We start from the raw sequence: 115,343 nt of genomic DNA, 5'->3' as shown, positions 1-115,343 counted from the left end.
GCGATTCTCGGTCCGACGCCGCTCCACACGCGTTGGAGCCGACGCTGGTCGAACTGGCCGAGTGGGCACGATCGGCGTACCACGAGTTGTTGCATACCGACGGGTTCGTTGATTTCTTTCGTGCCGCCACGCCGATCGATGCGATTGAGCAAAGTCGGATTGGATCGCGTCCAGCACGTCGAACCGGACAGCACACGCTAAGCGACCTGCGAGCGATTCCTTGGGTGTTCAGTTGGGGACAGGCCCGTTGTTACTTGTCCGGTTGGTACGGCGTGGGAACCGCGCTTGCGAAGCTGAAAGCCGATCAGCCGAAAGTCTTCCAAAACGTGGTTGCCGAGCTTCGCAATTGGGCACCGCTGCACTACTTGATCAGCAACGTGGCAACTAGCGTATCCGCTGTCGATATCGATGTGATGAAGCAGTACGCGGAATTGGTCGAGGACGAAAAGCTTAGGGAGCGTTTCGTTGACGCCATCGAGACCGAATGGCGTTTAGCCGCCAAAATGGTCGAAGAAGTTTACGGTGGGGAGTTGGTAACGCAGCGTCCGAACGTGCAACGCATGATCCAGTTGCGAAGCGAAGGATTGCGTTTGCTGCACCGTCAGCAAATCTCGCTGCTCCGTCGTTGGCGAAGCTATCGAAAGATGGGCGAACAGCAGCAAGCCGACCAGCTATTGCCGGGCTTGTTGTTAAGCGTCAACGCGATCGCATCGGGTTTGGGAACGACCGGTTAGAGAGTCGCACTGAGCGTTTTTTGAGGGGCAGACTCAGTGTGTCAGACTCAGTACTGCCTGGTTTGGGTGTGTGACAGGCTGAAACCTGGACTCCAACGGTGGATGGTTTGGGCTTGAGCCTGTTTGGAACCGCCAACAACGAATCTCAGCAGGCTGAAGGTTAAGCCTCAGCCTGCTTTGAAATGAGATCGGCTCACCGGCGGACTAGACCGTCAGCATGTCGACCTTTTCGAGCATGTTGTCGACGATGGGCTGCAAAATCGGCCCGACGCCGGGAATGGCCATCACCTTGTCGAGCATCTCTTTGATTGGTGTGATCATGTTGCCGACGCTGCCACTGATCTTCTCGCGGACGCCTTCGGGAAGTTTATCCAACAGTGTGGTGATGCCGCCAAGTTGGTCGTTAAGCGACTTCAATTCTGGAACGGCGTCTTTGGCCGATTCTTCGTCGGTGATGTCGGACAAAGTATCAGTGTATTCAGAGAAGGTGTCCTTCAGTTTGCTGGTGACACTCGCGGCATCCATCGCAGGAAGTGCTGTGTCGCCGGTTAAGCCGGATGCGGCGTCAGTGGCGTTCTTTTTCAGTTCATCCAAGTTCGCACCGCCACCGCCCAGGTAGCGATAGGCCAAGAAGGCGAGTACAGCCACGATGAAAAGCGGAAGCAGGAACTTACCCAGCCCGCCGGACGCTCCAGCTACCTGAGGTGGTGTGGCAGGTGTTTTGGCGGTGACGTCCATGGGCGTGTCTTCGAAACCAAGGTCGGTCAATCCAAGTGCTCCGGCCATCCCGCCAGGCATGGCTTTGGCGACTTCGTCTTTCTGGCTCATCAGGAGATTGGCCACGCCGCTGCTATCCAGGCCGAGGGACTTCTTTTGTTTGCCTAGGAAACCCAGCACGATCGGCAGCAGCATCGCCATCAACGATTTGCTGGTTCCGGCGTTCATTCCGGTCGCTTTGCCAATGATCGATCCGATCACATCCGCTTTGTCACCGAACAGGCTGCCAGCCAGTCCGCCGCCCATTTCCGACATTTTGCCAGTGTCGCCACCGGAGAACATGTCGCCGATGTTGTCGAACATTCCGCCGCCGAAATCTTCGGAATCCAGTGTTTTGTCCAGTTCAGCGGCGCCCTCGGGCGTGGAAGCCTGTTTCATCAGTCCGCCCAGGATCGTGGGCAGCAGTGCGGCGATTCCGCCTTGGATCAGTTTGGGGTCCACGCCGATTGCTTTAGCGATTTGGCCAGCGACCATTCCGCCGAGCTGGCCTTTTAGAATTTCCATCATGTTCATTGACATCGTGCGATCTCTCTAAGAAGAGGCTTGAGAACCAGAAAAGGACCTTTGGGAGCTGAATTGTGTGACTAAAACAGGGCAAAGGTTGGGGACGAGTGTTCAGTATGCCGCAGGTAGCGTACAGGGGGGCGATCGCCTACGTCCAAAACAATTTTGGACAAGCAGTCCGTTCTGGGGCGATTCTCCGGTTGAGGGGTTTTGGGTGGGCAACTAAGATTCGCCACATGAAATACAGCCAACTCGATCGCATTACCCTTCTCGAGCCAGGCCAAAAGCTCGTTGGTGAGCGAACTTTGGCCGCCGAAGAGGAATACCTGCGCGACCACTTTCCGCGTTTTCCGGTCATGCCTGGCGTGATGATGCTGGAGGCCTTGCATCAAGCTTCGGTCTGGCTGATCCGCATGTCGCCTGGTTTTGATGAGGCATTGGTGCTTTTGCGGGAAGTTCGTAACGTCAAATTTGGCGATTTTCTTTCGCCCGGCGAGACACTTTCTGTCGAGGCGGAAGTCTTCAAGACCGATGGTCCCATGACGACCATCAAGGCGGTCGCTCGCAAGGGAGATCGTGTGACCGTCGCGGCACGGTTGATTCTGGAAAGCTGCTCTAGTGGCGATCCGGAACATCTTGATACCGACGCCGACCTAAAACGACTGGCCCGCGAACAGTTCTTTCAGCTATACGGTGATTGTCCCGTCGTGGCGAAATTGCGAATGCCCGGCGAGAATGACTCGCCGACGATGACCCCATAATTTACTTTTGTCAGTTCAAACACACTCTTAGGAACGAAAAATGTCGATGTCCGACGAAGATATCTTTGAAAAGGTCCAAGCCGCTCTGGTTGATGCATTGGGCGTTGACGAAGATGAAGCCACTCCCGATGCCACTTTGGTCGGCGACCTGGGTGCGGAATCGATCGACTTCTTGGATATCGTTTTCAAGCTTGAAAAATCTTTCGATATCCAAATTCCTCGCGAAGAACTTTCGCCAGAGGACATTTTGACCAACAGCCAATACGTTCAAGATGGTGTTGTCACCGCTGACGGTATGGCGACTTTGAAGACCCGCATGCCTTGGGCTGACCTGTCGAAGTTCGAAGAAAACCCACGGGTTCAAGATTTCGGCAACCTGTTGACCGTCGGCGACCTTTGCAGCTACGTCGGTAGCAAGGTCAACGCCTAAACAATGCGTTGGTTCTGGGTCGATCGATTTACCGAATTTGTCAGTGGCTCCCATGCCAGTGGCATCAAGAACGTGGCTCTCGATGAAGAGGTGCTCGACGGATATAGCCTGGGTTATCCTGTGCTACCGCCTACACTAATCATCGAGGGGCTCGCCCAAGTTGGCGGAATCCTCGTCCACGAACATTTTCAGTTCACCAAGCGAGTCGTCCTGGCCAAGGTCGCCAGCGTGAAGTATCACGCTCCGGCCAAACCGGGTGACACGCTGAACTATCATGTCACGTTAGGCCGAACTCAAGATCTCGGGGCAACCGTTACCGGGACGAGTCATTGCAACGGTGTGTTGCAGGCTGAAGCGGATTTGATGTTTGCGTTTTTGGAGGAAGGTCACCTTGTTGACGGTCCTCTGTTTAACCCCGGCGACCTGCGGGCGATGTTGCGACTGATGAATTTCTTTCACGTTGCGAAAACCGCTGACGGGCAACCGGTTCCTTATTACCACAATCTTTGAGCGTCCATGTCGTCGCGTCGCCGAGTCGTTGTTACCGGAATCGGAATGATCAACCCTATGGGTTGGGATGTTGCGACCGTCTGGTCTGGCCTGCAAGAAGGTGGCAGCGGTGTGGCTCCAACCACACTGTTCGATGCCAGCGGGTTCCCTACCAAAATTTCAGCTGAAATTAAGGGCTGGGACATCACCAAAGCGGTCGACGATGGTGACCAACATACCGCTCGAGGTCGCCACACCCAATTCGCTATCGCGGCTTCAACGCAAGCGATGAAAGACAGCGGTGTGATGGATTCGATTAGCGATCCGACTCGCATGGGTGTGTACCTGGGCAGCGGTGAAGGTAATCAAGACTTCGGTACCTTCAGTAAGATGATGGTTGCCGCTCTGCAGTCGGGTGAGTACGACGCCAAGCGATTCATCGCGACCGGATTGGATCTGCTCAATCCCGCCAAAGAGCTCGAACAAGAGCCCAACATGCCGGCGGCGCACCTAGCCGCTCGGTTCAACGCTCAAGGCCCAAACTTCAACTGCCTGACCGCGTGTGCAGCAAGCAGCCAAGCGGTTGGTGAAGCGACGGAAATCATTCGCCGCGGCGAAGCTGACGTGATGTTGGCCGGCGGAACACACAGCATGATTCATCCGTTTGGCGTGACCGGTTTTAACCTGTTGACGGCGTTGTCCGAAAGCAACGACGAGCCGACCAAGGCCAGTCGACCATTCGATGCGGGACGCAATGGTTTCGTGTTGGGCGAAGGTTCCGCGATGGTGGTGCTGGAAGAACTCGAAGCCGCCCAGGCTCGTGGCGCAACCATTTATGGCGAGGTTGCAGGATACGGGACGACAGCGGACGCATATCGAATCACCGACATTCCACCGGACGGTCACGGCGGTATCGCAGCAATGCGGATGGCGATCGCGGACGCGGGTTTGAATCCGACCGACATCGGTTACGTCAACGCGCACGGTACCAGTACCAAGGTCAACGACCGTGTGGAAACCAAAGCATGCCGTGAGGTGTTTGGCGAAAACGCGATGAACGTGCCGGTTAGCAGTACCAAGAGCATGATGGGGCACCTGATCGCTGCGGCGGGAGTGACCGAAATGATCGTGTGTTTAATGGCGTTGCGTGATGGTGTTTTGCCACCGACGATCAACTACGAAACGCAAGATCCGGATTGCGACTTGGATTATGTGGCCAACGAAGCTCGCCCGTCGAAGATCTCGCACGCTTTGAATAACAGCTTTGGTTTTGGCGGCCAAAACGTCACGCTTTGCTTAAGCCGATTTAGCGGTTGAGCTTCCTATCGTGTCACTTAGGCTGATCTTGTCGCCCGGCCAACGATTGGGCGCTGTGCTAATCGCGATCAGCGTGCTCGTGTTTCTGATGTCCCTGACGTTATTTTGCGTCTCGTTGGGCCTCGATTTTGAAAACGAAGGCTGGGGAAACGCAGGCAACAATTGGGATGGAGCTCAGCTGTCGATCGCGACGGCTGGATTCACCGTCTCGATCGTGTTGTTCTTCCTTGGCGTCCAGAAAATATCCAGACGCTAATTTGGCCGGACTGAATCAGTCCATTCGTACGCCAATCGTCAATAGCAGGTTGGCGTAGCGTTGTTGGTCGCCAGTCTGGATCGTCAGGACATGGTCTGGCGTGATGACGTTGTCATAGAATTCCCACTTTTCGAGTGGTTTCAGTTCCAAGTCGAGGCCCGCGGCCTTAATGGACTTGCGGTAGTCCTCCCACACGGGAGGATCGCCATCGAGGGCGTAAGGGCCATCGGCTTCGGTTTGCATGGTCGCAGCACCTTCGATCGGCACCGCAGAGAGGATTGCCTGGAGGGCCTGGTCGACTGTGATCAGGCCTGGTGTCAGGTTCATGCTGATCAGTTTCGCATTGGGGCCGCGTTTGTTCAGCGAGGGGTAGTTGCCGTCCGCGATCAATACGGTGCTGTGGTGCCCTGCTGCGGCAAGGATGGCGGTGATCTCGGGGTGGATGAGTTGGCTTCGAAGCATGGTGATCTAGTTCAGTTGGACGGGGTTGGTAGCTTGCTTAATTTTCTGACGCATCAAGTCTGTGGGCGCGTCGCTGCCGGTGAATAGCCGGAATTGGTAGGCGGCTTGGCGGACGAACATATCCACGCCGGTGATGACTTTCGCTGATCGGCGCAGAGCCTGTTTGATCAACAGCGTGTTTTCGGGATTGTAGACGGTATCGAAGACCACCATGAACTGGTTAATAGCGGCTTCTTCGAAGGGAGAGTCGTCGACGTTGGGATGCATGCCGACTGGTGTGCCGTTGACCAATAGGTGTGGGGCGATGGTGTGACGTTCTTTCCAGGGAATCGAATGGCAACCAATCTCGCCAGCCAGCGTGCGGCTGCGTTCTTCGGTTCGCGATGAAATCGTGACATCGCATTGTCGCTGTCGTAGGCCCCATGCGATCGCTCGGGACACACCGCCGGCACCCAAGATTAAAGCGGTCTTTCCTTGCAGCGAATTTTCAGCTCCACGCTCGATACCGAGGGTCTCTTCGATGCAGTCCATCGCGGCTCGGTAATCGGTGTTGTAACCCAGGCGTTCCTTGTTGGAATCGAAGATCATTGTGTTGATAGCACCGATTCCCTTCGCACTTGCTTCGGCTTGGGTGCAGTAATTCATCGACGCTTCTTTGTGCGGGATCGTGATACTGATCCCCTGGATGCCGATGTCGTGACACGTGTTCATGAACGTGTGTAGGTCATCCTTAGGCACTCGAAACGGTAGGTAGCGAGCGTTGATGCCGGAGTCGATGAACGCCGCGTTATGAATCAGCGGGCTGTGGCTGTGTGCGACTGGGTCCGCGATCACGCCAAACAGAGCGGTGTCTTTGTTGATCGAATCGTAGTGATAGAGGCTGTTCATCTCCTTCCAGTTCAGTTGACCGGGAGCGAGCTTCTTGTCGGTGCTGAAGGTGGAGTAGGTGAACGGCGAGCCGACGCGGTTGGCCAGGATTCGGGTCATCATGCCCGTTTCGCCCATGCAGATCCCGATGGTTGGGATTTTTGCTTTGGCAGTGAGCTGGATCATCCGAATGTTGTCGGAGAACGTGTTGGCCATCGTGGCGATTTTGACGATGTCGGCATCTTCGGCGGCCATCGCCTCGTGAAGTTCGTCCAGTTCGTCGGGGGTGCCGCTGAAATCGTGGTAGCTGATGATTCGCTTGGTTTTCCCGTATCGTGGGATTTCCGAAGCAATGTCGGCTTCGATATCGATGTATTCCACGCCCGCAGCAATCGCACTCCGCAACAGCGTCATGCGTTCCGCTTCGGACCTTTCCCACCGTCCGCCGTCTTCCTTGCGCCGGACGGCCACAACGACAGGGCCGGGACGATCGTCCAGGAGACGCTTTAAGTTGACTGCTCGGGTGATGAAATCGAGTCGCAGCTCAACCAATTCAGCGCCTTGTTCCACCAAGAATTGGTGTTCAGCGATCATTCGTTTGTGGCGGGCACGCCCCAGGCTGACGCAAATCATGCAAAATAACTCAAAATCGGTTCTGAAAAGGTCCCTACGCTGCATCGCAAACGGCAGGGTTAATAATCGCCAACCGGCTGGATTGACTGACCAAGTGGGTATAATACTTGCGTGCCACTCGACCGGACACCGTATAAGCCAGACCGATTCTGGAACGATTCGGTTCGGCGAACTTCAAATTAGCCTTTTCGGCTATCTCTCCAGTCTCCTTTCGTAGATTTTGCCACCGATGACACAATCGTTTTGGAGCCAACTAGCCACATCGATCGCCTGTTGCCTCGTAATCAGTGGTGCAGCCTGGGCGGCGGAAACAGCCGAAACACCAGAGGCTCTGCCAGCTGGCCAAACCCAGACCACAGCGAAGGCGGCCGAATCGGTGCGTTGGGTGCCGCTTAGCGAGGGCGATGCTCCGGGCACCAAGAATTGGTTGAGCCCGCGAGGTGATGCCGGGGCAACTGGAGCCACATCTGTAATATTGCCCGATGATTTGAAGGTGTTATGGGAAACCAAGTTGCCCGAGGCGATTGAATCCACCCCCGTCAGCGATGGTAAACGAGTTTTCGTTGCCGATGTGATGGGCGGAGTGCAAGCGTTGAACCTGGCGGATGGATCGTCGCTCTGGCGTAAGGAGTTTGATACTGGGTTTGTTGCCTCGCCGTCTTTGTACTTGCCGGAAAGTTCGGGAAACGACTCTGCGAACCGCGCGTTGCTGGTCGTGGGTGATGTGGAAGGAAATGTCTATGCGTTGAATCCTGAGTCCGGCGACACGTTTTGGAAACAAACGACGGACGGCGAGATCAATGCATCGGCCTCGTTTTTCGCGGTCGTACCGGCGGAAGCTGCGTCTGCCCCAGACGTCTCGGAGGCTTCAGGTGAGAGCGCGGAGATTGCCGGTGTGCCAGCAGTTCCGCCGAAGCCAAGTTCCAAAATTCGGGTTTTACAGACCAGCCAAGATGGAAGTTTGTATTGTTTCGATGCCAGCACAGGGGCTTTGGTTTGGAAGTACGAAACCGGCGACCAAATCCGCTGTGCCCCTTCGATTGGTAACGGAACGACGTTGCTCGGCGGTTGTGACGGCGGTTTGCACGTCGTGAACCTGGCGACTGGTAAGGCGATCCGAGAGCCAATTCCGCTAGAGGGGCCAACGGGAAGTACACCAGCAATTGCGGACGGTGAAGTTTATCTGCCAATCATGGATGGGGTCTTTTACTCGTTCGATTTGGCAAAAGGCGACGAGCGTTGGCAATACGAGGACCCCGATCGAGCCCAGGAATATCGAGGCAGTGCCGCGATTGGGAAAACACGAGTGGTTGTTTCGAGCCGCAATAAGCAGGTCGACGCGATTGACCGAGCAACAGGTAAACAGATCTGGCGTACGACCCTCCGCCGGCGAGCGGACGCTTCCCCCTTGATCGTCGGTAATGATGTCTGGATCGCATCGACCGATGGAAGGTTGTTAAGATTGTCCCTAGAAGATGGGACCGAGCGTTGGTCATTCGAAATTCGAGGCGGCTTTTTTGCTTCTCCGGCCATTGTGGATGGACGCTTGCTGATTGCCGATGATGAGGGTGTGGTGAGGTGTTTTGGCACGACGGAAGATGAATAATCAACGCATGAGCAGATTTTAGACTCCTAACAACCGACGCCCAAACAACCGACGCTCCAAGAAACGACGCGACAGAAATTTTCTAGCTCACCGAATTTTAAAGCTCACCAAAGTTTCTAGCTCACCAGAAGTTGGATGCGGGTGTGGAACCTGCAACTTCATTGACATGGGTAAACGACCTGTGTTTAAGATCTGGGCCGGTGGCCTGGATTCAATCGAACTGACATTACAGCGAATCAATAATGACAAACACATCGAGCGACGACAAAACCGAAGTAGGCAGTGTCTTTATCTCGAACTATCCGCCGTACAGTCAGTGGAAAGGTGATGCGCTGTCGGATGTTCGCGAGCGGCTGAACCAACCACCGCAGGACAACAGCCCGCTGGGTTTGTACTTGCACATCCCGTTTTGTCGTAAACGTTGTAAGTTTTGCTACTTCAAGGTTTTTACGGATGTCAAAGCGGCTGAAGTTCAACGTTATGTCGATGCATTGTGCAACGAAATCTCGATGGTCAGTAAGCTGCCCGTGATGGGGGATCGGCCGTTCCGGTTCGTTTATTTCGGTGGTGGAACACCCAGCTTTTTGTCCCCCAAGCAATTGACCAAACTAGCCGACCGTCTTCGTGAACATATCACTTGGGATGGTGCGGAAGAGGTTACGTTTGAATGCGAACCGGGCACGCTTAGCGAAACCAAAGTCAAAACGCTTCGGGAAACGCTGGGGGTTACCCGATTGAGTTTAGGCATCGAGAATTTCTCGGACCAACTTCTTGAGGACAACGGCCGAGCTCACTTGTCCAAGCAAGTTTTCAACGCTTGGGAATGGATCGAAGCGGCTGACTTTGCCAATGTGAATATCGACTTGATCGCTGGCATGGTGGGCGAGACCTGGGACAATTGGAAAGACAACATTCGCCGCACGATCGAGATGTCGCCTGAAAGCGTGACGATCTATCAGATGGAGTTGCCGTTCAACACGATCTACAGCAAAGACATCTTGGGCAAGAAGATTGAAAGCCCGGTCGCCACTTGGCAGCTTAAACGAGATTGGGTGGACTACGCCTTCGACGAGTTGATTGCCGCCGGGTATAAGGTCAGCAGTGGTTACACGCTGGTCAAAGATCTGGGCGAAGACAGTGGGATGGTGAGTTTTTCTTACCGCGACAACCTTTGGAAGGGTGCCGACCTGATTGCGACCGGGATTGCCAGTTTCGGTCACGCCGGTGGTGTGCACTACCAAAACTTGCCGCACATGCCGGCTTATTTGGAAACGATCGAAAAGGGCGAACTGCCTTTGGGGCGAGGCTTTGTGCCAACGCCGCATCAAACGCTGATCCGTGAAATGATCCTGCTGCTTAAACGTGGCTATTTAGAGCGAGATTATTTTACAAAGAAGTTCGACACCGACATCGTCCAGCAATGGCAAGAGGTTTGGGATGGCTATGTGGAACAGGGCTTAGCTGAGATCAGCGACGACCGAGTGACGCTAACTCGCGAAGGGTTGTTGCGGGTGGATTCGATGCTATCGGCATTCTTCGAGCCTGAGCATCAAAACGTACGGTATACATGAGCCCAGGTTCTGGTAAACGTGATCCCGCTACTAGTGCGGTATGGCAAACGTCGCGGCGGACGCTGACTTACACGGGGCGTCCATTGGTGATGGGCATCCTGAATGTAACGCCGAATAGCTTTTCCGACGGCGGTCGTTTCGCCGTAGGTGAAGTTTCGTCAGGTGACAGTTCCATTGGTAACGCGCCGGAGTCATGCACGGTTGAGTTGGCAATCGACGCCGCGTTGCAGATGCAGGCCGATGGGGCCGACATCATCGACATCGGTGGTGAGAGCACTCGACCTTACAGTGAACCGGTTCAGGCGGACGAAGAGATTCGCCGCGTTGTGCCGGTCATCGACGGACTGGCTGGGCGGCTTTCGATCCCGATTAGTATCGACACCAGCAAGGCGTCAGTCGCCGAAGCGGCTTTGAAAGCTGGAGCCGAGATCATCAACGATGTGACGGGATTGGAGGGTGACCCCGAGATGGTCTCGCTCGCTTTGCAGTCACGGGCGGGGGTCTGCGTCATGCACATGCAGGGAACGCCACAAACGATGCAGGACGCACCTACGTATGGTGACGTGGTGAAAGAGATACGGCAGTATTTGATTCAGCGTCGAGACGCTTGCTTGGAAGCCGGCATTGGTCAGCAGCGGATTTGTTTGGATCCAGGAATCGGATTTGGCAAAACGCACGAGCACAACTTTGAATTGATGCGAGGTGTCGAGTGTTTCACTGACCTAGGATGCGTGTGCCTGATCGGCCATTCTCGTAAGGGCTTTATCAAGAAGCGGCTTGCGGGACTCACCGAAAAAACCGGTCAAGCGTTTGATCCACTTGCGGGCACATTGGGAGTCTCGTTGGCCGCTGCGGTTGCCGGGGCACATGTCTTACGAGTGCACGACGTTCGCGAAACAGTTCAGGCGATTGAGTTGTTTAGTGCTTGTCGTGGAACGCTGGCCAGTGACCCGTTGGCTAGTTCATGAAGCTGACGCCGCGTCTCGAGTTCCGAATCAGCCACGCAAAAACACGGGCACTTTGTCGGTTGAGGACTCAGCGTCGTAGCGATAGCCGTCTTCGTCGAATTGAGTCAGTTTGGCAAGCGTCCGAACTCGATTGCGAATCACCCAGGCGGCCATCGTGCCGCGAGCTTTCTTGGCGAAGAAGCTGATGATCTTGTATTTGCCGTTCTTCTTTTCCTTGAACGCGGGGGCGACCACGTCGGCTGGAAGCAGGGCTCGTTTGACGCTGCGGAAGTACTCGTTCGAAGCCAGGTTCAGTAGGAAGCGTGACTGGTTTTCTTCCATTTGTTTGGCAAGCTCCTGGGTGATGTCGTCATCCCAAAACGCGTACAGGTCTTTGCCGTGCTCATTGGCGAGCGTGGTGCCCATTTCCAGGCGGTACGGAAGGATATGGTCGAGCGGCCGCAGTACGCCGTAGAGCCCCGACAGGATCCGGATCTGATCCTGAGCGACTTCGAGTTGCTTGGGTGTGAATGAATCAGCGTTCAGGCCCTGGTAGACATCGCCTTGGAACGCAAAGAGAGCCTCTTTCGAGCCGTCCGTTGGGTGGGGAGTCGCCCAGTCCTGGAAGCGGCTGTGGTTCAGCTCAGCCAGAGCCTCGCTGATCCCCATCATTCGGCGTAGGTCGTCAGGCGTCTGAGATTTCAGCAATTTGGCAAGCTCGCTGCTGCGTTTAATCAGAGCGGGACATTGTTCCGATCGGGCCCGCGATCCAACTTTCAAACTCGCCGGTAATTTGACGGGAACGGCGGACTCGAAATCCATGGTTTTAGCGGGTGAAAGTACGATCAACATGCTGCGATGACTGCTCTAGGTGCGACAACGGGAGCCCACCGGGGGCTTCGTGAAACTGCGAGCTTACAAAACGTCACTTGTGCTTGCGATGGGCAATTCGCTAGCTCCTAAGCGTTGAGATCAAAGTCGACTCGAGAAATTTCCTTTTTTGCATTCCAAGCTATGCCTTTTTCACGTTTCCAGATGGTTCAAGCTGCCTTCGCATGCAGTCTTTGGGTGTTTGTGGCAGGCTGCACTTCGCTGTTCAATCGCGGTGACAGTTCGAACGGCAAGGACGAAGGGTTTCCAAAACTACTTTCTCCACCTAAACCGCCCGAATTGGTGCGTGAAGCCGCCGTACCCCAGGGACTCAACGAAATTCGGGTCGATGGTGTCGCGGTTGTTAATCAATTGCCTGGAACAGGCGGCCCGGCCTTGCCGTCGCTGTTTCGGGACCGGTTGTTAGAGGAAATGAAGCGAAACGAAATTGCCAAGCCCAACGACTATCTGGAACGGGATGACACCGCCTTGGTGCAGGTTCGCGGTTTGATTCCGCCCGGAGCTCGACGCGGTGATCCGATCGATTTGCAGATCCTGACACCTCCGAAGACGGAAGCATCTGACCTGCATGGTGGTTGGTTGTTGGACACCCGTTTGCGGCACCAGCAGATGTTGCAAAACACCGTCCGCAGCAGCGGTGTGATGGCCGTTGGTACCGGAGCGGTGCTGACACGAGCCGATTTCGACGGGACTGATGACGCAACGCTTCAAGTTTCAGGACGAATCTTGTCAGGCGGACTGGTTCAAAAAGACCGCAAGTTGGGGTTGGTTCTACGTCCAGAATTCCAGCATGTCAAAATATCAACAGCCATTGCTGACGCGATCAATCGACGCTTCTACTTCTTTGACGGAACGACCCGTCGAGGCATCGCGAAACCCGTGGAAGATGACTACATCGAGTTGGATGTTCATCCCCGTTACCGAAACCACGAAGACCGTTTGATGGCGGTGGTTCGAGCCGTCACGGTTGCTCCAGAATCGACCGGGACGCAGGCAAAGCTGATCACGCTTGCCGAGCGTTTGCGGAACCCACCCACCGCTGCGGATGCCGCAATCCAGCTCGAAGCATTGGGCGAAGCCGCGATTCCTACGCTTATCGAAGGGGCACAGAACTCGAATCCAGAATTGCGATTCTACGCTGCTGAATCGCTCGCATACTTAGGACGCAAAGAGGCGATCGAACCTTTGATCGCGGGAGTGCGTTCGCATCCCGCGTTCCGTGCTCCGTCGTTAGCTGCGTTGCAAGGATTGCAAGATCCGGCTGTAGTTACCGCAGTGCTTTCGTTGATGGATGAAGCCAGTCTTGAAACACGCTACGGTGCGTTGGTCACGCTTCGAGAACGGAAAGACGGCAAGTCGGCTCTGAATACAATGAACCTGAGCGGCAAGTTCCGCTTGTACCAAGTGCCGTCGTTAGGCACCCCCGCAGTGATCGTTTCGTTGAATCGGAAGTCGGAAATTGTATTGATGGGGACGATGTCGCCTTTAGCGATGGACTCGTTCTTCATCGGCCCGAGTGGCATCGTAGTTCGTCGAATCGAAACGGATTCATCGGTCTCGGACAATTCTGGGAGCACGAGTCAGCAATTTCGAATCAGTCGATTCCGTCCCGGACAAGCCGATGCGTTTGCCGAAGTTGAGGCGACTCTGCCAGGCTTGTTGAGAGGGATTACCGAAGTGGGTGGCGGATACGGCGACGCAGTCGCAACGCTACGCATGGCGAAAGAACAGGGCGTGCTGGTCGATCAGCTAGCATTTGATCCTCTACCGAAATTCCAACGCGTCTATTACCGCGAATCGGATGAGGAACCATCCGAAGACGAGGAAGCAGATGACGATGAGGCCGAGCTTTAGGATGGAAGGGCCACAGGACCACTGGGGCTTGGTGGCCGGTGAAGCTTGGATACTTTGGTTGGGGAGAGGTCCGCTTCCGATTCTTCTGGGACTTTTGCCTGCTGCCGTGGTGTTGTCCAGCTAGCGATTGAATTGTTTGTTAGAACAGGACACTCGTTGACTGCACGCTTTCCTGGAATCGAACATGTCCATCGTCGGACCGCGCCGAATTCGGATCGTTCGGATTGTCATGTTGTCGCTGGCGATTGTCGGTATCGGCTTCACCATTAGGTACAACACTGATCTCGCTCGACTGCGTGATATTCGATCGGATCTCAGGAAGCGGGTCGGGTTTTTAGAGGTGCAAGATCCCGCAAAGGTCGCGATATCTTATGTGCCGTTTGATAAAGAGATCATTCCATCGGGGGTGGATCAGGCATATGTGTGGCGATATCGCATGTATGTTCCGGCAAACTACGGACCTTCCTACCAGATGCAAGAAGGGTTGGTGGCGGCGGATTCGCCACGCGGACGCGGTGGTTCTGGCGGTACCTGGACCACCGGCAAAGCTGAGTCCAGCGAAGTGCTTGCGACATTGGCACTGATTCATTGCGACGGAAGATGGATGTTCTGTCTCAGCGGGAATGGTGGCTCCAGTACGACTCAAATGCCCGTTGATTTTAAGCTCGACTCACTCAGTGACTTTGTTGTTGAAGTGCCTGTGAACGAGAAGGAGCGGACTCGCGATTTTGATGAGGACGAGGCAATCTGTTTGCTCCGGTTGCGTGAAAAGACCATCGCTAAGAAACGGAATGGTAAGTCCGAACATGGTTTGTATCAGGGTTTCGTCGTCTACCTTTATGGTGCTGATCACAAAGCAGCTTTCACCGCTTGGTCCAACGGGGAGACCAGCTCCATGCAGGAGACCAAATTGTGATCGCGGACGCGTACGATTCACCGGCAAAGCCATCTGATAAGCCGGAAGCGGGGCGGTTGTCTGCACCTATACGATCGCCGGGCCGATGGATTCGATTCGGCTTGTTGGAACTGTTGCTGTTGACGGCCGTAGTCGCGGCATGGCTCCCAGCCCTGATGGTGCGAAGTCAAATTCCGGTCCTGCAGTCGGAAATCGAAAACCTGCGGCTGGTCACGACGGACTTAATTATTAGCGATGAAGCAAAGCTAAACGTTTGCTCGTTGCCTGGTATCTTCAGCAATATTAGCAGTTGGAAGTACAGCGTGGCTTCTGACGCCAATCTTGAATTGAGGCTGGCGACTGTCTTCGTGAATTCGGTTGGTTACCCAACTAAGTATGAAGCGATTGCTCTACCGGCTGGCGAGCATTCGATTGACTTCAAATGTACGAAAGACGAGGAAGGGTTTCATTCGATTGTCTATCTAGACGACGAAGTGGTCCTGCAACAGCATCACCCAAAGACATGGTTGGCGACACACGGTAGTTCCAGCACGAGTGTGGTTTCGCGACAGTCCAAAGCCTATGAACTAGATAAGCCACTCAAGCTAAAGGTGCAACGTTTCGAAGTTAATCATCCGCTCTCGAAGTATAAGGCGATCGATATACCGGACGAGTACGACAGCAAAGGGAACTTTCTGTGGATCTCGCCAGCGTCTGAGGTACCTAAATCTCCGTCCGTTTTTTACGTGCCTCCCAACACTCGCGGCCAAATTGGGGCTGGCCATCGTCAAGGAATCAGTGTCTTCCGGTCCGATCAACCGGATCTAAACGGATTGATAGGCATCTCGCCGTCGCTAAGTTCAACGTTGGGTGACAATCGAGATGTGTATCCATATTGCCCGCTTGGGATTTCCGTCCGGCCGGTACCTGTAGGGCAAACGCCCGCTAACGATACCGAAGCTCAGTTTGCGTCTCCACCCGCTGACCTTCTTACATTGAGTGATACGATCGTTCGTCCTGTAAAGATTGGCGACAGCGAGTCCAGGGAAGCGATCGTAGAAAACGCTATCGCTAGTGATGGTAAAACGATGCGAGTTTTTGCGCACTTTAAGCGACTTGCGTCTGGGGCTCTGCCTATTGTCGAGATCCTATTTGACGCTGAGCACCCAAACCGAGTCGGCTTCCTACCGCGTGCATCCGCTGGTAGCACGCCGATGGAAGCGGTTCAGTTCGTAACGCAATTCGATACAAGGTTTTTGTGGCGAGAGGTGGAATTGCGAGAGGATGCTGAGACGGTTGCCGGGCTCTATGGCAAAATCGACTCAGTGGAATCTTCGGACAGCGAAGAGCTGGATGGTGAGTCCCATGGTTGGCGAGAAATACCACTGGCAAAGTTGCCAAGAGAGTTGATGCTGGGTGCCAACGTTGAGATGTTTCGGTTGACTTTGGCAACGGATGTCGTCAACGCGACAAAGCTGAAATATCCGGCAGGGCTGAACGAGAAATGGCGGTACACGGGAATACCGAATCGCCAAGTCTGGTGGCTGCCAACAGCGGAGGCCGAAAGTGCGCCGAAAGCCAAGGTCGAAGTTCGAGCTGGCTCGGTATATCCGGCTACTCGTTTTGCCATCCCAGGCGGCCCGGCGATACAAAACGTGCGGATAACGGTGCCCGTGCCAGCGACGGAACCCGTATGGTTGGAGATTGTTGGGAAGCTACCGGCTGCCGCTAAATAGGCAGCTTGCTTTCAATGAAATGTCAGGCACGTTGTTGAGCAATCTTCGCGGCTCGCTATCCAAAAAAAATCAGCCGAGACGCTTGTGCATCTCAGCTGATCGAATTTCAAGTTAAAAGATTAACCAGGCGTCGCTAGACGCTGGCGACCTTATTCGTCTTTCTTCTTCTCGGCGATGATCTCTTCTTGGATGTTCGAAGGAGTCTGGCGATAAGCCGCCAATTCCATCGTGAACGTTCCCTGACCTTGAGTCATCGAACGCAAGTCAGTCGCATAACCGAAAGTTTCGGCCAATGGGACTTCAGCAAGAATGACGGTCATGCCTTCGTTGGTATCGTTGCTGGTCATCAAACCACGACGACGAATCACGTCACCGGTAACGGTACCTTGGAAGTCTTCGGGGACTTCGATTTCGACCTTCATGATTGGCTCGAGCAACTTCGGAGCGGCTTGCTTGAAGTACTCTCGGAAGCAACCTTGAGCGGCGGTATAGAAAGCTTTTTCGCTGGAGTCGACGTCGTGGTAGCTACCGTCTAGAAGCTCGATACGAGTTCCCACAACGGGGTACTCAGCGATCGGACCCTTGCCCAAGATATCGCGGAAGCCTTTTTCGACAGCCGGGATGTATTGCTTGGGAATACGACCGCCAACAACCTTTTCCTCGAACTCAAAGCTGTCTTCGCTATCCGATTCGATTGGGATCAACTTGCCAACGATGTGAGCGTATTGACCTGAACCACCGGTTTGCTTCTTGTGCTTGTAGTTGAATTCGACTTCGCGAGTCGGGCTTTCACGGTAGGAAACCTTCGGTGCACCGACTTCGATTTCGACGCCGTATTCACGTCGAATTCGTTCGATGTAGATTTCCAAGTGCAGTTCGCCCATTCCCGAAATCAAGATTTCGTTGGTTTCTTCGTCCGTGTAGACGCTGAAGGTTGGGTCTTCCTTACGGAAACGTTGCAACGCCTTGCTCATCTTGTCGCCATCACCACGGTTAAGCGGGTTAACGGCGATCTTGATGACGGGCTCTGGCACGAACATCGATTCCAACGTCGCGTAATCTCGCTCGCTGCAATAGGTGTCCCCGGATGCACAGTCGATGCCCATGACCGCGATGATGTCACCAGGGCCAGCTTCGTCGATTTCTTCCCGCTTTTCACTGTGCATTCGCACAATGCGGCTGAATCGTTCTTTCTTGCTAGAACGTTGGTTGGTGTAAGCTTCGCCCTTTTTGATCGTACCTTGGTAGATACGCATGAAAGTAAGTTGACCGAACGGGTCTTCGACGATCTTGAATGCCATGCCAACGAATGGCTTGTCTGGATCGGGAGACAGTTCGATTTTCTTCGATTCGTCGGCAGGGTCGCGTCCGTAGATTTCGCGATCGAGCGGGCTTGGCAGGTATTCGGTGACTGCGTTGAGCAGTGGCTGAACACCTTTGTTCTTGTAAGCACTGCCCATGTATACGGGAGTCGCACCATTCAAAACGGCTTGACGCATGACCTTGTAGACCATGTCCTTAGGCACTTCTTCTTCGCTAAGCAGCAATTCCATCACTTCGTCGCTGTAGTTGGACAGCGAGTCCAACATCGCAACGCGTGATTCTTCCGCTTCGTCTTTCAAGTCAGCAGGGATTTCGCTGGTGACAACCTTTTCGCCTTGGTCGCCTTCGAAGGTGTAAGCCACCATTTCGATCAGGTCGACCACGCCACGGAAGTTTTCTTCCGCACCGATTGGGATTTGGGCCAAGAAGGCATCTGCGCCCAGCTTTTCGCGAAGTTGTTCGACAACGCGGCGTGGGTTCGCACCGGTACGGTCCATCTTGTTGATGAACGCGACGCGAGGAATTTGGTACCGCTTCATTTGGCGGTCAACGGTGATTGATTGACTTTGCACGCCACCGACGCTGCAAAGAACCAAAACCGCACCATCGAGAACACGCAACGAACGTTCCACTTCGACGGTAAAGTCAACGTGGCCGGGCGTGTCAATCAGGTTGATGTGGTAGCCGTTGTGCTGAACGCTAGTCGCGGCACTGGTGATCGTGATTCCACGCTCTTTTTCCAGTTCCATGTGATCCATCGTGGCGCCGTCACCGCCACCGCGAACATCTTCGATCTTGTGAATACGACCGCTGTAAAACAGGATTCGTTCACTTAGCGTTGTCTTGCCCGAGTCAATGTGTGCACTGATACCGATGTTTCGGACTTTCTCCAGATTCATTCTTCTTTACCTAGGCTGACGTACACGCTCGATCAATGAAACGCCGGGATGCGACAAACGCGTGCATCTAGGAAAACCGGCTGGTTCGGAGGCCAATGCCTCGATCGTGAGGGTGTTGATGGGGTAAGATTTCGCGCGAGGCGCAAAGCCAAAAATGCAGCGAAGCCGGAAATATCGCAAAGGACTGCCCTAACGGAAAGCCCAAAACGGCGAATGCCTGTGTTTGGGGGCAATTTCTGGGCCAGTGCGACCACTGTGCCAGCGTTTCGTGCCCGGAATGAGCTCCGAACGCACGTTGAGTAGGCCCGCTGACGCCCTAAACTATTTTAAAATTCGAAGGATCCAAGCATTGAATCAAGGCGTTGATGGCAAAGCGGACCGAAATGCGAACCCGTCGATGGGCAATCAAGATAGATTTGATGCGGCCTCAGCCCGAGAACGACTTTTGGGCAACGCACCCAAATGGAGTGAAGCCTGCCTCGCTCGACCGCCGATCGCCATCGTGCTGGGCAGCGGATTGGGAGGTTTGGCGGATCAGATTTCTTCCCCCATTTCGGTTCCTTACGGCAAGATCCCCGGGTTTGCGACGGCCACCGCAGCCGGGCATCGTGGCGAATTCCTGCTGGGCTGGCTCGCCGGGGCGCCGGTCATTGCAATGGCGGGGCGTTTGCATGTCTATGAAGGCCACTCGATCGACGCGGTCACTCGCCCGATGGCGTTGTTGGCATCCCTTCAGCCGCGGGCCGTGATCGTGAGCTGCGCCGCAGGTGGCTTGAATCCTCGTTACCAGACTGGCGATTTGGTCATGATCGACGAGCACATGAGTTTGCTGCACGGCTTGTTGGGGTTTGGGAATTTGGGGCCAGAGAGTTACGAGGTTGGGAGCTTGAGGGCTGAGAGCTTGGGAGGTGGGAGCTTGGGAGGTGGGAGCTTGGCTGCTGGTCGAGATGTGGACAGCTCGACTGCGCACGCTTGGCCAGCCAACCGCCACTGTGGGCCGACCTGCGACGATGGACTCGCCGAAATCGCCACGATGGTGAGTCGTCGAGACGGGATCCGGCTGCATCGCGGCAGTTATTTGGCGGTGACCGGGCCCAATTATGAGACCCGGGCGGAGTGCCGGATGATGCGAACGTGGGGATTCGATTTGGTTGGAATGAGCACGGTTCCGGAGCTCGTTTTGGCAAGCCGAGCCGGGCTGGCAACGCTGGCGATTGCGGTGGTCACCAACATGGCCGTCCCGGATGCGCCTCAAACAGCCAGCCATGACGATGTTTTGGCGGTCTCCTCAACCGCGGGCGTCAGGCTACAATCGATCGTGGAAGCGATTGCGGAGGTTTAAGTCACCAAGTTGTCCGGTGCTGGGTGATTCTCTGCCAACTGGACGGTCGCCAGTGCGAATGTGTGGCACTGATTTCAGTTTCGCTGATGACGTATCACAAGCAAACGAGGAAGTTTTGATAGTGAACGACGACCTGAACGCCAGCCAAACGATCGATTTGGGTAGCTGTACTCTCGAAGAGTTGCGAGCGGCAGTGCATGCGATGCCGATTCCCACTGCCGAGCAACAGGATGGATCCGCGTCGGGCGACGAGCAACTTCCACCGTTGTTGGAATTGACTGGACTGAAAGGTCAGCACGCGGCATGCATGCGTCTTCGGCACCCCATTCGGATCCATGCCGAAGGCAACTTGGGCGATTTCGCTTTCGCTTGTTGTTGTGGAGTCGACGTTCACTTGGAAGGCAGCGTCGGCGACGGTGCTTGCGAAGGCGTCTCGGGTGGCCGAGTTCGGATTACCGGCCAAGCCGGGTGTGGGCTGGGTGCAGCGATGACGGGAGGAACCGTCGCGATTTATGGTTCGGCTGGGCCTCGCGTGGGGGCCGCCATGCGGGGCGGCAGTATTTTTGTACGAGGCGATGTCGGGGAAGATACAGGCTCCGGGGCGTTGGGCGGCACCATCGTGGTCGGTGGCAATGCCGGGCCTAACCTAGGCGACGCACTCAACAATGTGACCGTTTTTCTGCGAGGCTCTGCTGCTTCGTTAGCACCGGGGGTGATCGAAGCGCCATTGCGAAAACGCGAACAGGTTCGGTTGGGGTTGTTGTTGATGAATGCATCGATTCGAGGCAAACCCACCGATTTTCGCCGGGTGATTCCTGAGGCTCGCTGGCGTGCAGAAGAGGCCGGTGCGGGCGAAGTTCGACCTAATTGGCGATGAACAGATGTAATGACACCGAGTCTTTTTTCGCTTTTCTTAGCGTGAAACTTAAAAAAGTCTCAAGTTTCAGTGCTGCTTGATTCATTGGGGTTGTGGTCGCACGCCTCTATCGATGACCATCACGCCCGCGTCGGGCCATCGGGTTGCTGTGAAGGATCATGGTGCCCTGCTCATCTGTCCCGACGCACCCGACTTCAAAAACGTCCAGGGAGGGACGGACTGTGCGAACGATTCACGCAACTTCTCTGCGCCAAAGTGGTGCATTTACGACGAACCAGCCAAGCCCGTCTCGCCTAACCAGTCCTTCGGGAAAACAGGGCTGGAGTATCTTCGGGACAAGCCGCCTGTCCACTTTGGTGTGTTTGTTCGTTTGCTTTGGGGCTTCATCCGTTTTTGCCGATGCCGTGCTGATGGAGTTCAGCTCGGAACATTGCTCTCCTTGCCGTGCGATGCAGCCAATCGTCTCGGAATTGATTGCCCGTGGCGTGCCTGTTCGCCAAGTCGATGTGCAAGCCGAACCTCAACTGACTCAACGCTTCAAGATTCGTAGCACTCCCACCTATGTGATCTTGCGTGACGGCAAGGAAGTCACGCGTTTGATGGGAACCCAGTCGATCAGTCAACTGCGTGCTGCACTGCAACAGAACACATCCGGCCCAATCGTTCCGACTCGCAGCGATTTTGCGACCGGCAACCAAAGCCGTCCCGCATCCATGCCTGAGCCGCTAACTCGTTTGGCACCGATGGCGGGTAACGCACCATCTTTGGCTTCGGCACCCAGCCGTTCGGTTCGCCGAGATTTTGGTCAAGACAACGGAGCGATGAATAGCGGTGATTGGCGTTCGCTCGATTCAACCAGTGGTGGCTCCAACGCCGGCGACGAATTTCTGACTTCGGCCAATCCCGCCTCCGATATTGCGATGGAAGCGATGCCGAGCACTTCGCTAGCCGACGCGGTAGAGCGAGCTCAAGCTGCGACCGTTCGCTTGCGTGTCTTCGACGGTCGAGGCTACGGTGCTGGTACGGGCACCATTATCGACGTTCATGGAGACGAGGCATTGGTGCTCACGTGTGGTCACCTTTTCCGTGACGGTGACGGTAAAGACAAAATCGAAGTAGATGTGTTTGTCGGTGGAGAACCGCAGACCGTCACTGGCCACTTGGTCGACTTCGATGCTGGCGATCGTGACATCGGTTTGGTCGCCATTCGTCCCGGGTTTGCTGTTCAGGCGGTGGATGTGATTCGCGAAAACGAACAGGTGCGAGTGGGGCAGACCGCTTTCAGTTTCGGTTGCGATCGCGGTGCCGATCCATCTCGCCGTGACACTCGGATTACCGGTGTCGATAAGTACAATCAAAACATTGGTGGCTCGAACCTTGAAATCTCGGGTGCTCCCATCGATGGACGCAGCGGTGGCGGGTTATTTGACGAGCGTGGCCATTTGATCGGTGTCTGTAACGCTGCCGATTACAAATCCGACATCGGAATTTACACCGGTCCAGGTTCTATCAAGTGGCAATTAGATCGAGTCAAACTATCACGTCTCTATGAAGCAAAACCGGGATCGGACGCATACGCTGGTAACGGTTCGGTATCATCGCCAGACCGGTCCAAGACGGTTAGCTCGCCCGCCGCGATGACTTTTGACGCTAACGAAATGGCGACAAGTCAAATCGGAATGGACCAAAGTCAAGGTTCAGTCGCACCTGGAATTTCAGGGGCTTCCGAAATGATCGTGATCATTCGTGATCGCAACGGCGAAGCTCGTGAGCAGGTCCTTACGCTGAACCAACCCGACGCTCGGCTCGTTCAGCAAATTCGCCAAGCTGCTCGTCGCTAACAGCGTCGACGAACCGGTCGCATTTCTACCGCGAAGGTTCATCAAACCTTCATCGCGTTTGGCTTGTTCAAACGCATGGACACGTCATCTTATGGGGCATGAAACTTGTCCCCCCTGCTACGACTGCGTCGACCTCCACAAGTTGGATTGTCGTCGCTGCGTACAACGAGGCTGATCGACTCGAGTTGACGCTGAAGAAGCTACTTCACGCCTTGCGTGATAGTCCCAGCGGGAATTTTCAAGTTGTCGTGGTGGACGATGGTTCGCTAGATCAAACGCACGCAATCGCAAAACGGTTTCCGGTCTGGCTGCTTCAGCATCCAATCAATTGCGGTCAAGGTGCTGCGTTGCGAACCGGTATCGAGTTCGCGCTTTCACGCGGGGCTGGCTTTCTGGTCACCTTCGATGGGGATGGTCAACACGACGCGACTGAAATACCGAAACTTCTGTCTCCCGTCCAAGCGGGGCGGTGTGATCTCGCGCTCGGGTCGCGGTTTCTGGGCCAGTCGAAAAACATGCCGATGCAGCGAATGTTGCTGTTGAAAGCGGCCGTTTTGTTCACGCGACTGACAACCGGATTGAAGCTCACCGACGCGCACAATGGCTTTCGTGCGATGAGCAGACACGCAGCCGAGTCGATTGAGATAAAGCAGCCGCGAATGGCGCACGCGTCAGAGATCCTGGACCAGATCTCGCGTAAAGGTTTACGATACGAAGAGGTCCCCGTCACAATTCGCTACACCGAAGCAACTCTCGAAAAGGGTCAGTCGACATTTGATGCAGCTCGAATCGGTGGCGACTTGGTGCTGGGGCGGTTTGTCAAATGAACACGTTCCAGTACATCGTTTTGCCGGTTCTCGTTTTGGTCGTTCTGCTGGACATTCGCGGGCTTCGTCAACGACGTGGTAACCTAACACTGCGGGTCATCCGTGTCTTGGCTTGGTGTCTTGCGTTCGCCCTGATCGCTCAGCCGACTTGGACTAGTGAACTGTCGAGGCAACTCGGTATCGGGCGCGGTACGGACCTGATGGTTTACATCTTCATGCTGATGGCTCCTGTGGTTTGGTTTCGGATGCAGGCACAGTCGCACTCATTGCAGCGGCAGATTATTCGACTTGCACGGATCGAAGCGACTCGCACTGCGGTTGCAGGCGATGGCTTGACGGAGCCCGAATCGTGGCAGGCGACGAATGAGTGAAACACAAGCCGTTCGTTTCGTTATCCCTGGGCGCAACTGCGAAAAGACGCTGGCGAAGTGTCTCGATTCCGTCGTCGGTTTGCTGCGGACCAACGAGTTGTCGGAGATCATCTTCGAAAATACGGTTCAGCGGATGGTACCTATGCGATCGGGATGGAGTATCTCGTTGCCGTGCTAACGGGCAAAGGCGAAGGCCCGGTGCTGCGCGAAATTTGGATTGGCATCATGCCAAAACCGACTTGATCTGATTTGTTGACTCCGACTGCATTGCACGACATGACATGCTGCGGCTTCTCATGCCGCATTATTGCAGCCAATAAGTTGCCGGAATGAAGCGAGTTCCCGTTTTTGAACCGATTTTGACGCGTTTTTCGGTGACAAATGGATAGCAGAGCCTGAATGGCATTTAGGCAATTGCTTGGTTGTTTTGAACGTGATGGACGTTGCCGCGGTCATTGGCAATGTCGAAAACGTCAAGGCAAGCAACACATGGGAGTACTGCTTTATCGGGCAGCACGGCGTTCACTCTCGATTGGTCAACAGCATGCGTTATGCGAAACGTTTGGTTGCTGGCGATATGGCTTTTCGTCGCCAGTTGCTAAGAGATGTTCTATACAAAGGTTGGGAGTCTAGATTGCCGATCTTCGTACCTCCGCGCGTAGCGACCAAGTAGGTTGACACATTTGTCTTTGATGAAACGCTTGCGTGGTGGTGTATCGCGTGGTGTTTAGCTCCAAAACCCAGGCCACCTCAGATAGCCATCTGTTGTGAAGGTGTGTGTAAAGACTGCGTTAAGAATTGGAGCTGTGGGGTGTGAGTTCCTATTCGTTTGTGGAGTCGAAAGATAGGATCACACAAAGGATTTACCCCCTCTTCCTTCGGTGCCATATGTCTCTCGCTTACCGACTGTTTTGCCTGCTCCTGCTCTTTACTCTGCCACTGGGATGTGGTGGGGAAAGCAACCAGGACAAGATGATGCGTATCGCTAAACAGCGTGCAGCAATCAAACGAGCAAACAGCGAGGCTGAAGAACAGAATAAGAAAACGCAGACTCCGAAGAAAGACGAAGGCAAAACGCCGGAAAAGAAGGAAGCTAAGGAGCCACCGGCGAAGAAATCAGATGATGGAAGGCCTCAGAAGGACGATGCGTCTGAGTCGTCGCTTTTGGCCGCGTCGAAGCATGAATCCGCTGATGCTACGGATAGCATGACGTCGTCGCCCGAGTTGAGCGAAGATACCGACGAGTGGGTTCAGTTGCCTGCTCACAACAAACATCTTTCGTTCAGCGGATTGGGACAGTCAGTCGCGTTTACAGGTACCAGCGACGCCGTAGGAATCTTTGACGTTGAATCGAAAGAAGTTACGCGTCTGGTGTTCAATCCCGAGATCACTCCGTCAGCACTTGCGATCAATGAAAATGGATCGCAAGTGGTTGTAGGAGGTGCCGGTGGCACGTTCAAAGTCTTTCCGCTCGCTCAGCAGCAAGGGCTTGATCGCTTTCGCCAGACTCAGCAACAGCGGTTGGATGCCGCACCACCTCGGAAGGGTCATGATGGCTCAATCACAGCGACCGCAATTAATCGAACCGGCGATTTGGTAGCAACCGGCGACATGGATGGCGATGTCAAGTTTTGGTCGAGTTCGAATGATAATCCTTCCATGTTAACGAGTGGAAGCTCTGGCATCGCTTCACTAATGAGTTACCAGGACGACCAGTTTGTCTTGGGAGCGAATGACGAAAGCCAAATCGTGTTTTGGTCGATTGGTAAGAAACAATTGGAGGCAAAGCCATTTCCTAACGGAACACTCCGTTCGAAACCAACCTGCATAGCAGCCGGCTTCAAAGGCAAGGGGTTCATGGTCGGAGATGCAGGTGGGCAGGTGACGTTGTGGATTCCAGAGCAGGCTCAGTTAAAGAAGGTGCAATTGCAGGCTCACCAAGAACCGATTGTCGACTTGCAGATAATCGATGGTGGCAAAGCTCTTTTAACGGCCGCTTTGAACGGTGAAATGCGGAAATGGGGGCTACCAATCACCGATCAGAGCGCGGGCACGCCGGTGGGGCTCCAAGACAGCGACGCTGACGTTACGGGCCCCGCTTCATCTATTCAGTTTGCTAGTAACGGCGATTTCGCAGTGGTCGTGGATCAAAACGGAAGCGTGCAAATCGCTTACTTGCGTGAGCGAGCAACATCGGAAGTGATATGGCCGAAAACTCTTGCGGCTGAGAATACGTTGGTGAAAAGGGCGGTCGTCCATTCGAATGGCGAGCGAATAGCTGGAGTCGGAAACGATCCCTCGAAACAATCCAATGAGCTTCTAATTTGGAATCTGCGTGAACCTGAAGCCAAACGAAGCATTGCATTGGCGAGTGACGTATTCGATGTAACGTATTCCCATGATGGCACCTTGCTTGCCGTTGCATTCTCCGACGGGCACTGCGAAATTCGCGATGGTTCGAGTGGTGAGTTGTTAGAAGAAACCCCGGCGGTCAAGAGTCTTTCGGCAATTGCGTTTTCTTTGGACGACTCGTGTCTGCTGATTGGGAAACTGGACGGGTCGGTAACAGTGCACAGCGTGTCAGTTCGGGGCAAATGGCACGTGTCGGATAGTGAAATCGCTTCGCTGAGTTTTTCCACTGATGCTCGTTTTGTTCTGGTCGCAACCAGTCCAGGAGAGCTGTTTTGGTGTGACCGATCTTCTTTAGATAGGCAGCACGTACGTTTGAAAGGACTCGATGCGGGTGTTCGCACGGCAACGATTTCCGCGGATGGAAAGTTTGTTCTTGCGGTCTTTGATGACCCGCAAAATAGCATCGGGATTTGGAAGACAGAATCATTCGCTGAAAACATCGAGCCGGTTGAGCCAATATCGAATGTGGCAATGAGCGTTCCGATTACTGCAGCGACTTTTAGCTCGGATTCCAAGTTCTTGTTTGCGGGAGGAAGCGACGGATCGATTCAGGTGTGGAGTCTTGAAGAAAATCGGGAGATTGCACGTGGTAAAGCCCATGACGGGCCAATCATTGGAATATCACCTTTGAAGGAAAACGAAGAGTTCGTTACTGGCGGCGTAGATCAACAAGTTCATTCGTGGAGTTTCTCAACCCTATTGCCTGACCCAAAAGCTTCCGTTCTCAACATGCGATCGTTCGCGCAATGGAAACTTCTGGATTTGGTCCCGCCGAGTGTCGAGCGTGAGTCGAAGGACGATCCTTTCGATGCAGCACGTCAAGCATTGATCGCGGGCAGCCAAGGGGCATCGAATGTACTGAAGGTTTTTGACTTGATCGCTAGCGACAACGAAGCAAAGGCAGCGGCAAAACAAAGTCTTCGCAAAATTCTATCGATGGAAGGAACCGACAGCACGACATCAGAACGACTTTCAGATGAACGACGACGCTTGTCGAGCAGTCGCCGGCAAATGATGGAATCAGAAGTGTCAGAAATGCAGCGAACCTATTCGGGTGGATTTAGCAATCTATACTTTGCAGCACCTACCAACTTTGTGTTCGGTCTGGACCCGCGATTTCGGCCCGTTGAATTGTTGTTTACAGATCAGTTTCTCTATGCGGCGCGTCCTTCGTCCAAGCGGCCTCCGGAACGCAAGCGAGGTCGCTACCGCACGGTCCAGGAAGTCCATGATATTGCTGACAAGAAGACCGATCGGCAGGGAAATCCAATCGATGAAAATGGAAATCGGATCATGGAAAAAGAAGATCCTGATTCGGTCGATGGTGACAACGGTGCATTGCTTAGTTGGGACTATCGATACTCTCAACTGCAAGCTCATGCTTGGTCAATTGAGGACCTCCGCGTGTCTGAGCTTCATCCCTTGCCCAACTCGGCGGGCGTGCTGAGCGTTCCGCAAGTGATGGTGTTCAACCAGGACGGCACTTCGAGAGAGTTTCCGATTGCCGAGAGCTGGGCGACCACGTCTTGGCCCAACCGAGACAAGCAGTTCCTCGCGATTGGGACCGCGGGCGGAAATCGAGTTGAAAGCGACATCCTGAAGATTTTCGAGGTGTCCGGTTTACAACAAGAAACCGTGGAACCGGTCTCGCAGTACCGAAGCTTTGAAGGCATGGTGACCGCGATGGCGTTTGCAAATACGCACCCCAAGATCGCGTTTAGTGTTCGGGAACGGTCCGTCCATCGTTTGTTCGTAGCCGACATCAAGACAATGGAGTTGACTTTGGTCGAAGAAGTCTCACACCGATTGCCTTGGATTGTCGACAGCAAGGGCAAGGTAACACGCAATTCCAAGGCGGCCCCCGGCATCACTTCGCTGGCCTTTGCTCCGGATGATTCGTTGTTGATCGCGCACGGTTCGGACAAGGAAAAAAGTTATCGATTCACAGGATGGAAGTTGGATTCGAATCTGAATGTCTCCGGTACTAAGCCGCAATTTGATGTGACAAACAAGACGCCATTCTTTGATCGATTGGTTGGTGAATCGATCTGGTTCATCAATTCCGACCGTTATGGACGACAAGATCGTGATCCCTCGACATCCCGAGTCAAGAAGATCTTGGTTCGTCGTAGCGGTGGGTTTGCGGTGATTAATTTGGGAAGTGGCTCGATCGAGCGAACGATTCCCTATCTAAAGACACAACATGGCAACCCCATTTTTTCGATCAGCAAAGATGGACGCTGGTTATTGATGGGAGACGATGCCGGGATGGCGTACATTTGGGACGCCATGACTGGCGAACAGTTTGTGATCACGATCGATGAAACGAGCGAGGAGCTAATCAAAGCGTCGGAGCGGGTACCCCGTGATCTTCCCGAGCGGCCAGCTCACACTGGGCCGATTATTGGCGTCGCGTTGTCGGCGCCTGATCCCGGAAAGGCGTACCCCGCATTTGCGGCCACGCTTGGCGAAGAAAACAAGGTCAAGGTGTGGGAGCTGTTTCCGATCATCGAGCTTCAGTCCCAGGCGTTGCGCCCGCGAGAAACGACCGCGTCAAGGCAAGCAGTGACCTCACGTTGATCCGCTAACACAGGCTCAATTGAATCGATAAGCAAGTGCTAATTTTGTCAACGATGCCAATAGATCGCAGACCCGAAACCTTCAAGAGGTTGGTGGCGGTGTCATCGGCTGGCATTGGGGATTCCGTCTGTTAGTTAACGTCCGAAGTTTAATTGCTACTCATCCGATACGGAGTTGCGCTGTATGGCTATGCGAGGACATAACACGACGCATTCGAGTCAAGGAACGTCGGCATTTCAATCGTTTGAACAACCGCCTCAAGCGAAGTCGCCAGACGGTGATCTCAACCAGCAGGTCGAGAATTCGGAGGCTTCCGTGGATCAGCCCGATCAATCCATTCAACGGTATTGCCAGCAACTGGCTGACGAGTTCCAGAGAGAAGGTGAAAGCATCTTCGTTGATTACGCGGCGGTCACGCTGGTAATCCTTGGTGCGATTCTGACAATCCTATTGGTTGATATCAGTGTGAATTGGATGGCATTCGGCCCCGCACTAACGATCTCTGGGATTGGGGCATTGTTAGTGACCGGACAATTTCGTGGGGGGATGTTGTTGCGGGATCACGTTTGGAGATGGATCCGGTCATGGCCTGTTTGGGAACACGCTTTAGTAGGGCTGTTTCTAGTCGGTATCGTCACCTGGTCTTGGATGTTCGGCTGGTGGCCAGCATTGTTTATGGGAAGTGTTGTCGGAAGCGTCGGTGGATTTATCTTGGCAATGTTGCTGGGGCCGTCTTTGGATCAGAATCGAGAGTCAATGAAGCAAGAATTTTCCGAGTTGATTGGTCGGTTCAAGCAAAGTGGCATCAAGGATCCGATGATTCAAGCTGGGCTTCCAGAGTTACTGGGCGAAAATTGGTCAGCGTTGTACGAATATCAGTATGGATATTCGGCCTATCGCAACCGCGTCACACAATTAGCTTCGCCCGACTTGAAGCGACGCCGTCCGAAATTTCGAGACTTGATGTGTGACCTGCTGTCGGAATCCCAACGGCAGCGACGCGGCCCGCTAGGAATTCTCTTTTCAGTACGGTCGGTCGTTTACCGAAGACTCAAACGAATGCGGTCCTCGATGCCTTCCCGTTCGCCTGCGGATGCAATTGATACGGAATTTCCGGGCTCGGATCTTGTCCTTCGAGAGAATGACTTTGAGGTAACCAAGGCACCCAACTTTGGGAATGTTAGGCCCATCAATGGGGAAATGATTGCTCAGCAACATGTGCATCAACCTCACGGAATACAAACGAACCGGAAGTCGGATTACGTTCATCTTGGAACGCTTAACCTTGATAAGGTTTCGATCGGAACGACTAGCAACATGGGTGCTCAGTTCACTGTCTTGCTTGGGGCAGTTGATCTGCCGAAACCGCGGGGGCATCGCAAGGCTGCTTATGACACGATGCTGCAAGAAGCTTGGTCGGATCGCACGCATCGGCGGAAGCGTTTTCCACGACTACAAAAATGGCTTGGGGAGGAGATGCGAATCAGTTTAGCCATTTTGATGGCGATTGTATTCGCAATCTACATCGTTCAAGAGGTTGTTCTTGAGCCAGATCTTTTTGACCAGATCATTTCCGTTTTCTCTGATCCAGGATTTTCCGATCTTGATTCGATTCAGTCATCCTTTTCGGAGTGGTGGACAATAATAGTCGCCTCGTCACCTTCGGTTTCGCCGACAGGCCTATCGGGCTGGTCGTTTGGGTTGGCAGCGATTGTTTTGGGCGTGACAGGACTCGCCAGAGAGGGATGGGCGATATCGTTATTTGTTTTTCCCGCCGTAGCGATTCTGGTGATCGCATGCACGATCTCAATCACCGCCGATAATGTGTTGCCAACAATGGTGGCGGGAGGTGTGTTTGCGGCCATTTTGATCGGCGTTGGAATACTGCTCGATCGAAAGGTACCAACTTGGCTAAGTCGTTATTTGAAGGCGAAAGAAAAACGGCAGACACCCAGTTAGGTTGCCTGCCGTTTTACGATTTACTAATTCACGCGAGTTGCCTCAGTTGGTCGCGACTTGCGAGATGTCGGCCATGCTGATGACGTCTTAGTGACGGTGACGATGATTGCCGTAGTGCAAGTCATAGTGTCCGGGTTGGTAGTGGTAGTGTCCACGGTGAGGCACTACGGTTGGTGGGTGGTAATCCAAGTGCGGTTGGTTGTAGCTGCGGTAGCCGGAGCTATAGCGTTGTGGATAAACGACTGGACCGTATGCGCGATGTCCATTGTTGTACGATCGGTAGCTGCTGCCGTATCCGCCGTACCCACTGCTGTAGCGTGAGATGCCGTAGCCGCCATAGCCTCCGTATCCACCGCTACCGATGCTGAATGAAAACCCACCGGCATCTGCCTTAGGCGTATCAGCGGTCAGGATCAGAGCCAAAGCGATCGCAGGAATCGTTGCCAGTTTTATTAATCGAGACATTTAGTTTCTCCTTCAGACAGACTCGTCTCGACGCGTGAAGCCGACCTGGCTTCGATTCGAGTCGCGTGAAACTCGTTCTGAAGGGATACCTAACGCAAGTTGAGGGCCAAAGTATGCCAAATTGGCGATTTGGTCTCTATCTGGCGAGAAAACCGTCTTTTTATACGGTTTTCAATGAAGTCCGAGCTCCATAGTGTGCCAGGAGAGAATCGAAATGACGACACTTTTCGTTTCGATATGAGACGAAGCGATTGGGTGCGGCGGATGATGGGGGGCTCAGCGGTTCACCACGGGCGATGTCGGCGTCAGGCAATTGGGATGATCTGTGAATCCTCCTTGTTGATTTTGATCTATTGCGGCTATTAACGGAAAAACGTTTCTCGCCTTGTTAGGGCGATCCATCGTTGATTTGTCACGCTGGCTTTTGCGAATTTTTCATTTGAAATCGACCAGTGAGCGGGGCGGTTACTTGGTGGTAAACGCCATGACTGGATCGACCTTCTCGATGCGATTGGTGATCGCGTCGACGACCCGTCCAAGCAGGACAACACTGGGTGTGTCGTCAGGATGTTCATGAACTAGGGATGCAAGAACGCGGGCGGCACCGGTCAAATCGGATTCATGGTAAAGCTGCAACGCGGATTCGTAGCGATCAGCGAGAGACTTCCAGTCGGAATCGTCGCCGGTTTGTAATTGATAAAGATCCACCTTTTCTAGCATGCCAACGGGACGCACCGTGGCCAGTCGCCGCGTTTGCAGTTTTTCGGTGCAGGTGGATGTTTCCGCAGGGTCGGTTTCAGAACCGATGTGAAGCGCCTTTTGCGTGGCCAAGGTTACGATTGCGGTGACACCGAATTTTTTAGTAATGTTTTGAACGCGGCTGGCGAGGTTGACGGTGTTTCCTAGCGGCCCGTATTGGAATTTCACCTTCGATCCGGTGTTGCCGACGCGAGCGGTGCCGGTATGGATGCCAATTCCCACACCAAACTTTTCCGGGGTAATGGAGCTCCACTTTTGTCGAAGCGGTTCGATTTGTTGCAACATTTGGCAAGCAGCGTCACAGGCGCGTTGCGCATGATCGGGCTGTTCCGCGGGGGCGCCCCACATCGCTACAAGCTCGTCACCGATGTAGTTCACCAGTACTCCGTCGGTGCGAACCACACACAGACTTAGCTGGGTGAATACGTCGTTGATCCACTGAATCGTTTTCTCGGGGCCTACACGTTCGCTGATCGAACTGAAGCCACGGATATCGCAAAACAGGACCGAAACTTCCGCGTCGCGTCCGGTCAGTAAGTCTTCGTTTTGAACCAGCCGCTGGGTAACGGCGGGTGAGAAGAATTGGGTCATCGAATTCTGGATCGCCTCATGTCGCTGGCGAACGATACCTGCCGACACGGCTCCCGCCATTACTTCCAATAAGGTCGCTTCCAAGTCACCAATCGGCGTGTCAGCGTGAAGTGAACCGAAGGTTCGGTCGCCATACAACGCACCAATGATTTCACCTTGGTCGTCAAAGATGGGTGCTGCAACGGCACGGTCGAGCATCATGATGGAGGAGCCAACGGTGTGTTGATAGCTTTCCGGCTCGTAGATCAGCGTCTTGCGTTCCTTCAGAATCTGTTTGAGAAGTAAGCGGCTACCCGAAGGCATTGGGGTGTCGCTATCAGGGTCGTCGTCACCTGACTGAGTATCGTGCAGTGCCTCGGCGCCTTGTCCAAAATTGGCTTTGGGCTCGCTTTGCGGTTTGCGTTCGATGTAGTGGGATCGCACACGCCACTGGTTTTGTAATCCATCGCGCAGCAGCACATAGGCTCGATCGAGTTCAACCATCTTGGCAACGCTTTCAACGGCGGTACCGAAAAACTCGTCGCTGCCAGCAGACTTTTTGACGACGGCGAGTGCTTGCCGCACGAGATCGACCGCCGCTTGGCCGCGGTGAGGGCTGGAGTCTTCACCGAAAGTTCGGATGAAACTTGCACCCGGATTCAGCGGCATGGTGAAGTCGCCTATGTCACCGTCGACCGCATGTGCTTCTTTCGCGATTGTGCGAAAGGGTGATGCCATCGCCGATGGATCGCTGTCGGACGTGCCCGTTTGGGAATCGTCTTTGACGACAGCGATTTGGACGGTCAGGTTCTCAGGCAATAGGACCGTGAAATCGTTTTCGACTTTGACGCGTTGTTCAGGCATCACCGGGTGTGGCATGCCCGCGATGTGAAACGTGGATCGGGAATGCAGGTTGACGCAAATGAGGTCACCGTGCTCATCGACTTGAATCGCTAAGGCGTGACGCGGTAAACCCAAGACAGTGATTTCAGCGATCGCGATACGAAATTGGTTGCCGTGGTCCTGGATTTGGCAGAGATCGGAATCGAGCTCTTGCCGAGATTGGCGTCCGATCTCCAGCGGCAACCCACACTCGCCAATGTGATTTTCTTGCCGTCCACGCCATAAAGTCACACCGACCTTGATCGCATCGGGACGAGCTTTAGCGGACGAAAATGAGGCAGTCATGGCGGGCAGCATGCGGGATTGGATCAGAAGGGCCTAGCTGCCAGCATTGTAGCCGAAGACAGGGCGGGTTCGAGGACGCGAATCAGCTTTCGGGGTCATGATCGCAGGAAGGATTTTGCTAAGATGCCGAAGCCGCCCCTGAACTTTCGGTCTTCCTTGGAAGACCATGTCTGTCACCGAGATTGCGGTCCTTCATCGAACTTCGGTTCGTCGTCGATCCCTGAGTAACCACCATGACCAAGCCTGCTTCGGACCCATCGAATAAAGAACGCTCAACGAGTGATGCAAGTCAACGCATTGATGAACTGAGCCGTGAAATTCGACATCACGACCAGCTCTATTATCAGCTCGCGAAACCGGAAATCTCGGACCTCGAGTATGACCGCCTGATGGAAGAGTTGTCGGCTTTGGAGAAACAGCATCCTGAGCTTGTTCATCCTGATTCGCCTACGCACCGGGTTGGCGGCGACGTGGTCGAGCACCTCGTACAGGTTCCGCATCGAATGCCGATGTTGTCAATCGACAACACGTATAGCCAAGACGAACTGAGGGCGGCGATGCAGCGAGTTGAAAAGTCGCTCGAAGGAGAACCCGTCGCGTGGGTGATGGAATACAAAATTGATGGGGTGGCCGGATCGATTCGTTATGAAGAGGGGGAGCTCGTCTTAGGACTCACGCGTGGTAACGGAGTCGTGGGTGACGACATTACTCATAATGTCCGAACGATTCGTGATTTGCCGCTTCGTCTTGAAACGCCGAACCCGCCCGCGGTCATGGAATTGCGTGGTGAGATCTACATGACGGGTGCGGATTTGGCTGACTTAAACGTTCGCCAAACCGAGGCCGGTTTGGAGCCTTACAAGAACACTCGCAATGTCACGGCGGGAACGATCCGTTTGCTTGATCCGAAGGTGGCAAGTGAGCGGAAGCTGCGATTCTTTTGTCACGGAAGTGGCGAACTTGTGGGTGTTGAAGCGACCGAACATATGCCCTTTTTGAAGTGGGTGGAATCTTTGGGAATTCCGGTGACACCCGATGCCGTGCGTTTGGATTCCATCGATGCGGCTATTAAAGCGGTTTCCGAGCTTGAAAAGGAAATGCCTGATTTGCCATTCGAAGTTGATGGCATCGTGTTCAAGGTGGACTCCTTCGCGCAGCGAGAGAAGTTGGGCGTTCGCAGCAAAAGCCCACGATGGGTGATCGCCTACAAGTTTGAACGGTACGAAGCGATCACCAAATTGGAAGCGATTGAAGTTCAGGTGGGGAAAGCGGGAACGATCACACCGGTGGCCTATTTGACTCCGGTGGATATCGCGGACACAACGGTGTCGCGGGCGTCTCTCCATAACGCGGATGAAATTGAGCGACTGGACGTTCGCGTCGGCGATTGGGTCGTTGTCGAGAAGGCGGGGAAGATCATTCCCAAGGTGGTGCGTGTGGAAAAGCACGCTCGCAAAACTGAGCTGCCGAAGTATGAGTTTCCAAAAACGTGTCCCCAGTGCGACCAGCCGCTGACGCGGGATGAAGGCGGTGTCTACATCCGGTGCTTGAACCCGCAGTGCCCTGCCCAATTGCGTCAACGCCTTGTGTATTTCGGTAGTCGGCCTGGAATGGATATCGATGGGCTTGGCGAAGAGGTGGTGGATTTGTTAATCCAGAACGGATTGGTTTCTTCGTTCGCCGATCTATACAAGCTTGATGTTCCGACGTTGGCGTCGTTGACCTGGCCGCGTCAGCGGAAGGGCAAAGGGGATGAAATGATCGACGTGCAGTTCGGTCAAAAGAACGCGGAAAACCTCGTGCAAGGCATCGCTGAAAGCCGCACGCGTGGATTGGCTCGAGTGTTATCGTCAATCAGCATTCGACATGTTGGGCCGCGAGTGGCAAAGTTGGTGACCGCTAAGTTCTGGAACCTGGACCTGTTGCGACAAGCCAGCAAAGAGGAGATCGCATCGATCCACGAAATCGGTGATCGAATCGCTGAAAGTCTCGTCAACTTTTTGGCGAGCGAAGTCGGGGCGCAAACGATTGAGGACTTGGCCGCCGCAGGTGCTGTGACGCCTGAACCCGAGCCAACTGAGGAGGAGCTTGATCCCAGTGCTTTGCCGTTATTGGGCAAGAATGTGGTCGCTACAGGATCGCTGGAACATTACACCCGCGATGAAATTAAAGCTCGGATTGAGGCTCTGGGTGGCCGCGCCGCTGGCAGCGTTAGCAAGAAAACGGATTTCTTGATCGCGGGAGAGAAAGCGGGTAGCAAACTCACCAAGGCAGAAAGCCTTGGTGTGGAAGTGCTAACGGAAGACGAGTTCCAAACTCGATTTGATAGCCCACAGTCTTAATCGATTCGACGATGTCGCGAGGTGAAACTAGACACCTAAGTTCAGATCACCGACAGGATGGCTTCGCGGATTTGGTGTTGATGATCACTCGACAAGATTGGTTTGTCGTCGACATCGGTGATGTAGAAAACGTCGGCGATTTGATCGAGGTGCGTGTCGATCTTGGCGAAGTGTACCGACACGCCCTGTTGGAATAGCACGGCAGCGATTTCGGAAAGCAAACCCGCTCGGTCGTAGGTGAACAGCGACAGGATGGTTTGGTGGTCGAAGGTGTCGTTGTCGAAGATGATCTTGGTCGGCAAGAGATTAACGCTGGTTGGTTCGCTGTTGCCTTTGGTCTTCCAGACCTTTCGTGGGACTGGGACGGGGGAGTCGGGTTCGTCCAACGCTTTGCGGACCACTGCGCTGATCTGCGCAATTCGCTGTGGCGGTGTGCTGCCAACGAAATCGGGATCGCTGACCCAGAACGCATCCCAGAGCAGATCCTCGCCAATCGTTTCTACGTTCGCTCTAAAGATGCCAAGACCGCATGCATAAAAGGCAGCGGTGATTCGAGCAAACGTCCCAATCCGTTTTTGGCCCTGACGCATGACAACGTTGAATCGAATTGCATCACTCTCGGGTTCGACAACACCGTCACAGAAACAGCCTGATTTCTCACTCAGCCATTGGCCGACTTGGCACAACTCGGTAGCCAGTTCGTCGCTGCTGTGGGAACGCAGTAGCGATAGTGGGAGTTCGCCAACCAGATCCGTAACCGATTCGTTTCCGCCTTTGGAATGAATCAGTGCGATGATCTCATTGCGGTGTTCGTCCAATGCAGGATCGTTTTCGCCGGGGAGGTTACCGGTTTCGAAATAGCGCCGTGTCCGAAGATAAAGGTCTTCGATCAGACCCATTTTCCAGTCAGTGATTACGTCGGGACCTACAGCTTTCAGGTCGGCAACCGTGTGAACCAAAAGCAATTCAAGTCGACCAACAGAACCGACTTCAGCGGCAAAGCGGTGAACAACGTCGCTATCGTTTAGGTCGTGTCGAAACGCGACTTCGTTGATTAGCAAGTGTTTGTGGATCAGCCACTGAAGGGTTTCCTTATGCGTGTCGTCAAGGTGAAAGGCGTCGGCAACTTCACCGGCGATGCGGCGGCCGACTTCGGAGTGATCTTCGTCGTAGCCTTTGCCAAGATCGTGAATCAGCAACGCCAGGTGCAGCAGTGTTTTGTCTTTCATCCGCCGGTATCGGCGGCCCATCGCGGATTCGTCGTCTTCAAAGTCCGTAGCTGCTTCGACCGCACCGATGCAGTGAGCGTCGACGGTAAACTTGTGGTAGGCATTGAATTGCAAGAGGCCGCGGCACCGCCGCATTGCGGGAATCAGTTGTTCGATGATGCGGAGTTCATGCAGACGACGAAGCAGCGGGGCCAACCGGCCCGGGCGGCTTAGCAACGCTAGGAACGCATCGACACTGCGAGAATCCGGGTGACCGTTGTCTCGGTCTTGCATTGCTTCGCGGATAGCTTGCCAGGTGGGGTGGGCAATGCGACGTCGATGCTCGTTGGCAAATTGCATCAGCCGGAGAACGTCGGGCAGGTTTTTCGCAAACGCTTCAAGTTTGTTTGACGCTACCCAGATGTGGGTGGGGCCCATGCGGATGGCTTTATCGACACGGTGTGACAGCACGTGTTCGACAGCGTTGGCAGTCTTGGATCGGGCGCGATGTTCGTCGTCGAAGAAGGCGGACACATAACGAACACCCCGCGTGTGTTCGAAATAGTCCTGCATGAATTCTTCGACAGGCAAAACACCAAGGCTGCCTTGGTAGCCCCAATCTCGAGCAATCTCCATTTGCGTGGGGCGATCGAGAATGTCCTGCGCTTGTTTGGAACGGAAGTGCAATTCATGACGCAGTCGCAGCATGAACCCGTAGGCGCGCCGAAGCGTCTCCATGTCCTCGCTGGACAAAGCGCCTAACTTGTACAGTTGTGACAGCTCGGTTTGCCCATGGGTAGCGAACCCGAGCCAACGGACGAGTTGAATGTCTCGCAGGCCGCCCCGCGATCGTTTCACGTTGGGCCGTAGTAGGTAGATTGTCTCGCCCCACTTTCGTCGCTCTTCGCGTCGGACGAGGATTGCTTCGCGATTGAGCGTTTTCCAGCGTCGCTTGGCGCCCTTTCGAAATGACTCGCGAAAATGGCGGAAGGTTGTTTCGTTTCCAGCCAGGAATCGCGACTCCGTTAAGGACGTGTAGATCTTTGGATCGGTCCAAGCCAGCGAGCAAGCTTCCGATGGTGTGCGGACTGAAAATCCCACGTCCATGCTGGCATCGGTGAGGTCGCGGACCAAACTTCCAGCCACCGGGGCAGCCGCGGAAGCTGCAGTTCGTGGCGTCAACAGCATCAGATCCGCGTCGCTGTAAGGCGAAAGGTCGCAGCGACCGTAGCCGCTATGGGCGACCAGTGTTAAACGGTCCAACTGTTGGCGTTTGGTGCCATTGTTAAAGGCCTGTTCGAGCGATTGCTGGAACACGTCGTTAACGATCTGATCGTACAGTTCGGTCAGCGCGTTGGCTGTTTGAACGCTGGGAAGTCCCGCACGAAATCGGTCTTCAATCCTCGACCGGCCTTCAGCAAGCTGATCGCGATGTCGGAAGGCAGTCGAGGCGAGCGAGTTGGGGATTGCCACAGCGATGCATAAGCAAGAGGGATCGGAAGAGGCGTGACTAGAGAGCCTCTTCGCCTCGCTCGCCGGTACGGATTCGCACAGAGTCTTCTAGATTGGTGACAAAGATTTTGCCGTCACCGATTTGTCCGGTTTGAGCGGTTTGTAGAATCGTGTCGATCACGGTTTGCAGGTTGTCACTGGTGCAAACGACTTCGATTTTGACTTTAGGGACAAAGTCGATCGCGTATTCAGTCCCGCGATAAATTTCGGTGTGCCCTTTTTGGCGTCCAAATCCGCGGACTTCACTGACCGTCATCCCGTGGATGCCTTGTTCAGTCAACGCGTTTTTCACGTCTTCGAGCTTGAAATGGCGAACGATGGCTTCGACTTTTTTCACGGCACAAGGCTCCGGATGGAAAAACAGAAGGGTTGAGGGTGTGCGATCACTTTGCCGACACCACGGTTATTCTACAGTTGGCAGGGACATTCTACAGGGGTGGCTTTTGCCAGGGGTGGTCGGGGACATCGAGCGATTGATTTACGTCGCGCGAGACGACGAACAGCCAATCGCTCAACCGATTCAAGTAAACGATCAGTTCGTTGCTAATCGGCGTTTCCGTTTGGACCGAGTCCGCCAGCGTAATCACTCGACGTTCAGCGCGTCGGCAAACCGCCCGTGCCAAGTGAATTTGTGAGGCAACCGTTGAGCCGCCGGGCAGGATGAATTGCTTTAGTGGCGGCAATCTTCCCTCCGCGGTGTCGATCCAGGTTTCCAAACGGTCAATATGCGTTTTACCGATGACTCGCAAATCGAATTGGTCGGGGTGGGGCGAGGCTAGCTCAGCGCCGATTGAAAACAGTTCGTGCTGGACCAGCGCAATTTGATCGTTCAGCGAACTCAGAACGCTCCCTGCAGTGGGGCCGTCTCCGTCGGCAAACAACCCGCGTGAAGTCGTGTCGGCGATCGCGGATCGCACGCAGCCCAGGAAAGCATTGAGTTCGTCAACGGTCCCGTAGGCCTCGATTCGGGTGTCGTCTTTGGCTACTCGAGGGCCGCCAAACAGTCCGGTGGTCCCGCTATCGCCGGTACGTGTGTAGATTTTCATAACTTATTTGTCGCCAGCTAGTCGCCACATTTTACCGTGGTGATCCAATCGAAAAGAACCGAGCGTCGTGAAAACAGAACGATCCAACCCCGTCAAGGCAGCCGGTGTGCTGTTGATCACCGAATCGTCCCCTAGGAAGTTTTTGTTGATGCGCCATCCCAAACGTTGGGATCTGCCTAAGGGGCATTGTGATGGTGATGAAACCTACCTGGAAACGGCCCGCCGTGAAATGGAAGAGGAAACCGGGATCTGTCCCGACGATTGCCAATTCGATCCCGATTTCTATTTTGATGTTGAATACGAAGTCACCTACAAGAAGTCGCCTGGGAAAATATTCCAGAAGAAAATTCGTTACTTTTTGGCTCGGTTGCCGGCCGTCGTTAAGATAAAGGTGACCGAGCACGAATCGTATCAGTGGTTCGATTGGCAGCCGCCGCACGAAATTCAGTCACGAACGATTGATCCCTTGCTGGCTGCGGTTCAAGAATTTCTGGGTGAAGCAGACATAGCAAACTAATCTGAGGTGGGCGACGATTTTTGGCTTGTGTTGTTTGGTGCGTATATGACATCCGTGTGGGGCCGTTATCACGCTGTCTTTACTGTTTAGCTACTTTGGCTTCGCTCTTATCGTTTCGGCATTTATCGTTTGATGGAATTTGGGATTAAGGCGATGGCTTCTTTTTCACCGCGTGCCGGTTTTCTGTTTGCGACCGTTTTCGTCTTGGGGCTTGGCTGGCAAAACGCGACGTTCGCTCAACGACAACGGGCCGAGCCGCCGGTGTTCAATGACGGAGCGGTCTCTCGCGTTTTCTTTTCCGATCTATCTAAGGCGTTTCGAGGCGAGCGGCCAACGATTTCTAGTTTGCGCAAAGCCGGTGCGGAAGCGGCCAGTGCTCAAGCGGCCGATGACAGTGACGACGAGAGTGGAGGCGGGCAAGTCTGGAACAAATTGATTTCGCCAATCTCATTGGAAGACGAAATCAAACGTGTCAAACTTAAGTACGATGCTTCGATCACGACCCCAGGTGCATTCAACGGCGGCGGGTACCAGGACGCGAGATTGCAGCTAAGCATCTTGGCGTCTTTGTTTGCGGTGATTTCGGAGTACTCCGGTGATGTCCGGTGGAAGTCCGATGCGAAAGTTGCTCGCGACTTAACGGCGAAAACTGCGTTGGCTTGTGCTGCGGGTTCGACGCCGGTCTACAAAGAGGCTCAGCTTCGAAAAGCGGACCTACAGGATCTGGTTTCGGGTGCTGGATTGTCCGCAGCCAAAGCGGCTGAAGACGAAAACAACTGGTCGATGATTGTGGACCGTGGGCCGATGATGGAATACGCCGAAAGCCTACTCGATCGCATCAGCGACCAATCTCGTGACGCGGCAACAACCAAGGACAACGTGGATTCGGTTCGGCGACTGGCCGAACTGATCGCGATGCTTGGTGAGGTGCTTGTGCAAGAAGGAATGGACGACGCTGACGACGAAGACTACGCGAAGCTAAGTCGTGGGATGACTCGAGCGGCCCGTTCAGTGGTCGCCGCGATTGAGCGTCAGGACTTTGATGCCGTGCGAGCCTCGGTGGGCAACATCACGCAAAGTTGCAGTGATTGCCACGAAGAATATCGCTAGGCGAATGGACCCATCGTCAGGTACCAACTTAGGCAACAGCCGATTCGTTTGCGGTATCCGCACCTTCGGTCTTTGCGGCTGTGCGGCGACGACGTTTCTTTGGCTTCGTAATGCCCCATTCTTTGGTTAGCATTTCGAAGACTTCAGGAGTCTCGTATCGAACGACATTCTTGCCTTCGGGCATCGGACCAATTAGTCCGCGGAAGACCGGCATTCCGCGCAGGGCCAAGTCGGTGCTGCAGTCGTCGATGCCAATTTGTTCGTGTGAGTCCGCCAGTGGATCGACATTGGGGTAGTCGCGAATTTGCAAACTGCCATCACTACCGCGGGCGACAACCCGAAAGGTATCTTTTTTTGCCATGGAAAATCTTTCGATTGAAGTCTTGGAGGGAGGGGCAAGGCGATGATCGGCACGAGGAAGATCTGGCTGCGCGGCGGTGTGGGTGCCGAGCCTGCGAGCGACCACCGGCTTAGGGGAGGGGGTGGTGGTCGCCAGATCAACCTAGTACCGATCGATCTAACACTTCGCTTTGACGCGAGCGTTGTTGTCTGTTGTGGGGAACCCTTCCGTTATCGGCATCCACCCCAAACCGGTTGATGGTTCGTCCATCACGTCGCACAACCGTTGTCGAATGGAAGAAACAGTCCAAGCGGTCGAAACGGAACAACCCAGCGAAAGCAATCTCCGTGGCGGCGGGCCAGCGATGCCTTGGAGAACTAACGGGCGTCAGTTTTTCAACAAATTGCGGTCAATTCCCGTGTAGGCGATGCCTTGCGGACAACGAGGGTAGGATTCCGGTCGCTTCGTCTTGCGGGACCTTGGTTTGTCATTTGTAGCGAGTGTGCCCCGATAGAAAGCCGGTTGAAATCCGGTCGAACCGCCGGATTCCCTATGAATCCGTTGGCCGTCATAGTCAGCCGAATGCTGACTGCCCGCATGATTGCACCAAGCGATGGTTCACGTACACTTTTGCGTTATCCCAGGGCGGCCTTCGTGCGGTCCATTTCATTCTTTGACACATAGGTTGACGTTCGTGCAAACTCGCAAATTAGGAAACACTGACCTGCAGCTACCCGTGATCGGCTTCGGGGCCTCGTCGTTGGGAGCAGAGTTTCGTGATGTTCACTTGGATGAAGTTTTCGCCAGTGTGCGAGTCGCCCTCGAGCTTGGGATGAATTTAATTGACACGTCGGCTTATTACGGCCGTGGCATGTCAGAAGTATTGCTAGGCGTCGAGCTTCGGGATGTGCCGCGGGATAGCTATACGTTGTGCAGCAAGTTGGGCCGATACACGCCAGGCCATTTCGATTTTTCAGCTAAGCGGGTTAGCGAAAGCGTGGAGGTAAGCTTGCATCGATTGCGCACGGATTATTTGGATATCATGCTTTGTCATGACATCGAGTTTGTGCCGCTGAATCAAATCATTGAAGAGACCTTGCCCGCGCTTCGCAAAGCCCAAGAGTCCGGCAAGGTGCGTTATGTGGGGATCAGTGGATACCCGATGAAGATTTTCAAAGAGGTTGCCGCGAAGGCCGATCTGGACTGCATTCTTTCGTACAACCAGTACACGCTTCAGAACACTCGGTTGGCAGATGAAGTGGTACCGGAGCTTAGGCCTAAGGGCGTTGGGATTATGAATGCGGGGCCGTTCGCGGCTCGGTTGTTGACCAACGCTCCGTTGCCGGATTGGCACAAGGATTCCGAAGAAGTGAAGGCCGCTGCTCGTCGTGCCGCCAAGCTTTGTGCTGATAACGGTGTCGACATTGCACATGCCGCATTGCAGTTTTCGTGTGCCAACGAAGACCTGGCCACAACAATTGCTGGAAGTGCCAACCCAGACAATATCCGTAAGTGGGCCACTTGGTTAGAAAATCCAATCGACGCGGCCTTGATGGCCGAAGTCATCCAGATCTTCGAGCCAGTCAAGAACATCAGTCACCCAGAAGGTTTGCCCGAAAACAACTAGTCATTTTCTAGGCGAGACCGGAGGCCAGTCGTTCAAGTGGACGACGGCAAGGCTAGGTGGTGTTGGAACAAAAGAGGAAAGGTCATTTGTCCTAAATGACCTGGGGTGTCGTTGAGTATTGGGTCGCGTTGATCACACCGAACTACGGTGCGGGATTAATACGTGGGCGATCAACGACGGCCGGGGACTTTGCGAAGATGAGGTGGATTTTTCGACTCCGGAAGATCCACTTGATACTCTTCTTGGAAACGACGTCGTTCGACGGCGGACGCGTAATACGTCAGCCATGTTTCATTGTCTTCGACACATCGCCATTCGAGTTCGTTGCCGGGCGAGGCCAGCTTTTTCTCGCAGCATGGCAGGATGTCGCGATAGATGACCCGATAGAGCTGTCGATCGCTGAGGTGATCGGTGCAGGTCAGCAAGATGTTCTGTGAATGCAGTTGTTGCAGGGTTTGTTGAAGAGCCACCTTCAACTGTGAATCATCAAGTGAATCAGGAGCTGGGATTGTCAGCGGTGGGTTAAACCAATCGCGAATCGGCAAAGCAGGAGCGCGTTCCCATGCCAAGATCGACGCGAGATACTCGTTTTCTTGCCGCAGCGGCATTCGCCGGGTCGTCGGATCGTCGATTGATTCGTCGCGGTACGGTTCTAGTTCGTCACGCAATCGAGCATTGTCGATCAGTAGATCCACTTCATCGATCATCGGCCGACTCGTCTCACTCATATCCATCTTTTAAATGCCTTCCAAATTGCCACAGGACACATGTGCGTTACGGCTACGCTGCCGAACCCAATGTGTTTCGGGGACCAATCCCCACAATCCATTTAATTCCAAACCGAACTCATAGGCGTGTCTTTGCGGCGGTCGAAAAGTGTGCCGCCAAGAATGCCGCTTTCGGTCCCTCCAAGCTATCCACAGACCTCGTCGGTTCCAGCAACAATTGAGTCAAAACAGGGACTTCCCAAGAAAATCAGGGGTCGCTTGGCGGCCTGATCGTTACGAGCGTTATCGCTTGCCTATTTGGTTGCCCGCAAGGTTTCACTAAGCGTGATCGGCGACCCATTCGCGCCAATCTTCCCACTGTTCCGGTTTTATCGCGAGCTGCGGCAAGGCAGGAAGTTCGACGGTTCGGCCCAGGTCAGGACGCTCCATATGAACCGAAAGTAGGCCGTTGATATCGATCTCAAAACCCAGCCGACGAGTCGGTGTGGATTCGCTGATATCAACAGGGATGCGATGACGCCCGAGCGTCTGCCAGGCTTCATCGCGGACGCCCGATGATTCGACGAGGGCGAGCGTCAGCATGTTCTCCTTCGCTCGGCCGCCAAGCTGACGGTTGGTCCGGGCGGGAGTCACGGTTTCACGGCCTAAGATCGGCAGGATCTTCCGTTTGCCGCGTCCGTCAGCCACCACAAATCCAACGGCGTGGGATGTTCGCGACGTGAGTGGAAGCAGCTCACTGCGGTTGCCAGGGCCTTCAGCGGCGACGCATGCGACGGCTCCACGAGCGGCATCGGTGTAGTCAAAAAATTCGATGTCGACATCGTCACTCAACGCACTGAAGGCTCGCTCACGAATCGACGGCAATCGTAAGATTGGGCTGAGGACGAGTCGACGAGAGATATCGGACGGATCGATTTTGGCTCGTTGGCACGCCGTCTTGATCGCGGCAGGGATCGCATCAAGTAGGTCTGAGCAGCATTCCAGCCATTGATCGCGAGTGACGGTGATGGATTGCACACGTCCGGCGTGTTCGATCTCAACTTTGGTTTGGGGCAAAAGCAGCAGCGAATTCATAGCCCGCTCGCCAGCCATTTGCACTTTGGCCGCGTACACCAAGCGGTCCTGCTGTATTGCCACGGGATCAGACCCGATGCCCAGTGGGGTTGGGCGAGGTGGCAGCTTGGAAACGATTAGGTCAACCAGTCGGCTTGACCACGCGATGGTGCCGTGACACCAGTGACCGCTAGATGCAACTTGCTCGATCTTGTTATTGCGTTTACGCAACACTGCAACGTCCAACGCTTGGCCGGTGAGGCCGACGTAAAGGATCGTCGCGTCAAGGTCTTGGATGATGTCGTTGAGATTGTCCGGTGACTTTTCGACGCGGTCTTCGTACTTCGATTGTGCCGTTTCGCCATGTTGGTCGCGTTCGTAAGCGAATCGCGTGATTGCAATACTGCGGTCGACCAGTCGTACGGACGGGAATCCGGCCAATCTCGCCGACGTGTGAATCGATCTCCTGTGCAACTGGTCGTAGCACGTCGGGACGGTGATCGCGACCGTGTCGGGCCATGTTTCGTGGCGATGCCAAGCGGTTCCTAAGACGGATTCAATTGCCGCGGACGTTTGCGGATATTGGAGGCTGTTCTTTGTAATGCGATCCGGATCGGAAACGCCGGCTTGTTTCGCCAGCACGTGGTTCATCAACGTCGTACCGATTAAATGACGCAGACACAACGAAATCCCAATCTCCGGAGGGCAGTCTCGGCCAGCGATCTGGCGAAGTACATCAGGCCGACCAAAGTACATCATTTGGCAGTAAGAAACCCGCCGCGAGAAGCTCTTGCGAAGATCGTAGGCGGCTTGTCCGAATAAGACTTCTCGCGAGACCGCTCCCTTTTTCTTCGGATCCTGTTCACTACCGACGTCGGCAACCGCCATTCGGAAGAGCGATCGAGGTCCCGATTCGCTGGCGACCGGCCATCCCGCTTCTACTTTGCCGCCCGATAGGCCGATAGCTGTAGTAGCGTGCAGCATGCCTAGATCGACGCCAATGACGTTGACAGGTTTGTTTTTGATCGACGCGATCGTGCGGCTGCCGTCGCCAGCGGTTGAACCTTCTTCGGAAGCTTTTCGCTGGGAAAAGTCCAGCACCCACGCGGGCGTCGAACGATCGTTGTCGTAGGGGGCCATAGCACGAGCCACCTCGTCCATCGATCCGTACCGAGCCGCCGGATCTTTGGCGAGCATGCGGGTGACGATGTTCGCCAGTGTCAAGTCAACGTCTTGCCGATACGACATCAAGTTAGGGATTTCGCCGTGTCGGTGGCCGTAGACTTGATCGAGTATTTCACCGGGAAACGGTGGGTGGCCCACTAGCAAATGAAACAGCGTCGCGCCTAATGAATATTGGTCGCTCCGCGCGTCGGCCGATTCGGGATCTTCAAGCTGCTCCGGAGAGATGAAGGAAAGCGTGCCCAGGAACGATCGTTTGACTGACGTGATCACTTCCAGCGAGGCGAACGCAGAACTGGAAGAGGTCGGCCTTTGGAAGTGGCCGCCACTGGAGTCCGAAATCAGGAAGCCGGACTCACTATTCAATCCCGGCGAGGTTTGGGTTTGGGTTGGGGGCTGTGATACCGAATCACCAGCCTTGTTGGCTGTAGCTTTGCTGCTTCCGGCGGATTGGCTGCCGGTACATTGGCTGCCGGTACATTGGCTGCCGGTACTCTGTGTTGTCGTCTTGGGCGGCCCACTCGCGTTTTGGGTGGAAGCCTGGGCCGAGGCATTGGCGTTGGTGCCCGCGGTGTGTTGTGATTGGTGCCACTCGTGGGAGAAACGGGCGAGACCGAGGTCGAGCAGTTTGATCGTTCCCTCTTTCGAGAGCATCAAGTTGCCCGGCTTCACGTCGCGGTGGATGATGCCCGCGGTATGCGCGTGGTGCAGAGCAAACGCAGCCTGCCGAATGGCGGATGTGGCGTCCCCAATTGACATCGGGCCGTCTTGAGCGACAGCTTGAGACAGGTTCACACCGTCAACATATTCCATCGCCAGATAGTGAATGCCCGCCGCCTCACCAGCGTCGAAAGCTGTCACAATGTTAGGGTGCATAAGCTTGGATGCGGCCCGAATCTCGTCGTAAAAGCGATCGACCGATCGAGAGCGATTGAGCCATCGCATTGGAAGGATTTTCAGAGCGACCGTGCGGCCCATCGAGCGATGTTCGGCCAAGAACACCTCGCCCATGCCGCCTCGTCCCAAGCGTTTACCCACTTGGTACCCGCCGATGTTTTCCGGCAACGGCGGCGAGTCATCTGTTTCCTCGTCGGATTCGGCATCATTACTGGCAGAGGGCGGGAAGCTGATCGCACTTTCAGACCGGAAGGAATCCTGATGCGAATTGTCCACAAACTTGGAGTCGACAAAACGTGTTTGGTCGGGTTCACCGGATTGATTTTGAGTATCCGGTGGAATGTTTAACTCACTGGAATGAATCGGGGGTACCTCACCGTCAAAATACTCCTGCCCTGAAGGCACGTTGGGGCCCTCTTGGTTGGGGAATTTGGAATCGGACGATGAGGTAGGCACGGGGTCAATTACGCTTGGGAAAGCCAGGGGAGTTGCAGGGCGAATGCCGCGTTTGAGTTTGCTCGGCGGTTGGGTGGATAACCGACCTTGATAGGCCGAAAAGTCTTTTCCTGACCAGTACAGGAAGTCGGTCGCGGATCCTTTCAGGATAACCGGTTCCGTAGACGACTCCTGAAGTTCATTCTGAATATGGTAGGAATGTTTCGACGGATATAGGAATCGTTTGGTTCTTTCGTATTATGTCGGCCAGCGGTTTCGTTCAGCCCTTGGCTCGATTGGTCACTTGCCTTTTGCAGCCCGAATTTTCGTTTGGTTGATAGGTGCATTTTCGCCGGGTGGGGTCAACACTCGGTAAGGGGGTGCTATTGTGATGCCGCCGATCGTCCATAACGTCGCTTTTGAACACGTGTTCACAGCATTCGATATCCACATCCTCTAACTCGCCTTGCATTCCTTTGAACTCCGCGCCCCCCAAGCAAGCACACCCGCTCCGCATTGCCACACGTGAAAGCCCTCTGGCGATGTGGCAGGCTCACTATGTAGCCGCGAAGTTGCTTGAGTGCGGTGTTGAGACGACGCTCGTGCCCTTGGTCAGCGGTGGCGACACCGACATGCGGCCGATCGACGGAACGCGTCAGGTGGGATTGTTTACGAAGCGGATTCAGCAAGCCTTGGTGGATGACGAGGCGGATATTGCGGTTCACTCGTTGAAGGATTTGCCGACTGCGGCGGACGAGCGTTTCGTGTTGGCTGCGGTCGCTGAACGAGAAACGGTTGAGGATTCTTTCGTCACATTGGATGGGAAATCTCTGAGCGATCTACCGGAAGGGGCCAAGATTGGCACTGGCAGCACTCGCCGTGTGGCTCAATTGAAAGCGTTGCGGCCGGATTTGGAGATCTTGCCGATTCGCGGCAACGTTCAGACTCGGCTTGCGAAGTTGGCCAGTGGCGAGTTTGCCGCGATTGTTTTGGCAGAAGCGGGATTGTTGCGCTTGGAAATGAGTGACGTGCAACGTGTTTCATTCCCTCTCGATCAGATGTTGCCGGCTCCTGGTCAGGGGGCATTGGGGATTGAGGTTCGTGCGAATGAGCCATCCGTTCTCGAAGCAGTATCGCAGCTTGATGATCTGGCGACCCGGCTTAGTGTGACAACCGAACGGACAATCCTGGCGGCGCTTCATGGTGGTTGTCTGGCACCCATCGCCGCCTATGCGCAGGCGGATGTTGCGGGAGATCAGATCGAATTGACCGTCAAGGCGCGGGTCATGTCGATCGACGGCCAGCAGCGTTTGCAAGAAACCGCATTGGTTTCCTTTGATAGCGATTCGGACGTGGGACAATCGGTTAGCCAAGCTGTTAGCTTGGGGCAACAAGTCGCAGATCGGTTTCGTGAAGCGGGCGCGGACGCCTTGATTCAGTCGGCTCGGTAAGTCGTTAATCGTTTGAGCTTTGGCGGTAGATGGATCGGTGGTGTACGCGTCGAGGTGGGTGCTGTTCTGACCGTCAGGCGGATTTTGGCGGTTGTGGCGATCGTACCGTGGCGCATCGGATCCGCTTGACCGTTTTTAGTACCGATCGCTTAACGGTGGCGTAGAGTTGCCAGCGGAAGTGATTTCCATGGGGGGGATCACCGCGCCCGCTGTGTTGCTGCCAACGATCATTTCATGCCCACCACTGATTCGGCTCTTAAGTCCACTGCTCAGCCTTCATCCGCTTCCGCCGGTCAAGTCAACGTCTCGACGCGTGCCAGTGAAGTGAAGTCGACGCCCTGGTTTGTGTTCGCTATGGCAACACTGCTTGGTGCGTTCTTGGTTTTTCAGGTCCAGCCTGTGATCAGCAAGTGCGTCTTGCCTTGGTTTGGCGGGACGCCGGCGGTTTGGACAACTTGTTTGCTGTTTTTTCAGGTACTTTTATTTGGCGGGTACTTGTATGCCCATTGCCTTAGACGCTTCTTGCCGCCAGCGGTTCAAGGAATCGTCCATCTTGGACTACTGATCATCGCGGCTTGGTCTTTGCCGATTCACCCCAGTGATGCGTGGAAGCCGATCGGGACCGAAGATCCTACTTGGACGTTGTTGATGTTGTTGGCCGCTCACGTGGCGTTGCCATACTTCGTTTTGTCCAGCACAGGACCTTTGGTGCAAGCTTGGCTTAGTTACGAGAAACAGGACCGGAGTGTCTATCGGCTTTATGCTTTGTCCAACGCGGGTTCTTTGGTCGCCTTGTTAAGTTATCCGTTCGTGGTTGAACCTTGGTTGTCCGTTGGTCAACAATCGCTGTTCTGGTCATTGGCATTTTGCTTATTCGTGGTTGTCGACGGATGGATCGCGATCGGGCTGTTTCGACGTCGTGGTCGTCAACGATCGGTGGTGTCCAACGTTGAATCGATCGGCGGCCAGCGTTCCAACATTCATCCGGCTGCGTACTGCACTTGGGTGGCTTTGCCAGCATTCGCATCCATGATGCTGTTGGTGATTACGACGCATGTTTGCCAGGATATCGCTGTGATTCCATTCTTGTGGGTGGTGCCGCTAAGTTTGTATCTGTTGACATTCATCATCAGTTTTGATTCCCCGACTTGGTATCGCCCGAAGCTGATTGCGGGCTTGACTGCGTTGGCTTTTGTCGTGATTGGAATGATTGATTGGGCCCCTGCTTCCGCTCGCATGCCGATCGAAGCGGTCAGCTACCTGTTTATCCTGTTTGGCGTTTGTTTGCTGTGCCATGGGGAAACGGCCCGTAGTCAACCTTCGACGGATCATCTGACGCTTTACTATGCATTGATCTCGTGCGGTGGTGCGATCGGTGGTTTGACGATCGCGGTTGCTTGTCCTTTGCTGTTCCAGGATTACCGAGAATTGCCTGTGGCGATGTTGGTGTCGATGGGGATTGTGGCGATGGCGTTCATGAACGCTCGGACTTGGATGGCGTCGCATTGCGATTGGAAGTCGTCGCGTTTCTTATCCGTTGGCATTACCTGTTTGGTTCTGGTCGTGTCCGGTTGGACGTTGGCGAATGAACGGAGTGACACAATCGATCAACGTCGCAACTTCTTCGGTGTGTTGCGAGTTGAACAGGATGAACGACGTATCCAGTTGGTGCACGGAAACACCATTCACGGGGTGCAGCTACGTGGCGACAAGCATGCCACTGCGACCTCGTATTACGGGATTCAAAGTGGCGTCGGCCAAACGATCTTGCGGATGCAGCGCGAACAACCGGATCTTCAAATTGGCGTGGTCGGTTTAGGGTGCGGCGTCTTGGCGACGTACGGTCGCGAGACAGATACGCTGGATCTATTTGAAATCAATTCGGCGGTCGTTGATATCGCGAAAGAGCACTTTACGTTTCTGAAGAATTGCTCATCCAACGTGCGTCATGTGCTGGGCGATGGACGATTGTTGCTGGAGCGGGAAAACGATGCCAAATATGATTTGCTCGTACTGGATGCTTTCAGCAGTGATGCCATTCCGGCGCACCTGCTGACGCTCGAAGCGATGCAGCTCTATCAAGCGAAGTTGAAGCCCGAGGGGGTGTTGGCGATCCATCTATCGAACAATCACCTGGACTTGGTGCCGTTGACGCACCGACTTGCTCGGCACATCGGGCTGGACAGTCGGGAGCTTCGCAGCAAGGCGGATGACGTGACCTGCACCCGTTCGGCACGATGGGTGATCGCAACCGCTCGGCCTGAATCCTTCTGGGATGATGAGTCGATGGCGACCGCGATCGAGCCCTCGAAAGGAACCCTCGATCGGGCTCCGTTCTGGACGGATCAGCATCACAACCTCGCCAGCGTGCTGAACTGGACGCTGTAGTGGTTTTCACGTTGAAGCTGGCGACTATTTAATAGATTGGTAGCCTGTTCAAAGACTAACTACCTATTCACAGACTGGCCGATTGGGCCGAGTCCGGTTTCGGTGCGGGATCCGATGTCGGTGAGGCTTCTTCGCTCGCTTCGACTTTTTGCAGCGAACGAATGTAGTTGATCAGGTGCCAAACGTCTTCCTCTTCAAATTCGCCGTCGACGAATGTGACCGCTGGCATCGGCGACCCTTCGATTCCAACGGTGATACGGCGAAACAGATCCGCTGCGGTTGAGCCACCGTGGAAGGCGCCCAGTTGGAAGTTACGTGGTTGAGCGTTGATGGGTGGCAGAGCACCACGTGCCATCAATGAGATCAACTCGTCTCGGTTTTCCGGTTTGATGCCGATCCCGACTGTCCATTCTTTGGTCCAGTCGTCGTAGTCGGTGTTCTGGCCATCGCCTAGGCCTTTCTCGCCGTGGCACTTACTGCACGAGGCGATCTTGCCTTTGAACAGCTCCGCTCCGCGGGCGACTGACTTGGCAAGTTCATCGGCTTGGTCGCTGTTGGCGATTCGGACGAATTCCTCATGCGAATCGGTAACGATGATGCCCTCGGGAGCTTCTGGGACTTCGACGACTGCGTCGGCCGCGTCCATCCAGGCTTCACCAATTTCGATAGCGAAATCCTCAGCCAATTCCCAAGAGTCATCGAACGTTTCTTTCAGCTCTTCGTCAGTCGAATTGCGATTGTTGGGATTGATGATTCGGTCGCCCGATTCGAGATCCAATTCGTAAACGGCATCATCGATCAGCGATCGTTCTAGTTCGCCACGCCAGGATAGGTAGATGACATAGTCGACCAATGCCTCGACGTCTTCGTCGGTCAGGTTGGGAATCGCTACCATGCGAGAACCATTGATGCCATTCTTGATCAGCTTGGCAAGGTCTTCGCGAGTTGGTTTCTCGCCGCGGTCGGTCGACTTGAATTTGAAAACGCCCTTGCGGTAATCGCGTGGGTATGGGCTCATCGTGGATGAAAGTTCGCCGCGGCCGTTGCCGGTGACGCCGTGACAAGTGACGCAGTGGGTTTGGTATAAGCCTCGGCCCGGTTCACCAATTTTTCCCGAAGCTCGCGTCAGGTTTTCGACCGATACGATTTCGGCCAAGTCTTCATCTTCGGTCACAACCTCGGGCAGTTTAGGATCTTCGGGAGTGCCGAACATTTCCGTGACGATCCAAAACGCATCCTCGCTGGCCTGCTCCATCGGCATCCCTTCTTTGATTTGGTACTTCATCGCATGAACCAAGTTCGGTTCGAACGCAATTGGCTTCGGCTCGGGAGCACAGCCCGTTAGGACACTCAACGCGACCAGGCATGCGGCGATAAGCCACAGTGAAAAGCCGGCTCGGCGAACGTATTGGCTGCTAGTTTGCGGCCGAGCTGTTGCGATTGGACGTGGGGTGCGGGGCAGAGCTGAAACGATGGAGGTGGGGGCGTTCATGATTTCTTAAACGTTGAATATTAAAAAACGTTGTGGTTTTAGGCGTGATTGTCTGCTGGCGTTGAGGTTGCGAGCGAGCCAGCTTCAAAGGGCCGAGCTTCGTTGGACAGTCCACCTAGCATTGTACGCAACCTGTCGTCGAGTTGGCAAAGCAGCGGATCGGTCTCGCCGCGTGGGCCGCGTTCGGCGGGCACCTCAATCGCCTCGTCCACTTCGATGACAACTTTCATCGGCATGGTCTCTTTGGCCTTCCCGTAGATCGCTTCTTGGATTCGTTGAATGGTTTCGACGATTCGGGTGTCGGTGATTTGACCCGGTTGCAGATATTCGTCGGGGAACGACAACAGAAACTGTGCCAAGTCGGCGGCATCGGCATCGCGTAGATACGGTTGAGGATCGTTTTGTTTGGTCGGAAGAGCGAAATAGGTGGACGTGATCTTTGCTCGGATGCGACGGACACGATCGCGAACGCCATCAGACGCTGGGACGTCCAGGTTGTACCGTGATTCACACTGAGAAAGCAGGTGTTCGATCAATGCGTCTCGGCGTGGCCGCAGGTCGCCCGAGGAAGCTTTGCCAACATGTTCGATCTCTTTGAGTGCCAGGTAGGCTTCGGACACACGAAGCAAACGAGATAGCAGTTGGGTCGGGTCGACCGTCGGGGGTGAAGGTTGCCAGCTAAGGACCTTTTCCAGTAGCCGCAGTTGTTCGTCCGCCCACACCCAGGCGTCGCCGATGCACAGGTATTTTAGTCCCACAGGATGCACGACCACGCGGCCGCCGTTCAGCTTGGCACGCTTCTTAGCTGCGGTGCGGGCAATGAAGGTGACGCCTTCTAGCAGCGGTTTGAGTAAGTCGTTGGTACGGTTCGTGGTGCCTTCAGGAAACAACAGCAGTGGGCGTTCACCGGTAACAAGAATATCGATAGCTGCTTCAATCGCCTGACGATCGTTTCCCTCTCGGAAAATACTGAACGCACCCATCCGGCGTAGTGCGAAGGCTTCAAATGAGGTCGTGTTGAAAAGGTGCCACGACGCCATCGCAAATAAATGGGTGTTCACTTCTCGGCCGAGCCATCCCAACACGATGGGGTCGGCGTAGCGACAGTGGTTGGGGGTGAGCAAGATGCTGTCGCCGGCCGCGAGGGAATCGGCGAATCGATCAGAATGTCGGATTTCCCAATCGACAACGTTTTCACGGCGTGCGAGATGTCGGTCAATCAGACGAAGCTTTTGAATCATCGTCGGCCAGAGATTCCCACGGTAGGGCGGCACAAACTCGTAGGGGCGGTCGAGGATGACAGTCATGGGAGCTGGGTGTCAAAGCAGAGGGGAGCGATCGCAAAGTCCAATTTGCAGGGTTTTACATCAATCTAGGCGGAAGGTGTTGACCGGGTTGTTGTTCGCTATACTGTGAAAGCTCCGCTCATTTTGAATATGCCCCACCACACGAAGGATTTCACGAATGTTTCGATTGCAAATACTACCGATGACCGCCGTATTGCTCATCTCGGCAGCTTTCACTGCGTCGGTCGCTCAGGCTCATTGCCAAGTACCTTGTGGGATTTACGGCGACCAGCTTCGCTTTCAACAAATGTTGGAGGACGAGCACACGATCTCGAAGGCCCAAATTTCGGTAAATGAACTTGCCGGTCAATCGCTCGATGGCCAGGGACACAACCAACTGACTCGTTGGATTACGACCAAGGAAGAGCACGCTCAGCGTATTCAGGACACGATTGCATCGTATTTCTTGGCACAACGAATCAAGCCGGATGCTGCGAACTACACCGAGACCCTGACCGCCGCACACCAAGTGATCATCCACGCGATGAAGTGCAAGCAATCGGCGGATCCAGAAACCGCCAAGGCGTTGGAAAAATCAATCTTCCAGTTGTACCGAGCGTACGAAGGTAAAGAGCCAGCTTTTGAACACAGTCACTAATCACTTAGCTGAAGCAGAAGCGAAATTAGCCAAGCGAAGCCGATTGGAAGAGCCTCGCTTTTGCTGCAAATCGCTGTTTGCTGGTGACAGTTTTCGATGACAGAAATCGGTCAATTCGGACTCGTGTCTGGAAATCCAGACGCGAGACTTTTTTCCATTATGCGGTTGGGCTTTGAAGCAGCTATTATGGCGTGATTGGGAGAAATTGTAGTAATTGCTAGTGTCTAAGGCGGATGTCAGCGATTCAGTCAGAGTCCGTTTGGGAGACGATGGATACTGCGTTGGTCCACTTCGTACTCCCGAAAACGCCTTTGAGGCGAACGAGGCATGGATAACCCCACCAGGACGATTGGTCAGCAATCGGAAGCGGGCGGCGAATCGCTCACTTTCGGTTACACGAGGCGGTCGGATTCAACCGTCGTCAGCCCAGTGCGGACGTGTGTTGAAGGCGACCAAATTGATCGCTACGTCTTGCAACGCAAGCTTGGGGAAGGTGGATTCGGGCAGGTATGGCTTGCCAACGATACGCGTCTAGATCGCGAAGTCGCGATCAAATTACCGCACCGTCCTTTACGAACGGATTCGCGTGAAGCGAAACGTTTTTGTCGGGAAGCGGAAACGGCGGCCAAGCTCGCGCATCCCAACCTCGTTCCGGTTCTCGACGCGGTTCTTGATGAGGAACTTGCGTACATCGTTTCGGAATACTGTCCGGGGCCGACCTTATCACAGTGGAATCGTGACCAAGAAGGTTTGCCGTCACCGCATCTGGCACTTTCCATTGTCGCCCAATTGGCCGACGCTTTGCGAGTGGCGCATCAACGAGGCTTGATCCACCGGGACATCAAGCCATCCAACATTATTTTAGGTGCTGCCGACACCAAACATCCGGTGCCGCGGTTGACTGACTTTGGGCTCGCTCGAGCGATGAGTGATGAGTCCGACACCCGCATGGGAACGTTGATCGGCAGCGGCCCCTACATGTCACCTGAACAAGCCTCGGGGAATATCAGCGATCACGGCCCGCATTCGGACGTTCACGGTTTAGGGTTGTTGTTGTATGAGCTTTTGACAGGGCTGACGCCGTTCGCGTCCAACAATGAGATTGACACCATCCAACGCGTAATCAGCCAGGACCCGCCGTCGGTTCGGCATCTGCGCCCTGAGCTATCCAGGGACATCAGCGCGGTTTGCCAGAAGTGTTTGGAGAAAAATCCCAAACGGCGTTATCGCGATGCTGGCGAGTTGCACAATGACCTGCAGCGGATTCTCGACGGACGTCCTCCGTTAGCTCGTCCCGTTGGCCGTTTGGGCCGCGTCCAACGTTGGGCTTCGCGGAACAAATTGGTCGCCGGGCTAGCGACGTTTGCCGCTGCGAGTCTTGTTGTCGCGGTCGCGGGATTGGCCGCGTATGCGGTAGCGTCGGAGCGACATGCCCAACGTAGCGAAGCGCAATCAGCCAAACTTCAGCTCGCGTTGGTGGTTGCCGAGCAACAGCGCCAGCTTGCCGAACAACAACGCCAACTTGCGGAGGTGCAGCGTGCTGAGGCTCTGAATCAACGCAACAAGGCGGAACAGACTCAGCGAAAATGGCGAAGTTCCAGCTACAACAGTGATATTTCAGCAGCCTACCTGTGGTTCAATCAAGGGCACTATGGTGAGGCTCGGCGATTACTGGATGGACAAGTTCCGGTCGCGATTGAAGAAGATCTACGCGACTTTGAATGGTTCTTGCTTGATGCCAAGCTAACGAATTGCTATTCCCATATTGGCAGTCACACCAATGGGGCTGATGGTTGTTGTTTGCTTGATGAAGGCGCCACGTTGGTAACCGGCGGCCATGACGGGAATTTGAAGTTTTGGGACGTGCAAACCGGACAGCAAAAGCATCAATTGTCTGGACTGGAGAACCGACTCGACGTCCTCGCCCCATCTCCATCAGGAAATCTTTTCGTCTCCAGTCCGGAGTTCCTGTGGTTCGGTCGCAATGTCACTGAAATCGATCGCGAGACAGGGCGTGTCATCGATGTGCTGCACTCGCATCCCACAACGATTGAATCGGTTCATGTCAGTAATGATGGAAGTGTTATCGCGTCCGGTTCCCGATACGAATCCATCCGGTGCTGGTTAGCAAAGGAAAAACGCTCGGTTACGATCAAAAACCTCTCACGTAACGAGAGCTTTGCTTTGTCACCCGATGGGCAGCGTCTGGCGACCGGAATGGCTGACTCAAACTTCTTGCGTTCGTATGACACACACACCGGTGAGCTTGTCGAAGAGAAACGAGTGAAATCCACCGTTAAAAAGACGCTTAGTTCTCAAGAGAACCCTTGGTTCGCATACACAAGTTACGGCATTAAAGGAGTTGGAATCACTCGTTTCGATGATATGAGTGAGTCCCTTTGGCTTCCGACTCAATCCGGTTCGGGAACATTAGCATTTTCGGCTGACGATCGATTTTTGGCGGTTGGCGGCAGTCGTTCAGGTTTGGACGTTTTTGAACGAGTTCCAAAGGCGACGAAGTCCGATCAATCGACGCTTCCTAACTATCAACCAGTCGCGAGAGTCGCGGGCATCGGAGGCGTCGTTGAAAACCTCGTTGTCGGTCCCCTGGGCGACGTTCATACGGTTACGCACACTGGAAGCGTGGAGCGGTTCTCACCGCTTCGCAATCATAGCAAGTCAGCGTTGGTCGCCTCTTACGACGCATATCGTTATCAACGATCTTTACAGATGCGAGCAGACTTCTTGATAACCAATCGAGGGTATTTGGAAGTCAGCCTTGATCGTACACCTAGTGACAACGCGGACGTGGGTGCTGCGGAGCACCTCGTCAGTGCTGGGGGACCTCAAGCAGCGAAGAAAGCAACGAATCCGAGAAAACTGCTTCCTGAATTGGGGATTCTGAGAGCCTTCACAATTAGTGAGGGTGGATCGCGTTTGGCTGTTGTTAAAAGGACGAACGAGTGCGTTGTTGCCGCCTTATCAGTCGGAGACGATGGAGAAGTAATCGCGTCAATAGAGCGTACTTTTCACTTGCCAAATATCGAGCCGGCGGAAGAAGGTGCCGGAGTGGTTGTTTTCTCGGGCTCAGGTAGATACGTGACGTGTTCAAGTAATTTCAATGAATTTTACTGCTTTGATCTCGAAAGTGACCAGGACGAACCGGTGTTCAAACGGGTTTACGAAAACTCGCAACGATCCTTGGCGATCTCGCCGGACGAGCAACTTTGGGTTTGCTGGGGCTCGGCTGGGGTTGAGATTTTGGAAATCGACACCCAAAAGTCGCTTTTCTTCGAGCGAGGCCTGAGGGCTGTTCGGAAGGTTTGCTTTCATCCCGATGGGAAGACGATCATCGTGGGAATGGATGATGGGACGATTTTGGTAATGGATTCACGAACCGGCGAGCATGAATTCAGCTTGCATGGCACGAATTCCCGGGGCGAGCACAATGGAGCCGTTGGTTGGTTTGAGTTCTATGCCCACAATCGCTTGGCGGTAGCATGCTTCAGTGGCGAGTTGCAGTTTTGGGATTGGGAACAACGACTTCAACTGGGTGGCTTAAAGGTTTGCGACCCCAAGCAGGGATATGCGGATTGGGTGGATGTGACTTGGGATCCGGAGAGACAGGAAATGAATTTTGGCTATTATGATGGCCGAGATATTGAGGTTTATCGCTTGAACACGCGATCCTCGAAGCCAAGTACTTATTGATTTATTGAAAGTTTCCATGTCGTATTTGCAGATTCGTTCCCGGCGCCAAACCCGATTAAAATGCGATTCGCAGCGGAAAAAACGGGGTTTTACGCTGGTCGAATTACTCGTCACGATTGCGATTATCGCAATTTTGATTGGGCTTTTACTGCCAGCCGTCCAGGCAGCACGAGAAGCGGCCCGACGGATGCAGTGCAGTAACCGCATGAAACAATTCGGGTTAGGGATTGCGAATTACCATTCCGCGTTTGGGAAATTGCCACACTCTTGGTGGCTTGAAGTTCCGCCCGAGGCTTTCAATGGCAAGGTTTGGGGTATTACGATTTTGCCATTTATTGAGCAACAAGCGTTGTTTGATCAATACGACCACAACCGGCTGCCCGTCAACGAATTGAGCCCCGCGAATGTCGGCTTGGTGCAAACGGGGCTGGATGACTTCGTCTGCCCTTCATCACCAGGCAATACTGATTCCCGCCGCTACGATTTTTCGGCGGCGTCAGTCGGCCTACCATTGACCGCATCGCAACTTGCACCGAGTGACTATTCTCCAACATCGGGAGTGCGAAAACCGTATGCTGAGTTCGCCTACGGTCCCAATTCACCATCGGATGGACGCGAAGGGGCGATGCTTTCATCGAGCCCCTTTGACGTTGGTTCGCCTAACCGTTTGAAGGGATCGTACGCGGGAATCCTGGATGGTTTGTCCCACACGTTTCTGTTGGGTGAGCGAACCGGTGGACCGGATATTTACAGTGGCGGACGGGTCGACCCGATTTCAACGCAGTTGTTGAGTGAAGTGAACGGTGGTGGTTGGGGTGACTTGCTCGGTGGCGAACATTGGTTGCAAGGATCCGCACCAGGCGGATTGGAGTGGGTTGGCGGTGCCAAGCCGGATGGCGGCAGTTGTGCGATCAATTGTACCAATGCAATCGGATATGGCTTCCACAGCTTTCATCCGGGAGGCTGTTACTTCCTGTTTGCCGATGGCGCGGTTGTCTTTTTCACTGAAACCGTCGACGCCAAGTTGCTGGCCAGCCACATCACACGCCGCAACCACGAAGTGATTGGCGAGTAGCTTCAGTCGTGACAACAACGCGAGTTACCAGCGGCCTGTTTAGTTACCAGCGGGCTATCTAATTACCAGCGACCTGTCCAGCGATCGCTTTGGACGATCCGGCGTGCCTCTTCACTGATGCCGTATTGCAGGTTGGGTTGGTTGAGCTCCAGGAACACGGTGTACTTTTGATGTACCGCGTCGCTGAAAACGACCGGGGCGTGGGTGATCCGTAGTAGGTGAACCGGGATCCCGTTCCAACGACGTGTGTAGACACCCGCATCCAACGTGGGTTCAGCTTGCAGACCGTAATGTTCCGTTAACGTTTGGACCATTCGTTGTGTGTCGCCGGTGAATCCGTGCAGATTGATGCGCTGGATTTTTCCCGACTTGTCGAAGTAGTAAGTCAACGTGCCGGCCAAATCGTCGGCTCGCGTGCCGGTCACTACGGGGACGCGTAGGCCTTCCAGTTGCAGATCCGCTAAGACAGTACTGACCCGCGAAAAACGATTCAGAATCGCGGGAGGCGTTAGATCGAAACGAAGTGCTTGCCGTATGTCTTCGACGTTGTTGCCGGCCAGCGATGGTGCCGCTTCGGTTTCTGCGGGCATCGCCCCGAGTTTGCGGGCAAGATCATCATCGTATCGGTAACGCACCGATGAAACTGGCCGAAGGGTTTCCACTTGTCGGTGGGCGTGGACGGGGTAGCGGTCCGAGCCTGCGGGTTGAGTCGAGCCGCCCGGTCCAGGTTCACCAGCGGAACTGCTCCATGGGGCCGCGCCGCTCCATAGCGATGGAGCGGTGCCGGTTTCGATGGACTGCGAGATGGATGCTGTTGTGTCGCGTCCCCACTGGGTTTCTTGAGCGACGTACGGAGTGCCCGCAGCGACAGCCAAAACGGCTACCTTTCCAACACGCGAGCCAATCATCAACTTCTCCCCGCAAACGATTTCAAGTGAATGGGCGCAGCTTCGTACTGCCGTACCTCAATTCACTGCATCGTCCGAACCGGTATCCGCGGCCGAAGATTTTGTCGACCGGTGATGCGATTGGAATGATCGGGACGACCGGTTGCCAAGTAGCGGGAACACAGCACCGTCAAAAAGGCGGACGTTTGCCAAGCCAAGAATACGGCTGGTTCGGTCTCGCCAGCTAGGACTTTGCTGCGGCGAGTTTGGCTTCTTCCGATGCAATCATTTGTCGCAGGATCTCGTCAAGTGAGACGCGGATATCCCAGTCAGGGTAGTCGCGGCGTAGTTTGGCGAGGTCACTGATGTAACAGATGTGGTCGCCTTTTCGATTGTCGTCACCAAGCGTCCAGTCGATCCGGTGACCGGATATGTCAGCGATTTTATCGATACATTCCAAAACGCTTGCCGCGTTGTTGCGACCGCCACCGATGTTGTAAACCTCACCGGGACGTGGGTTCTTGGAAAACGCTTCGAATGCTTTGACAACGTCGCTGCACTCGATTTGGTCGCGAACCTGTTTGCCTTTGTAACCAAAGATGGTGTATGGCTTGCCGAAGACGGCGACGTGGACGAGATAGCTCAAGAAACCGTGAAGTTCGACACCACTGTGGCTGGCGCCAGTCAAGCAACCACCACGGAAAATGCCTGTCTTCACGCCGAAGTATTTGCCGTATTCTTGGGCCAACACGTCGGCAGCCGTTTTCGATGCTCCGAACAACGAGTGCATCGTTTGGTCGATCCGGCAGGATTCACTGATCCCGTTGTAGTCGGCCTCGTCGGCGTATTCCCAACGCGTGTCGAGTTCCTTCAGCGGCAATTCGTTAGGGGCATCGCCGTAGACCTTGTTCGTGCTCATGTGGCAGAACACGGCTTCGGGGGCAAATTGCCGGGTCGCTTCAAGCAAATTCAGTGTGCCGTTGGCGTTGACCTCGAAGTCCAGAAATGGAATGGCGGCCGCTTTATCGTGCGATGGCTGGGCGGCGCAGTGGATGATCAGGTCGGGGGATTCTTTCTCGAATAACGCCAGGACTCCCACGCGATCACGAATGTCGAGCGAGACCGTGCGGAAATTTTGGGTTTCCGCTTCTAGCCTTGTTTGGTTCCATTTCGTGCTGCCATCGGGGCCGAAAAAGGTGGCCCGCATGTCGTTGTCGATGCCGATGACTTCGTCGCCGAGTGCGTCCCAGTGACGGACGGCGGCTGAACCGATTAGACCGCTAGAACCTGTAACAATAACACGCATGAAAATCGGTAGAGATCGAGTACGAAACGAATCCGAGGGTGACTTCGAGCTGCGATAACGCAAGGCTGCGGAAGCGGCCCGTTGGATGACGGATAAGAGGGGGGAAAGGTCAGTGTAATCGGATCACCGATTTACATAACCTTTGGCGGCAAAAAGTTGAGGGTGGGGTATGTTCTGGCCAGCAGGAGGCGATAACGCGAATTGAAAGCGTTTGCCCAGACCGTCTCGGCTGACAGCCCCCTGCACGGCTGACTGGCCGTTGCATGGCTAAGACTGGCTCAGCACGCTCACGCTGCACGGCTCTACTTTGACTCAGGCGGCCCGGTTGGTCCCAGATTGGTTTGAGCGAGGGTTCGCTGCTGTCGTCGACGCCGGTCGGTTTTTCGACTGATGCGGCCGAATGGAGGCGGTTTCCTCCAGAATTTCGCGAATGGCGATGGCTTGTTCCGCCGCGGGCTGGGAAAGGTCCAGGAACAAAATGCGTTGACCGCGGATTTCGCACCAAGTGCTCCCACCCCCCTGGTTGCCGTCCATCGAAGTGGCCAATGGATCGGCACCTAGCGGCTCGCCGCGTACTTCGAAGCCGTGATTTCGGGCGATTCGCGTTAAACGGGCGAGCCGATCGAGCACGTTTTCGTCTTGGGTAGAAGCAGGAGTAACACGGTCACGCAAGTGAGTGATTCGATTCGGTTCAGGCAAGCCAACGCCCCCCGGTAAGGTTTGACGGTCAGGATTCCTGCACTTAACAGAATTCCACCCTTCGCCGATAGGTAAAAGCAGGCAAGGTTGTGACGATTGAATCGTTTCGCACTGCTTTGCCGTTTGGTCGGCTACACGAAATTTGGCGAATCGTTGTCGACCTGAGTTGTTCCCCACATCCGCTCTGCTTTCCAAACATCTGAGCCCAACACAGTCATGCCGGACCTCAAACCCGTACAGTCATCTCGCCCGGCCACGCTTTCAATCGACGAAGCGGCGGCTGAAATCGCGGCTCTGAAATCGCAAGTTCGTCACATGCAAGGGCTTGTCTCTTTGGGTGAGCTGACGGGAACAGCAACACACGAATTCAACAACGTATTGATGACGGTCATCAACTACGCCAAGTTGGGACTTCGCAACGAAGACAAGGCCAGCCGCGACAAGGCGCTCAACAAGATTTTGGACGCGTCGGAGCGGGCTGCCAAAATTACCAACACGATTCTGGCCCAGGCACGCAACCGGTCCGATGCCAAAGAGCCAACGGACTTGGTCGCTTTGGTCAACGACACACTCGTGTTGTTGGGGCGGGAAATGCAGAAGTACCGAATCAGCGTTGAAACGGAATTGACCGAAAACGCACCGCTGATTTCGGCTAGCGGAAACCAACTGCAGCGACTGTTGTTGAATTTGATGACCAATGCTCGGCAAGCGATGGGCGAAGGTGGCACGTTGTTGATTCGTGTGGGCGTTCAGCCTGCATCGGGTGGGCAGCCTGAATCGGTGGAGTTGACTATCCGAGATACCGGGGCTGGCATTCCGGCAGATGTGTTGCCGAAGATTTTCGATCCGTTCTTCTCCACGAAAGCTGGACCTGACGAATCGGGGAAAGGTGGAACCGGGTTGGGCTTGGCCGCGTGTAAAGACATCATCGACGAGCATGATGGAAAGATCCGTGTGGAGAGCTCGGTAGGCCGCGGAACCGCGTTCATCATTCGCTTGCCTGTTCAAGCTCGCCAACAAGCGGCGGCCTGAAATGAACGACCCTCATTCCAATCAAGAGTCGAGCGATCGTGAAGTAAAGATTGCTCCGCACGCGATTGCATTAACGATTTCGGGTTCCGACCCAAGCGGTGGTGCGGGACTGCAAGCCGACCTGAAAGCGTTCCAGCAAAACGGCGTTTACGGGATGTCCGTCGTCACGTTATTGACCGTTCAAAACACGTTGGGTGTCGGACGCGTCGAGACAATGTCGGGTGAACTCGTCGGCGAGCAAATCGATGCCGTGCTCGCGGACATCCCGCCTCGTGCGATCAAAACGGGTTCCGTTGGCAACGCCGAGGTGATTCGCTGCATTGGATCAAAATTGGCGGAGATGCGGCAAACCGTGCCGTCGCCAATGTGTCCCATTGTGGTCGATCCCGTGATGATCAGTAAGCACGGCGATTCGTTGATCGATGACGAAGCGGTGTCGGCTTATCGCGAGGAATTGTTTCCTCACGCCGACATCATCACACCGAATCGCTTTGAAGCGGAACGGTTGCTAGGCCGCAAAATTGGCAACAAGATTGATGATTATTTGGAAGCGACCGAAGACCTATTGGATCTTGGGCCGGCCAATGTGCTTTTGAAAGCCGGTGAACATGACGGGCACCAGATGCACGTTTACACTGAAGGTGAGGGCTTGGTGACGATCGCGGTGGATCGCTACGAAACGAGTCACACGCACGGCGCAGGATGCTCGTTGTCAGCAATGATCGCTGCCCGTTTGGCATTGTCTTCACCGGAAGATGACGCGGATGTGCGAATGCGAGAAGCGGTGGACAGTGCCATCGCAGCGGTCAATCATGCGATCCATTTCGCACCGAAGTACGGAAACGGTTCCGGCCCGATCGAATCGCGATTGTTGCACTTCATTGATTGATGGATAGCGATGCTACGCTAAGTGGATAGCCTGGTATTCGAACACGCTTTGATAAGACTGGTTGGCTTCGAAGTATTCCAACACATCAGCATAAAAATCGTGCTGGCAGAGCGTGGCGGTGTCGCCAACCATAATCAACTTTCGTTTGGCACGCGTCATGGCCACGTTGCTACGGCGACGGTCGGCGAGGAAGCCGATGATCCCTTCGGGATTACTGCGAACCATGGTGAGCAGCACCACTTCCTTTTCTCTGCCTTGGAACCCGTCGACGGTGTCGATCTCCAGTCCTTCCAAGTCCAAACGTTGTCGCAGCAAGCGGACCTGGGCCGCGTAGGGGGCAATGATAGCGATGTCTTCGCCTTCCACGCCGGATTCGACCAGTTGCCGAACGAGGTCCACGATGATCGTCGCCTCGCCTGGGTTAAGCTTGCTCTGGCCATCAGGTTCCAGTTCTTCTTCGTAACCTGCACCCGCGGTATCAATCCACAACAGCGGAGTCTCGGTTAGCGGTGTCGATTCCACATGCGATAAATCGCACAAAAGGTGTGAACGCACGGACGCATCAGCGACAAGACTACCATCGTAAAAATGGTCGCTGCTAAAACGCATAATGGCTTCATGCATGCGATATTGCACAGTCAGCCTTTGGTAGACCGGTTCACCAAAGCGGTGTACCAGACGCTGCATCAGCGAGTCTCGCATGCCAATCGCGGCAGCCTCATCGCTTAGAACGGTCGGCGGTAATTGGCAGTGATCACCGGCGATGATCAACCGATCGGCGCGTAGGATGGCCTGCCACATGCCGGCTTCGGTGCTCTGGCACGCCTCATCGACGACGACCAAGTCGAATCGTTCGTCGCTAAGCAATTCCTCATCGATGGTGGCGGTGGTGCAAATCACATCGGCACGGTCCAAGACGCCTCGCACGATCGAACGTTCAAGCGACCGGATCTGCCCTCGCAAACGTCCGACTTCGGCGAACATTTCTCCGCGTTGTTTCTTACTCATTGAACCGCCGCGAGAGCCCTTTTGGGTGTAGCGGAGCAATTGTTCGAGTTCTCGCCGAAGATCTTTGATCACACTGCTAGATGGGTCGCGTTCGACCTGACCGTCGAGCGTGTATTGTCGTAGATGTTCGAACACACGTGCCGGGTGTCCGACCCGAACGACATAGGGAATCAGCCTTTGCAGTCGTTCCAGCAGGTTGTCGACTGCCGTGTTGCTGGCCGCACATGCCAAGACGCGTTCGCCACGGTCCACCGCTTGGGCAATAATTTCCGCCAACGTGGTCGTTTTGCCGGTGCCCGGTGGTCCGTGCAGGATCGCGAAATCATCCGCTAGCAAGGCGAATGCCACCGCGTCTCGCTGCGGTGGATTCAGTTCCGTGCGGAAATCAATATCGCTGCGTTCCTCGTCAATGATTTCTTGTGGCAGCGGTTGAACATCGATTTTAGTGCCGTCAAATCGAGGCGATTCAATTCCAAGTAAAACGTCCCGCAAGCGACCGGAGCGGCCCCGTTGGGTACGCGCTTTTGCCATCGCTGCGATCTGGCGTTTGCGAGTGGTCTCATCGGGCGACAGGTCCAAGCGGTACCGTAACTCGCCAATCGACGCATCGGCACGTTTGCTAGGCTTTCGTCCGCTGGCGGTCTCCGCGTCTGGGTCGGGAAAGACATCGGTTGCGATTTGGATGATGTGATTTTTGCGATGGCTAACCACGCCGGCGATGCCTTCGTCGGACAAATCATCGTCGTTGGAAAGGACAACCGGCGAGCCCACTTTTAGGCGGCTCATCGGCAATTCTTGACCACCCGGCTTGGCTAGATCCAGCAAATAGCGTCCCGCAAGCCCGGTGTGGTAGTCAATCAGATCCAGGCCTAAGATCGCGTGCCCGGTGGCTTCAGCGTCTCGCTGGGAACGGATTTGCCGCATCCGAGCCAAACGTGCTCGTTCCGCTTCGGCTTCCATGTCGAGCCAAACATGGAGCTGGTCGAAGTAAGCGTTGGCGTCGAGTGGTCGGTCGGTCGGCAGTCCCTTCGGATAAGGAATACTCCGTTGGCTCGTATTTGCATCGGCGACCGCCTGCTTTTTTTGACCTTTACGAGAGCGTGCCGACATGCGATGAGTCCCCAGTTTTACTATGAAAATGGACTCGATTGCCCATGAGTTTGCTCCCTATCATCGCTGCCGAGACGATTCTCGCCAGTGCTATCACGTTTGTTTTGTACGGATGGGATAAGCGAGTCGCACGGTTGAACGGAAAGGACCAAGGTTCCCGTTCGCGGATCTCCGAGCAAACACTGCTTGGTGCCTCGCTTTTGGGTGGTTGGCCGGGCGGGTTGATCGCGTCACGCGTATTCCGCCACAAAACTTACAAGCGGTCGTACCGAGTTCAGTTTTATGGTGTGGTCGCTTTACACATGGGAGCGTTGGCGACGCTGATGTACTGGCATTTTGCCCGCTGAAAGGACCGGCGGTTCGGGTGTTGGCCGTCGAGCGAGCAACTTGTTCGGGCGGATCGGCAACCGTGCCGTTAGCCGACTGTGCGGCGTCACGCCGGTGGTTACAATCGAAGCCATGTCCAAATCGAAAACAAAATCCCATAAGACCACGCTGACGGCCGCCGGCCAGCAAAAGGCGGATAAGAAGGCGAAGAAATCTGGCAAAGGCAAAGCCGCCAAGAAGAACGAGCCTTCCGTCACGATGGTTTCGGAAAACCGAAAAGCCAAGTTTCGATACGAAATCTTGGATTCAATCGAATGCGGGTTGATGCTGTTAGGCAGTGAAGTGAAGTCGATGCGCGAGGGAAATCTTTCGCTCGATGAGGCGCACATCCGGGTAACGAACGGAGAGCTTTGGCTGATCGGCGCGGACCTCGCCCAGTACACCAACGCCGGTTTGTTCAACCACGACCCGCGGCGAGCCCGCAAGTTGTTGGTACATCAACGAGAGTTCGACAAGTTCGCCGGACGGGCTTTCGAACGAGGGCTTACGTTGATCCCGCTACGCGTTTATTTCAACGATCGCGGCATTGCCAAGTGCGTGATGGGCTTGGTCAAAGGCAAGAAACTCTACGACAAGCGAGAGACGATCAAACAACGTGACACCGATCGCGGATTGCAGCGAGCGATGCGCCGTCGCTGAGCCGGACTCGACTCGGTTGTCGTGTCGTCTCGCGAACGTCTTGTCGAAAACCGACCTTGTAGAAAACCAAAGTGGGGCTAGGCGATCCGGCCGGTAAGTCGACCTGGTCTGCGACACCGAGTTTGATGCCGCAGACTTTGATGGCCGTGCTTTCAGGTAGCTACTTGGCGATGAACTTGAAGATTTGGCCGCCGCCCATCATGGTGCTCATCAATGCTTCCCCTGATTCCGTTTCTCCGAATGTGAAGACGGGAAGTTGCTGCCAAGCGATGGGACGATTTTCCAAGACGGCGTCCGTGTTGTCGTCGATCTTCATCGCCCACAGACGACCACTGACATAGTCGCCGTAGAGGTAGTAGCCATCAAGTTGCGGTGTGGCTTTGCCTCGATAGACCAACCCGCCCGTGACCGATTTGCCCATATCGTCGGTATGCGGGTATTCGATCAAAGGTTCAATCAGGGATGGTTTCGCAGGCGAGCCTTTGCGGCCTTCCAATGTGAACGCGTGAGCGGCTTCACGCAGGCTCCAGCCGTAGTTGCCGCCCTTGCGGATCAGGTTGATTTCTTCCCAATCGTTCTGGCCGACATCGGCGGCCCAAAGACGTCCGGTCGGTTTGTCAAAAGCCATTCGCCAAATGTTGCGAACGCCCCATGCGTAGATTTCCGGCCAAACGTTTGAACGTCCGACAAGTGGATTGTCAGTGGGAATTCCGTACGGCAATTCGCCGCTTCGTGTGTCGACATCGATTCGCAAAATCGAACCCAGCAGCTTGCTGAGGTCTTGTGCGGAACGGAGTGGATCGTTGGCTTTACCGCCATCGCCTAGTCCTACGTAAAGGAACCCATCGGGGCCGAAAGTGATCGTGCCACCATTATGATTCCAGAACGGTTGCTGGATCTGCATCAGTTGTCGTTCGCTAGCCGGGTCGCCAGCTTTATTTTGCGATCCTTTGACCGTTTGGAATTCGCTCAAGTAGGAAACGTGAGGACGGCTTGAGCCGGTGTAGTAGACGTAGAACTTCCCGTTGTCGGCGAAGTTGGGGTGAAACGCCAATCCCAGGAAGCCTTCTTCGTTTTCACGATCTTTGTAACTAACTCGGTCGCTCAAATCGACGAACAGTTCCGGTTCTTCGATCGACTCATCTTTTTCATCGAAAACGTAGATTTCCCCAGTTTGGCTGGCCACGAACAGCCGTCCGCTACCATCACCGCACCCGGTGATCATGACCGGACGGCTGATGCGAAGATTCGGGTAGGCGTGGACGACCTGGATCGGCATCGGGGAGGTGTCGACCGAGGCAGGAGCATCGGCAAGGTTGATCGTCTTTTGTTGGGTGGTTTTGCCGGAGCTAGCGGATTGAGGTGAGTCGGCAAAACCTGTCGTTGCGACAAGTAGGCCGGCAAGGCAGGCAGAAATTCGTTTCATAGGTTGTGGTGGAGTGTTGGTAGGTGGAGCGGTATGTTGCAATCGAGGTCTCGATTGTTGGGCCGGTGTTGAGCCGGGGATTCTAAAGGGTTTGATGGATGTTCGCGATGCAACGAGTTCAGACGATCTGGGAAAGCCCGATGGGGCCACTTCGGATCGCCGCAGACGTCAATGTTATTCCAAGTGGTCAACCCGATCACGAGCTTGACGCTGCGCTGGACCAGTTCATGGACCGAGACCAGTTCAATGACAGTGAACAGCGACCACAAAGAAAAGCACAAAACCGAGAAACACCACGCGGGGATCGAGAAGGTGAGCACCGTGAACACGGGTGCTGTGTAGGAGTCTACTTCCCTGGACACCACCCCGAGCCTCGGCACTGGGATGAGGTTGTGGAACTCGCTCTACCGGGGGAGGATCGCCTTTTGGATTCGATCGTCAGTCAGTTGGACGAGTATTTCGCCGGGCGGCGAGATCGTTTTGACATCCCCTGTCAGTTGTCGGGAACCCCGTTTCAAAAACAGGTTTGGTCGCAATTGTGCCGAATTCCTGCGGGGCAGACCGTCACCTACCGCGATATCGCGATGGAAATTAACCGACCGAAAGCAATTCGGGCCGTCGGGGCGGCGGTGGGCCGCAATCCAATCTCCATCCTTGTTCCCTGTCACCGTGTTGTCGGCAGCAGCGGTCAAATGACCGGATTCGCTGGCGGGATCGAAAGAAAAGAACGGTTGCTGCAATTGGAAAGTGCGAGTCGAAACGCAGCGGTTTAGCAGGCTTGGGATCTGTTAACGGGAGTGTCTCTAGGGGGACCTGGCGGGGGAATTCGAGCGGTTGAATCCAACGCGGGGGCAGGGGCTGGGGAAAACTTCACTGAGCTCGTAAATTAGGGCTCCTGAAAACATGTGATGCCCTTTTAATTTTTGGTTTTTGATGTCCGCGCAACCCAATTCCCCCAAATCGTTGCAATCGAGTGGATTCCGTGCTGCCGCGTCGAGTCCCTCGTTTCCTAAGTTGGAAGAAGACGTTCTCGCGTTTTGGGACGAAAACCAAATTTATGAAAAGTCGCTGGCTCGCCGTGCCGATTCACCCACCTTCGTTTTTTACGAAGGCCCCCCAACAGCGAACGGGATGCCCCACCCCGGTCACTGTCTGACGCGAGCGATCAAGGATGTTTTTCCGCGTTACAAAACGATGCGTGGCTACCGCTGTGAGCGCAAGGCGGGCTGGGACACTCACGGTTTGCCCGTCGAGGTCGAAGTCGGCAAAGAGCTCGGTATCCACAGCAAGGAAGAAATCGAAGCGTACGGCGTTGAGCCGTTCATCCAAAAATGCCAGCAAAGTGTTTGGCGTTACATGCAGGAATGGCAAAACCTAACCCGGCGGCTCGGTTTTTGGGTGGATTTGGACCAGGCCTATGTCACTTACCACCAGTCGTACGTCGAGAGCGTTTGGTGGAGTCTGAAGAACCTGTTTGATCGTGACTTGCTGTATCAGGGACACAAGATTGTTTGGTGGTGGGCTCAGGGCGGCACCGCGTTGTCGGCTGGGGAAGTAGGCCAAGGCTATCGCGAAGTCGCTGACCCGAGTGTCTACGTGTTGTTTCCGTTGGTGGATGATTCTCTGCAAAAGAAGCGGTCGTTGGTCGTTTGGACGACGACGCCGTGGACATTGCCCAGCAACATGTACGCGGCCGTGAAAGCGGATTTGGAATACGCGATCGTTGAAGACAGTGAAACCGGCGATGAGTTGGTGATGGCAGCGGCGTTGGTTGAGACGCTGGCTGGCAAGATTAAGCGAGAACTGAAGATCGTCGGTACGGTTTCAGGTTCGGAGTTGGTCGGCCAACGCTATCAGCCACCGTTTGAAGATTACCGTGAACGACTTTCGGATCCCGTTGGTGAACTGAAAAGTGGAGGTGCGGAATCGCATTACTGGCGTGTTGTCGCCGCTGATTTCGTAACAACTGAGTCGGGGAGCGGTCTGGTGCACCTCGCACCGGCATTCGGCGAGGTTGACCATGAAGTCTTGGTCGAAGAGCGGCTTCGGTTTGTTGATGGTCAACGACCTGAATTGCTTTGTGCGGTCGGTCCCGATGGCAAGTTCACCGATGAGTTCCCTTTGATGAAGGGCGAATGGGTGAAGGCGACGGACAAGCCTTTAGCCCGTGAACTTCGCGACCGCGGCATGCTATTGCACCAAGAGCAATACTTGCACGACTACCCGTTTTGCTGGCGAGCGGATGAAGATCCGTTGATTCAGTACCCGCGTGAAAGCTGGTTCATCCGCACGACTCGCTTCCGCGATTTGATGCTGAAGAACAACTCTAAGATTGGCTGGCAACCCGAGCATATCCAAGACGGACGTTTCGGTAACTTCTTGGATTCGAACGTTGACTGGGCGTTGTCTCGAGAACGTTACTGGGGCACACCGCTGCCGATTTGGGTATGCGATGCGACCGGACGAATGGAAGCAATCGGTTGTTACGATGAACTGCTTGCCAAGCCGGGTGTTGAGGGAACCGAAGTGTGGGCGGCCGCGAAGGCGAAGAATCCGGAGTTGGCGGACGACTTGCGCGTTCACAAGCCGTACATCGACGCGGTGACCTATAGCTCGCCTTTCGAAGAGGGTGCCCGGATGAAACGGGTCACGGAGGTGATCGATTGTTGGTATGACAGCGGGGCGATGCCGTTTGCTCAGTGGGGGTGGCCGCATCAGAACGACGATCGGTTCCAGGAACAGTTTCCCGCTGACTTCATCAGCGAAGCGATCGATCAGACTCGCGGTTGGTTCTATAGCCAGCTCGCGATCAGCACGATGTTGTTCGGCGAGGGAGCAAGCATTGGTGTCGAGGAAGGAGCCAAACCGGATGCCTTGGCTAGTTCGCTGATTGCTAAAACGAACGAGCAACAAGACTACCCACATCCGTTTCGTAACTGCATCGTGTTGGGTTTGATGTTGTCGCAGTGGCACGAAGCCAACGATAACGGTAAGAAGACAGTTGTCTTGACGGAAGAGGAAACGAAAGAACAGCCAGACCTGACGTTCCAGAAGAAGACCGGCAAGATGTCCAAAAGCCTGCGGAACTACCGCAGCCCCTCGGAGATCTTTGATCGCTACGGTGCCGATGCGATGCGTTGGTATTTCTTCGCCAATCAAGCTCCTTGGAACTCGATCATCTACGCCGATCAAGCGATCCGTGATTCGATTCCTGAATTCCTGCTTCGTCTCTACAACACGTTTAGCTTCTTCACGATCTATGCCGAAATTGATGGCTTTGATCCCACCACTGCGACTGGCGCCGACGATCAATTGTCGCCGGCAAGTTTGGCGTCAGCGGCGACGTATCGCGATGTGGCGGAACGCAGCGAAATCGATCGTTGGATTTTGTCAGAGCTGGACCGGACGATCGATGTTGTGGTGGAGCGAATGGATAAGCTTGACAACTATAACGCGTGTCAGGCGATCACATCACTGTTGGATGGGCTAAGCAATTGGTACGTCCGTCGAAGTCGTGATCGCTTCTGGGGTGGCGACAAAGATTCGCAAGATAAGCTGGACGCTTATTGGACGTTGTACGAAACACTGGTGCAGTTGACCAAAGTAATCGCTCCGTTCGTCCCGTTCTTGGCCGATAAGCTTTGGCAAGAATTGACTCGTCCGTTTGGTGATCGGGTGTTGTCGAGCGTTCATCTGTGCGACTACCCCGTGACGGAGAAGGCACCAAACGGTGCGTCTCGAATCGATGAGGGACTTTCAGCGTCGATGAAGTTGCTGCGTGAGATCGCCTCGTTGGGACGGTCTGCCCGTGCGGACGCCAAGTTGAAGGTTCGCCTGCCGTTGTCCAAGGTTGAGGTGATTTTGACGGATGATTCGCAAATTGGCTGGCTGGAAAGCCATGACCAATTGGTGCGAGAGGAATTGAATGTCAAAGCGGTCGAGTACACGACCGATGGTGGCGAGTACGTTCAGTACAACGTGGTTCCAAACTTCAAGCGATTGGGCCCCAAAGTTGGTAGACAAATTCCGCAAGTAAAGAAGATGCTCAGCGAGGCGGACGGAAACGAACTGCTTAGCCAATTGCAATCGACAGGAAAGGTTTCACTGGCAATGGCCGACGGGTCCCTCGAATTGGATAACGAAGACATCGAGGTCCGACTGAAAGCTCGCGACGGATGGGCTGCTGCCCAGGGGCAAAGTTGCGTGGTTGTGTTGAATACCGAGGTGACCGACGAGCTGCGACGTGAAGGCATCGCGAAGGATCTGATTCGAGCGATTCAAAGTCGCCGCAAAGAGATTGAGTGTGATTACACCGATCGAATCGAAGTAGGAATCGTCAGCGAAGACGCGGAAACCGTTGCGGCGATGCAAGAACACGGCGACCTGATTTGCGAAGAGACGTTGGCTGTGAATTTAGAAACGAAGCCGCTACCAAGCATTGAGGCGACCGATATCGAAAACGGGCAACTGTTTGTCGGTAAGGTGCAAAGTTCATGATTGATTCGGCACCTAAATCCGAAGACTCGGATTCAACCCGTATGCCCGTCGCTGTTTTTTTGAGCGGCAGCGGGCGGACGCTTTCGAACTTGATTCTTCACCGGGATGAAGCAGGCTTGCCTATCGACATTCGATTGGTCATTGGCAGCCGAGCGGGGCTTCGTGGTTTAGAAATCGCACAAGAAGACGGGATCGAGACACTCGTCATTCGGCCGCAAGACTGCGAAACTCCGGAAGCCTACAGCGAAGCGATGTTTGGCCCAGTTGCTGATCGAGGATGCGACTATGTCGTGATGGCGGGATTCCTGAAGCATGTTTTGATTCCGGAAAAGTTCACCAATCGGGTGATCAACATCCATCCCTCGCTTTTGCCAGCATTTGGTGGCAAAGGCATGTACGGGCATTTCGTGCACGAAGCTGTTATCGCCAGTGGCGCCAAGACAAGCGGGTGCACCGTCCACTTTGTGGATAACCTGTATGACAATGGCCCGGTTTTGCACCAGCGATCGTGCCCCGTTTTAGCCGACGACACCCCCGATGCATTGGCTGCACGCGTGTTCGAACAGGAATGTTTGGCACTGCCTGAAGCGATTCAAAAGATCGTTCAGGGCTAGTTTTTGCGGCGTGATCCATGGACATCGTGAGCGGCAGCCGCAGCATTACGTTCCTATCGTCCGCCACACCTTCTTAATTCCAGCGGGCATTGCGGGAACCATTTGCCGGTTTCGTACGTCAAAATTGCCCCTGTATTACCGGAAAAGTCGACGTAACCGTTTCGGAACTGAAATTCGAACCGTGGGTAGGTGAATCCTCTCATTCTGGGGTTTCGAAGGCTGGCAATTTGCGGCCTTGGCAACGTCAATGGTGATTTTCCCCAGTCGCCTACGGTGATCGGCGTTGTTAATTTTTTCCGGTTGGGCTGTCGTGGCTGAATGTGGTGAGTAACCCGGCTGTGCCGAAAAAACTTGTCATATCGGTCCGTCCTGGTCGACTTTTCCGATACCTCCAGCATTTCCGTTCGCCTGTTTTCGTTCTTGTGGCGGCCATTTGTTTGCCTGCAAGCCTGGAAATCGTCCTTTGATAAGGACTGCTGGTCCGAATATCCCTGTTCGAAATCGTTGCTGATGAACCTCGCTCGAAAACTACGTCAACGCCTCGCTCAAGTGATTGTTGGAGACTCCGCACGCGGCAGTTCCAAAGTATCTGCATCGCGAGGCCGTTTGCTGCTCGAATCGCTCGAGAGTCGTCAAATGATGGCAGGCGATGTCGATTTGCTTTCCACATCGGCCACGGACACCGGTTCGAACAACTCGGCGATCACCGATCAGACGGAGAACGACGACAACGGGATTTCAGCGTTGGTATCCGAAGGCGAGCCGGGTGTGAACCTGGTCGAATTAGCTAAGTGGCTCGACGATACGGGTTTCGAATTTTATGGAGCCAACTGGTGTCCCGCTTGCACGGAACAAAAGCAACTCTTTGAAGATGGGGGTGATAACCTTCCCTTCACCGAAGTCACGCTTCCCGATGCGAACCGGACGCAAGACCCTCAGTTTGCCAGTTTGAACATCACGGAATATCCGACCTGGATCCTTCCTAACAACGACCGTTTGGTGGGTGTTCAAACAATCGAAACGCTGATTCAACTCAGCAATTTCCAAAACCCGACTGATGAACGTCCAACTTTTGAAACCATCGGTCCGCAAACCGTCGCGATCGGTTCGCCGCTGCATATTCCGGTGGATGGTTACGATGCCGAGGGTGGGCCTCTGACGGTAACGGTTTCGGTTGAAAACAGTGCCTTGCTGGAAGCGGTTGTTTTGACCGGGAATCGTTCATTGCGTTTGGACATGGAGGGCTATGGCGACATGGTCTTTGAATTGTTCGAACAGCGAGCGCCAACGGCGGCGGGCCGCGTGGCAACGCTTGCCGAAGATGGATTTTATGACGGGATCATCTTCCACCGTGTGGATGATGATTTTGTAATCCAAGGGGGCGATCCAACTGGAACTGGACAGAGCGGTTCGAACCTAGGGCAGTTCGATGACGATTTCCACGAAGACTTGCAACACAATCGGACGGGTGTTCTGTCGTTTGCTAAGACGACCGATGACACCAACAACTCGCAGTTCTTCATCACCGAAGTACCAACTCGATACCTGGACTTCAATCACTCGGTATTTGGGCAGTTGGTCGAGGGAGAAGACGTCCGTGAAGCGATTAGCGAAACGCACGTTGACGGTAACGACAAACCAACCAACTCAGTTGTCATCAGCAGTGCGACGGTATTCGAGGATGTGGAAAACAGCGTTGTAATGTTGAAGGCCCTTGGCGGCACCGGCACGACGAACGTGACTTTTACGATCACCGATAGTGACGGGAACCAGTATCAAGAGATCGTTCCGGTGACGGTGACAGAGGATGTCACCTCGCAAGGGGTGGAGATCAATAGTCAGCCGTTCTTAGACGCGATTACTGATCCCATCACAACGACCACCGGCACGGCGACGTTGCAACTTGGAAGCACAGATGTTGAAGGCGATGATGTCCGTTATCTGTTGAGTAATAGTAGCAGCAACGTTACGGCGACGGTGGATCCGGATACCGGCTTGGTGACTGTGGAGGCTGTCAGCGGATTCTCCGGAAGTGTGGACATCATTGTTGGAGTGCAAGCGGCGACCAACGCTGGGGATAATTTTGATAGCCAAAGTGTGACGTTCACGTTCGATCAGCAGGCGATCGCCACACCAGCTTCGATTGATCTGCGAGCTTCGAGTGATTCCGGAACCAGCTCTACAGACAACATCACCAACGTGGGGACGATGACGTTCGACATCACCGGTGTCACTTCAGGTGCGACCGTGCAGATCATCGATACGTCTGACGGATCGGTTGTCGGGTCTGGTGTCGCGACTGGCAACACCATCGCTATCACGATCAATAACCTGGCGTCGGTTGGTGAAGGAACCTACACGCTTGCCGCACGTCAGGTAATCGACAGCGTGGCTGGTAGTCTGTCGACGACATTGGATGTTCAGTACGACACAACTTCGCCGACATTCAACACCAGCACCGTGCAGACGACGGGTAACGTAGATACGGCTTACACCACTGACTTAGTTAGTGCTGAAGAAGGAAGTGGCGTTATCTATTCATTTTCCAACGCACCAACGGGAGCGACTATCGTAGCGGGGACTGGTGTAATCAACTGGACTCCAACGGAGTCGCAGTTAGGCCAAAATAGCTTTACGGTTGAATTGCGAGATGCGGCCGGCAATTTGCGGACGGAAACGTTCTCTGTCAACGTTGCAGCAGCTCCGATTGCGGGCGTGCGTCTCGAAGTGACTGACCTGGATGGCAACGTGATCGATTCGCTGGAGGTTGGCCAGCAGTTTTTGTTGAATTTCTATGGCGTCGATAATCGTACTGGTTTGGATGTCGATGGGGTTTACGCAGCCTTTGCCGACGTGTTGTTTGATGGCACGCTAGTTCGCGCGGTGCCAGGCGTTTCGATTGACTATTCCAGCGTGTTTGGGAATGTAACCCGCGGCACCATCAGTAGCGGATTGATTGACGAGTTAGGTGCCGCTAGTAGCTTGACGACGCCGACCCGTGAGGAAGAGAGCCTAATCGCAACGGTGACCATGGAGTCCCTTGCAGCGGGAACCGTAAACTTTGTCGCCGAACCGGCTGACCAAACCGGCAGCGAAGTTTTGTTGTTCTCGAGTAACGAGCAGGTTCCTACCGACGCGGTCAGCTATATCGGCACCACGCTCGCGATTGGGCAAACGTTTACTGCAGTCGCGGATACGTTCACCGTGAATGAAGATTCCGGTGCCACGGTGCTGGACGTGTTGGCCAACGATACGATCGTATCGGGGTCAGGTAGTTTGTCTGTGGTCAGTGTGACGCAACCAGCTCAGGGTGGTACGGTCACTTTGTCTGGTGGTGAAGTGTCCTTTACACCGGCCAGCGACTTTGTGGGGACGTCAGAGTTCACCTATCGTGTTTCGGGCCCCAACGGTGTTCAGGAAGACGTGCAGGTCACCGTCACGGTGAACAACGTGAACGATCCACCGGTTGGTGTGTCCGACACATTCATCGTGGATTCAGATTCGACAAACAACTCGTTGGATGTTTTGGCCAATGAAGCGTCGACCGCGGAGCCTGGCGAGACCCTAACCGTGACCGCAGTTTCAACACCGACTGCAGGCGGAACGGTCACGATTGCTAGCGATGGATTGACGGTCAATTACACACCAGCGGCATCGTTCGTTGGAACCGACACTTTCACATACACGCTTAGTGATGGTACTGGGACCGATACGGTATCGGTCACCGTAACGGTGAATCCCTCGGATGCTCCACCAACAGCAGTCGCCGATTCGTATCCTGTTTCCGGTGGTGCGGCAATCAATGAAGATTCGGCTCAAGCGAGCTACGACGTGTTGGCTAATGACACTCGTGATACTGACAACCAAGCGTTTGTCATCGAGCAGCTAGGGACGCCATCGAATGGTGGTACCGTATCGATAGGCAACAATGGTACGACGTTGTTGTACCAGCCAGCGGCCAACTTCAATGGCACTGAAACGGTGACCTACACGATTCGAGATACCGGTGGTGGACTGGCGACAACAACGGTGACGTTCAACGTGACCGCTGTGAATGACCCACCACCGATCTCCGACGGTGCAATCACGATCGTCCGTGGCAGCGGCCAGACGACTGTGCTTTCGATCAGTGACTTGCCGATCAACCCGGATATCGGCGAAGTTATTCGGTTTGTGAATCTGACCACACCGTCGAGCGGAACAGCCACGATTTCCAGTGACGGACAGTCGATTCTGTTTACCCCGCCAAGCGACGACTTCACGGGCGACATTACTTTTGACTTTGAAGTCGAAGACGCATCACAAGTGCGAAGCGGTCCGGCAACAATGACCGTGACGGTTGCTCAGTACACGACTCGGGCAATCGAGATCATCTTGCAAAGCTCAGCTAGCGGGATGTTGGGGAGCGATCTTTCCGCGTTCACGTTGACAGGAACGAACATCCTCAATCAAGCGGTTTCGATTCCGCTTAGTGATAGCAGCGTAGTGGTTACGGATAGCGGAGTTCGGATTCCGGGGTTGTTGCCCGGAAGCTACACGTTGGACATCCCCGCGATTCCGTTCTTGCAAAATGGCGACGAAGCTCAGTCTCTGTCGATTCAAAGTGATGTCGACGAGGGCGATGAATCGGTTGAGCTAAGTTTAGGCCGCATCAAGGCTGAATACTTGAGCGTGTCAGACTGGTTCGGGTCTCGTCCGCTTCGTTCGGTGTTGGTGGCTGTGAACGCAGGCGAGTCGGCAATTCTCACGCGTGCCAGCGAAGCGGCTCTGGATGACCTATCTGGCGTTCAAGTGGCACTGGATTCTGACGCAACCATCATCACGGTCAACGCCACGCAAACGACCACGACCAATGGTGCAACGAGCGACGCGGCGGTGACCGGAGCGGCGAACATCAACAATGATGCTGTGATTGATCGTCGAGGTGTCGTCGGTGATATGCACCTGGTGTTGATCAGTTTGGACGACACGGGCGTGACACTGGCAACCGCGAGTGCGAGCACTGCCCAGGCAACGGCTTCTGGAGAGCCTCTGGCGAGCTCTGCAGCCGCAGCCGTCTCTCAGGCGGATATCTTCGTTCCCCAAGTCAACCTCACGTCTGAGGGCGAGCCAGAGACGGCCAGTGACGGCGGTTCGATAGCCCAGGACGGCTCCAAGGTGGTTGGCGAGCAGTCTGGTGTGGACGCCGCAATGGCGGATGTTTCGTCGAATTTGACGCTGATTTCGGGGACCGAAGACGCGATTGCGGCAGATTCTCAAAGTGATGTAGAAACGTTCACCGAAGCCGTCGATCAGGTCTTGACAGCAAGATAGGTAGTCTAAAAGGGGCCGTTTCAGGCCTCTTTTGCGGAAAACCCTGAAAAACAGGGGGTTTTTGCAGGTCAAGTGGGTTGCGAGTTTTCGATCAGCGACATAACACTTGCACCGCGACGGAGGGAAACATGTTTCTCTTTCCGGCCGTTTTAACAAATCTCTGGTTTTTGAAGTCTCTGTTAACCTCATACGACAGGTGTCGCCCATGCCCGCAGCTATCCCACCCAAAGCTCCTACGAAAACTCAAATTCTTGCCAACATCGCTGAAGAAACTGAGTTGACCAAGAAGGATGTTGCCGCCGTCTTGGATGCTTTGGCAGGCGAAATTGAAAAGTCCCTCCAAAAAGGTGGTGCTGGCCAATTCGCTATCCCTGGTTTGTGCAAGATCGTCCTGAAGGACGTGCCTGCCAAGCCAAAGCGTAAGGGTCGCAACCCAGCCAACGGCGAAGAAATCTGGTTGAACCCAAAGCCAGCCAGCAAGAAGCTGACCATCCGCCCACTCAAGGGCTTGAAGGAAATGATCTAGTCATCTGACTGGATCATGTGACGTGAAGTCGCGTTCAAGCGAATTCGCATTACAACCTGACCATACAAGAGCCTTTCCCGAGCATTTCTGGGGAAGGTTTTTTTGTGCGCCCACTGAATTTTTTGACCGCTGGATTTTTTCGCCACTGAATTTTTGCGTCTGTGAATGTGGCTAGTGAGACTCTTTCTGGCGTGGAAGCGAATTGATAGGCAAATCTCAGACGAAATCGATCGGTTCCGGGTGACAAGATACGGGCATGATCCTGTGGGTACTTCGGGACTGGGGTGGAGCTGAAACGGTGGGTTTGGTAATTCCTGCTTAGATAACCAGAACTATTGGAAGGTTTGCGGGATGATCCCTAACACTTGGTCCACATTGAAGTTTGCCGACAGACGAGTGCACCTCAGTGTATTGGTGCTGTTGGGGATCGCCGCATGCGCTGATGTCAACGCACAACAAGATATCAATGCACAACCAGTTCAACCGGCGAGCTTCGCGGCACCGGCAAAGCAGCAAAGTTTTGTGATTGTTACGGAGGTCTTTCAGGGTGGTCAATCTGCACCTGTGGAGACTCATCGGATCGCATTCCAAGACGGCGTTTTTTACGACTTTCCCAGTGGTGATCAACGTGCTTGGACGATGTTCGATCTGCCGAGCTCTCAAGTGGTGCTGCTGAACCGAAACAGTCGAAAACAAGCGACCGCTTCAACGGAGTCACTCGTACGCGTTAGTGCTCAGGCGGAGGCTTCCATCACGGATCCACAGCACCGTGAACGACTTGGGATGGACGCCCAGATAGAGCCCACGTCGGCGACGGGATACGAAATGACCTACAAGGGAACTCGCTATCAAGTGACCGCCGCCGTTCCTGCTGATCCCGAATATGCGATCCAGTATGGTCGGTTCGTTGACTGGGCATGTCGGTTGAACATTTCCCGCCCCAGTGGCGTGCCGCCGTTTGCACGCATGCGTCTGAATGCGGTGATGACTCAGCGGCAATTGATTCCGGATCGCATTGATGTCGAAATGCAACGAATGGTCGGCGATAACTCGACACCTGTTACGATTCGGTTGAACTCACAAACTGTGCTGGTCCCTGGGATCAGCGATAAGATACAAAAGCAGATAAGCGAGGCTCAGCAAATGCGAGTCACCTACCAAGCGATTCCTTGGGATCAATTCGAGCGATAGATGCCCCGAAAATTACGCAAAGCCAAGGTAACCGCACGAGCGGGTATGGTCTTAACTCGTTGGGCTTTTAAGCTCATTCGAGGAACCGTTCGTTTGCACGTCGTCAATGACCGACGTGATCAAATCAAGCGTGATAGTTCGCGCCAATTCGTCTACGCGATTTTGCATGCCCATCAGGTCGCTGCGGTCGCGCTGTCTGATCCCGAAACCGGTGCTTTAGTGTCACGGTCACGCGACGGCGACTTGTTGGTACCGCTGTTAAAGAGTTGCGGGTGCGTGCCGATTCGTGGCAGCAGCGGGCACGGACGCAAAGGTGGTGCGACGGCGCTAACGCAGTTGATTCGGCATGTTGAAAAGGGGCATCCAGCGGTGCTAGCCGTTGACGGTCCCAAAGGGCCACGCGGAACCGTGCAGAAAGGCGTGGCAATGCTAGCCCAGAAGACCGGTGTGCCAATCTTGCCCGTGGTAATGATTCCAAAACGGCGATACATCTTTGCGAAGGCTTGGGATCGAATGCAGATTCCGTTGCCGTTCACTAAGCTTGATTGTCGTTTCGGTGACCCGATCTACGCAAACGAGACAGATGATCTGGATCAGATCTCGATGGCTGTCCAAACCAGTCTGGCTAGTCTGGAGCGGGCTGCGGATCCGTCTGAGGCAATGCCAAGCGACCACGCTGAAGGTTCTCAACAGATGGCCGAGGCGATGAAATCGTCTGCAACGCAATCAGAGAAGCAATTGTCTGAGGCATCGCTGAAGACGTTGACGCGGGCTGCCTAGTCTATCGACGTTCACATCTCTTTTGAATCAACGACGGCAAATCAGCCTAAAACGGCTGGACGGTCTCTCTAGCTGAACAGCCACAACTTGTGTCGCTATCGCTTGCGAATCCTGAGCTTATGAAGGCTGAGCTAGACCGGATCGTGGTCTGCTTTCCAAGGCAATTCGATCACGCCGGAACGCCATGAAGCGATAAACTCCGGCAAACTTGGAAGCACGTTGGAAGCGCGTGCGATGTCACTGGGGCTCATCCAAAAAATGTCGGAGACTTCATCGGGGTTGGCGACCGGTTGCACCGCAGGATCGATTTCGGCAATCCACCAAGCCAGACGTGTGCCCCAAGGAGTCACGCTGCGGTGGCAAAGACGCACTGGCGTGACGTCCATAGTGATCTCTTCCTGCATCTCGCGGATCAAGGCTTCCTCCTCTGATTCGCCCACTTCAATGCCGCCGCCGGGCAAACAGAGTTTCCCAGGCGCGTTGACGGTCATGGAGCGGCGAATGACGAGAAGCTGCTCATCGCGAAAGATGACGCCGATGACACCACGTTTCCGGTTTCGTCGATCTGACGGCGAGTTCGCTGTATTGAAACGAGGGCCAGCGTTCATGGAGAGGCACCTGTGTTGAATGTGAAGAGGGAGAAAGCGGGTAGATAATTTTCACTGTACGGGCTTCTATCAACCGAATGGAAGCTAGGCAACCCGAACACCGCGATTCTGGTGTCAGATCTTCGCGTTGTTCTATGCTTGAGTGCTCCCGGTGGCTTGCGTGCATTCGGGTGGAGGGATTTGAAGCAATCAGATTTGCCATCTCGGCCGGCTTGTTCTGCGACATCGAGGATGGTTGAGAGAAACACGGAAATTTCGTCAAGAAAGTAGGGGCGAGGAGTCGATGAATCTTCTACCGGCAAAGTTTGCCTATTGTACCTGTTCGCCACAACCGGCATCCTTCTGAACCGAACTAGATCCATGTCTGCCGCTTCCCGACGCGACGAAGTTTCGATCCGGCTAAAGCTGTTTGTCTTATTGATGGTTAGCTTTGCACCCGGGTGCTCGTTGTTTTCGATGCCTTCGATGAAGATGCCCGATGTCAGCGAGTCCATGATGGGCGGATTGAGTTCGGCTGGCATCATTCAGCAAGAGGCCCCAGGTGACGGCTACATGCCTGTGGGGGGCAACGTGACGTTGCAGTCCAGTTCGTTCACCCAGGACGTTTACCAAGCGGTCCGGAAGGCAAAAGTCACCAACTCCATCGTGTTGCAGGTCGTGGGTGACGCAGAGCCGATTCGGGTATTGCCGCTACCAACTGCAGCGGAAGCTTCGAGCTCCAACGGTGCGATGCCAACGGGCATTTTTGTCAGCACATTGCTGAAACAAACCGGGGTCATTAAAAAGCTGGGCCGGATTGAGGCAGCACTTTACCGCCCATCACCAGCCAGTTTTGAAGGCGTGCGAATGGACATCCAGTTCTCACCGCGTGACAAAGAACAAATCCGACCTGAGTCTGACTATGCACTTCGCGCCGGTGACCGAATCATTATCCGTCGCGACGATCGTGTCGGTTTCGATTCGCTGGTTGACCTAGCTTTGGGCCGCTAGTCAAAGTCTTGTTGCTTCCGACCTAGCGTCATTTCTGCTAAACGTCTCGAACACGGAATAGTTGGCGTGGGACCCACACTGACAGCACGATCGCTGCGGTGGCGGAACAGCCGACGCTAAGCCATTTCGCAGCGGAGGAAGTCCCTTCGGTAGCGCTCGCTGCACAGTACACCCAAAGCCATTGCGGAATCGTGGCGATTAGAGCGGCCGCTATGTAGGGAGTTTGTCTGGCCGAGGCAGCACCCATGGCGTAGCTGATCACCGTTGTTGGGATCGGCGAGAGTCGCACGAGCAGATGAAAGCCAAGTCCGGCTTGATTGGCTGTGGTTGCAATCCGACGCAGCAACCTGCCTCGAACTTTAGCGGCGTGGTTGGCATCCTCCAATGACCCTGCGGCCTGGTCTTCGGAGGAAAACAACGCATCGTGATGCAGCGACCAACGGCCGATGTGATAATTGACACAGGCCGCGACAACCGCCGTCACGCTTAGCACCCAGCAGCCCTGGACGACACCAAACAGGCCTCCAGCGGCCAGGCTAACCAGAGTTTTGGGGACAAACAGGCACATCAGAAGCGTGCCCAGAGCGATGAACGCTAAGGGGCCGGCTACTCCAGACGCCTGTAGCCAGTACTCGGCGGTGTCCAGGGAATAACCGCTGGCCAGTCCTAGTAACCCGAGTCCAAGAATCGTCGCGGGAAGCCATCGCCGAGATCGGCTTAAACGCCATGCGGTAGCCGGTCTCACAGTCAAACGTTTAGGTCAAGCTCGCCATTGCTATCGCCGAACTGCGACGCATTGACACCCATCTGGTTCATCATCCACAGGTACAGGTTGCACAGCGGGGTGTTGTCTCGATACCGAATGTGGCGGCCGGTTTCGATTCGGCCTCCGCCACCACCAGCCAACAGGATCGGTAGGTCGTCGTGATTGTGTCGGTCACCGTCGCTAATGCCGCTGCCGTAGACAATCATGCAATGATCCAGAAGCGAACCCTCACCTTCGGGAATCTGTTTTAAGCGATTCAATAGATAGGCGAAGCGATCGAGGTGGAACCGATTGATCTTGGCAACCTCCGCCTGTTTATGACGACTCTTGCCATGGTGGGAAAGCTCATGGTGTCCTTCGTTGACGTCAATTTCCTTATACCGGCGATTGCTTCCTGCGTTCGCGAACATGAATGACAGGACCCGCGTGCTATCGGTTTGGTAGGCCAACGCAATCATGTCCATCATCAGTTCACTGTGCTTGGAAAGTTCACGCGGAACGCCCAGCGGTCTTGGATAGTCGGCGGCACCCTCTTCCAGCATGTCCAGCTTTTCGACGCCACCGATTCGTTTTTCGACGTCGCGGATGGAGTACAGGTATTCGTCAAGTTTGCGACGATCGACCACGGGAAGATGAGCGTGCAGGCGTTTGGCGTCTTCTTGAACGAAGTCCAAAATCGACTTGCGATGCTTTTCCCGTTCGCTCTTCGCTCGACTGGTATCTTGCTTGGTGTGACCGGCGAACATGCGATCGAAAACTTGTCGAGGGTCATCCTCTTTCGCCATCGGGTTGGTGGGGCCACGCCATGACATGTTTGATGCATACGCACAGCTATAGCCCGAGTCGCAATTTCCAGCTTGCGCACTCGCTTCAAGGCCTAATTCGAGCGAAGCGAATCGTGTCGTGCCTCCAACCGCTTGGGCTGTGACCTGGTCAACCGACACACCGTTTTGAATGTCGGCACCGTTGGTCTTGCGAGGATGAGCTCCGGTTAGGAAAGCAGCTACGCTGCGAGCGTGATCGCCGGCACCGTCGCCGTGAGCACGCGCCCCGTCGAGGGCGAGGCCGGTCAACACATTGAAAGAATCTCGATGAGCTTCCAACCGCGAGAGTGTTTCCGGTAGCTCATAAGAAGAACCGATTTTCTTTGGTGTCCAGTCCGGCATGTGCACACCGTTGGGGACATAAAAGAATCCCATCCGTAGCGGTGGCGATCCAGCGTCGGCGGATCCGAGTGACCCCGGCGACGCGAGCAAGCGTTGAGGTTGCATGGCGTGAAGCAGCGGCAATGCGACCGTTGTCCCCAAACCTCGGAGCACGGTTCGGCGTGAGATTGTCTTGGCCATGGTTATTCTCGAAACCCTTGCTTTTGAAATGGATCGCTTTCGATGATACCCGTGATCACGTCGGCAAACCGATAATCGTTGGGTTTTGACTCCGACATAATTCGATCGATCGCACATTTGTCATAGTATTCGGTGCCTCGTCCTAGTGAATAGGTCATCAGTTTTTCGATCAAACATCGCACGAATTGCTCTTTTCGTTGTAATGAAAGAAGTTGCCGCAGTCCGGCTGCCCCGTCGAATTGCGTTCCATCGGGCATCTCGCCGGACGCGTCAATCCGGTCGTTGCCATCACGCGTACGGAATCGTCCGACCGCATCGAAGTTTTCTAGAGCAAAACCTAGTGGGTCCATCACACTGTGACATGCTGCACAAGCGGGATTGGACCGGTGTTGTTCCATCCGGTCTCGCAGCGAGCCGACGAGCGGTCCCTTGTCCAGTTCGGGGACGTTGGGCGGTGCGGGAGCCGGCGGCAAGTTAAGCAGGTTATCGAGAATCCATTTGCCGCGTTTGACTGGGCTGGTTCGTGTCGGGTTACTGGTAACCGTTAGGACACTGGCATGAGTTAACAGTCCGCCCCGCGGTGTATCTTTCAGCGACACGAGACGAAATTGTTCGCCTTTGACATCGGGGATTTCGTAGTACTTCGCTAATGACTCGTTCAAGTAGGTAAAGTCCGCATCGATCAAACGCGTAACCGGTTGGTTCTTCTTCATTAATTGTGAGAAGAACATCAACGTTTCGATCCGCATCGATTCGCGTACCGTATCGTTAAAGGATTGGTAGATTCGCGTGTCAGGTTCGGCGCGATCCAAGTTGCGCAACTGCAGCCACTGCGATGCGAAACTGCGAACGAAACGACTGGAACGCGGATCGACAATCATCCGGGCGATCTTGTCTCGCAGTTTTGCTTGATCGCGAAGTTCACCTCGATGGGCCATCAGAAGCAGTTCGTCGTCCGGCATACTGCTCCAGAGGAAATACGAAATGCGAGTTGCTAATTCGTATTCGTTGATGCTTGGCATTCGTCCTTCGGCATTCGGAGTTCGTGGCCGTTCGACTCGAAACAGAAAGTAAGGCGAAACCAAAACGGCCTGCATCGCTACTTGCATACTCTCTTCGAATGTTGCGCCACCGTCGTGGACCTGTTTTGCAAACTGCATTAGCCGTTCCGCTTCGAACTTGGACGCCGGCCGGCGGTAGGCGCGGGACGCGAATCGGCTCAGCACCGCCGACGCAGCCATTTCGAACGAGACCGACTTACTGGGAGTGACGAAAAGCAAGCGTTGATGGTTGGCGGTTAAGTCGGTCTCCGGTACATGCTTGTTGCGTCGTTCTTTTCCCAAAACTTCAATGTGGTGAAGTCGAAAGTTGCGATCCTGTTTCTCACGTGACTTGGACTTCGGTGCATAGAAGTCATTCAGGAACGCGATGTCGATGTTGTGCTTCTTTTTTCCGAGCCGGAACGTGACTGTTTTTTCGGCCGGTTCGAATTCGGGAATGTCGATCGTGAAAGCTTTACTACTGCACTGCACTCGGATCTGAACGGGATCGTCGCCTGCTTGGTCTCCGCTAACGACCATCGCAATCGTGTAATCGCCTTCGAAGGGAGCTGCGAATTCGAGAGTGACCTTGCCGTTGTGATTCATCGCCAACGATCGCTCACCATCGAACTGACCGGCTCCTTTCAACTGCAGTGGCGCCATCGCGAAGGCAAATGTTTGCGGTGGCTCAGCGGTTTGGATTGCTTCGCCTACGATGTGCTCCGCGGCATCGAGGTATTTTTCCATCAGCAACGGCGGCAGCGAGAGTACGTCACCGATGGTGTCGAATCCGTAGCCGACATCGTCGCCGGGGAAATCATTCGCGGGCTTGTAATCCACTCCCGTCAAATCGCGAATCGTATTGCGATATTCGTTGCGATTCAAACGGCGCAATGTGACTTTGCCTGCATTGGGGTTCTGCACACAATTGATGGAATTGGCGAGTTGGTCGATTAGCTCCACCATCCGACTGCGAGATGTCGCATCCATGGGGTCGCTGTCGGCCGGTGGCATTGAGCCGAGCTGGACTTGAGCCTTCGCACGCATCCAATGCTGTCGACCTTTGAGCAGTTTGTTTGCGGAGTCATCCGCTTCTAAAGATAGCCCGCCTTCACCGTCCGACTCACCATGACAGTCGTAGCAATAGGTCCGCAGTAGTGGAACTAATTCTTGGCGGAAGAGCCGTTCTTGAGACGCGTCGTCGGCCATGGCGACGACGCAAGAGGAAACGCTTGCGAGCAATGCGAAAACGATCACGAGGTGGGATTTTATCGCAAATTGCCGCGGCTTAGCGGCCTCTGGCAACGATAAATCGACAGTTCGTGATCGGTGAGTTCGGAGACGCAACAAGACTGTTTGGCCCGAAAATTTGAGGTGGGATGTTGTGGCGGCATTAATGATGCCGCCAAACCATTCCCCTAATTCTAACACGCCTGTACTCGCTCAAGCACCCTCCGTTTGACGGTGGCATCGCTGGAAGGCGAAGACGCGAGTTTGCATCGAGTGTGGCGGAAACTCTAGATCGCTTCGCTACCTTCGAACAAAGTCAAATCGGCACCATCAAGGAAGCTGACCAGCGACTTCGCTCGGTAGGGTTGCTGCAACTTACGGACAGCCTTGCTTTCGATTTGGCGGACGCGTTCTCGGGTGACCTGGAAGATTCGACCAACCTCTTCGAGCGTGTAGGTGTATCCGTCGGCTAGGCCATAGCGTAGCCGCAAGATTTCACGTTCGCGGTAGTTGAGTGTTTCCATCGCAAGGTCGATTTGTTGCTTGAGCGCTTCGCGATTCGTTTCGACCAATGGGTCTTGATCGCGATGGTCTTGCAAGAACTCACCAAAGACGCTGTCTTCAGAATCACCGACGGGTTGGTCGAGCGATAACGGCTGGCGAGCCATCTTTAAGATGATACGCGTGTCATCGACCGACAAACCGCTTCGAGCGGAGACTTCTTCCGGAGTGGGTTCACGGCCTTGTTCTTGAACGAGGTCGCGGGTGATCTGACGAATTTTGTTCATCGTATCAATCATGTGAACCGGAACGCGAATGGTCCGGCTCTGATCGGCAATGGCTCGAGTGATCGCTTGACGAATCCACCACGTGGCGTACGTGCTGAACTTGTAGCCACGAGCGTGTTCGAACTTATCGACCGCTCGCATCAAACCGGTGTTGCCTTCTTGGATCAGGTCCAGGAACGACAAGCCTCGATTGCGATACTTCTTGGCGATCGAAACAACCAATCGCAAGTTACCGGCTGAAAGAACTCGCTTTGCGGCATCGTAATCATCGCGAAGCGTGTCGCAACGATCGACTCGACGTTCCAGTGTGCGAGGTGTTTCGTATGTCAACCGCATGAGGTACCGAAGCTCGCCGCGAAGTTCTTCCTCGGTAGGCATGCCTGGCAGGGCAAGCCGTTCGGGCTTGGCAAGCGTTTGACGAATTTCAATCATCCGCAATGCACTGCGACGCAGCTTTTCAAAGATCGGTTGCAGCTTGTTAGTCCGCAAATTCATCTCCTCGACAAGACGCACAGCCTTGTTACGACGGATGACAAGATTGCGCCAAGCGGCACGGCGACGACGCATGGGAAGCGACTTGTTGATCGCGGACATGTAGTCGTTGCGGTTTTGCGAAAGCAGGTGATCGAGTGTGCGTGTGTTGGGGATGATCCGCTTCATAATCGCCTTCTTTTCAGCCGCGTTGGTGACGCTGACTTCAATCGTGCGGTCGAGGCGTAATTGTTTGTCACGAACTTGTTGCAACAACTTCAGTGCCGCTTGCAGCATGAAGTCAGTAGCCATCATGCAATGACGGTAGCGTTCGCGGGTGGCCTCAATCTGGCGAGCCGCTGAAACCTCTTGGTCTCGCGTCAGCAATGGGATCTGGCCCATTTGCATCAAATACATGCGAACCGGATCTTCAGTCGGGTCGCCTAACATTTCTTCACGGCGGGCATGGGCGTCATCTTCCGATGCGATCGCTAAGTCTGGGTCTTCGGAGATTGCGTCCGCGAAATCTTGCCCCATGGTGCGGGAGCGTCGGGAGACGGAATCTTCAGCATCGAAGGCATCGTCCTGCAGGCTACGGCGGCTGAATTTCTTACCCATCAAGGTCTCCTCAGTTTCCGAACGGTCATCAACACGGTTGGGAGGGAGATACCAAGCACGGTTGGTGCCAGCGTCCACGGTGGGTATCGCGTATATCATGGCAAGTCGTTGTCACGAAAGAGGTTAGGCAAGTTGGATTGCCTGTGGGGAGGATTAGACATGCGGCGTGACCGATGCACGAATCCAACGCGCTGTTGCGTCAATGCAACACCCGTTGGTTCCGCGGAACCGACCTCAACGTTTCGAACTTCCATGCCAAACGTTCCCCCGTCTCGCATGTCTAAACCTAGGTTAGGTTTCGCGGTGGCGGGAAACGGTTTTCACTTCAGACCCTCAAAAATCTCGACGGACGCAATAAGTGACTCCGCTACAACAATCGTCCGGAGGTGCTTAAACTTTGTCAGAGAGATCAAGTCAGATTCTCCTTGCGAACTGCAATTGCATTATGCTCGGTTGAAACTGATGACCGTGTAATGCTTGATCCGCCAATAGCCTGACAAACGATGAGCCTGCGAAGTTGAACGCCAGCGGAACATTGCCCCCGTGGCAGACTTTCGAGCCACTGCGAGCCGAGCAATTTGCGGACGCCGATCGGGTTCGCCGAGCCCTCTATCAAATCGCGACCAGCGGCGCCTCTCTGGACTTGCTGACGTCACTATGGGCGGCACTCGATCAGGCGATTGCTCAGGTTGACGATGCGGAACCTACTTTGGAGTCGTTCGCGAGGTTTGTCGACGTTTCCCGTAGCCCGACATCTTTATTGGCGTTGTTCGAACGAGATTCTCAAGCGTTGCCCGCGCTACTGCAGGTGCTGTCGACCAGCGAGGCGATTGCGGAACTCTTGATTCGAGATCCAGAAAGTTTCGATTTAATCCGCGCCAGTGACGGTGCGCCGTCGCCGCCGGATGTTTTGGTCGATGAGCTATCAGCAGAATTATCAACCGTGGGCACGATCGCTCGGGCAGCCGTGGCGATCCGCCGATTCGCAGGGCGAGAAATTTTGCGAGTCGCCTATGGTGAGTTCGCCAAAGGGCTACCGCCGGATCGAGTTGGGCGACAAATCAGTCACGTGACGGACGCCATCTTTGAAGCCTCGCTGAACTTTGTGATCGAGCAGGTGGCGACCCGCCATCCGGTTCCGCAGCGTATTGATGGTTCGCAGCCGACCTATGCGATTATCGGTTTGGGGAATTATGGCGGGTTGGAAATTGGATACGACTCGCCTCTAGACCTGCTATTACTTTGTGACCAGATCGATCGCAAAAACGAGAGCCATTTGCGGTTCAATCGCGCCGTTGTGTCGAGTTTGATTGGTTTGCTGGGTGCGGATCGTGATCCGGTGGTTTCGATGAACCTGCATTTTGTCTCCCAACCGGGCGAGGATGCTGGCTGGAGTGATACGCAGCGGTTGAGCGACTTGTTGCGAGATGGGAACAGTCGAGAAAGAAGAATCGATTTTCATGACGCCGAAGAGGCTGCAGCTCACTACGAACGTGAAAACCAAACTTGGCAACGTTTGTCGTTTGTCAAAGCACGGGTCGTGGCCGGTGACAAAGCAATGGGGCGAAGCTTCCTAAAGCGGATCGAGCCGTGGGTTTACCACCAACTGCTCACCCGTGGTGAGATAGCGGACATTCGTGTCTTGCGACGCAAGCTGGAAAAGCGTGCTCTGTCGTCCGACTCCCAAGCGGGAACTCCAATCGCCGATTGCCCAGGCGGACGACGAGATATCGAGCTAACGATTCAGTTCTTGCAGTTGTTGCATGGTGGAGAATTGCCAGAAGTGCGAGTGCCGGGAACGTTGGACGCCATTGCGGCTCTGGGGCGGCATGGTTGCCTGACGGTCCAGGAAGCGTCGCTGCTTTCCGAAAATCATGCTCGTCTATGCCGATTGGAACATCACCTTGCCGTTTTGTTTGACCACCGTGTCACCCACCTGCCCGACGACGAAACGCTACGAGCACGATTAGCATGGCGGTTGGGCGTACGCACGGGAACGAATCAGGGCGACGACCGCGAGCAGGGCGACGTCGAGCGATTCGAGAAGTTGCTGAATGAGACACTCGAAGTAGACCGCAAGATTATCAATCATCTGATGGTTCAAGAGGCAACCTCGACTCCGGTCAACGGGACCGCATCCAATTCCGCTGATCTCGTACCTGTGCAAGACGGTGTCGCGATTGAAACTGAACTGATCTTAGATCCCGATCCGGATATGGATGCGTATCGTCAAGTCATCCTTGGGTATGGGTTTGAGCACGTCGATCGAGCGATTGATCATCTCTCTTCGCTCAGCCATGAGACGGTTTCTTTTTTGTCGCCAAGGCGTTGTCGCCACTTCTTTGCCAAAGTTGCACCGGATTTGCTCAGAGAAGTCTCTCAAATGCCTGCTCCGGATTTGACGCTTGGCCGCTTGGTCGAGGTCGCCGATTCGATTGGGGCGAAAGCAACTCTGTGGGAGCTTTTAGGAAGTAACGAAGCGACGTTGGCTTTGATGGTCAAACTGTGTTCGTTGGCGCCTTATTTGACTGATATTCTGAAAACAAACCCAGGCATGATTGATGAGCTGATCGATTCTCTGGTGATGGATCGTTTGCCATCCGCTGAAAGGCTGGACGCTCAGTCGATCCGGCTTTGTGCTGCGGCGGATGATCTTGAACTGATTCTGCATGCGTTCAAGGCTGGTAGTCACTTGATGGTTGGCGCGCGTGACTTGCTGAATAAAGAGTCGTTTGATGCGATCGGTCGGACGTTAAGCGACACGGCGGAAGCCTGTCTGCGGCGTGTGATCGAAGACGAACAAGAACAGCTTGCGATTCGGTTCGGCGATCCAGTCGACAAGTCAGGGGCTCCATCGGAATTGGTAGCGATCGCGTTGGGCAAATTTGGTGGACGCGAGACCAATTACCACAGCGACCTTGATCTGGCGTTCGTCTATACGGCTGATGGCGAAACGACTCGCCGTGTCGGTGGGCCACGCACGACTTTGTCGAATCGCCAATTCTTCAATCAGTTGGTTCAGAACGTGATCCACCGGATCGACAGCGAGAAAGGACGGCTCTATGAAGTCAATCTGCCGTTTTCGCGGGGCGTCGATGAGACGATTTTTACTGATTCGCTACGGCAGTTTGCGAAGCCTTTTCGGCATGGTGTTTGTCCCTTATGGCAGCGTTTGGCATTGTGCCAAGCCCGCCCCGTATCCGGCACGCAAGGTGCGATGGAACAGGTGCGGAAGGTGATCGAGAAGGGTTTGTCGCAGGTCAGTTGGCGCGAGATTGATGGACAGGAAGTGAAGGCGATTCGGCAACGGAGTGAATCGACCGCCACGCCCAATAATCTGAAGCGAGGAACTGGCGGAACCGCGGATGTTCTCGCTGCTTTTGCTGCAGGCAAATTGCGATACTCAACTTCCGAGCAATCGATAGCGGCGACCGGAGTAATCGATGGATTGAAAGAACTGTCCGACCACGGAGTTTACGATGCGTCCGATACCGAGCGTTTGATCGAACACTATCGGTATTTGCGTAACATCGAAACGAAGCTGCGATTGATCAATACTCCGTCTCGGGATGAGTTACCGCTGTCTGCCGATGGGGTCCGGGACACACTGGAAATGAAGCAGCTCGCGTTTCTGCTAAATCGTTCGGATGTCAATGTGATCCTGTCCGAGTGCAGTATGGTTCGTAGTGAGGTAAGAGCTATTTTCGAACGTTTGCTTTCGACATGACCGCTACGGTAGATCCCGCTGCGAGTGTTTTGTGTCTTAAACAAGTCCGACTGGCCTATGGTAAGTCGGAAGTGCTTCGAGGCATCGATTTGATCGTTTCACCGGGCGAGTATTGTGTTGTTCTCGGTCCTAGCGGAGGTGGGAAAAGTACGCTGTTACAGACGATTGCGGGATTGATTGTTCCGGACTCTGGAAGGATGTTTTTGAACGGTCGGTCACTGGATCGAGTCTCACCAAAGGAACGCGATGTTGCTTTGCTATTTCAAAACGACCGCCTGTATCCACACTGGTCGCTACGTCGCACGTTACAGCGGTCCTCGCAGCAAAGCCCGGTTGGTAGTCCCGAAGATGCCGTTGTACGGATCGCCACTGAGTTTGGAATCGGCAATCTGCTGGATCGGCGTCCTGATCAGGTAAGTGGTGGGCAGTTACGACGGGCTGCACTGGCCAAAGTGCTTTTGAGACAACCGGCCGTTGCATTGTTGGATGAACCGCTGGACGGACTCGATGCATCGCTTCGAGCTGAGTTTGTTGAGATGTTAGGCCGTTGCGATCGTCGACGAGGCGGTGACTATCCATCAACCGCAATCTTGCATGTGACTCACGACGGCGGCGAAGCGATGCAGTTGGCCGATCGGATTGTCGTTTTACACGATGGCGAAATCGTTCAGGCAGGCACGCCCGAAGAAGTTTACCGACAGCCCAAGACACTCCAAGTCGCAGCCAGCTTGGGGATGGCACCGCCTAATCAAATTGCGATGCATCGAATGGGGGCAATCAATGTAGAACTTGCCACTCGTTTGCAGGGCCGGTTTGCCGGGGATGCGACGGCCCAGACGATTTTAATTCGTCCCGAAGCGTTAAATGTGATTGCGGCTAAAGCCAGCGAAGCCGGGATGGCGGTCGTAGACGATGAGCTTCACATTTTCGCATCGTTTGTTTCGACACGGTGCATCAGCGGAATGTGGCTCAGTCGCTGGGCTTGCCAGGAACAAGTATGGACATCAGTCGCCTTTGAAAAGCCGATCAATGCAATCGAGGCGGGGCACGCGAAGTTGATTGTCTCCCTTGCGGATCTCGTTTGCGTTTAGCTGCACCGAGCTCGCTGTGGATCGTCGATAAGAAATCGCGTCGCTTCGATTCTAACCAACCGCTCGCAACGGGATCGGAGTGCCATCGACACACGTGGCTTCGATCGGCTGAAGAAGCTGAGTCGGCTGAAAACGTCCGCCGCCTACTCTTGTCCCTGGATGATCCACCAAATTCGCTGCAAGATTAACGCCTCGTCTTCGCCAGCTTTTTGCATCTGGTCTGCAAGTGAAGCGATCGATGATGACAACCGTGATTTGCCAGCAAGGTGGGCAATATGATCGCGGCGGCTTTCAAACGTCGGTAATTGATTGATCCAGCCCGGCATGACAACCGATGAACGGATTGGCATTCCCGCCAAAGCTGCGGCAGAGATTTCTTGGGTCGGTGCCATTGTCGAAGTTTGGCGTTGATCGGTAGGAACGCTTTCGGATCCCATAGGTTGCGCCAAGATCGTGTGCCCCGCTCCTCGAGTTCCGATTCGTGACTGGACGGCTTGGGCAACCATATTGAGTCGCTGGGATCGGGACGACGGTTTGCTATCCGGTGCGGATGCTGCAAACGAATCAACCGCTAAGAGCGCCTTTGTCCACTCGGTGTCGCCCGCCATCATGATTCGATTTCGGTTCATCGCGGCGGGTGGTCGGCGACCGACAATGAACTCGTTCATGACCAACGTGATGGTGCGCAATAGGTTGAATTCACTAGCGATCAAGTCGTTGGCTAACTCATCGTGCAATGCCTTTAATTCGTCATCCGATCCGCCTCTTAGGTCATAGGGGCTGGAAACCAAGGACCGGCCATGCACGGTTCGCCAAACCCAGTCGACAAGGCCGCTGGCAAGACGTTGCGAGCCCAACCAACGTTTGCCCAATGTTGGTAGGTCGGTTGTCGCTTGTTTGCGAAGTGTGGCAATCGATGGTGAGTCTTTTGACGGGTCCGAATGCAAGATCGGAGCGATGTTTGCATAGAATTCTCGGTAGTCCGCTTGAGTTGCGACAGGTTGCCCAACTGGTGGTAAGTCGTGGCAACTTTGGCAACGACGATCGAAGTTGCTGGTCAGAGAGGATATTGAGACAACGGCCGAATGTGGATCAAGGGTTTGCAGTTGAGGGCCTAGTGGAACCACACCATTTGGGTCTGCTTTGGTTAGCCAACCGACAATCAGTTCGTCGGCCCCCTTGCCCAGACGCAGCGTCTCCTGCAGTTGTTGAGACAACCTTTGCGTGCTCGGGTGATCGGCCGGCAGGTTGTTACCAGGAGTTAACTCTTGCAGCAGGTGCGATGCCAAGGCCTGCATATTGTTGTTGCCTTGCAGTTCATTACGAAGCACCCAACTGTTGTTGATCGCACGGGGAGACAATCGCAATTGAAGACGATGCCAAAGACGCTCGGCCGTTTGGGCGGCGGGCAGCAGCTCAGTAGGCTCGACGTGAATCCGATCCCAGTAGCGGACCAAGTGCAGGTTCACGTCACGTGATACCGACTTCAGTGAACCCGGTTGTGCAATCTTGCTTGCCGAATTTGTTTTGGATGTCGCTACTTGGGTATCTGAGCCATCCGCTTCGGCAGTGTCAGTAGATGAAGACGAAGCTGGATCATCCGACGGATGTGATGATTCGGATGTCGCAAGAGCGTCCAGCGACTTCATGGACGAGTCCGAGGATCCGTCGCCTGGATCAATCGTACGACCTTTTAGATCTTCGCTACCGGAAACGGATGGAGTGTCTTGTGGCGGAAAATCTGAAATCCCAGAGGGGCTCGAGCCAGCGAGCGAGTTCAGCGATTGGGATGAAGCCGAATCGGCGAGCCGGCGACCTGAATCGGGCGAAAGAGGTCGAGGGGTGTTGGCAACGTGCAGTTCGGTAAGTTGGCTGCGAAGTCCGGCGGCAATTCCCGCAACGATTAATACGCCGGCAACCAAGGCTAATAAGCCGCCGCCGTACGAGAAGGACTTCTTGCGAGGGTCCTTTACGGCGCTGTTCCTAGCGGAATCAGTTCGGACCACCGTTGAAATGGAACTGGTGTCGTGAAGTCGCCGAAGAATCGCCGCGGACTGATCCGGTGGCGACTGATCACCAAGTACCTCATCAAGCAGGACTTCGAGCACGGGGTCAACCGTATCCGGCGTAAGTGAGTCAGAGGATGGAGGAGGCGTTTGGGTCATGGACTTGATCGAATCGGCTAGCGAGTTGCTTCGGCGATTGACTCCTTTGAACGGTTTGATGTGGCAAGTGAAGTAGGCGTATCAGGTGGACGATTCGGTACGAATGCGCTGTCCGACACATAGCCGAAGTTGGGCTTTGGCTCGTTGCAGCAGATTGCGAGCTCCATGGTCCGAAATTCCTAAAGCTAGGCCAATTTCAACGCGAGGAAGGTTTTCGACGTATCGCATGCGTATCGCGTCCTGAGCACGGTCAGACAGGGTTTCTAAGCAATTCCGAAGCGCATCGACTGCTTCGTCGCCGGTTAGATCCTTGCCCGCCCATCGCTGCCAGCTTTCGTCCAATAAAAGTACCGAATCACTGACTTGAACTCGCTTGAGTTTTCGGTGATTGGAAATCAGTAAGTTGTAAGCGGTGCGACGGAGGTACTCCGAGGTCGCGACATCCGAGTGTTGAACGAATGTATCCCGCCGAAGTACTCGCAGAAACGTCTCCTGCGTCAAATCGTCCGCTGTCGAAGCATCACAACCAAGCGCCCGCAGGTAACGCCAAATTCCGTTTTGGTGTCGCAGAATGAGTTCCGCAGGCGAAAGTTGACTCACGCAATCAGTTCACTTATTAGTTTTCCGCCGCCCGCGATTTTCATGGGACGGCCGCTTTTACTGGTGTAGGTGGTGTCGGTTGAAATTCCGAGTCCCTTGCACACGGTAGTCATTAGATCTTCGCTGCTGAAGGGCTCAGTGTCTACAGCGGTGCCGTCGCTGTTGGTTGCACCCACCGCGAGTCCGCCCTTCAAGTTACCGCCACCGACGACACAGGACCAAGCCCGTGCGAAGTGATCTCGGCCTGCGTTCTGGTTGATCCGAGGGGTTCGTCCGAATTCGCCCATCCACATCACAACGGTGTCTTGCAGCAAACCCCGTTGCTCAAGATCTTCGACCAACGCACTCATTGCCCGGTCCAAGACAGGTAGCTTTTGATTTTCCATGGTCGCGTGGGCGTTGTTGTGCAAATCCCAGCCGCCGAGGTCCACTTCGACGAAGGGAACACCAGCTTCGACAAGACGGCGAGCCAACAGGCAGCCTTGACCGAAATTGTCGGTGCCGTACCGTTCTTTCACTTCGGTGGGTTCTTCGTCGACCTTGAACGCCTTCATCTGGTCGCTTGTCATCAATGCCAATGTCTTGTCCAAGACTTTGGCGTGTTCGGCTGCGGGTGAGCCGTTCGTCTTTTTCATGAAGCCGCCTTCAATCATCTTTAGTGCAGCCATTCGCTGCATCAATCGTTGGTCGTCCAGTTTCATTTGCAGGTTGCGGACGCGACCGTTGCTGGTAACCGAGAACGGCGACCAAGCCATGCCTAGGAACCCTGGACCCGTGCTGCCGCCGCCGACCGAAACGAATGGAGGAATATCCAGTTCAGGACGTTGGCTAATCAGTTCGTGGGAGATCACACTCCCGTAACTGGGATGCTCGATATTGGGGTTGGGTACGAAGCCGGTGTGCATGTAGTAGCGGCCTCGCATGTGGTCGGCTTCGCGGGTCGACATACTGCGGACGACCGACATGTTTTTCATCTGCTTCGCCATCATCGGCATGTGTTCGCAGATCTGCATATCGCCGGTCGTCGAGATCGGACGGAAGGGGCCGCCTGTTGGTGCACCCGGCTTCAAGTCCCAGATATCAATCGTTGGCGGGCCACCGCCCATCCATAACATGATGGCTGATTTGCGATTTTTCTTCATCGTTTCAGCGTTCGCTTGAATCGCTCCACCCAGCGTCATCGCCGCTGCCGTTGCGGCGGACGAGCCAGCCAAGTGGTTCATGAAGTGACGGCGAGTCATGCCGCGAGGTGTTGAAAGGTCCATGATATGTCCTGGTGAAACGGGCGAATGGATTGGGTAAGAGTTCGGTGACGATCAAGCAGCGAATTCAAAATTGAATCGCTGCTTCGGATAGCGTTAGTGCTGCATGATGAATTCGTTGCTGTTGATGATTGCCCACCACAGGTCTTGCAACATCTCCTTTTCATTACCTTTTCGAGCGGCAAGCAGTTTTCCGGCGATCGCAACTTCGTGCTTCGTCGGCCGTCTTGCCACGCCGGTCATGAATAGGCGAGTCAGGCGATCTCGCGGCGATTTGCCGTATTTCGATAAGCGATCGATGAACGAACCTGGCTCCAAACTGGTGGCGTTTTTGGTCAAGTCACCATTGAATAGCATCAATGCCTGGGGAATCGATCCGTTAAACGTGGTTGCTTCGTCGCCTTCGTCGGTACCGAACGCCACAACAAATTGTGACAGCCATTTCCGGCGTTCCGCTTCCTGTTGTTCGTAGGTACCGCGTGACTTGGCATCGGTCGCCGATACCAGTGATCCATAGAGTTGTTCGGCGCTCATTTGTCGCAAATAGAATCGCGAGAACTTAGGCGATTCACCGATCGATGGATCGTCGATCTCGTTACCGCGACTGAGCAGAGATTCAAGTTGGTAAGGTTTGCTGAGCGTGATCCAAGTGATCAATTGTTTCAGATCGTAACTCGCTTTGCGGAATTCTTTGCCCAGCGTGTCCAACAGTTCGGGGTGTGACGAAGGGTTGTGTGGGCCAAGGTCATCGATAGGCCGGGTGAATCCATATCCCATGAACATGGACCACATGCGGTTAACAATCATCTTGTCTAGATACTCGCTTTCTAACATCAACGATGCTAGCTCTTCACGACGATTGACATCTTCGAGATACCCGCTTCGAGGAATCTCGGTACCATCGGTGAAGACGGGGTACGCAACCTTTTGCAAGCCATTGCGAAGCTCGTAAAACAGCAACGCGTCTTCGGGGGTTCCCGCTTCACCAGCGAAGTCTTCGCTGACCAATTCTGCCGACTGGATGTCGTTGGTCCCGTCAATGAATCGGCGCAAGGCACGCGTCTGGCGGAAGAATGCGTTGAATTCCCAGAACTTTTGTTGTTTCCACTGATTGAACGGATGGTTGTGGCACTGAGTGCACTGAACCTGTTGACCTAGGAAGATGCGTGAAGTGCTGCTGGTCGCCAAGGTTCCTTTGTCTTCGTTGACTTTACCTATCAAAAAATTGACAGCGCCGTTGAAATTGCTATCGCCTGGCTTGGTTGATCCCTCGGCCGAAACCAGCTCGTAGACCATTCGGTCGTAAGTTTTATTACGTGCAAAGCAGTCTCGAAGATACTTCTGCATCCCATCGCGATTGGTGAGATCACGGCGGTCAGTCCCTCCACTGCGTCCAATCAACAAGTTGGTCCAGATCGTTGACCAGTGGCTCGCGTATTCCTCGGTGTAGCGGTCATCGTTTAGTAGGCGATCAACAAGTTCCGCACGCTTATTAGGCGAGCGATCGGAAACGAATTCGGACAGTTCTTCGTAGTTCGGAATGCGTCCGATCACGTCCAAAAACACGCGTCGGCACCAAATCGCTTCGCTAGCGTCAGCGACGGGGCGGACTTCGTAATCCCGCCATACTTGGGCAATCGAATCGTCGATCAGTGCCACTTGGGGTGGCTTGTCCGTCTCGGCAGCGTGAAGCGAGTCAACAGCCAATACGCCGCTACCCACGACCAGGAATAGCCCCAGAAGCCGTGGAAATGCTCCCGCCAGAGCGAATGCGTGCGGGAATCTTGAAACTTCCGTCGTGTCAGAGTGATTCATTGAGACCCATTTAGGACGATGTGGAAGGCGAAAAGGGGAGCGATCCGGATGAGACATTCAATGTCGCATACTGCAATAGAGAACGGATCGAGCAAGTGGATGTACCCACCGAACACACCTTTAGTCTAACACAGGCGGTCTAAAGAGGACAAAAATGGCGTTTTTCATCGCTGCATTGGTGCTCGGCAATGGAGCCGGTATCGCCAGATGGGGGTGGGGGGCGTTTTCGGGCGAAAGCGAGATCGCAAAAGATATCGTCGCCATCTGATGCCCCACTTGGCAGATTTCGATAGGCAATTGCCAACGGCGCATAAAAAATGCCGGCTCGCATTGCTGCGAGCCGGCATTTCGAAATTCATTTAACCGAGGAGGTTAACGAGCGATTTACTCGCTTTCTTCTTGGGTTGGGAACAAGGGGCCTGCACTGCCCAGGCCACCCTTGAGGCTGCCATCGTCGAGCGTCGCTGGGACGGTCGATTCGGCTGCTTCGGCAGCGGCTGCAGTTTTCTCTTGCTCTTCGCTCCAGCCAACTCGCTTGAGCGATAGGCCGATTTTTCGTTCGTCGGTATCGACGCGAAGTACCTTGACCTCGATCGAATCACCAACCTTGACGACTTCTTCGGGGTCTTCGACTTTGTGGTCGGCCAATTCACTGACGTGCAGCAAGCCTTCCAATCCGTCTTCTAGGCCGATGAAGACACCGAAGTTGGTGATCTTCGTGACCTCACCCTTGACCAATTGGCCAGGCTGGTACTTGTCTGGAATGTCGCCATCCCAAGGGTTGTTGTCGAGTTGCTTCAGACCCAGAGCAATCCGGCGGCGAGATTCGTCGACGCTGAGGATACGACACTCGAGTTCTTGGCCCTTTTCGAGCACTTCGCTCGGGTGAGCAATCTTGCGAGTCCAAGACATGTCGCTGACGTGCAGCAACCCGTCGATGCCCTCTTCCAACTCGATGAAGGCACCGTAGTTGGTAAGGTTGCGAACCTTGCCCTTGACGTCTTTGCCCTCTGGGTACTTCTCGAGTACTTCGTCCCATGGGTTTTTCAGGGTTTGCTTCATACCCAGCGAAAGCTGTTGGCCTTCTGGGTCGACGCCCAAGATCATGACATCGATCTTGTCGCCGATGTTGACCAATTCGCTTGGGTGATTGACCCGTTTGGTCCAGCTCATTTCGCTGATGTGAACCAAACCTTCGATACCCGGTTCGAGCTTCACGAACGCACCGTAGCTCATCACGTTGACGACTTCGCCAGGATGCGTGGATTCGACTGGGTACTTGGTTTCGATGTTTTCCCAAGGGTTGCGGTCTTTTTGCTTCAGACCCAAAGCAATTTTTTGCTTTTCGCGGTCGATGTGCAGGACCTTGACTTCGATCTCTTGGTCGATCGAAACCATCTCGGTTGGGTGACCAATTCGTTCCCAAGCCATGTCGGTAATGTGCAGCAAACCGTCGATGCCGCCCAGGTCGACGAACGCACCGAAGTCGGCGATGTTCTTGACGATACCGGTGCGGATCTGACCGATTTCCAGTTCCTGCATCAGGTAGGTGCGATCTTCTTCGCGTTGACGTTCGATCAGCGAACGACGGCTGATGACGATGTTTCGGCGGGTGTCGTCGATCTTCAGCACTTCGGCTTGAACAACGCGACCAATGAAATCGCCAATGTCGCCTGGACGACGGATGTCGACCTGCGAGCCTGGCAAGAAGACGTTCACGCCGATGTCGACCAGCAAACCGCCCTTGATTTTGCGGATAACAGTACCGGTGACCACTTGGCCCTCGGCAACCGTTTCCATCATCTCTTCCCACTCGATGATCTTTTCGGCTTTTCGCTTGGACAGCGAAATCATGCCGTAAGGATCGTCGGCGGCACCAAGTTCGTCTTCCATCTCTTCGATGAGAACTTTGACGGTGTCGCCAACCTTAGGAGCGTCTTCTTCAGGCCCCCATTCGTCCAAGCCAACGGTACCTTCACTCTTGAAGCCGACGTCGACGAGTGCCCACTCGTCGTTCAGTTCAACAATGCGGCCTTCGACAATGTTGCCAGAGTTGTAATCTTGCTGTTCAGCAGCAAAATTCTCGATCATCCACTCTTCGACTTCGTCCTCCGGAGCCAAAAGAGCCAAATCGGCCAGTACGTCGTCGTCTTCGAGTGAGCGGATGAGGTTGCGGTTAACCATGAATCATTACCGGAGGTGAAATCGCAGGGCAGGCACCGGCCAGGGCCCGCAAGGTTTCACCCCGAGGGGGTTGTAGGTGCGAATTAAAAAAGCCGGTCGAACGGGCGTTGGCAGCAAACAGGCTGCTTCGGGAAACGCCTAGTGGTGTAGGCTACCAAACTCGCAAATTCGTCACAACGGCGTTGTTTTTGATTCGTGGTGACGAATAGCAAAAAATCCAGCACTCAACAGTTCGGTTGACGCTAACCCGTGCCGTGGAAGTGATTTCTGTCCCACGAGGCTTGGAATATTGAATCAACCGAGCTTGCCTACACGAACCAGCGAACCCATCAAATGTCCCGTTTTTCCATTCCAGCTTGAGCTTGCAGGAAACACTCGTTTCCCGCAGGGCATCCGCTAGATGGGGGCCCTGCGACGTTTCGGTGCAGGATGTTCTCGGCGGTAGGGCAATTTGGCGGTTTGGCTGGCCGTTCTTCCCTTGTTGAATGTTCCGTAGATTGGGGGGCATCGGCCACGGCGGCTTGGTGTCGTTTTGCCCGATTTCTGGCTTTGGAGGTCTGAGTGAGTGATCGTCGTTCGATCCGTTATTGTCACCGGCCCTCATTCCAGGTGTTTCTGCTACAGATGCCTATGCTTCAGGCGTCTATGCTTCCATTTCGAAGGTGAGGGTTCCGTGGGGCTGGCCGTTGATTTGTAGGGTCAGGCGGTGTGTCCCGGCATAGAGGGTGTAGGTGGTCGCGTTGGCTCGGAACGGGTGCCGCTTCTCAATTCGGGTCGTTTCGCCTGAGCCGATCTTGATCTGTTTGATTTTGTGGACCTTGGGGGCCAGCGAACCATTGGCTTTGACAAAGTCGATGACATAGTCAATCAACAAGGCTTCGTCGCGTAGCCCTTTGACGTCAAAGCTGAAGTGGATGACGTCGCCGGGCCGGGTCTTGGGCGATTCCAATTGAAAGTTGGTGACTTCAATTTTCGGTGACGACCGGAACCCAAGCATCTTCAGTGCGTCGGTGTTGCCTGCTTTGACAAGCGTTCGCAGCGAGTGCCTGGTCATCCAGGCGAGTTCATCAGAAGTTTGCTGATTCAGCCGCTTCCAGGAAGCCAAACGGTCCAGCACCACGTTCGGAGCGGTTTTGGCAATATCATTGAGATGGTTAGCGACACTTCGTGTGACATAACGCGTGGGGTCGGCATGCAATCGATCCAGCAGCGCGAGAGGGCGATCGGGATCGGTTTGCAGTCGTCCGGACCAGGGCAACCGCGGCCGGGTACCTTCGCTGACCAGTCTGCGAACGTGGTAATTAGAATCGACGGACCACTTTTCGAGCTCATCGAATGTGGCGTCGGGGAACGCATTGATGAAATAACGGATGGCGTCTTCCATCGAAAACCGCATCGTTAGCTGTTTGAGCGTTCGAAGTGATTGCCGCAGATATTGCGGCGACATTCCGTTGCGAACCACCCATTCCCCTAGCGGTGCGAAAATGAAGTCTCCGAAATCGTCATCCGTTCGTTTGGGATCCAGCGGAGGCGGCAGGGCATCGACGATCTGCTTCGCAGCAATCCGGAAATCAGGGTCGAGGCACGATTCGAGAGCTTGTGTGATGTGAACGATTCGTTGTTTCAGTTCTAGTTTCTTCAGGCCGCGATTGGCCAGCTTTTGAAACCGCTCTGCTTCAAAGTTTGCGTTGGCATCCAAAAACAACGTTGCCAGATAACGAATTCGTTCAGCGTTGAATAGCTGATCCTTCAGGCTGAAGGTGGTCGACCGGTGTGCTTTCTTCATAACGCCGATAAGAAGTATTGAAGGAATTAACGACGGTAGCGGCTGCTTGCTTCATTCAACTTGGCCTGTCGGTAAGGCAAGCGGGATCGGGCAGCGGAGCATCTCCGGTTTGGTGCTTTGCCGGGGCCGGGTGAAACTCGGCGGGACTGCATCCGCTGCTGAGGCTTAGTTAACGACTAGGTCAGCGAACGCGTGCGGTCCAGGTGTGTCGTTAAGAACGATTTCAGCCGTTGACTGCGAGGGTCATCCAGGCGTTTGAGGTGGAAAGTGACGGTCACGCGTTCGGCGTGGCTGAGGTCCACCGTGCCCGCGTCGGACTGATCTTGTAAGAAGTCCAGGGAAAGCAACTGGTCCACATCGATTGCCGATCGGGGGCCGGTTAGTTTCAGGCGTACGTATTCGGGTTGCTTCGTTTCCAGTTCCGCCCACAGCGGTAACTCGTCAGCGGCCTCACCCGATTCCAGCTTGACCGATACGCGGTCTGGAGTCGCGTAAGCCAGCGAATGTTCGCCGGCGACACTTGATAGTAGGTCTAGGGTGCGATCAACCAATTCCAGCGGCCACTGCGGCGATGCGTTTTCGGGGAAGCCTTTGGGGAGCGTGTGCCAGCGGCGTCCAAGGGCTCGCCACGGTTGCAAGATGGGAGAAGCCGCTGGTGCGATCTCGGGCTGGTCCGTCGGTTCGTCGTCGGTTGTTGCTTCGTTTGCTTGGCTGGCTGCTGGTGACGCGTTTTTCGGCTCTCGGTTCTCCAGTTTGTTAACCGCCAACTCGACCGTGTTCGGACGGGAAATCGCTGCAATCGGTTTGGCAGTCGGGTTGATTGAAGCTGTGCCGACTTGGGCTCGTCGTGTGCCGGAAAGTGAGTCCGCAAGGAACGAGGCGGTCGACGATACGACTTCCGATCGTTGACCTGGGACGCTGAGATCGCCATCCGCCGTGGCGGCCAAGCCTTCCGGTGAACCTTCGAATACAACGTGGCCACCGTGGACGCCTGCGCCTGGTCCCATGTCGATTACCCAGTCGGCGCACTTGATCACATCAAGATTATGCTCGATCACGACGACGGTGTTGCCGATCTCGACGAGACGCTGCATCACGAAGAGTAGTTTTTCGATGTCCCCGAAGTGCAGACCGGTGGTCGGTTCGTCGAGGAGGTACAGCGTGTGACCGGTGGCGGGGCGAGCCAGTTCAGCGGCCAGCTTGACCCGCTGAGCTTCACCGCCCGAAAGTGTAGGTGCCGATTGTCCAAGCGTGATGTAGTCGAGGCCCACGTCGCATAGTGTTTGCACGACTCGCAAGATGCGTGGGCTGTCGGCGAACACGTCCACCGCTTCGCCACACGGCATCTCGAGAACGTCCGCGATCGACCGTCCGTGCAATTTGACCTCGAGCACATCTTCGTTGTATCGACGTGCTCCGCATTCTTCGCACGGGATCCATACGTCGGGCAAAAAGTGCATTTCAATCTTCCGCTGACCACTGCCCTCGCAGGTCTCGCAGCGTCCGCCCGATACATTGAAGCTGAATGTCCGCGGCGAAAAACGCCGTTCGCGAGCTTCGGGAAGTTCCGCAAACTCGCTGCGAATCAGATCAAACACACCAGTGTAGGTGGCGGGGTTACTGCTAGGCGAGTTACCCAGCGGTGATTGATCGACACGGATCACCTTGTTGATGTATCGCAGGCCCAGCATCTCGTCATGCCGACCAGGCTTCACCTTCGCACGGTGCAAACGTCGAGCGAGCGAAGGGTAAATGATGTCGTTGACCAGCGAGCTCTTGCCGCTTCCGCTGGGACCCGTCACCGCGGTCATGACGCCCAGAGGGATGTCAATGTCGACGTTGCGCAGGTTGTTCTCGCGGGCGCCGCGGATTTGCAAGAAGTCCACCATCGGTTTGCCGGACTCGGAATAGATCGGACGCCGCGAAGCGGGCAGTTCGATCTGTTTTTCCGACGACAAGTAAGGGGCGGTGACGCTGGTCTGGACCGGCTGGATGTTGCCCGGTGGTCCTTGCGCGACGATATTCCCGCCGTGTCGGCCAGCTTTGGGGCCAAAGTCGCATAGGTAGTCACTGCCTGCGATTACATCGTGATCGTGTTCGACGACCAAGAGCGTGTTTCCCTGGTCGCGCAGTCGGTGTAGTGCCGAAAGCAATCGTAGGTTGTCGCGGGGGTGCAGCCCAATGGTGGGTTCGTCGAGGACATATAGCACGCCGCATAAACCGCTGCCAAGCTGGGAAGCGAGCCGGATTCGCTGCGCTTCACCACCGGATAACGTTGCAGCTCCCCGGTGCATCGTCAGGTAATCCAAACCAACATCGCGAAGGAAACTGACGCGAGATTGAACCTCGCGAATCAGTTCGCCAGCAATTTTCCACTCTCGTTTGTCCAGATTCCACGCTTCGACTTCGCCGGCGAGTCGGTCCAGTGGCATGTGAACGAGATCGCCGATCGTGTGCTCACGAAAGCGAACCGCTGCCGATTCTTCGCGAAGTCGAGAACCGTTGCAGACGGAGCAGTCGATTTCGGCAACGAAGCTTTCTAGCTTCGCCCGCAGTCCTGGTGTGAGGCGAGATGCTTCTTCCAGGGCTGGGTAAAATCCCTTGAATTGATAACGGAACAGGATGTCGTTGGGGTGGCCTTCTTTGGCACCCTTGCCTGGTTCGAGAGCCCCATTGTTTGGCTCGGATGCCTCGTCGCTGGTATCGCTGGCGGAATCGCTGCGCCGCACTTCGATCCAGCGTGAGCCAAGGCCGTGGAAGAGGATTCGTTTTTGAGAAAGGGTTAGCTGATCGGTGGGTTGGTCGATCGGAATGCCGGTTGAACGCGCCAAAGCTCGCATCATCCAGCGGCTGACCGCATGATCCAGTGACGGCCACAGCAGACTGGCGCCTTCAAGCAGCGATTGTTGCGGCGTGCCCATGAGAGCCGCCGGATTGGTTCCGGTTTGAGTGCCGAGGCCGTCGCACCCCGTGCACCAACCGATTGCCGAGTTGAAGGAAAAGTGGTGGGGAGTTACCGGATTGAATGAGCGACCACAACACGTGCAAACCAAGTGCTGGCTGTGCTGGATGACTTCCCAATTGGGTTCATCGACTTGCGAGTCGGCGATTGCAATTTGAATGACGCCGATGCCCAGCGACAAAGCTTGCTCGACGCTGTCGCTGATTCGCGATTTTTCTTCGGGAGTAATTGAGATGCGGTCAACGACGACCTGCACCGGTTGTACTCGGCGAGGGTCCAGTGGTTTTGCGTCTTCCAGTGCCACGGTTTCGCCATCGATGCGGACTCGGGCGTATCCGCTTGCTCGCAAACTGGCCCACGTATCTTTGGATGCTTCGCCGGCTTGAACCTCAATCGGGGCCAGGACTAATGCCTTGGTGCCCTTGGGCATTTCAAGGATCTTGTCGATGATCTGGTCAGGCGTCTGCGTGCCGATCGGGATCTCGCAATCGGGGCAGTGCATCGTGCCGAGTTTGGCGTATAAAATCCGCAAGTAGTCATAGACTTCGGTGACGGTCCCAACGGTACTTCGCGGTGAATGGCCCAGGTTCTTTTGTTCCAACGCGACCGCCGGCGACAATCCTTCGATTCGTTCCGCTTTCGGTTTTTGAACCTGGCCGATGAACTGCCGAGCGTAACTCGACAGAGATTCGACGTACCGGCGTTGGCCTTCGGCGTAGATCGTGTCCATCGCCATCGAACTTTTTCCGCTACCGCTGGGGCCGCAAAATACGGTCATCGCATCGCGAGGAATTGCGACGTCGACGTGTCGCAGGTTGTGCTCTTGGGCGCCTTCGACAACGACGTGAGTTCGAGCCTTGGGCGGCATCGTTTTGACTTCGCGGATCGCTTTGGCGGCGTTCTTCGCTTTGGCTCGCCGCACACCCAATGCACCAGCCAGTGCTTCTCCGGTGTAGCTGTTGGCGACCTTGGCTACCTTTGACGGTTGGCCTTCGGCAATGATCTCTCCACCACCTGCGCCACCCTCAACGCCGAGGTCGATCACCCAATCCGCCGTTTTGATGACGTCTAGGTTATGTTCGACGATAACAATCGAATTGCCACGATCAGCCAGTCGGTTGATGACGCCTAGCAGCAAATGAATGTCGGCAAAGTGCAGGCCAGTTGTAGGTTCGTCGAGCACGTACAGAGTGGAGCCGGTGTCGCGGCGTGAGAGCTCGCGTGATAGTTTGATTCGCTGGGCTTCGCCGCCTGAAAGTGTAGGTGAAGGTTGTCCAAGCTTGAGGTATTCAAGACCGACATCGACGAGGGTTTGAAGTTTCTCGGCGATGCGTGGAATGTTTTGGAATAACTCCAACGCTTCGGAAATGTCCATGTCCAGCACGTCAGCGATCGACTTGCCTTTGAACTTTACCGATAGCGTTTCGCGGTTGTAACGTTCGCCCTGGCATACCGGACACTTGACCCAAATGTCGGCCAGGAAATCCATCTCTAGCTTGGTCGCCCCATTGCCGTCGCAAGCGGAGCACCGGCCGCCATCAACGTTGAAGCTGAATCGACCTACGGTGTAGCCGCGAGTTTTTGCGTCGGGAAGTTTTGCAAACAGACTGCGGATTTCGTCAAAGACTTTAACGTAGGTAGCCGGGTTGCTGCGCGGCGTGCGGCCGATAGGCGATTGATCGATCGCAATCGTTTTGTCGAGATGTTCGATGCCTTCGATCGAATCGTGATCACCGGGAACGGATTCCGCTCCGTTAAGATCGCGACGCAATGCCGGTTCCAAGATCCCGCCAATCAAAGAGCTTTTGCCGCTACCCGAAACGCCCGTTACACACACCACTGCACCGAGCGGAATCGCGGCGGTGACATTTTTTAAATTGTGAAAGCGGGCTCCACGTATCCAGATTTGCTTGTCTGGATCGACCTTGCGAAGCTCTTCAGGTGGCTTGATCTCACGGCGTCCGGACAAGTACGCCCCCGTCACGCTTTCCTGCGAATCGGTGACTTGTTTCAGCGTGCCCGACGCCACGACATGGCCGCCCTTCACGCCTGGGCCAGGCCCGAAGTCGACGATCAGATCCGCCGCCCGCATCGTGTCTTCATCGTGCTCGACCACGATCAACGTGTTGCCCGCGTCACGCAAGCGAGTCAATGTCGCGATCAATCGGTCGTTGTCACGCGGGTGCAACCCGATCGAGGGTTCGTCGAGAATGTAAAGAACACCTGATAGCCCTGAGCCGATTTGCCCGGCCAAACGAATCCGTTGCGATTCACCGCCGGACAGTGTTGGTGCAGTTCGACCAAGCGTTAGGTATTCGAGACCGACGCCCAGCAGGAATCCAATCCGGCCCTGGATCTCTTTCAGGACTTCCGAGGCAATCCGAGCGTCGGTCGGCGCTAGATCGACGTCGGCGAAGAAGTCCGCTAGTTGATCGATCGAAAGATCGCACAATTCCGGCAGCGTTTTGGCATTGGCGGGGATCGAACCTGCGATGTCGGCGTCGTTGGCTTCTGTAGCGGATTGCACAGTAGGTTGTGCAGCGGGCTGCGCATCGACATCGTGTTTGCTGGTGATCCGAACGGCGGATGCCTGATGATTCAAACGCCGTCCGTGGCAATCCGGACAGTCCATTGTGCTCATGTACTTTTCGAACTGCTTCAACTGCATTTTGTTGCGGCTGGTTCGATATCGATCGAGCAATTCAGGGATCAGGCCATCGAAGCTGTCCAGATGTTTCTGGGCCTTCTTGCCTGCTCGCCCAGAAAGCGTCAGTGATTCATCAACGCCCCAAAGCCAGATGTGTCGGCCTTGTTCGGGAAGGTCTTCCCACGCGGATCCCAACATCGTGCCGGGTTCGAGCTCCAGTTCGGTGTCGATTGCATCGGCAACTCCCCGGTAGATGTGGCTGCGATACCGACCGATGTCACCCCACTTACCCAGCAGCGTGACCGCGCCTTTGCGAACGGACAGGGTGGCGTCGGGGATCAGCAGTTCGGGGACGAACGTATACAAACGCCCGATGCCGTCGCACGAAGTGCACATCCCTTGGGGGCTGTTGAAGCTAAACAGTTGTGGCGTCGGCGGTCGAAAGCTGGTGCCGCATTGGCCGCACGCGTATTTCGATGAAAACAGACGGTCAAGTCGCGGTAGCGGGATGGATTCCGATTCGGTTTCATTGACCGTCGCGATTAACGTCGATTCGCCAAGTCGAAGGGCGAGTTCAACCGCCTCGTTCAGCCGGGCCCGATCGATAGATGTGTCGATGGTCGTTGGTAACACGATTCGATCGACGACGACTTCGACATCATGCCGGCGTGTGCGGTCCAAGTGCGGTGAATCGGCTAAACGAATGGTTTCGCCGTCGACACGGGCACGGTTGAAACCTTGTTTTCGAAGGTCTTCAAAAAGGTCTTTAAACTCCCCTTTTTGACCACGAACCAGCGGTGCCAGGATCCATAGCGAAGCCGTCTCGCTCGCTTCGCGAATCACATTGGCATCGTCCTCTAGATCGGACTCCGCGTCGGGATCGCCTGCCGAGTCGACTGCTGGATCGATTGCTAGGTTGGTTGGATCGTATTGTTCGACCAATCCCAGGACCCGACTGACAATCGCGTCACTGGTTTGAGCCTGGATCGGGATGTTGCAATTTGGGCAATAGCCAGTCCCCACTCGCGCGAATAGGACTCGCAAGAAGTCATAGATCTCGGTGATCGTCCCAACGGTTGATCGCGGGTTGTTCCCTGACGACTTTTGGCTGATCGAGATGGACGGACTCAGGCCGGTGACCAAGTCAACGTCGGGTTTGGGCATCTGGCCCATGAACTGTCGAGCAGAATTGCTGAGGCTTTCGACGTACCGGCGTTGGCCTTCGGCGTATAGCGTGTCAAAGGCCAGCGATGATTTGCCGCTTCCCGAAACTCCGGTGAAGCAGATCAGTTGACCGCGAGGCAGCGAGAGATCAATGTCACGCAGGTTGTGCTCGCGGGCACCTTTGACAGTGATTTCGCGAGAGGACGAGTGGCCAGTGTTTGATGCGAGGCCAGTGTTTGATCTTAGGCTCTGGTTCGCGGCCGCCACAGGTTGAGATGCCGCGTCACCATTCGCTACGGCTTGCTTGTCTTGAGAGCTTTGAATGTCTCCACTCTTCACAGTTCCCCCACGTTTTGCTGAAGCGACTCGTTTCGTTGAGTCAGGCCGATCCTTCGGTGCAGATTGGGTCAAAACAGATCAGTGCAGTGAAATTCGGTATTCGGTTGAGAGGCATGCAGCTCGTTTCAGGCCGCCGACCTTCGCTGCACAGACTGGGTGCCTATGCGAGCTAGCGATGGCGATTAGTTCAGTTCGTCTGGTCTTGCTCCCGCATCACGCAAGTGCCGTTGCAAGTAGTTTGCTCTTTCGACGTGACGGTCACTCGTCGTCAGCATGCGACCGTGCAGCTTTTGAAGGTGAGCCGGTTGCGTGTGGATGAACAACTTGTTGATCGTGCCGACTTCCACATCGTCGATCAGCCCAAGGTTGACGCCCATGCGAACCTTTGACAAATAGTGCATCGTTTCTTCGCTGCTGATCTTGCGAGCGGTGCTCAGGATGCCCAACGCGCGGCTGACGTCATCGTGCAGGTCCTGTTCGCCTTTTTCCATTAGGAAATCGCGAGCTTTGCGTTCGTAATCGATGATTCGCGGGACGACTTCGTTGCCGACCATTTCCAGCAACTCGTGTTCGGTGTGGCCCAGGGTGACCTGATTGCTAACCTGATAGAAGTCACCGGTGTATTGCGAACCTTCGCCGTACAATCCACGCACGGTCACGTTGATCCGCTGCATCGACCGAAACACCTTTTCGATCTGTTGCGTGATAACCAAACCAGGCAGGTGCAGCATCACACTGACTCGCAGACCGGTACCGACGTTGGTAGGACAGGCCGTCAGGTAACCGTATTGTGGGTGAAATGCGTAAAGCACTTCTCGTTCGATCGCATTGTCGATCTCATCGATTTGGTCCCATGCACTTAATAGGTCCAATCCAGAATGCATGACCTGGATCCGCAGGTGGTCTTCTTCGTTGACCATGACGGAATATTGTTCGCATGGATCAATCGCGACGGCCCGGCTGCCTTCTGATTCAGCGATTTCGCGGCTGATCAGTTGCCGCTCGACCAGAAATTGGCGGTCGACCTCGGAAAGAGCCGCCACGTCAACATATTGAATGTCTTCCCAGCCGCTGAGTGTCTCAAGGCGGGTGCGAACCTGGCGTTCGATCTTTTTGCGATCATCTTCGCTGCATTTACGGATGAACGGGAATCCTGCCACGTTCCGAGCCAACCGGATTCGGCTGCTGATCACGATGTCGGATTCCGGCCCAGTTCCTTTGAGCCATTCGCCACTGTTTTGGACCAATGTGGAAAGGTCTTCCACTTCCTTCATGATCCGCCTTCCGATCCTTCGTCTGAATCCTTGGGGTCGCCAGAGTCGCTGGATGGTTCGGTTGCGCCAGACGGGTCTGTGGTTTTCGCCGAGCCAGGGTGTTTCGGATCACCTTGGATTTCGTTGATTTGATCGCGAATTTTCGACGCCGCCTCGTAATCTTCGCGGGCGACGGCGGCTTCCATTTCCTTACGCAGGCTAATCAGTTCAGTTTGGGCATCCACGTTTGCGGCCGCCCGGCTTGGGCGTTTTCCAGTGTGTTCGAGTGCATCGTGGATATTGACCAACAGCGGGGTCAAATCCGATTCGAAATGGGTGTAATCCATCGGGCAGCCCAGGCGACCCGAATTGCGAAACTCAAAGAAAGTGATCCCACAAGCAGGACACTCTTTTTGATCGAGCTTCTTAAGCTCTTCCTTGGTTTGGCCGAGCTGAAGTTGCTTGGCCAACGCACCCGTGATCGTCTTGATCGGGCTCGTCTCTTCTTTCTGCAGCACGGTCCGAGCGTGTTGCTCGCACAAATGCAAGATTTGGGGCCCACCCGGCTGGGTCAGCTCAGTGATGTGAAAAGTCGCTGGTTTGTCGCAATACTGACATTTCATGGGATTCTCGTCTTGGGGTTGTCGGTATTACGGCGATGCCGTCAATCAGTTCGCTGCTCCCGCTGTCCACCGTGCAAAACAAACGACACGACGTCAAGTGAACGTTCCGCACCGTAAAGCGAGCGGTGAATGAGTCAGGCAAAGCTGATGGCTAAGAATTCTATCGACACCCCAATAAGTGTCAACGCGAGGCGACTGGCTGAACGATTGGCCAGCCTTGGTCTCGAAGCCGCCGTTTCTGCAATCCCAAGGCGAATTCTTCAATACAGAAGGCTTACCACCCGGACCAACCTGTTCGGGAACATACCAAAGTAAATCGACAGGAATGGAAAAGACCGATCAGCAAACCGTTTTGGTTGGCCTGCGAGTAAGCAAACCCAAAGTCGCGGGTGCGAAAAAGCTTCTCGTTGACCTGGATTGCGCACGAAGACCAGGATTGCGCACGAAACGCTGCTCACTGCATTTACGCGCCCAGAAGCAGGATTCACACGCCTAAAAGCAGGTCGAAGTCACCCTCAGGCATTTACACAATCGCTGACGGCACCGGCGTGAGCAATCAGGTGCCAGGCTCCGAAGTTCATTGCATTCCCCGTTTATTGCATTCACCTCGACCGCCGAAACTCGCCAGGAGTCTCGTTGAAATACTTTTGAAAGGCCTGCGAAAGCGATGCGCCGCTGGCGAACCCAGACTCGTAGGCGATTGATTCGATCGATTTGTCGGTGTCCAGGAGCAACTGCCGAACGTTTTCAAACTTTGCGCGTCGAATCTCCTCTCCAGGGGTGCGTCCCAGTTGCTCCCTGAATCGCTGTTCCAGGGTTCGCCGGGAGACACAACATGCATCGGCGACCTCCGCAACACTAATTCCATCCTTGGCACGCTCCCGGATCGTTTGCAACATCCTGACCAATTCCGGATCATCAATCGCAAGCAGGTTCGTAGACTGGCGAGCGCGAATCCGCAGTGGTGGGATCGATCGGGTGTGAAGCGAAACCTGAGCCCCGCTCATCAATCGCTTCAGCAATTTGGCTGCGGTCTCTCCAATTCGATGACTCGCCAACTCAACGCTGGAAATTTGCGGTGTCGCGACGTTACAGAGCAACTCGTCGTCGTCCCCCGAAAGAATCGCCACGTCATCGGGAACACGAATCCCATCCAACGCACAAATCTCGACCAACTGGCGAGCTGGATGGGGATCACCAGCGAAGACGCCCACAGGACGCGGCAACGAGGCAAGCCATTGCCCCGCTTTGGCATAGTTGGTCAGCCACCCGGATTCACTTCGTCCGTCGGTGGTATACATCTCGCACTGGTAGCCGGCCGATTCGACGCGCGCTTTAAATTCGATCGCTCGCAAATCGGAAT

Annotated in this window: 80 protein-coding genes (2 of these 80 cut by a window edge); 45 read left to right on the top strand and 35 right to left on the bottom strand. The window is 54.7% G+C overall.

The window, feature by feature from the left end; all coding sequences use genetic code 11:
- Positions 1-734: the 3' end of a phosphoenolpyruvate carboxylase gene (locus ACR3ZL_RS22660; RefSeq protein ID WP_473650814.1), read on the top strand. 2,098 nt of this gene lie to the left of the window's left edge; 734 of the gene's 2,832 nt are visible here — the last part of the coding sequence; the start codon falls outside the window, past its left edge; its stop codon occupies positions 732-734.
- A gap of 204 nt (positions 735-938) precedes the next feature.
- Here ACR3ZL_RS22660 and ACR3ZL_RS22655 read toward each other — a convergent pair whose 3' ends face one another.
- Complete coding sequence (locus tag ACR3ZL_RS22655) at positions 939-2,030, bottom strand: DUF937 domain-containing protein (RefSeq protein ID WP_473650815.1); 1,092 nt, start codon at positions 2,028-2,030, stop codon at positions 939-941.
- Between the two features lie 221 nt (positions 2,031-2,251).
- Between ACR3ZL_RS22655 and ACR3ZL_RS22650 the strand changes: the two genes are divergently transcribed.
- From ACR3ZL_RS22650 to ACR3ZL_RS22630, 5 genes are all read left to right on the top strand, one after another.
- On the top strand, positions 2,252-2,776 hold the full coding sequence (locus tag ACR3ZL_RS22650) for a 3-hydroxyacyl-ACP dehydratase FabZ family protein (protein WP_473650816.1): 525 nt from the start codon (positions 2,252-2,254) through the stop codon (positions 2,774-2,776).
- Between the two features lie 40 nt (positions 2,777-2,816).
- Complete coding sequence (locus ACR3ZL_RS22645; RefSeq protein WP_473650817.1) at positions 2,817-3,206, top strand: acyl carrier protein; 390 nt, start codon at positions 2,817-2,819, stop codon at positions 3,204-3,206.
- Positions 3,207-3,209: 3 nt separating this feature from the next.
- The gene (locus ACR3ZL_RS22640) at positions 3,210-3,716 is read left to right on the top strand and encodes a 3-hydroxyacyl-ACP dehydratase FabZ family protein (protein WP_473650818.1); all 507 of its coding nucleotides are present in this window, start codon (positions 3,210-3,212) and stop codon (positions 3,714-3,716) included.
- A gap of 6 nt (positions 3,717-3,722) precedes the next feature.
- Positions 3,723-5,012 carry a beta-ketoacyl-[acyl-carrier-protein] synthase family protein gene (locus ACR3ZL_RS22635; protein WP_473650819.1) on the top strand — a complete coding sequence of 430 codons (1,290 nt, stop codon included), beginning with the start codon at positions 3,723-3,725 and terminating at the stop codon, positions 5,010-5,012.
- 88 nt (positions 5,013-5,100) lie between these two features.
- Positions 5,101-5,268: a hypothetical protein gene (locus tag ACR3ZL_RS22630; protein ID WP_473650820.1), complete on the top strand. Its 168-nt coding sequence runs from the start codon at positions 5,101-5,103 to the stop codon at positions 5,266-5,268.
- A 15-nt stretch (positions 5,269-5,283) separates the two neighbouring features.
- On the opposite strand, the gene ACR3ZL_RS22625 is transcribed toward ACR3ZL_RS22630, so the two are convergent.
- Both ACR3ZL_RS22625 and aroE read right to left on the bottom strand, forming a co-directional pair.
- Positions 5,284-5,730, bottom strand: a complete 447-nt coding sequence (locus tag ACR3ZL_RS22625) for an RbsD/FucU family protein (protein WP_473650821.1) — start codon at positions 5,728-5,730, stop codon at positions 5,284-5,286.
- 6 nt (positions 5,731-5,736) lie between these two features.
- The gene (aroE, locus tag ACR3ZL_RS22620) at positions 5,737-7,230 is read right to left on the bottom strand and encodes a shikimate dehydrogenase (RefSeq protein WP_473650822.1); all 1,494 of its coding nucleotides are present in this window, start codon (positions 7,228-7,230) and stop codon (positions 5,737-5,739) included.
- A gap of 229 nt (positions 7,231-7,459) precedes the next feature.
- Between aroE and ACR3ZL_RS22615 the strand changes: the two genes are divergently transcribed.
- From ACR3ZL_RS22615 to folP, 3 genes are all read left to right on the top strand, one after another.
- On the top strand, positions 7,460-8,836 hold the full coding sequence (locus ACR3ZL_RS22615; RefSeq protein ID WP_486172983.1) for an outer membrane protein assembly factor BamB family protein: 1,377 nt from the start codon (positions 7,460-7,462) through the stop codon (positions 8,834-8,836).
- Between the two features lie 242 nt (positions 8,837-9,078).
- A complete protein-coding gene (locus tag ACR3ZL_RS22610; RefSeq protein WP_473650824.1) occupies positions 9,079-10,407 on the top strand; it encodes a coproporphyrinogen-III oxidase family protein in 1,329 nt (442 codons plus the stop codon).
- A complete protein-coding gene (folP, locus tag ACR3ZL_RS22605) occupies positions 10,404-11,375 on the top strand; it encodes a dihydropteroate synthase (RefSeq protein WP_473650825.1) in 972 nt (323 codons plus the stop codon). The genes ACR3ZL_RS22610 and folP overlap by 4 nt, the downstream gene beginning before the upstream one ends.
- 27 nt (positions 11,376-11,402) lie before the next feature.
- On the opposite strand, the gene yaaA is transcribed toward folP, so the two are convergent.
- A complete protein-coding gene (gene yaaA / locus ACR3ZL_RS22600) occupies positions 11,403-12,206 on the bottom strand; it encodes a peroxide stress protein YaaA (protein WP_473650826.1) in 804 nt (267 codons plus the stop codon).
- A 162-nt stretch (positions 12,207-12,368) separates the two neighbouring features.
- On the opposite strand from yaaA, the gene ACR3ZL_RS22595 reads away from it, so the two are divergent.
- The 3 genes from ACR3ZL_RS22595 (at position 12,369) to ACR3ZL_RS22585 (ending at position 16,730) form a co-directional block, all read left to right on the top strand.
- Positions 12,369-14,099 carry a flagellar basal body P-ring protein FlgI gene (locus ACR3ZL_RS22595; protein ID WP_473650827.1) on the top strand — a complete coding sequence of 577 codons (1,731 nt, stop codon included), beginning with the start codon at positions 12,369-12,371 and terminating at the stop codon, positions 14,097-14,099.
- A gap of 184 nt (positions 14,100-14,283) precedes the next feature.
- Complete coding sequence (locus ACR3ZL_RS22590; RefSeq protein WP_473650828.1) at positions 14,284-15,015, top strand: hypothetical protein; 732 nt, start codon at positions 14,284-14,286, stop codon at positions 15,013-15,015.
- A complete protein-coding gene (locus ACR3ZL_RS22585) occupies positions 15,012-16,730 on the top strand; it encodes a hypothetical protein (protein WP_473650829.1) in 1,719 nt (572 codons plus the stop codon). The genes ACR3ZL_RS22590 and ACR3ZL_RS22585 overlap by 4 nt, the downstream gene beginning before the upstream one ends.
- A gap of 149 nt (positions 16,731-16,879) precedes the next feature.
- Here the strand turns inward: ACR3ZL_RS22585 and fusA are convergent, their stop codons facing one another.
- The gene (gene fusA / locus ACR3ZL_RS22580; RefSeq protein WP_473650830.1) at positions 16,880-18,952 is read right to left on the bottom strand and encodes an elongation factor G; all 2,073 of its coding nucleotides are present in this window, start codon (positions 18,950-18,952) and stop codon (positions 16,880-16,882) included.
- A gap of 349 nt (positions 18,953-19,301) precedes the next feature.
- Here fusA and ACR3ZL_RS22575 point away from each other — a divergent pair, with 349 nt between their 5' ends.
- The 9 genes from ACR3ZL_RS22575 (at position 19,302) to ACR3ZL_RS22535 (ending at position 31,161) form a co-directional block, all read left to right on the top strand.
- Complete coding sequence (locus ACR3ZL_RS22575) at positions 19,302-20,294, top strand: purine-nucleoside phosphorylase (RefSeq protein ID WP_486172982.1); 993 nt, start codon at positions 19,302-19,304, stop codon at positions 20,292-20,294.
- Positions 20,295-20,415: 121 nt separating this feature from the next.
- Complete coding sequence (locus ACR3ZL_RS22570; RefSeq protein ID WP_473650832.1) at positions 20,416-21,171, top strand: tributyrin esterase; 756 nt, start codon at positions 20,416-20,418, stop codon at positions 21,169-21,171.
- A gap of 410 nt (positions 21,172-21,581) precedes the next feature.
- A complete protein-coding gene (locus ACR3ZL_RS22565; protein WP_473653484.1) occupies positions 21,582-23,012 on the top strand; it encodes a trypsin-like peptidase domain-containing protein in 1,431 nt (476 codons plus the stop codon).
- 98 nt (positions 23,013-23,110) lie between these two features.
- Complete coding sequence (locus ACR3ZL_RS22560; RefSeq protein WP_473650833.1) at positions 23,111-23,839, top strand: glycosyltransferase family 2 protein; 729 nt, start codon at positions 23,111-23,113, stop codon at positions 23,837-23,839.
- Entirely contained in the window at positions 23,836-24,210 is a 375-nt protein-coding gene (locus ACR3ZL_RS22555; RefSeq protein ID WP_473650834.1) for a DUF2304 family protein, read from the top strand. The genes ACR3ZL_RS22560 and ACR3ZL_RS22555 overlap by 4 nt, the downstream gene beginning before the upstream one ends.
- The gene (locus tag ACR3ZL_RS22550; RefSeq protein ID WP_473650835.1) at positions 24,203-24,388 is read left to right on the top strand and encodes a hypothetical protein; all 186 of its coding nucleotides are present in this window, start codon (positions 24,203-24,205) and stop codon (positions 24,386-24,388) included. Before ACR3ZL_RS22555 ends, ACR3ZL_RS22550 begins: the two co-directional genes overlap by 8 nt.
- 240 nt (positions 24,389-24,628) lie before the next feature.
- Complete coding sequence (locus ACR3ZL_RS22545; RefSeq protein WP_486172981.1) at positions 24,629-24,883, top strand: hypothetical protein; 255 nt, start codon at positions 24,629-24,631, stop codon at positions 24,881-24,883.
- Positions 24,884-25,182: 299 nt separating this feature from the next.
- The gene (locus tag ACR3ZL_RS22540; protein ID WP_473650838.1) at positions 25,183-29,202 is read left to right on the top strand and encodes a WD40 repeat domain-containing protein; all 4,020 of its coding nucleotides are present in this window, start codon (positions 25,183-25,185) and stop codon (positions 29,200-29,202) included.
- Between the two features lie 183 nt (positions 29,203-29,385).
- Entirely contained in the window at positions 29,386-31,161 is a 1,776-nt protein-coding gene (locus tag ACR3ZL_RS22535) for a hypothetical protein (RefSeq protein ID WP_473650839.1), read from the top strand.
- Between the two features lie 87 nt (positions 31,162-31,248).
- Here ACR3ZL_RS22535 and ACR3ZL_RS22530 read toward each other — a convergent pair whose 3' ends face one another.
- Positions 31,249-31,626, bottom strand: a complete 378-nt coding sequence (locus tag ACR3ZL_RS22530) for a hypothetical protein (RefSeq protein WP_473650840.1) — start codon at positions 31,624-31,626, stop codon at positions 31,249-31,251.
- A gap of 465 nt (positions 31,627-32,091) precedes the next feature.
- Positions 32,092-34,143 carry an adenylate/guanylate cyclase domain-containing protein gene (locus ACR3ZL_RS22525; RefSeq protein WP_486172980.1) on the bottom strand — a complete coding sequence of 684 codons (2,052 nt, stop codon included), beginning with the start codon at positions 34,141-34,143 and terminating at the stop codon, positions 32,092-32,094.
- A gap of 233 nt (positions 34,144-34,376) precedes the next feature.
- On the opposite strand from ACR3ZL_RS22525, the gene ligA reads away from it, so the two are divergent.
- Positions 34,377-36,485: an NAD-dependent DNA ligase LigA gene (gene ligA / locus ACR3ZL_RS22520; protein ID WP_473650842.1), complete on the top strand. Its 2,109-nt coding sequence runs from the start codon at positions 34,377-34,379 to the stop codon at positions 36,483-36,485.
- A gap of 41 nt (positions 36,486-36,526) precedes the next feature.
- On the opposite strand, the gene ACR3ZL_RS22515 is transcribed toward ligA, so the two are convergent.
- The 3 genes from ACR3ZL_RS22515 to ACR3ZL_RS22505 form a co-directional block, all read right to left on the bottom strand.
- Positions 36,527-39,166: a [protein-PII] uridylyltransferase family protein gene (locus ACR3ZL_RS22515; RefSeq protein ID WP_473650843.1), complete on the bottom strand. Its 2,640-nt coding sequence runs from the start codon at positions 39,164-39,166 to the stop codon at positions 36,527-36,529.
- Between the two features lie 37 nt (positions 39,167-39,203).
- Positions 39,204-39,542 (bottom strand): P-II family nitrogen regulator, encoded by a 339-nt coding sequence (locus ACR3ZL_RS22510; RefSeq protein ID WP_008684605.1) that lies wholly within the window; start codon positions 39,540-39,542, stop codon positions 39,204-39,206.
- 91 nt (positions 39,543-39,633) lie between these two features.
- Complete coding sequence (locus tag ACR3ZL_RS22505) at positions 39,634-40,251, bottom strand: cob(I)yrinic acid a,c-diamide adenosyltransferase (protein ID WP_473650844.1); 618 nt, start codon at positions 40,249-40,251, stop codon at positions 39,634-39,636.
- Between the two features lie 67 nt (positions 40,252-40,318).
- On the opposite strand from ACR3ZL_RS22505, the gene ACR3ZL_RS22500 reads away from it, so the two are divergent.
- Together ACR3ZL_RS22500 and ACR3ZL_RS22495 are read left to right on the top strand one after the other, a co-directional pair.
- Positions 40,319-40,768: a bis(5'-nucleosyl)-tetraphosphatase gene (locus ACR3ZL_RS22500; RefSeq protein WP_473650845.1), complete on the top strand. Its 450-nt coding sequence runs from the start codon at positions 40,319-40,321 to the stop codon at positions 40,766-40,768.
- Positions 40,769-40,921: 153 nt separating this feature from the next.
- Positions 40,922-41,878: a cytochrome c gene (locus ACR3ZL_RS22495; RefSeq protein WP_473650846.1), complete on the top strand. Its 957-nt coding sequence runs from the start codon at positions 40,922-40,924 to the stop codon at positions 41,876-41,878.
- A 28-nt stretch (positions 41,879-41,906) separates the two neighbouring features.
- Here the strand turns inward: ACR3ZL_RS22495 and ACR3ZL_RS22490 are convergent, their stop codons facing one another.
- Positions 41,907-42,239 (bottom strand): hypothetical protein, encoded by a 333-nt coding sequence (locus ACR3ZL_RS22490; RefSeq protein ID WP_473650847.1) that lies wholly within the window; start codon positions 42,237-42,239, stop codon positions 41,907-41,909.
- Between the two features lie 673 nt (positions 42,240-42,912).
- On the opposite strand from ACR3ZL_RS22490, the gene ACR3ZL_RS22485 reads away from it, so the two are divergent.
- Positions 42,913-43,845 (top strand): aldo/keto reductase, encoded by a 933-nt coding sequence (locus ACR3ZL_RS22485; protein ID WP_473650848.1) that lies wholly within the window; start codon positions 42,913-42,915, stop codon positions 43,843-43,845.
- A gap of 170 nt (positions 43,846-44,015) precedes the next feature.
- Here ACR3ZL_RS22485 and ACR3ZL_RS22480 read toward each other — a convergent pair whose 3' ends face one another.
- On the bottom strand, positions 44,016-44,573 hold the full coding sequence (locus tag ACR3ZL_RS22480; RefSeq protein ID WP_473650849.1) for a hypothetical protein: 558 nt from the start codon (positions 44,571-44,573) through the stop codon (positions 44,016-44,018).
- A gap of 318 nt (positions 44,574-44,891) precedes the next feature.
- Positions 44,892-47,873, bottom strand: coding sequence for a protein kinase domain-containing protein (locus tag ACR3ZL_RS22475; protein WP_473653485.1), 2,982 nt, complete (start codon positions 47,871-47,873; stop codon positions 44,892-44,894).
- A gap of 782 nt (positions 47,874-48,655) precedes the next feature.
- On the opposite strand from ACR3ZL_RS22475, the gene hemC reads away from it, so the two are divergent.
- Together hemC and ACR3ZL_RS22465 are read left to right on the top strand one after the other, a co-directional pair.
- Positions 48,656-49,591 (top strand): hydroxymethylbilane synthase, encoded by a 936-nt coding sequence (gene hemC / locus ACR3ZL_RS22470; RefSeq protein WP_486173604.1) that lies wholly within the window; start codon positions 48,656-48,658, stop codon positions 49,589-49,591.
- A 234-nt stretch (positions 49,592-49,825) separates the two neighbouring features.
- Positions 49,826-51,979 (top strand): spermidine synthase, encoded by a 2,154-nt coding sequence (locus ACR3ZL_RS22465; RefSeq protein WP_473650851.1) that lies wholly within the window; start codon positions 49,826-49,828, stop codon positions 51,977-51,979.
- Positions 51,980-52,046: 67 nt separating this feature from the next.
- Here ACR3ZL_RS22465 and ACR3ZL_RS22460 read toward each other — a convergent pair whose 3' ends face one another.
- On the bottom strand, positions 52,047-53,471 hold the full coding sequence (locus tag ACR3ZL_RS22460; protein WP_473650852.1) for a cytochrome c: 1,425 nt from the start codon (positions 53,469-53,471) through the stop codon (positions 52,047-52,049).
- A gap of 38 nt (positions 53,472-53,509) precedes the next feature.
- Complete coding sequence (locus tag ACR3ZL_RS22455; RefSeq protein ID WP_473650853.1) at positions 53,510-54,778, bottom strand: 1-acyl-sn-glycerol-3-phosphate acyltransferase; 1,269 nt, start codon at positions 54,776-54,778, stop codon at positions 53,510-53,512.
- Between the two features lie 157 nt (positions 54,779-54,935).
- Between ACR3ZL_RS22455 and ACR3ZL_RS22450 the strand changes: the two genes are divergently transcribed.
- The 3 genes from ACR3ZL_RS22450 to ACR3ZL_RS22440 all read left to right on the top strand — a co-directional run bounded on the left by ACR3ZL_RS22450 (position 54,936) and on the right by ACR3ZL_RS22440 (position 60,201).
- Positions 54,936-55,415 (top strand): superoxide dismutase [Ni], encoded by a 480-nt coding sequence (locus ACR3ZL_RS22450; protein WP_473650854.1) that lies wholly within the window; start codon positions 54,936-54,938, stop codon positions 55,413-55,415.
- Between the two features lie 327 nt (positions 55,416-55,742).
- Positions 55,743-59,126, top strand: coding sequence for a protein kinase domain-containing protein (locus tag ACR3ZL_RS22445; protein WP_473650855.1), 3,384 nt, complete (start codon positions 55,743-55,745; stop codon positions 59,124-59,126).
- 16 nt (positions 59,127-59,142) lie between these two features.
- Entirely contained in the window at positions 59,143-60,201 is a 1,059-nt protein-coding gene (locus tag ACR3ZL_RS22440; protein WP_473650856.1) for a DUF1559 domain-containing protein, read from the top strand.
- 62 nt (positions 60,202-60,263) lie between these two features.
- Here ACR3ZL_RS22440 and ACR3ZL_RS22435 read toward each other — a convergent pair whose 3' ends face one another.
- The gene (locus tag ACR3ZL_RS22435) at positions 60,264-61,109 is read right to left on the bottom strand and encodes a DUF6690 family protein (RefSeq protein WP_473650857.1); all 846 of its coding nucleotides are present in this window, start codon (positions 61,107-61,109) and stop codon (positions 60,264-60,266) included.
- 26 nt (positions 61,110-61,135) lie between these two features.
- Here ACR3ZL_RS22435 and ACR3ZL_RS22430 point away from each other — a divergent pair, with 26 nt between their 5' ends.
- Complete coding sequence (locus ACR3ZL_RS22430) at positions 61,136-61,336, top strand: hypothetical protein (protein WP_473650858.1); 201 nt, start codon at positions 61,136-61,138, stop codon at positions 61,334-61,336.
- Here the strand turns inward: ACR3ZL_RS22430 and ACR3ZL_RS22425 are convergent.
- Together ACR3ZL_RS22425 and ACR3ZL_RS22420 are read right to left on the bottom strand one after the other, a co-directional pair.
- Positions 61,333-62,394, bottom strand: coding sequence for an NAD-dependent epimerase/dehydratase family protein (locus ACR3ZL_RS22425; RefSeq protein WP_473650859.1), 1,062 nt, complete (start codon positions 62,392-62,394; stop codon positions 61,333-61,335). The two genes, ACR3ZL_RS22430 and ACR3ZL_RS22425, sit on opposite strands and share 4 nt — an antisense overlap.
- A 312-nt stretch (positions 62,395-62,706) precedes the next feature.
- Positions 62,707-63,093 carry a hypothetical protein gene (locus ACR3ZL_RS22420; protein WP_486172979.1) on the bottom strand — a complete coding sequence of 129 codons (387 nt, stop codon included), beginning with the start codon at positions 63,091-63,093 and terminating at the stop codon, positions 62,707-62,709.
- A 216-nt stretch (positions 63,094-63,309) separates the two neighbouring features.
- On the opposite strand from ACR3ZL_RS22420, the gene ACR3ZL_RS22415 reads away from it, so the two are divergent.
- Positions 63,310-64,125: a sensor histidine kinase gene (locus ACR3ZL_RS22415; protein WP_473650861.1), complete on the top strand. Its 816-nt coding sequence runs from the start codon at positions 63,310-63,312 to the stop codon at positions 64,123-64,125.
- Between the two features lies 1 nt (position 64,126).
- Complete coding sequence (gene thiD / locus ACR3ZL_RS22410) at positions 64,127-65,014, top strand: bifunctional hydroxymethylpyrimidine kinase/phosphomethylpyrimidine kinase (RefSeq protein ID WP_473650862.1); 888 nt, start codon at positions 64,127-64,129, stop codon at positions 65,012-65,014.
- A gap of 12 nt (positions 65,015-65,026) precedes the next feature.
- On the opposite strand, the gene ACR3ZL_RS22405 is transcribed toward thiD, so the two are convergent.
- The gene (locus tag ACR3ZL_RS22405; RefSeq protein WP_473650863.1) at positions 65,027-67,132 is read right to left on the bottom strand and encodes an AAA domain-containing protein; all 2,106 of its coding nucleotides are present in this window, start codon (positions 67,130-67,132) and stop codon (positions 65,027-65,029) included.
- A gap of 44 nt (positions 67,133-67,176) precedes the next feature.
- Between ACR3ZL_RS22405 and ACR3ZL_RS22400 the strand changes: the two genes are divergently transcribed.
- Both ACR3ZL_RS22400 and smpB read left to right on the top strand, forming a co-directional pair.
- Positions 67,177-67,479: a DUF1294 domain-containing protein gene (locus ACR3ZL_RS22400; RefSeq protein ID WP_473650864.1), complete on the top strand. Its 303-nt coding sequence runs from the start codon at positions 67,177-67,179 to the stop codon at positions 67,477-67,479.
- 112 nt (positions 67,480-67,591) lie between these two features.
- Positions 67,592-68,158: an SsrA-binding protein SmpB gene (gene smpB, locus ACR3ZL_RS22395; protein ID WP_473650865.1), complete on the top strand. Its 567-nt coding sequence runs from the start codon at positions 67,592-67,594 to the stop codon at positions 68,156-68,158.
- A gap of 160 nt (positions 68,159-68,318) precedes the next feature.
- Here the strand turns inward: smpB and ACR3ZL_RS22390 are convergent, their stop codons facing one another.
- Entirely contained in the window at positions 68,319-69,584 is a 1,266-nt protein-coding gene (locus ACR3ZL_RS22390; protein WP_473650866.1) for a PQQ-dependent sugar dehydrogenase, read from the bottom strand.
- Between the two features lie 98 nt (positions 69,585-69,682).
- Here ACR3ZL_RS22390 and ACR3ZL_RS22385 point away from each other — a divergent pair, with 98 nt between their 5' ends.
- The 7 genes from ACR3ZL_RS22385 (at position 69,683) to ACR3ZL_RS22355 (ending at position 82,505) form a co-directional block, all read left to right on the top strand.
- Complete coding sequence (locus ACR3ZL_RS22385; RefSeq protein WP_473650867.1) at positions 69,683-70,357, top strand: methylated-DNA--[protein]-cysteine S-methyltransferase; 675 nt, start codon at positions 69,683-69,685, stop codon at positions 70,355-70,357.
- 160 nt (positions 70,358-70,517) lie between these two features.
- Entirely contained in the window at positions 70,518-74,081 is a 3,564-nt protein-coding gene (ileS, locus tag ACR3ZL_RS22380; protein ID WP_473650868.1) for an isoleucine--tRNA ligase, read from the top strand.
- On the top strand, positions 74,078-74,695 hold the full coding sequence (gene purN / locus ACR3ZL_RS22375) for a phosphoribosylglycinamide formyltransferase (RefSeq protein ID WP_473650869.1): 618 nt from the start codon (positions 74,078-74,080) through the stop codon (positions 74,693-74,695). Before ileS ends, purN begins: the two co-directional genes overlap by 4 nt.
- A 510-nt stretch (positions 74,696-75,205) precedes the next feature.
- On the top strand, positions 75,206-80,008 hold the full coding sequence (locus ACR3ZL_RS22370) for an Ig-like domain-containing protein (protein ID WP_473650870.1): 4,803 nt from the start codon (positions 75,206-75,208) through the stop codon (positions 80,006-80,008).
- A 205-nt stretch (positions 80,009-80,213) separates the two neighbouring features.
- Positions 80,214-80,534, top strand: coding sequence for an HU family DNA-binding protein (locus ACR3ZL_RS22365; RefSeq protein WP_473650871.1), 321 nt, complete (start codon positions 80,214-80,216; stop codon positions 80,532-80,534).
- 351 nt (positions 80,535-80,885) lie between these two features.
- Positions 80,886-81,725 carry a hypothetical protein gene (locus ACR3ZL_RS22360; RefSeq protein WP_473650872.1) on the top strand — a complete coding sequence of 280 codons (840 nt, stop codon included), beginning with the start codon at positions 80,886-80,888 and terminating at the stop codon, positions 81,723-81,725.
- Complete coding sequence (locus ACR3ZL_RS22355) at positions 81,726-82,505, top strand: lysophospholipid acyltransferase family protein (protein WP_473650873.1); 780 nt, start codon at positions 81,726-81,728, stop codon at positions 82,503-82,505.
- 131 nt (positions 82,506-82,636) lie between these two features.
- On the opposite strand, the gene ACR3ZL_RS22350 is transcribed toward ACR3ZL_RS22355, so the two are convergent.
- A complete protein-coding gene (locus ACR3ZL_RS22350) occupies positions 82,637-83,113 on the bottom strand; it encodes an NUDIX hydrolase (RefSeq protein ID WP_486172978.1) in 477 nt (158 codons plus the stop codon).
- Positions 83,114-83,473: 360 nt separating this feature from the next.
- Here ACR3ZL_RS22350 and ACR3ZL_RS22345 point away from each other — a divergent pair, with 360 nt between their 5' ends.
- Complete coding sequence (locus ACR3ZL_RS22345) at positions 83,474-84,103, top strand: hypothetical protein (protein WP_473650876.1); 630 nt, start codon at positions 83,474-83,476, stop codon at positions 84,101-84,103.
- Between the two features lie 37 nt (positions 84,104-84,140).
- Here ACR3ZL_RS22345 and ACR3ZL_RS22340 read toward each other — a convergent pair whose 3' ends face one another.
- From ACR3ZL_RS22340 to ACR3ZL_RS22325, 4 genes are all read right to left on the bottom strand, one after another.
- Positions 84,141-84,848 carry a TVP38/TMEM64 family protein gene (locus tag ACR3ZL_RS22340; RefSeq protein ID WP_473650877.1) on the bottom strand — a complete coding sequence of 236 codons (708 nt, stop codon included), beginning with the start codon at positions 84,846-84,848 and terminating at the stop codon, positions 84,141-84,143.
- A 2-nt stretch (positions 84,849-84,850) separates the two neighbouring features.
- Positions 84,851-86,215 (bottom strand): DUF1552 domain-containing protein, encoded by a 1,365-nt coding sequence (locus ACR3ZL_RS22335; RefSeq protein WP_473650878.1) that lies wholly within the window; start codon positions 86,213-86,215, stop codon positions 84,851-84,853.
- A 2-nt stretch (positions 86,216-86,217) separates the two neighbouring features.
- Positions 86,218-88,464: a DUF1592 domain-containing protein gene (locus tag ACR3ZL_RS22330; RefSeq protein ID WP_486172977.1), complete on the bottom strand. Its 2,247-nt coding sequence runs from the start codon at positions 88,462-88,464 to the stop codon at positions 86,218-86,220.
- 308 nt (positions 88,465-88,772) lie between these two features.
- Positions 88,773-90,461, bottom strand: a complete 1,689-nt coding sequence (locus tag ACR3ZL_RS22325; RefSeq protein ID WP_473650881.1) for a sigma-70 family RNA polymerase sigma factor — start codon at positions 90,459-90,461, stop codon at positions 88,773-88,775.
- A gap of 418 nt (positions 90,462-90,879) precedes the next feature.
- Between ACR3ZL_RS22325 and ACR3ZL_RS22320 the strand changes: the two genes are divergently transcribed.
- Entirely contained in the window at positions 90,880-94,089 is a 3,210-nt protein-coding gene (locus ACR3ZL_RS22320) for a [protein-PII] uridylyltransferase family protein (protein ID WP_473650882.1), read from the top strand.
- Entirely contained in the window at positions 94,086-95,180 is a 1,095-nt protein-coding gene (locus ACR3ZL_RS22315; protein WP_473650883.1) for an ABC transporter ATP-binding protein, read from the top strand. The genes ACR3ZL_RS22320 and ACR3ZL_RS22315 overlap by 4 nt, the downstream gene beginning before the upstream one ends.
- Before the next feature lie 143 nt (positions 95,181-95,323).
- On the opposite strand, the gene ACR3ZL_RS22310 is transcribed toward ACR3ZL_RS22315, so the two are convergent.
- The 10 genes from ACR3ZL_RS22310 to ACR3ZL_RS22265 all read right to left on the bottom strand — a co-directional run.
- Entirely contained in the window at positions 95,324-97,345 is a 2,022-nt protein-coding gene (locus tag ACR3ZL_RS22310; RefSeq protein ID WP_473650884.1) for a hypothetical protein, read from the bottom strand.
- 81 nt (positions 97,346-97,426) lie between these two features.
- A complete protein-coding gene (locus ACR3ZL_RS22305) occupies positions 97,427-97,945 on the bottom strand; it encodes an RNA polymerase sigma factor (RefSeq protein ID WP_473650885.1) in 519 nt (172 codons plus the stop codon).
- Entirely contained in the window at positions 97,942-99,210 is a 1,269-nt protein-coding gene (locus tag ACR3ZL_RS22300; RefSeq protein WP_473650886.1) for a DUF1501 domain-containing protein, read from the bottom strand. The genes ACR3ZL_RS22305 and ACR3ZL_RS22300 overlap by 4 nt, the downstream gene beginning before the upstream one ends.
- 93 nt (positions 99,211-99,303) lie before the next feature.
- Entirely contained in the window at positions 99,304-101,022 is a 1,719-nt protein-coding gene (locus ACR3ZL_RS22295; RefSeq protein WP_473650887.1) for a DUF1549 domain-containing protein, read from the bottom strand.
- 384 nt (positions 101,023-101,406) lie between these two features.
- On the bottom strand, positions 101,407-103,206 hold the full coding sequence (locus ACR3ZL_RS22290; protein ID WP_486172976.1) for a 30S ribosomal protein S1: 1,800 nt from the start codon (positions 103,204-103,206) through the stop codon (positions 101,407-101,409).
- A 643-nt stretch (positions 103,207-103,849) separates the two neighbouring features.
- The gene (locus ACR3ZL_RS22285; RefSeq protein WP_473650889.1) at positions 103,850-104,992 is read right to left on the bottom strand and encodes a hypothetical protein; all 1,143 of its coding nucleotides are present in this window, start codon (positions 104,990-104,992) and stop codon (positions 103,850-103,852) included.
- 176 nt (positions 104,993-105,168) lie between these two features.
- Positions 105,169-111,957, bottom strand: a complete 6,789-nt coding sequence (gene uvrA, locus ACR3ZL_RS22280; RefSeq protein ID WP_473653486.1) for an excinuclease ABC subunit UvrA — start codon at positions 111,955-111,957, stop codon at positions 105,169-105,171.
- A gap of 329 nt (positions 111,958-112,286) precedes the next feature.
- Positions 112,287-113,378, bottom strand: coding sequence for a protein arginine kinase (locus tag ACR3ZL_RS22275; protein WP_473650891.1), 1,092 nt, complete (start codon positions 113,376-113,378; stop codon positions 112,287-112,289).
- Positions 113,375-113,980, bottom strand: coding sequence for a UvrB/UvrC motif-containing protein (locus tag ACR3ZL_RS22270; RefSeq protein WP_473650892.1), 606 nt, complete (start codon positions 113,978-113,980; stop codon positions 113,375-113,377). The genes ACR3ZL_RS22275 and ACR3ZL_RS22270 overlap by 4 nt, the downstream gene beginning before the upstream one ends.
- Positions 113,981-114,582: 602 nt before the next feature.
- Positions 114,583-115,343, bottom strand: the 3' portion of a protein-coding gene (locus tag ACR3ZL_RS22265) for an AraC family transcriptional regulator (RefSeq protein ID WP_473650893.1). It continues 376 nt past the right edge of the window; the window shows 761 of its 1,137 coding nt (coding positions 377-1,137); the start codon falls outside the window, past its right edge; its stop codon occupies positions 114,583-114,585.

The organism is Rhodopirellula sp. J20-39 (assembly GCF_057365095.1).
This window is presented reverse-complemented; position numbering and strand designations above follow the sequence as displayed.

Excerpts from the sequence above, each read along its gene's own strand:
- ACR3ZL_RS22655 (WP_473650815.1), bottom strand. The coding sequence starts at position 2,030 with ATGTCAATGAACATGATGGAAATTCTAAAAGGCCAGCTCGGCGGAATG.
- ACR3ZL_RS22650 (WP_473650816.1), top strand. The coding sequence starts at position 2,252 with ATGAAATACAGCCAACTCGATCGCATTACCCTTCTCGAGCCAGGCCAA.
- ACR3ZL_RS22645 (WP_473650817.1), top strand. The coding sequence starts at position 2,817 with ATGTCGATGTCCGACGAAGATATCTTTGAAAAGGTCCAAGCCGCTCTG.
- ACR3ZL_RS22640 (WP_473650818.1), top strand. The coding sequence starts at position 3,210 with ATGCGTTGGTTCTGGGTCGATCGATTTACCGAATTTGTCAGTGGCTCC.
- ACR3ZL_RS22635 (WP_473650819.1), top strand. The coding sequence starts at position 3,723 with ATGTCGTCGCGTCGCCGAGTCGTTGTTACCGGAATCGGAATGATCAAC.
- ACR3ZL_RS22630 (WP_473650820.1), top strand. The coding sequence starts at position 5,101 with ATGTCCCTGACGTTATTTTGCGTCTCGTTGGGCCTCGATTTTGAAAAC.
- ACR3ZL_RS22625 (WP_473650821.1), bottom strand. The coding sequence starts at position 5,730 with ATGCTTCGAAGCCAACTCATCCACCCCGAGATCACCGCCATCCTTGCC.
- aroE (WP_473650822.1), bottom strand. The coding sequence starts at position 7,230 with ATGATTTGCGTCAGCCTGGGGCGTGCCCGCCACAAACGAATGATCGCT.
- ACR3ZL_RS22615 (WP_486172983.1), top strand. The coding sequence starts at position 7,460 with ATGACACAATCGTTTTGGAGCCAACTAGCCACATCGATCGCCTGTTGC.
- ACR3ZL_RS22610 (WP_473650824.1), top strand. The coding sequence starts at position 9,079 with ATGACAAACACATCGAGCGACGACAAAACCGAAGTAGGCAGTGTCTTT.
- folP (WP_473650825.1), top strand. The coding sequence starts at position 10,404 with ATGAGCCCAGGTTCTGGTAAACGTGATCCCGCTACTAGTGCGGTATGG.
- yaaA (WP_473650826.1), bottom strand. The coding sequence starts at position 12,206 with ATGTTGATCGTACTTTCACCCGCTAAAACCATGGATTTCGAGTCCGCC.
- ACR3ZL_RS22595 (WP_473650827.1), top strand. The coding sequence starts at position 12,369 with ATGCCTTTTTCACGTTTCCAGATGGTTCAAGCTGCCTTCGCATGCAGT.
- ACR3ZL_RS22590 (WP_473650828.1), top strand. The coding sequence starts at position 14,284 with ATGTCCATCGTCGGACCGCGCCGAATTCGGATCGTTCGGATTGTCATG.
- fusA (WP_473650830.1), bottom strand. The coding sequence starts at position 18,952 with ATGAATCTGGAGAAAGTCCGAAACATCGGTATCAGTGCACACATTGAC.
- ACR3ZL_RS22565 (WP_473653484.1), top strand. The coding sequence starts at position 21,582 with ATGGAGTTCAGCTCGGAACATTGCTCTCCTTGCCGTGCGATGCAGCCA.
- ACR3ZL_RS22560 (WP_473650833.1), top strand. The coding sequence starts at position 23,111 with ATGAAACTTGTCCCCCCTGCTACGACTGCGTCGACCTCCACAAGTTGG.
- ACR3ZL_RS22555 (WP_473650834.1), top strand. The coding sequence starts at position 23,836 with ATGAACACGTTCCAGTACATCGTTTTGCCGGTTCTCGTTTTGGTCGTT.
- ACR3ZL_RS22550 (WP_473650835.1), top strand. The coding sequence starts at position 24,203 with ATGAGTGAAACACAAGCCGTTCGTTTCGTTATCCCTGGGCGCAACTGC.
- ACR3ZL_RS22540 (WP_473650838.1), top strand. The coding sequence starts at position 25,183 with ATGATGCGTATCGCTAAACAGCGTGCAGCAATCAAACGAGCAAACAGC.
- ACR3ZL_RS22535 (WP_473650839.1), top strand. The coding sequence starts at position 29,386 with ATGGCTATGCGAGGACATAACACGACGCATTCGAGTCAAGGAACGTCG.
- ACR3ZL_RS22530 (WP_473650840.1), bottom strand. The coding sequence starts at position 31,626 with ATGTCTCGATTAATAAAACTGGCAACGATTCCTGCGATCGCTTTGGCT.
- ACR3ZL_RS22525 (WP_486172980.1), bottom strand. The coding sequence starts at position 34,143 with ATGACTGCCTCATTTTCGTCCGCTAAAGCTCGTCCCGATGCGATCAAG.
- ligA (WP_473650842.1), top strand. The coding sequence starts at position 34,377 with ATGACCAAGCCTGCTTCGGACCCATCGAATAAAGAACGCTCAACGAGT.
- ACR3ZL_RS22505 (WP_473650844.1), bottom strand. The coding sequence starts at position 40,251 with ATGAAAATCTACACACGTACCGGCGATAGCGGGACCACCGGACTGTTT.
- ACR3ZL_RS22495 (WP_473650846.1), top strand. The coding sequence starts at position 40,922 with ATGGCTTCTTTTTCACCGCGTGCCGGTTTTCTGTTTGCGACCGTTTTC.
- ACR3ZL_RS22490 (WP_473650847.1), bottom strand. The coding sequence starts at position 42,239 with ATGGCAAAAAAAGATACCTTTCGGGTTGTCGCCCGCGGTAGTGATGGC.
- ACR3ZL_RS22480 (WP_473650849.1), bottom strand. The coding sequence starts at position 44,573 with ATGAGTGAGACGAGTCGGCCGATGATCGATGAAGTGGATCTACTGATC.
- ACR3ZL_RS22465 (WP_473650851.1), top strand. The coding sequence starts at position 49,826 with ATGCCCACCACTGATTCGGCTCTTAAGTCCACTGCTCAGCCTTCATCC.
- ACR3ZL_RS22460 (WP_473650852.1), bottom strand. The coding sequence starts at position 53,471 with ATGAACGCCCCCACCTCCATCGTTTCAGCTCTGCCCCGCACCCCACGT.
- ACR3ZL_RS22455 (WP_473650853.1), bottom strand. The coding sequence starts at position 54,778 with ATGACTGTCATCCTCGACCGCCCCTACGAGTTTGTGCCGCCCTACCGT.
- ACR3ZL_RS22450 (WP_473650854.1), top strand. The coding sequence starts at position 54,936 with ATGTTTCGATTGCAAATACTACCGATGACCGCCGTATTGCTCATCTCG.
- ACR3ZL_RS22445 (WP_473650855.1), top strand. The coding sequence starts at position 55,743 with ATGGATAACCCCACCAGGACGATTGGTCAGCAATCGGAAGCGGGCGGC.
- ACR3ZL_RS22440 (WP_473650856.1), top strand. The coding sequence starts at position 59,143 with ATGTCGTATTTGCAGATTCGTTCCCGGCGCCAAACCCGATTAAAATGC.
- ACR3ZL_RS22435 (WP_473650857.1), bottom strand. The coding sequence starts at position 61,109 with ATGATTGGCTCGCGTGTTGGAAAGGTAGCCGTTTTGGCTGTCGCTGCG.
- ACR3ZL_RS22425 (WP_473650859.1), bottom strand. The coding sequence starts at position 62,394 with ATGCGTGTTATTGTTACAGGTTCTAGCGGTCTAATCGGTTCAGCCGCC.
- ACR3ZL_RS22415 (WP_473650861.1), top strand. The coding sequence starts at position 63,310 with ATGCCGGACCTCAAACCCGTACAGTCATCTCGCCCGGCCACGCTTTCA.
- thiD (WP_473650862.1), top strand. The coding sequence starts at position 64,127 with ATGAACGACCCTCATTCCAATCAAGAGTCGAGCGATCGTGAAGTAAAG.
- ACR3ZL_RS22405 (WP_473650863.1), bottom strand. The coding sequence starts at position 67,132 with ATGTCGGCACGCTCTCGTAAAGGTCAAAAAAAGCAGGCGGTCGCCGAT.
- ACR3ZL_RS22400 (WP_473650864.1), top strand. The coding sequence starts at position 67,177 with ATGAGTTTGCTCCCTATCATCGCTGCCGAGACGATTCTCGCCAGTGCT.
- smpB (WP_473650865.1), top strand. The coding sequence starts at position 67,592 with ATGTCCAAATCGAAAACAAAATCCCATAAGACCACGCTGACGGCCGCC.
- ACR3ZL_RS22390 (WP_473650866.1), bottom strand. The coding sequence starts at position 69,584 with ATGAAACGAATTTCTGCCTGCCTTGCCGGCCTACTTGTCGCAACGACA.
- ACR3ZL_RS22385 (WP_473650867.1), top strand. The coding sequence starts at position 69,683 with ATGTTCGCGATGCAACGAGTTCAGACGATCTGGGAAAGCCCGATGGGG.
- ileS (WP_473650868.1), top strand. The coding sequence starts at position 70,518 with ATGTCCGCGCAACCCAATTCCCCCAAATCGTTGCAATCGAGTGGATTC.
- purN (WP_473650869.1), top strand. The coding sequence starts at position 74,078 with ATGATTGATTCGGCACCTAAATCCGAAGACTCGGATTCAACCCGTATG.
- ACR3ZL_RS22370 (WP_473650870.1), top strand. The coding sequence starts at position 75,206 with ATGAACCTCGCTCGAAAACTACGTCAACGCCTCGCTCAAGTGATTGTT.
- ACR3ZL_RS22365 (WP_473650871.1), top strand. The coding sequence starts at position 80,214 with ATGCCCGCAGCTATCCCACCCAAAGCTCCTACGAAAACTCAAATTCTT.
- ACR3ZL_RS22360 (WP_473650872.1), top strand. The coding sequence starts at position 80,886 with ATGATCCCTAACACTTGGTCCACATTGAAGTTTGCCGACAGACGAGTG.
- ACR3ZL_RS22355 (WP_473650873.1), top strand. The coding sequence starts at position 81,726 with ATGCCCCGAAAATTACGCAAAGCCAAGGTAACCGCACGAGCGGGTATG.
- ACR3ZL_RS22350 (WP_486172978.1), bottom strand. The coding sequence starts at position 83,113 with ATGAACGCTGGCCCTCGTTTCAATACAGCGAACTCGCCGTCAGATCGA.
- ACR3ZL_RS22345 (WP_473650876.1), top strand. The coding sequence starts at position 83,474 with ATGTCTGCCGCTTCCCGACGCGACGAAGTTTCGATCCGGCTAAAGCTG.
- ACR3ZL_RS22335 (WP_473650878.1), bottom strand. The coding sequence starts at position 86,215 with ATGGCCAAGACAATCTCACGCCGAACCGTGCTCCGAGGTTTGGGGACA.
- ACR3ZL_RS22330 (WP_486172977.1), bottom strand. The coding sequence starts at position 88,464 with ATGGCCGACGACGCGTCTCAAGAACGGCTCTTCCGCCAAGAATTAGTT.
- ACR3ZL_RS22325 (WP_473650881.1), bottom strand. The coding sequence starts at position 90,461 with ATGATATACGCGATACCCACCGTGGACGCTGGCACCAACCGTGCTTGG.
- ACR3ZL_RS22315 (WP_473650883.1), top strand. The coding sequence starts at position 94,086 with ATGACCGCTACGGTAGATCCCGCTGCGAGTGTTTTGTGTCTTAAACAA.
- ACR3ZL_RS22310 (WP_473650884.1), bottom strand. The coding sequence starts at position 97,345 with ATGACCCAAACGCCTCCTCCATCCTCTGACTCACTTACGCCGGATACG.
- ACR3ZL_RS22300 (WP_473650886.1), bottom strand. The coding sequence starts at position 99,210 with ATGGACCTTTCAACACCTCGCGGCATGACTCGCCGTCACTTCATGAAC.
- ACR3ZL_RS22295 (WP_473650887.1), bottom strand. The coding sequence starts at position 101,022 with ATGAATCACTCTGACACGACGGAAGTTTCAAGATTCCCGCACGCATTC.
- ACR3ZL_RS22290 (WP_486172976.1), bottom strand. The coding sequence starts at position 103,206 with ATGGTTAACCGCAACCTCATCCGCTCACTCGAAGACGACGACGTACTG.
- ACR3ZL_RS22285 (WP_473650889.1), bottom strand. The coding sequence starts at position 104,992 with ATGAAGAAAGCACACCGGTCGACCACCTTCAGCCTGAAGGATCAGCTA.
- ACR3ZL_RS22275 (WP_473650891.1), bottom strand. The coding sequence starts at position 113,378 with ATGAAGGAAGTGGAAGACCTTTCCACATTGGTCCAAAACAGTGGCGAA.
- ACR3ZL_RS22270 (WP_473650892.1), bottom strand. The coding sequence starts at position 113,980 with ATGAAATGTCAGTATTGCGACAAACCAGCGACTTTTCACATCACTGAG.